108 protein-coding genes, 1 tRNA gene, 1 other RNA gene and 1 pseudogene (1 of these 111 only partly in view) are annotated in these 112065 nt (G+C 59.8%); 53 read left to right on the top strand and 58 right to left on the bottom strand.

The annotated features are described in order from the left end of the window. The 4 genes from HCZ23_RS03955 to HCZ23_RS03940 all read right to left on the bottom strand — a co-directional run. Positions 1-427, bottom strand: partial view of a GNAT family N-acetyltransferase gene (locus HCZ23_RS03955; RefSeq protein ID WP_167600419.1) — the 5' portion only. Its footprint begins 77 nt before the window's first position; only the first 427 of its 504 coding nucleotides appear in the window; the start codon lies at positions 425-427; its stop codon lies off the left edge, out of view. Between the two features lie 262 nt (positions 428-689). After that, positions 690-1694: a Fe(3+) ABC transporter substrate-binding protein gene (locus HCZ23_RS03950; RefSeq protein ID WP_167600418.1), complete on the bottom strand. Its 1005-nt coding sequence runs from the start codon at positions 1692-1694 to the stop codon at positions 690-692. Between the two features lie 69 nt (positions 1695-1763). Then, positions 1764-2588 (bottom strand): nucleoside triphosphate pyrophosphohydrolase, encoded by an 825-nt coding sequence (gene mazG, locus HCZ23_RS03945; RefSeq protein ID WP_167600417.1) that lies wholly within the window; start codon positions 2586-2588, stop codon positions 1764-1766. After that, complete coding sequence (locus HCZ23_RS03940) at positions 2581-3399, bottom strand: isocitrate lyase/phosphoenolpyruvate mutase family protein (protein WP_167600416.1); 819 nt, start codon at positions 3397-3399, stop codon at positions 2581-2583. Before HCZ23_RS03940 ends, mazG begins: the two co-directional genes overlap by 8 nt. A gap of 191 nt (positions 3400-3590) precedes the next feature. Between HCZ23_RS03940 and cysS the strand changes: the two genes are divergently transcribed. The 3 genes from cysS to HCZ23_RS03925 all read left to right on the top strand — a co-directional run bounded on the left by cysS (position 3591) and on the right by HCZ23_RS03925 (position 7490). Next, entirely contained in the window at positions 3591-4958 is a 1368-nt protein-coding gene (gene cysS / locus HCZ23_RS03935; RefSeq protein ID WP_167600415.1) for a cysteine--tRNA ligase, read from the top strand. 112 nt (positions 4959-5070) lie between these two features. After that, positions 5071-6711 (top strand): citramalate synthase, encoded by a 1641-nt coding sequence (gene cimA / locus HCZ23_RS03930; RefSeq protein ID WP_167600414.1) that lies wholly within the window; start codon positions 5071-5073, stop codon positions 6709-6711. Beyond that, the gene (locus HCZ23_RS03925; protein ID WP_167600413.1) at positions 6711-7490 is read left to right on the top strand and encodes a squalene/phytoene synthase family protein; all 780 of its coding nucleotides are present in this window, start codon (positions 6711-6713) and stop codon (positions 7488-7490) included. The genes cimA and HCZ23_RS03925 overlap by 1 nt, the downstream gene beginning before the upstream one ends. On the opposite strand, the gene HCZ23_RS03920 is transcribed toward HCZ23_RS03925, so the two are convergent. The 13 genes from HCZ23_RS03920 to HCZ23_RS03860 form a co-directional block, all read right to left on the bottom strand. Further along, entirely contained in the window at positions 7463-7696 is a 234-nt protein-coding gene (locus tag HCZ23_RS03920) for a ribbon-helix-helix domain-containing protein (RefSeq protein WP_167600817.1), read from the bottom strand. The two genes, HCZ23_RS03925 and HCZ23_RS03920, sit on opposite strands and share 28 nt — an antisense overlap. 8 nt (positions 7697-7704) lie before the next feature. Continuing rightward, positions 7705-7890 (bottom strand): DUF4169 family protein, encoded by a 186-nt coding sequence (locus tag HCZ23_RS03915; RefSeq protein WP_167600412.1) that lies wholly within the window; start codon positions 7888-7890, stop codon positions 7705-7707. A 67-nt stretch (positions 7891-7957) separates the two neighbouring features. After that, complete coding sequence (locus HCZ23_RS03910; protein WP_167600411.1) at positions 7958-8155, bottom strand: hypothetical protein; 198 nt, start codon at positions 8153-8155, stop codon at positions 7958-7960. 85 nt (positions 8156-8240) lie between these two features. Then, entirely contained in the window at positions 8241-8549 is a 309-nt protein-coding gene (locus tag HCZ23_RS03905) for a hypothetical protein (RefSeq protein WP_167600410.1), read from the bottom strand. Between the two features lie 158 nt (positions 8550-8707). After that, entirely contained in the window at positions 8708-10099 is a 1392-nt protein-coding gene (gene fumC, locus HCZ23_RS03900) for a class II fumarate hydratase (protein ID WP_167600409.1), read from the bottom strand. Between the two features lie 130 nt (positions 10100-10229). Then, complete coding sequence (locus HCZ23_RS03895) at positions 10230-10787, bottom strand: class I SAM-dependent methyltransferase (RefSeq protein WP_167600408.1); 558 nt, start codon at positions 10785-10787, stop codon at positions 10230-10232. Between the two features lie 158 nt (positions 10788-10945). Continuing rightward, positions 10946-11437, bottom strand: a complete 492-nt coding sequence (locus tag HCZ23_RS03890; RefSeq protein WP_167600407.1) for an SspB family protein — start codon at positions 11435-11437, stop codon at positions 10946-10948. A 76-nt stretch (positions 11438-11513) separates the two neighbouring features. Further along, positions 11514-12782 (bottom strand): chromate efflux transporter, encoded by a 1269-nt coding sequence (gene chrA / locus HCZ23_RS03885; RefSeq protein ID WP_167600406.1) that lies wholly within the window; start codon positions 12780-12782, stop codon positions 11514-11516. 76 nt (positions 12783-12858) lie between these two features. After that, positions 12859-13635: a phytochelatin synthase family protein gene (locus tag HCZ23_RS03880; protein WP_167600405.1), complete on the bottom strand. Its 777-nt coding sequence runs from the start codon at positions 13633-13635 to the stop codon at positions 12859-12861. Positions 13636-13796: 161 nt separating this feature from the next. After that, positions 13797-14234 carry a nuclear transport factor 2 family protein gene (locus HCZ23_RS03875; RefSeq protein ID WP_167600404.1) on the bottom strand — a complete coding sequence of 146 codons (438 nt, stop codon included), beginning with the start codon at positions 14232-14234 and terminating at the stop codon, positions 13797-13799. 147 nt (positions 14235-14381) lie between these two features. Next, positions 14382-14758: a transfer-messenger RNA gene (ssrA, locus tag HCZ23_RS03870) on the bottom strand. Between the two features lie 70 nt (positions 14759-14828). Then, positions 14829-15869, bottom strand: coding sequence for an extracellular solute-binding protein (locus HCZ23_RS03865; RefSeq protein ID WP_167600403.1), 1041 nt, complete (start codon positions 15867-15869; stop codon positions 14829-14831). 155 nt (positions 15870-16024) lie between these two features. Then, a complete protein-coding gene (locus HCZ23_RS03860; protein WP_167600402.1) occupies positions 16025-16738 on the bottom strand; it encodes a FadR/GntR family transcriptional regulator in 714 nt (237 codons plus the stop codon). Between the two features lie 78 nt (positions 16739-16816). On the opposite strand from HCZ23_RS03860, the gene HCZ23_RS03855 reads away from it, so the two are divergent. Continuing rightward, positions 16817-17800 (top strand): MDR family oxidoreductase, encoded by a 984-nt coding sequence (locus tag HCZ23_RS03855; RefSeq protein ID WP_167600401.1) that lies wholly within the window; start codon positions 16817-16819, stop codon positions 17798-17800. A 73-nt stretch (positions 17801-17873) separates the two neighbouring features. Beyond that, positions 17874-18695, top strand: a complete 822-nt coding sequence (locus HCZ23_RS03850; protein ID WP_167600400.1) for a sulfite exporter TauE/SafE family protein — start codon at positions 17874-17876, stop codon at positions 18693-18695. A gap of 57 nt (positions 18696-18752) precedes the next feature. Here HCZ23_RS03850 and HCZ23_RS03845 read toward each other — a convergent pair whose 3' ends face one another. The 4 genes from HCZ23_RS03845 to HCZ23_RS03830 form a co-directional block, all read right to left on the bottom strand. Further along, positions 18753-18953, bottom strand: coding sequence for a DUF1289 domain-containing protein (locus HCZ23_RS03845; RefSeq protein WP_167600399.1), 201 nt, complete (start codon positions 18951-18953; stop codon positions 18753-18755). Continuing rightward, positions 18953-19417, bottom strand: coding sequence for a Holliday junction resolvase RuvX (ruvX, locus tag HCZ23_RS03840; protein WP_175580875.1), 465 nt, complete (start codon positions 19415-19417; stop codon positions 18953-18955). Before ruvX ends, HCZ23_RS03845 begins: the two co-directional genes overlap by 1 nt. Positions 19418-19422: 5 nt before the next feature. Next, positions 19423-20658, bottom strand: a complete 1236-nt coding sequence (ccmI, locus tag HCZ23_RS03835) for a c-type cytochrome biogenesis protein CcmI (RefSeq protein ID WP_167600397.1) — start codon at positions 20656-20658, stop codon at positions 19423-19425. 91 nt (positions 20659-20749) lie between these two features. After that, entirely contained in the window at positions 20750-21223 is a 474-nt protein-coding gene (locus HCZ23_RS03830) for a hypothetical protein (RefSeq protein ID WP_167600396.1), read from the bottom strand. A gap of 205 nt (positions 21224-21428) precedes the next feature. Here HCZ23_RS03830 and HCZ23_RS03825 point away from each other — a divergent pair, with 205 nt between their 5' ends. The 6 genes from HCZ23_RS03825 to rarD all read left to right on the top strand — a co-directional run bounded on the left by HCZ23_RS03825 (position 21429) and on the right by rarD (position 26037). Further along, on the top strand, positions 21429-21590 hold the full coding sequence (locus HCZ23_RS03825; protein WP_167600395.1) for a hypothetical protein: 162 nt from the start codon (positions 21429-21431) through the stop codon (positions 21588-21590). A 148-nt stretch (positions 21591-21738) separates the two neighbouring features. Beyond that, positions 21739-22338 (top strand): superoxide dismutase, encoded by a 600-nt coding sequence (locus tag HCZ23_RS03820; protein WP_167600394.1) that lies wholly within the window; start codon positions 21739-21741, stop codon positions 22336-22338. A gap of 46 nt (positions 22339-22384) precedes the next feature. Beyond that, entirely contained in the window at positions 22385-23239 is an 855-nt protein-coding gene (locus HCZ23_RS03815) for a metallophosphoesterase (RefSeq protein ID WP_167600393.1), read from the top strand. Next, positions 23236-24399 (top strand): amidohydrolase, encoded by a 1164-nt coding sequence (locus HCZ23_RS03810; protein ID WP_167600392.1) that lies wholly within the window; start codon positions 23236-23238, stop codon positions 24397-24399. The genes HCZ23_RS03815 and HCZ23_RS03810 overlap by 4 nt, the downstream gene beginning before the upstream one ends. Next, the gene (locus tag HCZ23_RS03805; protein WP_167600391.1) at positions 24396-25025 is read left to right on the top strand and encodes a hypothetical protein; all 630 of its coding nucleotides are present in this window, start codon (positions 24396-24398) and stop codon (positions 25023-25025) included. Before HCZ23_RS03810 ends, HCZ23_RS03805 begins: the two co-directional genes overlap by 4 nt. An 85-nt stretch (positions 25026-25110) precedes the next feature. Then, positions 25111-26037, top strand: a complete 927-nt coding sequence (rarD, locus tag HCZ23_RS03800; protein WP_167600390.1) for an EamA family transporter RarD — start codon at positions 25111-25113, stop codon at positions 26035-26037. A gap of 15 nt (positions 26038-26052) precedes the next feature. Here rarD and HCZ23_RS03795 read toward each other — a convergent pair whose 3' ends face one another. Continuing rightward, positions 26053-26694, bottom strand: a complete 642-nt coding sequence (locus HCZ23_RS03795; protein ID WP_167600389.1) for a pentapeptide repeat-containing protein — start codon at positions 26692-26694, stop codon at positions 26053-26055. A 7-nt stretch (positions 26695-26701) separates the two neighbouring features. Beyond that, the gene (locus tag HCZ23_RS03790) at positions 26702-27286 is read right to left on the bottom strand and encodes a TIGR00730 family Rossman fold protein (RefSeq protein WP_167600388.1); all 585 of its coding nucleotides are present in this window, start codon (positions 27284-27286) and stop codon (positions 26702-26704) included. Between the two features lie 145 nt (positions 27287-27431). Here HCZ23_RS03790 and HCZ23_RS03785 point away from each other — a divergent pair, with 145 nt between their 5' ends. The 6 genes from HCZ23_RS03785 (at position 27432) to HCZ23_RS03760 (ending at position 34751) form a co-directional block, all read left to right on the top strand. After that, complete coding sequence (locus tag HCZ23_RS03785) at positions 27432-28751, top strand: LysM peptidoglycan-binding domain-containing protein (protein ID WP_167600387.1); 1320 nt, start codon at positions 27432-27434, stop codon at positions 28749-28751. A 123-nt stretch (positions 28752-28874) separates the two neighbouring features. Continuing rightward, entirely contained in the window at positions 28875-30713 is a 1839-nt protein-coding gene (locus HCZ23_RS03780; RefSeq protein ID WP_167600386.1) for an ABC transporter ATP-binding protein/permease, read from the top strand. Between the two features lie 53 nt (positions 30714-30766). Next, on the top strand, positions 30767-32164 hold the full coding sequence (locus tag HCZ23_RS03775) for a deoxyribodipyrimidine photo-lyase (protein ID WP_167600385.1): 1398 nt from the start codon (positions 30767-30769) through the stop codon (positions 32162-32164). Positions 32165-32212: 48 nt separating this feature from the next. Further along, positions 32213-33454: a cyclopropane-fatty-acyl-phospholipid synthase family protein gene (locus tag HCZ23_RS03770; protein ID WP_167600384.1), complete on the top strand. Its 1242-nt coding sequence runs from the start codon at positions 32213-32215 to the stop codon at positions 33452-33454. A 2-nt stretch (positions 33455-33456) separates the two neighbouring features. Next, positions 33457-33897, top strand: a complete 441-nt coding sequence (locus HCZ23_RS03765) for a TrgA family protein (RefSeq protein WP_167600383.1) — start codon at positions 33457-33459, stop codon at positions 33895-33897. Then, positions 33888-34751 carry an NUDIX domain-containing protein gene (locus tag HCZ23_RS03760; RefSeq protein WP_167600382.1) on the top strand — a complete coding sequence of 288 codons (864 nt, stop codon included), beginning with the start codon at positions 33888-33890 and terminating at the stop codon, positions 34749-34751. The genes HCZ23_RS03765 and HCZ23_RS03760 overlap by 10 nt, the downstream gene beginning before the upstream one ends. A 13-nt stretch (positions 34752-34764) precedes the next feature. Here HCZ23_RS03760 and HCZ23_RS03755 read toward each other — a convergent pair whose 3' ends face one another. Continuing rightward, on the bottom strand, positions 34765-35982 hold the full coding sequence (locus HCZ23_RS03755) for an MFS transporter (RefSeq protein ID WP_167600381.1): 1218 nt from the start codon (positions 35980-35982) through the stop codon (positions 34765-34767). A 237-nt stretch (positions 35983-36219) separates the two neighbouring features. After that, positions 36220-37074, bottom strand: a complete 855-nt coding sequence (gene cobA / locus HCZ23_RS03750; RefSeq protein WP_167600380.1) for a uroporphyrinogen-III C-methyltransferase — start codon at positions 37072-37074, stop codon at positions 36220-36222. 196 nt (positions 37075-37270) lie between these two features. Here cobA and HCZ23_RS03745 point away from each other — a divergent pair, with 196 nt between their 5' ends. From HCZ23_RS03745 to HCZ23_RS03725, 6 genes are all read left to right on the top strand, one after another. Then, complete coding sequence (locus HCZ23_RS03745) at positions 37271-37876, top strand: precorrin-6A/cobalt-precorrin-6A reductase (RefSeq protein ID WP_167600379.1); 606 nt, start codon at positions 37271-37273, stop codon at positions 37874-37876. 6 nt (positions 37877-37882) lie between these two features. Beyond that, positions 37883-38509, top strand: coding sequence for a DNA-3-methyladenine glycosylase (locus tag HCZ23_RS03740; protein ID WP_167600378.1), 627 nt, complete (start codon positions 37883-37885; stop codon positions 38507-38509). 3 nt (positions 38510-38512) lie between these two features. After that, on the top strand, positions 38513-39181 hold the full coding sequence (locus HCZ23_RS03735) for an alpha/beta hydrolase (protein ID WP_167600377.1): 669 nt from the start codon (positions 38513-38515) through the stop codon (positions 39179-39181). Between the two features lie 154 nt (positions 39182-39335). Beyond that, the gene (locus tag HCZ23_RS18205; protein WP_264186513.1) at positions 39336-39470 is read left to right on the top strand and encodes a hypothetical protein; all 135 of its coding nucleotides are present in this window, start codon (positions 39336-39338) and stop codon (positions 39468-39470) included. Between the two features lie 64 nt (positions 39471-39534). Further along, positions 39535-41034, top strand: a complete 1500-nt coding sequence (locus HCZ23_RS03730) for an ABC-F family ATP-binding cassette domain-containing protein (RefSeq protein WP_167600376.1) — start codon at positions 39535-39537, stop codon at positions 41032-41034. 168 nt (positions 41035-41202) lie between these two features. Continuing rightward, positions 41203-41787, top strand: a complete 585-nt coding sequence (locus HCZ23_RS03725; protein ID WP_167600375.1) for an HNH endonuclease — start codon at positions 41203-41205, stop codon at positions 41785-41787. 15 nt (positions 41788-41802) lie between these two features. Here HCZ23_RS03725 and HCZ23_RS03720 read toward each other — a convergent pair whose 3' ends face one another. Continuing rightward, positions 41803-42759 (bottom strand): radical SAM protein, encoded by a 957-nt coding sequence (locus tag HCZ23_RS03720; protein ID WP_167600374.1) that lies wholly within the window; start codon positions 42757-42759, stop codon positions 41803-41805. 289 nt (positions 42760-43048) lie between these two features. Between HCZ23_RS03720 and zwf the strand changes: the two genes are divergently transcribed. The 3 genes from zwf to pgi all read left to right on the top strand — a co-directional run bounded on the left by zwf (position 43049) and on the right by pgi (position 46917). Then, entirely contained in the window at positions 43049-44503 is a 1455-nt protein-coding gene (zwf, locus tag HCZ23_RS03715) for a glucose-6-phosphate dehydrogenase (protein ID WP_167600373.1), read from the top strand. Next, entirely contained in the window at positions 44500-45171 is a 672-nt protein-coding gene (pgl, locus tag HCZ23_RS03710; protein ID WP_167600372.1) for a 6-phosphogluconolactonase, read from the top strand. Before zwf ends, pgl begins: the two co-directional genes overlap by 4 nt. 123 nt (positions 45172-45294) lie before the next feature. Continuing rightward, entirely contained in the window at positions 45295-46917 is a 1623-nt protein-coding gene (pgi, locus tag HCZ23_RS03705; protein ID WP_167600371.1) for a glucose-6-phosphate isomerase, read from the top strand. Between the two features lie 34 nt (positions 46918-46951). On the opposite strand, the gene HCZ23_RS03700 is transcribed toward pgi, so the two are convergent. The 4 genes from HCZ23_RS03700 to HCZ23_RS03685 all read right to left on the bottom strand — a co-directional run bounded on the left by HCZ23_RS03700 (position 46952) and on the right by HCZ23_RS03685 (position 48957). Then, positions 46952-47245 (bottom strand): SCP2 sterol-binding domain-containing protein, encoded by a 294-nt coding sequence (locus HCZ23_RS03700; protein ID WP_167600370.1) that lies wholly within the window; start codon positions 47243-47245, stop codon positions 46952-46954. Positions 47246-47362: 117 nt separating this feature from the next. Continuing rightward, positions 47363-47436, bottom strand: a tRNA-Gly gene (locus HCZ23_RS03695). A 144-nt stretch (positions 47437-47580) separates the two neighbouring features. Next, a complete protein-coding gene (locus HCZ23_RS03690; RefSeq protein ID WP_167600369.1) occupies positions 47581-48234 on the bottom strand; it encodes a fasciclin domain-containing protein in 654 nt (217 codons plus the stop codon). Between the two features lie 144 nt (positions 48235-48378). Further along, complete coding sequence (locus tag HCZ23_RS03685; protein WP_167600368.1) at positions 48379-48957, bottom strand: pseudouridine synthase; 579 nt, start codon at positions 48955-48957, stop codon at positions 48379-48381. A gap of 200 nt (positions 48958-49157) precedes the next feature. Between HCZ23_RS03685 and HCZ23_RS03680 the strand changes: the two genes are divergently transcribed. After that, positions 49158-50270 (top strand): Ppx/GppA phosphatase family protein, encoded by a 1113-nt coding sequence (locus HCZ23_RS03680; RefSeq protein ID WP_167600367.1) that lies wholly within the window; start codon positions 49158-49160, stop codon positions 50268-50270. 90 nt (positions 50271-50360) lie between these two features. Here HCZ23_RS03680 and HCZ23_RS03675 read toward each other — a convergent pair whose 3' ends face one another. Next, complete coding sequence (locus HCZ23_RS03675; RefSeq protein WP_167600366.1) at positions 50361-50918, bottom strand: YSC84-related protein; 558 nt, start codon at positions 50916-50918, stop codon at positions 50361-50363. 142 nt (positions 50919-51060) lie between these two features. Further along, complete coding sequence (hemB, locus tag HCZ23_RS03670; RefSeq protein ID WP_167600365.1) at positions 51061-52059, bottom strand: porphobilinogen synthase; 999 nt, start codon at positions 52057-52059, stop codon at positions 51061-51063. 175 nt (positions 52060-52234) lie between these two features. On the opposite strand from hemB, the gene HCZ23_RS03665 reads away from it, so the two are divergent. Next, positions 52235-52762 (top strand): component of SufBCD complex, encoded by a 528-nt coding sequence (locus HCZ23_RS03665; protein ID WP_167600364.1) that lies wholly within the window; start codon positions 52235-52237, stop codon positions 52760-52762. Positions 52763-52765: 3 nt separating this feature from the next. Next, positions 52766-56242 carry a transcription-repair coupling factor gene (gene mfd, locus HCZ23_RS03660; protein WP_167600363.1) on the top strand — a complete coding sequence of 1159 codons (3477 nt, stop codon included), beginning with the start codon at positions 52766-52768 and terminating at the stop codon, positions 56240-56242. 3 nt (positions 56243-56245) lie between these two features. Here mfd and HCZ23_RS03655 read toward each other — a convergent pair whose 3' ends face one another. Next, on the bottom strand, positions 56246-57475 hold the full coding sequence (locus tag HCZ23_RS03655) for a multidrug effflux MFS transporter (RefSeq protein WP_167600362.1): 1230 nt from the start codon (positions 57473-57475) through the stop codon (positions 56246-56248). 134 nt (positions 57476-57609) lie between these two features. Beyond that, positions 57610-58248 carry a DsbA family oxidoreductase gene (locus tag HCZ23_RS03650; protein ID WP_167600361.1) on the bottom strand — a complete coding sequence of 213 codons (639 nt, stop codon included), beginning with the start codon at positions 58246-58248 and terminating at the stop codon, positions 57610-57612. A 331-nt stretch (positions 58249-58579) separates the two neighbouring features. Between HCZ23_RS03650 and HCZ23_RS03645 the strand changes: the two genes are divergently transcribed. After that, positions 58580-58810: a hypothetical protein gene (locus HCZ23_RS03645; RefSeq protein ID WP_167600360.1), complete on the top strand. Its 231-nt coding sequence runs from the start codon at positions 58580-58582 to the stop codon at positions 58808-58810. Between the two features lie 192 nt (positions 58811-59002). After that, the gene (locus HCZ23_RS03640) at positions 59003-59644 is read left to right on the top strand and encodes a helix-turn-helix domain-containing protein (protein ID WP_167600359.1); all 642 of its coding nucleotides are present in this window, start codon (positions 59003-59005) and stop codon (positions 59642-59644) included. Here the strand turns inward: HCZ23_RS03640 and HCZ23_RS18200 are convergent. The 3 genes from HCZ23_RS18200 to HCZ23_RS03630 are packed head-to-tail and all read right to left on the bottom strand — an operon-like array spanning position 59637 to position 61779. After that, a complete protein-coding gene (locus HCZ23_RS18200; RefSeq protein ID WP_303048523.1) occupies positions 59637-59771 on the bottom strand; it encodes a hypothetical protein in 135 nt (44 codons plus the stop codon). The two genes, HCZ23_RS03640 and HCZ23_RS18200, sit on opposite strands and share 8 nt — an antisense overlap. Further along, positions 59771-59899, bottom strand: a complete 129-nt coding sequence (locus tag HCZ23_RS18195) for an ECN family pore-forming entericidin (protein WP_167600358.1) — start codon at positions 59897-59899, stop codon at positions 59771-59773. Before HCZ23_RS18195 ends, HCZ23_RS18200 begins: the two co-directional genes overlap by 1 nt. 47 nt (positions 59900-59946) lie before the next feature. Further along, positions 59947-61779 (bottom strand): extracellular solute-binding protein, encoded by a 1833-nt coding sequence (locus HCZ23_RS03630; RefSeq protein ID WP_167600357.1) that lies wholly within the window; start codon positions 61777-61779, stop codon positions 59947-59949. Positions 61780-62168: 389 nt separating this feature from the next. Here HCZ23_RS03630 and HCZ23_RS03625 point away from each other — a divergent pair, with 389 nt between their 5' ends. Further along, on the top strand, positions 62169-62942 hold the full coding sequence (locus HCZ23_RS03625) for a 3-hydroxybutyrate dehydrogenase (RefSeq protein WP_167600356.1): 774 nt from the start codon (positions 62169-62171) through the stop codon (positions 62940-62942). Continuing rightward, positions 62942-63997 (top strand): patatin-like phospholipase family protein, encoded by a 1056-nt coding sequence (locus HCZ23_RS03620; protein WP_167600355.1) that lies wholly within the window; start codon positions 62942-62944, stop codon positions 63995-63997. Before HCZ23_RS03625 ends, HCZ23_RS03620 begins: the two co-directional genes overlap by 1 nt. Positions 63998-64003: 6 nt before the next feature. On the opposite strand, the gene HCZ23_RS03615 is transcribed toward HCZ23_RS03620, so the two are convergent. The 3 genes from HCZ23_RS03615 to HCZ23_RS03605 all read right to left on the bottom strand — a co-directional run bounded on the left by HCZ23_RS03615 (position 64004) and on the right by HCZ23_RS03605 (position 66681). Next, positions 64004-64756 (bottom strand): DUF502 domain-containing protein, encoded by a 753-nt coding sequence (locus HCZ23_RS03615; RefSeq protein ID WP_167600354.1) that lies wholly within the window; start codon positions 64754-64756, stop codon positions 64004-64006. Positions 64757-64876: 120 nt separating this feature from the next. Then, positions 64877-65788, bottom strand: a complete 912-nt coding sequence (locus tag HCZ23_RS03610) for a pseudouridine-5'-phosphate glycosidase (protein ID WP_175580870.1) — start codon at positions 65786-65788, stop codon at positions 64877-64879. Beyond that, entirely contained in the window at positions 65785-66681 is an 897-nt protein-coding gene (locus tag HCZ23_RS03605) for a PfkB family carbohydrate kinase (RefSeq protein WP_167600353.1), read from the bottom strand. The genes HCZ23_RS03610 and HCZ23_RS03605 overlap by 4 nt, the downstream gene beginning before the upstream one ends. A gap of 264 nt (positions 66682-66945) precedes the next feature. Here HCZ23_RS03605 and rpsB point away from each other — a divergent pair, with 264 nt between their 5' ends. Both rpsB and tsf read left to right on the top strand, forming a co-directional pair. Beyond that, positions 66946-67719 (top strand): 30S ribosomal protein S2, encoded by a 774-nt coding sequence (gene rpsB, locus HCZ23_RS03600; protein WP_167600352.1) that lies wholly within the window; start codon positions 66946-66948, stop codon positions 67717-67719. A 109-nt stretch (positions 67720-67828) separates the two neighbouring features. Further along, a complete protein-coding gene (tsf, locus tag HCZ23_RS03595; protein ID WP_167600351.1) occupies positions 67829-68704 on the top strand; it encodes a translation elongation factor Ts in 876 nt (291 codons plus the stop codon). A gap of 358 nt (positions 68705-69062) precedes the next feature. Here tsf and HCZ23_RS03590 read toward each other — a convergent pair whose 3' ends face one another. Continuing rightward, entirely contained in the window at positions 69063-69812 is a 750-nt protein-coding gene (locus HCZ23_RS03590; protein WP_167600350.1) for a LuxR family transcriptional regulator, read from the bottom strand. Positions 69813-69931: 119 nt separating this feature from the next. Next, on the bottom strand, positions 69932-70432 hold the full coding sequence (locus tag HCZ23_RS03585; protein ID WP_254869915.1) for an Lrp/AsnC family transcriptional regulator: 501 nt from the start codon (positions 70430-70432) through the stop codon (positions 69932-69934). Between the two features lie 71 nt (positions 70433-70503). On the opposite strand from HCZ23_RS03585, the gene rocF reads away from it, so the two are divergent. Next, positions 70504-71445 carry an arginase gene (gene rocF, locus HCZ23_RS03580; RefSeq protein WP_167600349.1) on the top strand — a complete coding sequence of 314 codons (942 nt, stop codon included), beginning with the start codon at positions 70504-70506 and terminating at the stop codon, positions 71443-71445. After that, positions 71442-72494 carry an ornithine cyclodeaminase gene (locus HCZ23_RS03575; protein WP_167600348.1) on the top strand — a complete coding sequence of 351 codons (1053 nt, stop codon included), beginning with the start codon at positions 71442-71444 and terminating at the stop codon, positions 72492-72494. Before rocF ends, HCZ23_RS03575 begins: the two co-directional genes overlap by 4 nt. Positions 72495-72528: 34 nt before the next feature. Here HCZ23_RS03575 and HCZ23_RS03570 read toward each other — a convergent pair whose 3' ends face one another. The 3 genes from HCZ23_RS03570 to HCZ23_RS03560 are packed head-to-tail and all read right to left on the bottom strand — an operon-like array spanning position 72529 to position 76723. Further along, positions 72529-73935, bottom strand: a complete 1407-nt coding sequence (locus HCZ23_RS03570) for a Glu/Leu/Phe/Val dehydrogenase (protein ID WP_167600347.1) — start codon at positions 73933-73935, stop codon at positions 72529-72531. Between the two features lie 57 nt (positions 73936-73992). Next, positions 73993-75447 carry an NAD-dependent succinate-semialdehyde dehydrogenase gene (locus HCZ23_RS03565; protein ID WP_167600814.1) on the bottom strand — a complete coding sequence of 485 codons (1455 nt, stop codon included), beginning with the start codon at positions 75445-75447 and terminating at the stop codon, positions 73993-73995. A 1-nt stretch (position 75448) separates the two neighbouring features. Then, the gene (locus HCZ23_RS03560; protein ID WP_167600346.1) at positions 75449-76723 is read right to left on the bottom strand and encodes a 4-aminobutyrate--2-oxoglutarate transaminase; all 1275 of its coding nucleotides are present in this window, start codon (positions 76721-76723) and stop codon (positions 75449-75451) included. Between the two features lie 143 nt (positions 76724-76866). Between HCZ23_RS03560 and HCZ23_RS03555 the strand changes: the two genes are divergently transcribed. The 5 genes from HCZ23_RS03555 to HCZ23_RS03535 all read left to right on the top strand — a co-directional run bounded on the left by HCZ23_RS03555 (position 76867) and on the right by HCZ23_RS03535 (position 83283). Next, positions 76867-77448: a cupin domain-containing protein gene (locus HCZ23_RS03555; RefSeq protein WP_167600345.1), complete on the top strand. Its 582-nt coding sequence runs from the start codon at positions 76867-76869 to the stop codon at positions 77446-77448. A 269-nt stretch (positions 77449-77717) separates the two neighbouring features. After that, a complete protein-coding gene (locus tag HCZ23_RS03550; protein WP_167600344.1) occupies positions 77718-78902 on the top strand; it encodes a M24 family metallopeptidase in 1185 nt (394 codons plus the stop codon). A 220-nt stretch (positions 78903-79122) separates the two neighbouring features. Further along, positions 79123-80505, top strand: coding sequence for an aspartate aminotransferase family protein (locus HCZ23_RS03545; protein WP_167600343.1), 1383 nt, complete (start codon positions 79123-79125; stop codon positions 80503-80505). A 4-nt stretch (positions 80506-80509) separates the two neighbouring features. Then, positions 80510-81823, top strand: a complete 1314-nt coding sequence (locus HCZ23_RS03540; protein ID WP_167600342.1) for an FAD-binding oxidoreductase — start codon at positions 80510-80512, stop codon at positions 81821-81823. Between the two features lie 20 nt (positions 81824-81843). After that, on the top strand, positions 81844-83283 hold the full coding sequence (locus HCZ23_RS03535; protein ID WP_167600341.1) for an aldehyde dehydrogenase family protein: 1440 nt from the start codon (positions 81844-81846) through the stop codon (positions 83281-83283). Between the two features lie 123 nt (positions 83284-83406). On the opposite strand, the gene HCZ23_RS03530 is transcribed toward HCZ23_RS03535, so the two are convergent. The 8 genes from HCZ23_RS03530 to HCZ23_RS03495 all read right to left on the bottom strand — a co-directional run bounded on the left by HCZ23_RS03530 (position 83407) and on the right by HCZ23_RS03495 (position 91817). After that, positions 83407-84075, bottom strand: coding sequence for a GntR family transcriptional regulator (locus HCZ23_RS03530; RefSeq protein ID WP_167600340.1), 669 nt, complete (start codon positions 84073-84075; stop codon positions 83407-83409). Between the two features lie 149 nt (positions 84076-84224). Further along, positions 84225-84914, bottom strand: a complete 690-nt coding sequence (gene phoB, locus HCZ23_RS03525) for a phosphate regulon transcriptional regulator PhoB (protein WP_167600339.1) — start codon at positions 84912-84914, stop codon at positions 84225-84227. After that, positions 84914-85639, bottom strand: coding sequence for a phosphate signaling complex protein PhoU (phoU, locus tag HCZ23_RS03520; protein WP_167600338.1), 726 nt, complete (start codon positions 85637-85639; stop codon positions 84914-84916). The genes phoB and phoU overlap by 1 nt, the downstream gene beginning before the upstream one ends. An 11-nt stretch (positions 85640-85650) precedes the next feature. After that, positions 85651-86448 carry a phosphate ABC transporter ATP-binding protein PstB gene (gene pstB / locus HCZ23_RS03515; protein WP_167600337.1) on the bottom strand — a complete coding sequence of 266 codons (798 nt, stop codon included), beginning with the start codon at positions 86446-86448 and terminating at the stop codon, positions 85651-85653. 17 nt (positions 86449-86465) lie between these two features. Next, the gene (pstA, locus tag HCZ23_RS03510) at positions 86466-87824 is read right to left on the bottom strand and encodes a phosphate ABC transporter permease PstA (protein WP_167600336.1); all 1359 of its coding nucleotides are present in this window, start codon (positions 87822-87824) and stop codon (positions 86466-86468) included. Continuing rightward, positions 87824-89290: a phosphate ABC transporter permease subunit PstC gene (gene pstC, locus HCZ23_RS03505; protein WP_167600335.1), complete on the bottom strand. Its 1467-nt coding sequence runs from the start codon at positions 89288-89290 to the stop codon at positions 87824-87826. The genes pstA and pstC overlap by 1 nt, the downstream gene beginning before the upstream one ends. 137 nt (positions 89291-89427) lie before the next feature. Next, on the bottom strand, positions 89428-90459 hold the full coding sequence (locus HCZ23_RS03500; RefSeq protein WP_167600334.1) for a substrate-binding domain-containing protein: 1032 nt from the start codon (positions 90457-90459) through the stop codon (positions 89428-89430). Positions 90460-90749: 290 nt separating this feature from the next. Then, a complete protein-coding gene (locus tag HCZ23_RS03495) occupies positions 90750-91817 on the bottom strand; it encodes an ATP-binding protein (RefSeq protein ID WP_167600333.1) in 1068 nt (355 codons plus the stop codon). Positions 91818-92101: 284 nt separating this feature from the next. Between HCZ23_RS03495 and HCZ23_RS03490 the strand changes: the two genes are divergently transcribed. Next, positions 92102-92443 (top strand): hypothetical protein, encoded by a 342-nt coding sequence (locus HCZ23_RS03490; protein WP_167600332.1) that lies wholly within the window; start codon positions 92102-92104, stop codon positions 92441-92443. A gap of 38 nt (positions 92444-92481) precedes the next feature. Here the strand turns inward: HCZ23_RS03490 and HCZ23_RS03485 are convergent, their stop codons facing one another. Both HCZ23_RS03485 and gmk read right to left on the bottom strand, forming a co-directional pair. After that, on the bottom strand, positions 92482-93012 hold the full coding sequence (locus tag HCZ23_RS03485; RefSeq protein WP_167600331.1) for a gamma carbonic anhydrase family protein: 531 nt from the start codon (positions 93010-93012) through the stop codon (positions 92482-92484). Further along, entirely contained in the window at positions 93009-93671 is a 663-nt protein-coding gene (gene gmk / locus HCZ23_RS03480) for a guanylate kinase (RefSeq protein ID WP_167600330.1), read from the bottom strand. The genes HCZ23_RS03485 and gmk overlap by 4 nt, the downstream gene beginning before the upstream one ends. 601 nt (positions 93672-94272) lie before the next feature. On the opposite strand from gmk, the gene HCZ23_RS03475 reads away from it, so the two are divergent. Continuing rightward, positions 94273-94998, top strand: coding sequence for a PAS domain-containing protein (locus HCZ23_RS03475; RefSeq protein WP_167600329.1), 726 nt, complete (start codon positions 94273-94275; stop codon positions 94996-94998). Positions 94999-95123: 125 nt separating this feature from the next. Beyond that, complete coding sequence (locus tag HCZ23_RS03470) at positions 95124-95528, top strand: GNAT family N-acetyltransferase (RefSeq protein WP_167600328.1); 405 nt, start codon at positions 95124-95126, stop codon at positions 95526-95528. A 64-nt stretch (positions 95529-95592) separates the two neighbouring features. Here HCZ23_RS03470 and HCZ23_RS03465 read toward each other — a convergent pair whose 3' ends face one another. Together HCZ23_RS03465 and HCZ23_RS03460 are read right to left on the bottom strand one after the other, a co-directional pair. Beyond that, positions 95593-96963 carry a class II 3-deoxy-7-phosphoheptulonate synthase gene (locus HCZ23_RS03465; RefSeq protein WP_167600813.1) on the bottom strand — a complete coding sequence of 457 codons (1371 nt, stop codon included), beginning with the start codon at positions 96961-96963 and terminating at the stop codon, positions 95593-95595. A 180-nt stretch (positions 96964-97143) separates the two neighbouring features. Continuing rightward, a complete protein-coding gene (locus tag HCZ23_RS03460) occupies positions 97144-98259 on the bottom strand; it encodes a PQQ-dependent sugar dehydrogenase (RefSeq protein WP_167600327.1) in 1116 nt (371 codons plus the stop codon). Positions 98260-98544: 285 nt separating this feature from the next. Between HCZ23_RS03460 and HCZ23_RS03455 the strand changes: the two genes are divergently transcribed. From HCZ23_RS03455 to HCZ23_RS03430, 6 genes are all read left to right on the top strand, one after another. Further along, on the top strand, positions 98545-99720 hold the full coding sequence (locus HCZ23_RS03455) for an ABC transporter substrate-binding protein (protein ID WP_167600326.1): 1176 nt from the start codon (positions 98545-98547) through the stop codon (positions 99718-99720). 106 nt (positions 99721-99826) lie between these two features. Continuing rightward, the gene (locus HCZ23_RS03450; RefSeq protein WP_167600325.1) at positions 99827-100615 is read left to right on the top strand and encodes an ABC transporter ATP-binding protein; all 789 of its coding nucleotides are present in this window, start codon (positions 99827-99829) and stop codon (positions 100613-100615) included. Then, on the top strand, positions 100612-101319 hold the full coding sequence (locus HCZ23_RS03445) for an ABC transporter ATP-binding protein (RefSeq protein WP_167600324.1): 708 nt from the start codon (positions 100612-100614) through the stop codon (positions 101317-101319). Before HCZ23_RS03450 ends, HCZ23_RS03445 begins: the two co-directional genes overlap by 4 nt. A 13-nt stretch (positions 101320-101332) precedes the next feature. Beyond that, complete coding sequence (locus tag HCZ23_RS03440; RefSeq protein WP_167600323.1) at positions 101333-102343, top strand: branched-chain amino acid ABC transporter permease; 1011 nt, start codon at positions 101333-101335, stop codon at positions 102341-102343. A 71-nt stretch (positions 102344-102414) separates the two neighbouring features. Next, positions 102415-103680: a branched-chain amino acid ABC transporter permease gene (locus HCZ23_RS03435; protein ID WP_254869947.1), complete on the top strand. Its 1266-nt coding sequence runs from the start codon at positions 102415-102417 to the stop codon at positions 103678-103680. 194 nt (positions 103681-103874) lie between these two features. Then, positions 103875-104462: an NTP transferase domain-containing protein gene (locus HCZ23_RS03430; RefSeq protein ID WP_167600321.1), complete on the top strand. Its 588-nt coding sequence runs from the start codon at positions 103875-103877 to the stop codon at positions 104460-104462. A gap of 194 nt (positions 104463-104656) precedes the next feature. On the opposite strand, the gene HCZ23_RS03425 is transcribed toward HCZ23_RS03430, so the two are convergent. Continuing rightward, complete coding sequence (locus tag HCZ23_RS03425; RefSeq protein WP_254869914.1) at positions 104657-107443, bottom strand: Hint domain-containing protein; 2787 nt, start codon at positions 107441-107443, stop codon at positions 104657-104659. 998 nt (positions 107444-108441) lie between these two features. Here HCZ23_RS03425 and HCZ23_RS03415 point away from each other — a divergent pair. Together HCZ23_RS03415 and HCZ23_RS03410 are read left to right on the top strand one after the other, a co-directional pair. Beyond that, positions 108442-109568, top strand: a protein-coding gene (locus HCZ23_RS03415) for an IS3 family transposase (protein WP_167600320.1) whose coding sequence is annotated in 2 segments (ribosomal slippage) — positions 108442-108706 and positions 108706-109568 — 1128 coding nt in all. Because the reading frame shifts where the segments join, the coding sequence is not laid out codon by codon here. 408 nt (positions 109569-109976) lie between these two features. Further along, positions 109977-112065, top strand: a pseudogene (locus HCZ23_RS03410) (calcium-binding protein); the annotation flags it as partial.

Below are 112065 nucleotides of genomic sequence, written 5' to 3'. Positions count from 1 at the left end.
CGGTCTCCGAAGTGCTCAGGATGCCGACACTCAACGTGCCGCAGCCGAGGTGATGCGCCACGGCCCGGGCCGCCTGGGTCAAGGCGCGCGCAACGCCTTCACCGCGATAGTCGGGTCGGACATAGAGATGATGCATCTGCATGGCGCGATCGACGGGGCTCAGTTGCAGCCCGCCGACAAGGGCGGTGTACCCGATCAGGACGCCATTCCGTTCGGCAACCATGATGCGGGCCCAGGGCGAGGAGGCGTAGAGCAGGTCGATCAGAGCATCCGCATCGAGCTGCAATTGATCCTTGGTCACCGTTTGCAGGTCGCGGATCATCTCAAGCAGGCAGGGCAAATCCGCCAGTTCCATCGCGCGGATGGTCAGGGACGAGAGGGCCGAGGGGGCGGTGAGGCCCGCGATGTCGAATCTGCGCTCAGTCATGTCGGTCATCTCTTGATTTCTCGCCACAGCTTTTGCCGGGACAAGACATCAAAAAGGTTAAGGTCGCCCTACGGCGCCGGTGAATTTTCTGTAAAAACGACCGTTTTTGATCGGAAGGTGCGTTTGATGCCCATATGTGGTAGAGATCGCGCGCTGTCAATCTGTTGATTTGGTTAAATTGAGCGCTTGGTCAAATTTTGCGGGCGATCTGCGGTGGTGCCAAAGCCCCACCGCGCATGTCTGAGCAATTGGCGCTCAACGATCAGCCGTCGTAATCGACTTCTTCCGTCAGGCGCAGGGCTTCGGCGCGTTCTTCGGCCAGTCGCGCCAGAGGGATGTTGTCCGGGTGCAAATCGCCCCAGCTTTTCACCAGATCGGAAGCCTCGGTGCCCGGCACGACGGGGTATTCGGAGTTCGCCTCGGCGTAGATTTCCTGCGCGTGTTTGGAGGTCAGGAATTCAATGAATTGAACGGCTTCCTCGGTGTTCTTCGACGATTTCGTCAGCGCAACGCCGGAGATGTTCACATGCGTGCCGCCACCCTCGACGTCAAAACGCGGGAAATCGAGGCGCACGGAGTTGGCCCATTCGCGCTGTTCCTCATCGGCCAGCATTTCGCCCATGTAATAGGTGTTGCCCAGTGAGATGTCGCATTCGCCAGCCCAGATCGCCTTGACCTGTGCGCGATCGTTGCCTTGGGGTTTGCGGGCGAGGTTGGCCTTGAGGCCTTCGAGCCAGGCTTTGGTTTCCTCGGGCCCGTGATGCGCGAGATAGGCGGAGGTCAGGCCGATCATATAGGTGTGCATGCCGGAGCGGGTGCAGATGCGGCCTTTCCATTTCGGATCGGCGAGGTCCTCATAGGTGGTCACTTCGCCCTCTGCGACGCGCTCTTTCGAGGCGTAAACGATCCGCGCGCGCGAGGTCACGCCCCACCAATTGCCCTCCGGGTCATGGAATTCGACGGGGATGTTTTGTTCAAGCGTCTCGGTCATCAGCGGCTGGGTCACGCCCGCGTCCACAGCTTCGGCGAGACGCGCGATGTCGACGGTGAGGATTACATCAGCGGGCGAACGGTCGCCCTCGGCCTTCAGACGTTCGGTGAGGCCCTCGACCAGATAAGCGACATTGACCTGAATGCCGGTTTCTTCGGTGAAGGCATCGACCAGCGGCTGGATCAGCTCCGGCTGGCGATAGGAATAAACGTTCACATCGGCGACGGCAGAGGTGGCCAGAAGAGACAGGGGGAGAGCGAGTTTGAGCGCGGTCATAGGGACTTCCTTTGATTGGTCGCGCTCGTTAAATCCGAGTAAAACACTCAGGTCAAGGGGCCTCGCAGGTCACTTTTGCTTTCGGGCCGCCTTCTCCTCAGCTTTGACTTTGTCCCAAAGCGCATCCATTTCGGCAAGATCGCTGTCCGCAGGGGTCTTGCCTTTTGTCTTAAGTTCATCCTCAATCGCATTGAAACGACGCGTAAATTTGGCGTTGCAGGCGCGCAGCGCCTCTTCGGCATCCACACCCAAATGCCGCCCCAGATTGACCACGACGAAAAGCAAATCGCCAAATTCCTCGAAGACCTCGTCTTTCGTCAACCTGTCACGCGCCTCTTCCAATTCGGCGGCTTCCTCGCGGATTTTGTCCAGAACATGCGACGTGTCCGGCCAGTCAAAGCCCACGCGCGCCGCGCGTTTTTGCAGCTTCTGCGCGCGCATCAAAGCGGGAAGGCCCATGGCCACGCCGTCGAGCACGCGGGTCTCCCCACGGCGCGCGCGCTCCTTGGCTTTTTCCTTTTCCCAATCGACGGTTTGCTGCTCCGGCGACTTTTGATTGCTCTCATCACCAAAAACATGTGGATGGCGGGAAATCATTTTGGAGGCAATGGTTTGCGCGACGTCGTGAAAGTCGAAAAGCCCTTTGTCTGAGGCAATCTGCGCCTGAAACACCGATTGGAACAACAGGTCCCCCAGCTCGGATTTCAGATCCTCCATATCACCGCGCGCGATGGCGTCGTCGACCTCATAGGCCTCTTCGATCGTATAGGGCGAGATGGTCGCGAAATCCTGTTCGATGTCCCAGGGACAGCCGCTCTCCGGGTCGCGCAACCGGCGCATGATTTCCAAAAGCTGTTCAATGCCTTGCGGGACGTTGTGAATGGGATCACTCATGGCGGGCTCCTTTGGCGAGAAGCGCATCCACCCGGTCCGATCCGGCGGGGGTGCAGGTGGAAAAGTCGCCTTGGCTCAGGATGTCTTCGGCGTTGGCGATCAGGCGCTCGTGGACCGACCGCGCCAGCAAAGAGCCAAGTGAAATACGCGCCACGCCGAGGGCCGCAAAATCGGCGCGGGTCAGGTTTTGCAGTGGGCCGACGGGCAGGGCGTTCACCGGTTTCTCGGTCGCCGCCACCACGGTTTTCAGATCGTCGATGGTGCCGGGACAGGGCACATAGAGACAATCCGCCCCCGCTGCGTCAAAGGCGCGGATGCGCCGCAGGGCCTCGTCCAGATCGTAGTCGCCATTCATCACCCCGTCGGCGCGGGCCACCAAAACGAAATCTCCAGGCAGGGCGCGGGCGGCGCTCACGGCGGCTTTGATGCAGTCGACCGCCAGATCAAACTCCCGAGCGCCTGCCTTTGGAAACGCAGTGTCCTCGATGGAAATCCCCGACAATCCAGCCTCATAGGCCAGTTTTACGGTGCGTGCGACCTCGTCGGGATCATTGGAAAACCCGTTCTCGAAATCGCCAGAGACCGGCACGGAGACGGCGACCACAAGCTCCTGGGCATGGGCCAGCGCCTCGTCGCGTGTGATCGTTCCGCCATCGGGGCGCCCGAGGGTAAAGGCCTGCGCGGCAGAGGAGGTGGCAATGGCTTGCGCGCCCAGTCCCGCCAACACGCGCGCCGATCCGGCGTCCCAGGCGTTGGCGAGAATAAACGGCTGTCCGGGGCGGTGGAGGTCTCTGAGTGATGTCTCTGTCATGCCGCGAGCCTGCCGCCACAAACAAGGCTTTGCAAGCACGAAAACCCGCGCTACAAGGGCGGTATGACCAACCGTGCCGCCATCATTATCTGCTGCTGCATTATCCGCTGACATCGTCGCGCGGGTCCGGTCTCTTTTCACCTGAAATGGAAGCTGATAAGCCCGCGGGGGACACCCTGAGGGACTAGCTTATGACCATCAAGCTCACCAATTCGAAAACGCGCAAGAAAGAGATTTTCGAGCCGATCGACCCCAAAAACGTGCGGATGTATGTCTGTGGCCCGACGGTTTACGACCGCGCCCATATCGGCAACGCGCGGCCTGTGATCGTGTTCGATGTGCTCTACCGGCTGTTGCGCCATGTTTACGGGGCGGATCACGTCACCTATGTGCGCAATTTCACCGATGTGGATGACAAGATCAACGCGCGGGCGGCGGAAAGCGGGCGCTCGATCCGCGAGATCACCGACGAGACGACCGGGTGGTATCTCGACGATATGCGTGCGGTGGGGGCGATGGACCCGGATCAAATGCCGCGGGCGACCGAGTTTATCGGCGCGATGATCACCATGATTGAGGGGTTGATCGAGAGTGGTCACGCCTATGCCGCCGAAGGCCATGTGCTGTTTTCCGTCGAGAGCTACAAGGACTATGGCAAGCTGTCGGGCCGCTCCATCGACGACATGATCGCCGGCGCCCGCGTCGAAGTGGCGCCCTACAAACGCAACCCGATGGATTTCGTGCTGTGGAAGCCGTCCTCGGACGATCTTCCGGGGTGGGACAGCCCTTGGGGCCGGGGGCGTCCGGGCTGGCACATCGAATGCTCGGCGATGTCGTATGAGCTTTTGGGCGAGACTTTTGATATTCACGGCGGCGGCAACGATTTGATGTTCCCGCACCATGAAAACGAGATCGCCCAAAGCTGCTGCGCCCATCCGCAGGGCGGGTTTGCGAAGGTCTGGCTGCACAACGAGATGTTGCAGGTCGAGGGCAAGAAAATGTCCAAGTCTCTGGGCAATTTCTTCACCGTGCGGGATTTGTTGGATGGCCATGATGGGATGCCGGGCGTGCCTGGAGAAGTGATCCGCTTTGTGTTCCTCTCAACGCATTACCGCAAGCCGATGGACTGGACGGCGGACAAGGAGGAGCAGGCGAAGGCGACGTTGAAGAAGTGGCGCAAGATGACGCATGGGGTGGCCGCAAGTGAACCAGCGCCCGAAGTGGTCACTGCGCTGGCTGATGATCTGAACACGGCGGGGGCGATTTCGGTGCTGCACGGGATCGACGATCCGGCTGTGTTGCTTGCCTCCGCCAATCTTCTCGGCCTTCTGACGCCGGAACTTGGTGGCTGGGAAGAAACGGGCGTGGACCTGACTGCCTACGCCGATCACCTCTTCATTCTGCGCCAATCCGCCATGGAAACCAAAGACTTCTCCGCCGTCGACGCGATGAAAACCGCGCTCTTGGAGGCGGGTGTCGAAGTGCGCATGTCGAAAACCGGGGTCGAATTGGAGCCGGGTCCGAATTTCGACGCGGCGAAACTGGAGGGCCTTCTGTGATGCGCAGTTCTGTAAACGGAGGGCGGAGCCTGACTTGGCGGGCGCATGTGCGCCTGCCGGGGGGAAGGCAGGCGCAGCCCGTGGTGCCCACGGGCAAAAAAGGGAGCGAGCAATGACCACAACAAGCGAAAAAGACCGCCTCTACCTCTACGACACCACACTCCGCGACGGCCAGCAAACCCAAGGCGTGCAATTTTCCACCGAGGAAAAGCACCTGATCGCCGATGCGCTCGACCATCTCGGCGTCGATTACATCGAGGGCGGTTGGCCCGGTGCCAATCCGACCGACAGCGAATTCTTCGCCGATGCGCCCAAGACCAAAGCCCGTTTCACCGCCTTCGGCATGACCAAACGCGCCGGACGCTCTGCAGAAAACGATGAAGTGCTTGCGGGCGTGTTGAACGCGGGCACGGACTCCGTCTGTCTCGTCGGCAAGACCCATGATTTCCACGTCACCACGGCGCTTGGCATCACGCTCGAGGAGAACATCGAGAACATCGAAAAATCCATCGCCCATCTGGTGGCGCAGGGGCGTGAAGCGCTGTTCGACGCCGAGCATTTCTTTGATGGCTACAAAGCCAACCCGGACTATGCGATCGCCTGTTGTCAGGCCGCGTATAAGGCGGGTGCGCGCTGGATCGTGCTTTGCGATACCAACGGCGGTGCGCTGCCCGGTGAGGTCTATCAGATCACGCTCAAGGTGATTGAGGCGGGCATTCCCGGAACGCATCTGGGCATTCACACCCATGACGACACCGGCAATGCGGTCGCCAATTCGCTGGCCGCCGTCAACGCCGGTGCGCGGCAGGTGCAGGGGACATTGAACGGCCTTGGAGAGCGCTGCGGCAATGCCAATCTGACGACGCTGATCCCGACATTCCTGTTGAAAGAGCCGTATAAATCGACGCTCGACACAGGCGTCTCCGAAGACGCCCTGAAGAGCCTCGTCAAAACCTCGCGCATGCTCGACGATATCCTGAACCGTGTGCCGCTGCGCTCTGCGCCCTACGTTGGCGCCTCGGCTTTCGCGCATAAGGCGGGGCTCCATGCCTCCGCCATTCTCAAGGACCCGACCACCTACGAACACATCCCGCCCGAGACCGTCGGCAACGCCCGGATCGTGCCGATGTCCAATCAGGCAGGGCAGTCGAACCTGCGCTCGCGTCTGGCGGATATGGGGCTGGAGGTCTCGGAGCGGGCCGATCTCGGTCGCATTCTCGACCGGATCAAACAGCGCGAAAGCGAGGGCTATTCCTACGACACCGCGCAGGCGTCTTTTGAACTCGAAGCCCGCCGCGAGTTGGGCCTCATGCCCGCATTTTTCGAGGTCGAGCGCTACCGCGCCACGGTCGAGCGCCGCCGCGATGCCAGGGGGCGTGAAATTCACCTCTCTGAGGTCACGGTGGTGGTCAACATCGGCGGTGAGCGGCATCTGTCTGTGTCCGAAGGCATCATGGCCGACGGCAGCGACGGCGGCCCGGTCAACGCGCTCTCGAAAGCGCTTGTCAAAGATCTCGGACCCTATTCCGAGATGATCACCGACATGGAACTCGTTGATTTTAAAGTCAGGATTACCAATGGCGGCACGGAGGCGCGCACCCGCGTCATCATCGACTTTGAGGACGGCCTTGGCCGTCGCTGGTCGACTGTGGGCGTGTCCTCGAACATAATCGACGCGTCTTTCGAGGCGCTTCTGGATGCGGTTCTGTGGAAACTTCTGCGCGATGGCGCGACCGCGCTCGGGGCCGAATAATGTCGGTTCAGGCCTGCGCAGAGATCGTCCAAAAGGGCGACGAAGACCGGTTCCGCGCCACCATGGCCGCGCCTTTGGCGGCGCGCGAGGTGTTGTTCCCGATCCATGCCTTTTGCCTTGAGGTCGCAAAGGCGCCTTGGGTGACGCAAGAATCCATGATCGCCGAGATGCGGTTGCAGTTCTGGCGCGACGTGTTGCAGGAGAAAATCGACGGCAAGGCGCCGCGCGCCCATGAGGTGGCGGGGCCACTGGCGGCGGTTCTGGACACGGCGTCTGCGCAGGCTTTGGATGCCACGGTCACCGCACGGCAATGGGACATTTACCGTGATCCGCATGAGGATGCGACGGCGCTCAGGACCTATCTGCACAACAGCTACGCCATCCCGATGCATCTTTCTGCGCGGCTCTTGGGGGCGCCTGAGACGGCGACCAAAGCGCTCAACGCTCTGGGCTATGCGGGCGGATTGGCGCGCTATCTGATGGCCATTCCGGGGTTGCAATCGGCGGGGCGAATTCCGCTCGTTGATGGGCGACCGGAGGCGGTGTCAGAGCTTGCAAAAGAGGCTCTGGAACAGGGTCGTTGGGGCGCGCAGCAGTTGGGCAAATTGCCGAAAACCGCCCGCGCGCCGATGATTGACGCGGTAATGCATTTGCCAGTGTTGAAACAAGCGGCAAAAGACCCGGATGCGGTTCTGGATGGACGTCTGGGGCAGGGGCCGGCCCGCAAATCCCTGCGGCTGGCCGTGGCGTCTCAATCGCCGAGTTGGGCTTTTTTCTGAGTGTAATCTAGCACATAGACCCGGATGGCGGAGGCCAAGCCGCTGTCCACACCGCGCAGCTCATCAATTTCGGCGGCCAACACATTGACCGGAATATCGCGTTCCTTCGCAATGCCGCGAAAGGCGCGCCAGAATGGTTCTTCGAGCGACACGGAGGTGCGGTGGCCGTGCAAAGTCAGCGAGCGTTTGACCGGGCGCCCCATCAAGAGCGCGCTCATGTGTCGTCTCGCTTATGGGCGTCCAATTCCGATTTCGCCTTGGCCTTCTGCGCCGCTTCGAGGGCTTTTTGCGCCTTGGTGCGACCGAATTTCACGGCGTTCTGATCGCCCTCGGCGCGTTTGTCCGCGCGGGCTTTCTGTTTGCGAAACTGGTTCAGATTGGTGACGTTGTCGGTGCTCATGGGGTGCGATGTTACCGCGGGGGCGGGTTTTACGCCAGAGCCAAAACCGGCCCGTCCAATAGCTCCATCAGCGCACCGAAATAGCCCTCGGACCGCGCGGGGCCTCGGCAAAGATCACCTCCTTGCCGCGCTGGACTTGCAGGGACTGGAGTTGGTCGAGACCGGCGATGTGATCGGAGAGGGAGTTGCCCTGCGCCCAGGCGGGGCGAAGGGCGGTGAGGGCGAGGGCCGCTGAGGCGGTTGTGAGAATCTGGCGACGATACATGCCGCCAGACTGTCACAGGTTATGCGCTTTGAGGACGCACGGGCGATCACAGTCCCGCGGGTCATTCGCAAGGCGCGATTTGTCCTTAATTTTGAGGCGCGTAGGAGCGCATCACCTCTTCGTAGCGCGCGGTGGTGATCTCCGGGTTGTGGGTCTGGACGCAGGCGACCATTTCCGGGCGCGCGCCATTCGGCGCGGCGGCTTCACCCGCTTTGTAACGTTGCTTGGCGGCTTTCATCTCTTCGCGCGAGGGACGATTGGCTTTGAAACATTGGGTCAGCTCCTGTTTCGTGAGGCCCAGGTCTTTGGCGATGTCTTCGACCGGAAAGCGGCCCTGTGCCGTGGCGGGCAGGGCAAGAGTGATGAGAAACGGGGCTGCAAGAAGGGTTTTCATAGTTGGTCTCCTGTTTGATTGAGCCTCTGATACGCCCCTCCCCGCCGCCTTCCGTCGCGCAAAAAGAAAGGCGACCCGAGGATCGCCTTCACTTTAATGTGTCATGTTTTCAGCGTAGGGAAACGCTGTTTCGCGCGTAGCGGATCAGTCCGAACCAATCAGTCCTTCGGGCCGATCATCTGCTCCGGGCGCACCACGCGGTCGAAGGTTTCTTCGTCCACAAAGCCCAGCTTGATCGCCTCTTCCTTGAGGGTCGTGCCGTTTTTGTGCGCGGTCTTCGCGACTTTGGTGGCGTTGTCGTAGCCGATGGTCGGCGCAAGTGCGGTCACCAGCATGAGGCTTTCGTGCAGGAGCTTCTCGATGCGCGGCTCGTTGGCTTCGATGCCCGCGACCATGTTGTCGGTGAAGGCGGAGGCGCTGTCGCCCAGCAATTGCATCGACTGGAGCACGTTGTAGGACATCATCGGGTTGTAAACGTTCAGCTCGAAGTGACCTTGCGAGCCAGCGAAACCGACGGCGGCGTCGTTGCCCATGACGTGGGCGCAGACCATGGTCAGGGCTTCGGCCTGGGTCGGGTTCACCTTGCCCGGCATGATCGAGGAGCCCGGTTCGTTTTCCGGCAGGATCAGCTCGCCCAGACCGCACCGCGGGCCAGAGCCCAGAAGACGCAGGTCGTTGGCGACTTTGAACAGCGAGGCCGCGACGGTTTTCAACGCGCCGGAGAACATCACCATGGCGTCATGCGCGGCCAAGGCTTCGAATTTATTCGGCGCGGTCACAAACGGAAGACCGGTGATCTCGGCCATGTTTTTGGCAACGGCTTCAGCCCAGCCCTTTTTCGTGTTGAGCCCGGTGCCGACAGCCGTGCCGCCCTGTGCCAATTCATAGATCGCCGGAAGGCACATCTCGACGCGTTTGATGCCCATGCGGACCTGATGCGCGTAGCCGGAGAATTCCTGACCCAGCGTCAGAGGGGTTGCGTCCTGGGTGTGGGTGCGGCCGATCTTGATGATGTCTTTGAATTTCTCGGCTTTTTCTTCGAGCGCTGCGGCGAGTTTTTCGAGACCGGGCAGCAAGACGTCACGCGCCTGCATCGCGATGCCGACGTGCATGGCGGTCGGGAAGGTGTCGTTCGAGCTTTGCCCCATGTTGCAGTGATCGTTCGGGTGCACCGGGTCTTTCGACCCCATCGTGCCGCCCAGCATTTCGATCGCGCGGTTCGAGATCACCTCGTTGGCGTTCATGTTGGACTGAGTGCCGGAGCCGGTTTGCCAGACGACGAGCGGGAAGTTGTCGTCGAATTTGCCCTCGATCACCTCGGTGGCGGCGGCGACGATGGCGTCACCCAGCTCTTTCTCCAGCTTGCCCTGCGCCATGTTTTCCATCGCACAGGCCTTTTTCACCACGCCCAGAGCGCGGATGATCGGCACCGGCTGACGTTCCCACCCGATGGGGAAATTCATGATCGAGCGCTGGGTCTGCGCGCCCCAATATTTGTCGGAAGGAACTTCGAGCGGGCCAAAGCTGTCGGTTTCGGTACGGGTGGTCATCGGGGCACTCTCCCATGCTATGCCAAAGATTGCTTTGGCTATAAGGCCTCGGGCAGGGGCTTGCAATGTATACGCAGGCATACATCAAGGTGATAGCGCTAAAAGACCGCCCGGATTTGCTGTGAGCGCCTCAACTGACTCGACGCCGGTATTCGAAGACGCGTGCCGGCGGCAGGTTGGCCCAGATCGTGCCACGTTTCTCAGACACAAGGCCAAGCTCGCCCTGCATCTCCGGCGTGATCGGGGAGGAGTTGGCATAGGTGATCTGGGTGAAAAACGCGCCCTCTGCCATGACCTCGAAGGCACGCCCCACGACAGCGCGTTGCAGCGCGGGTTTGGCCAGCACGGGCACGCCGGAAATCACGGCGCCGATGTTGCGCAAACCGATGTCGCGGATGTCTTCGGCGGGCCGGTTGATGACATGGACTCCGGGGAATTTCGCGCAAAGCTCGACGCAAAAGCGTGGGTTCAGTTCGAGGAGTGTGAGCCGCGAAGGATCGACACCACGCGCAAGGATTTCGCGGGTAAACGCGCCTGTGCCCGCACCGATCTCGACGATGGGGCCGGACACATCCTCGACGCCGCGGGTCATGAGCTTTGCTGTGGCAGAGGAGGAGGGCGCGATGGCGCGGACCTCGTCGGGATTGCGGATCATCTCTGAGAAAAAAACGGCAAAATCGCGCGGCATCTGAGGCTCCTGTTGGCTTTGGCAACAGGGATGGTGCTGCGTGTCGGGCAAATCAAGCGGGCAGGCGTGTCTGTTACGCAAACTTCACGGGGCTGTTTCGAAAGCGATAAAAAAGGGGCCGCTTGGGCCCCTGATCATTGCAAAGATGTCGGTTCAATTTACTTGCGGAACTTGTCCAGCGAGACAATCTCCGCCTCTTTCGGCCCGTCGCTTTTCTCCGGCTCGTCCTTCGGCTCGAAAGACGTCACCTCGGCATCATGCGGGATCTCGTCTTCGTCCATTTCCTCGACGTCATATTCCTGGGTCTCAAACCGCAGGCCGAATTCGACGGAGGGGTCCACGAAGGTGCGGATCGCGTCATAGGGGATGTACAGAGGCTCCGGGCTGTCGCCGAAATTCAGCGTGATGGCAAAGCCATCGCCGGAGACCTCGAGATTGTCGAACCAATGCTGGATGACAATGGTCATTTCCTCGGGGTAGCGATCCGACAGCCAGTCGGCCAGCTCCACATCCGGGTGCATCGTGTCGAAGGTGATAAAGAAATGATGATCCCCCGGCAGGCCGTCCTTGGCCACGCCATCGAGCACTTTGCGGATCAGACCGCGCATGGCGTCGTGCATGAGATTGCCATAATCAATGGTTTTGGCCATCCGAGCGTCCTTTCCTTGTCCCTTCCTCGCAGCATAAGGGATTCTGTGGCAGAGGGAAGAGGGCTTCGCGCCTTGCTCAAAGGGCCAGGCTTCCGATGCCCAATCCGGCCAAGGCCATAAGGGCCAGCGTGACCATCAGGCCGCGTTCGAGCACAAAGAGCAAGACGGATGCGAGGACCACGAGGGCGAGCGCTTCGAACGACAGGCTGTGCAGATCGGGCAGGGTGAGTCGCACTGGCCCGAGGCTTTGCACAGAGACGCGGGTGAAGAGCACATGCAGTGCGAACCACCACGACAGAGAGGCAATGACACCGACGACGGCGGCGGTGACGGCCTTGAGCGCGGCGTCCAATCTGGGGCGTGTGGCGATCCAGTCGATGTAAGGTGCGCCCGCGAAAATCCATAGAAAACACGGGATAAAGGTCACCCAAAGCGTCACCAGCGCGCCGAGGACGCCACCAAAGACCCCCAAAGGCGTGGCGGCCAAATAGCCCACGAATTCTGTCACGAGGATCAGCGGTCCGGGCGTGGTTTCGGCCAGACCCAACCCGTCTAACATCGCCTCGGGCGTCAGCCAGCCCTGGTTTTGCACCACCTCCTGCGACATATAGGCCAAGACCGCATAGGCGCCGCCAAAGGTCACGACGGCGAGTTTCGAGAAAAACAACCCGATCGCCAAAAGCCGCTCCTGCCCGGAGAGCCAAAGCCAGATGAGAGGCGCGGCCCAGAGCGCGCCCCACATTGCCAGCGTGCGGGGCAGATGCGTGGCTTTCGGCGCCTCTGTGCGGGTGGTGGAAGGCTCGGCGCTCAAAGCCCCATAGAGACCGGCGCCCAGCACGATCAGGGGGAAGGGCACGGCGAAGGCGGTGATCAGGACAAAGGACAGCGCGGCCAAGATCCAGCGGCTCCGCGTGCCGAGGGCCTTTTTGCCCAGCCGCAAGAGCGCCTGAATGACAATGAGAACCACCGTCGCCTTGATCCCGGCAAACAGCGCCTCAGAGGCGGGGAGGTGGCCGAAATGGGCATAAAGCGCGGCAAGCATGAGCATCACGAGCGCGCCGGGGGTGACGAAAAACAGTCCGGCGATCACACCGCCGGGCACACCGCGCAGGCGCCACCCGGCATAGGTCGCGAGCTGCATCGCCTCGGGACCGGGGAGCATCATGCAGAACGACAGCGCGGAGAGAAATCCGTCCTCAGACAGCCAGCGCCGGTCTTCGACCAGCTCGCGGTGCATGACAGCAATCTGCGCTGCCGGTCCGCCAAATGACAAAAGCCCGATCCGGGCAAAACTTTTGAGGAAAAGCGCGAAATCGGGCTGCGGGAGAGCAGGCTGGGGCGACATGGGAGAGCCTCGGTCGGGAACCTTTGCTGCCTTGGTAGCCGCCCCAGCCTGTGGGTCAAGTCTTAGGTTTCAGGTCTTAACTCTGTGGCGCGAGACGCACGAAGCCGCCGGTTTGGCCTTCGAGCACACCATGTTCTGCGGAGGTCGGCTTGAGCATCGCCTCCAACAGCACCGCGGTCGGCGTCCAATAAGGGATGTACCATTCCTGGTCGACCTCAAGGATCAGCACCTCATCCTTTACGGCGTCATAGGCGCCGATGAGCGAGACATGTGGGCCGTCCCAATCGCCGGTCACGACGCCTTGGTTGAAATAGACCATAAGCGCGTCGTCTGCGCTTTCTTCGTTTTGGATTAACCAATTGCGGGCGGTTTCTAACGTTGCCTCGCTGGCGTCCACCGGTTTGAACGTCGTCACGACGTACCCCTCTAGGCCTGCGACCGGCAGGGCCGCCGTGGCGTAGGTGACGAGATCGTCGAACATGACGCCATCACCACCCTCGGCGGAAATCTCCGACCAATGGGCGTCGCCGACGGTCTCCAGGAGATCGGGTTGGGTCATCACCGTGTCTTCGGCATGAGAAGGCAGGCCGGCAAGCCCGTTGACGGCTGCGGTCACCGTGGCCACGCCACAGGCGGAGCTGGTGAATTGCGGTTTCACATAGGGCGCGAAGGCCCAGTAATCCGGCGCAGGCGCGGCTCTGAGGTAGTCCGTGGCCTCGGTCACAGGTATGGCGTTCGGGCCGAGTTTCGGCAGAGGGGCCTCCTCTTCGGCCTGGGCGGCGAGGCCTGTGCCAAGGGCAAGAGACAGGGAGAGCAGAAGCGGCGCCCCGGAAAAAGCAGCGGTCAGTTTCATATGTCACCTATTTGAGAACGGGCCATGACCGTGGGGCTCGAAAAAGGTGCCGACACGCGATCCCGCCCGTTTACTTTTGATCAAATTTCGGGATTGGCAAGCGAAACCAAACGCGAAGACCGGGAGCGCGGCAGAGATGCCGCGTTTTCAGGCGACAGTCTTCAACTCAGGGTCTCTCCCGCCAGCATAAGGGCGAGGGAATCCTTGGGCAGATTGCCCATCTGTTCGAAATAGCTGACGAAATCATAGCTGTTATGGGCCTCGATGATCTTGCCGTTTCTCAGCCGGATCATCACCTGGCCGGGAATGTGGATCGGAGACATGTCGGAGGCTTTTTTCGCATGAAGCGTCATCCGCACCCAGGCGCGGTCGTCCATTTCCATCGAATCCTCAATGCTGAAGGTGACGTTTCGGATGACATGCAGAACAGCGGGGACGAGGCTTTGGAGATCTTCGACCTGTGCGGCGAAATCGGGCAGCAAGCCATTGGCCAGCGCTTCGACATCGAAAAACTCGGCGACCGCGTCGAGATCGCCCTCGACCCAGACTTTTTCATACCAAGCGGTGAGTATTTCGAGACCGGTCACGGTGGCGCCCATCCATTTTGATGCGTTCTGCTCAATGGATATCGGCGAATTCTAAAGAATTGGTTGCCAGGACAGGATTTCCTAGCGTCAACCCGCGCCAATAAGAGTGCCAAAAGCGACAACTGGATCTGCTGTGCAACACATATCAGAGAGGGGGAAGGTGCAGGATTCTGTTGCCAGGCTCCTGCGGGCCCCGCCTTACGCTGCTAGGCGAAAGGGCTTAGATTTCGATATTTCGCACAGCTTACGCTGCGAGAGCCATCGGAGCTTTGTTGTCGTTTGCAACTAGCTTAAGTGAACCGATAACGGTGGTATCTCACCGAGACAAAGCAAAACCCCTTTAGACGTCCGTCGATCCTATTTCGTCCCCATGATCCAATCTCTTGCCGGTCCCAAACGAGAACCGAAGAGGGGTATTTGGTGGAGACGCCGGGTACCGCCCCCGGGTCCGATCCGCTTATTACGAGCGCGTTTATGTCCATAGTCGCCGAAGCGACATCCCACATGTAAGCGATGGGAGGCGCGGTTTCAAGGGGCGGTGACAGAAAGAGAAACGCCGCCCTGATCGTAGGGCGGCGCTTGCTTTTCGACTTGAAAGATAAAGGGTTAGAAGCCAGCTTTAATCTTTTCGAACTCTTCGGACTGCTTTTCCCGAAGTTCGACCGACATCGGAAGCTGCGCCAGGATCGGCGCCTCGATCGGCTCAAGACCGCCCGCGACCAGCGCCTCTTCGCCCAGCGTCGCCAGACCTTCGGTGTTCGAGATGCCGTAGCCCGCGTCCATCAGGACAGAGGCGTTGGAGGCGTCGAGGAAGCCGTTGATATAGTCATAGGCTTTCTCTTCCGAGCCGGGGCCGTCTTTGAGGTTCACGTAGCCACACAGCCAGAGCGAGGAGCCTTCGGTCGCTTCACGCTGGAAGCCCACCGGGAAACCTTCGTCGACCAGTGTCGGATAGGTTTCGTTCCAGGCCCATGCGATCAGAACCTCGCCCGTGGCCATCAGCTGTGCCAGTTCTGCGGGGTCGGTCCAATAGGTGCGCAGGTTCGGATGCACTTCGCGCAGCCAGGCCGAGGCCGCTTCGAATTGTTCGTCAGTGGCCGTCGTCCAATCCGTGGTGCCGGTCGCCAGATAGGCCAGCGCATAGGCGTCGTCCACGTTGTCCGGCAATGTCATGCGGCCCGCGTATTTCGGGTTTTTGAAGACCTCCAAAGAGGCGACATCCTCGGCTGGCACTTCGTCCGTGTTATAAGCGATGGCGGTCGAGCCGAAATCTGTCGGGATGAAATAGGCACTCGCGGCCGCGACGTCAGACCCCAAAAGGTTGCTGTCGAGTTTGGAATATTCCGTGATTTTCGCGGTGTCCCACGGCTCGATGATACCGCTTTCTTCCCATTTCTTCACGGAGCCCGCGCAGACGTGGCTGACGTCGGCCTTGAAACCGGAGACCAGTTTCTGAAGCGCTTCGTCTTCCTCGCCGAAGAAGGCGAAGGACGGCTGATCGCCGTTCTTTTCGGCGTATTTGGTGTGAAACGCCGGGTCTTCGAAGCCCGAGTAATCGAACACCAAAAGGTCCGGGTCTTCGGCGAAGGCCGCTGCCGCCAGAACGCTGAGCGCTGCGCCGCCCAAAAGGGTTTTCATCATGTTCATGTCATCTCCCTGAAAAATGGACCATGTCTGGAACAAGACGCTATCAGGCGGCTAGGCCTTTGCAAGCAAGATTCCCGTGAGTGGTGGGGGAAGGCGATGGGAAGGGCATGATGTGACGTAATTTGATCAAATTATGGGCAGGCCCGTTGAAGACCTCAACTCAAGGCCGTCCGCAGCGTCTGATCCCGCAGATAATCCATCAAAATTTCCAACCGCGCGCCCACACGCGCCTCCAAAGCCTCGACCATGGCCTCATGTAATGAAATCACCGCATCGCGATCGCGCTGGCGATAGGTCAGCATGTTCATCAAGGGCTCGATGCCTTCGACTGCCGCGGCCAGTTGCCACGACAGCACAGGATTGCCCGCCGCATCCACCAAAGCCCGGTGAAAGGCCACATCGGAGGCACAAAACGCTTCGTCCGACAACTCCGGGTCTTTCTGCCGGGCAATTTCCGCACGCATCCTGTCGAGGTGATGCTCTTGGCGATGCTTGGCCGCCAGTCGCACGCAGCCCCGTTCCAAGGCAAAGCGCGCTTCGCAGGCGGTTTTGATGTCAACAGAATTCAAAGTGATCAACAGAGTGGCGCTTGAGGCCATCTGGGCATAGGCGTCCTCAAAGGACTGACGATTGACAAAGGCCCCGCCCGTGGCGCCACGTTTGGTGCGGATCAGACTTTGTGCAGCCAAGCGTTTCAAGGCCTCGCGCACGGTGGCACGTGACACGCCATGCGCCTCGGAAAGCTCAGACTCGGAGGGCAGGCGGTCATCGGCCACCAAGGCGCCGGCCAGGATGTCCTGACGAATGCGCTCCGCGATAGCAGCGGATAAATCCTTTTGTTTTTGGGGTCTTGTGAAATTGTCAGACATTTGACTTGCCAGTGAGATCAATTGTCTGACATTTATGGGGCAGGTTTGAAAAAAGTGCAAGATGAGAAGGAGGATTCCATGCGCGCCCTGATTATGGAGCAAAACGACGATGGTCTGGCGGAACCGCAGATCAAAGACATTCCCGAATCCGATTTGCCTGAAGGCGACGTGTTGGTGCGGGTCGAGTATTCCACGCTGAACTACAAGGACGGGCTGTGCCTTTCGCCGAAAGGCGGCGGTCTCGTGCGTAAATATCCGCATGTGCCGGGGATTGATTTCGCGGGCACGGTCGAGGCCTCCGAGAGCCCCGATTTCAAACCCGGCGACAAGGTGGTGCTCACCGGCTGGCGTGTGGGCGAGGTGCATTGGGGTGGCTATGCCGAAAAGGCGCGTGTCAAATCCGACTGGCTGGTGCCGCTGCCTGAAGGCCTCTCAACACGTCAGGCCATGGCCGTCGGCACCGCAGGGTTCACTGCCATGCTCGCGGTGATGGCGCTGGAAGACCAGGGTCTGACGCCCGACAAGGGCCCCGTTTTGGTCACGGGGGCTTCGGGCGGTGTCGGCTCTGTCGCCACGGCCATTCTCGCGCATCTCGGCTATGAGGTCGCCGCCGTCACCGGGCGTCCCGAAGGCGCCGACTATCTCAAATCGCTTGGCGCCACCCAAATCGTCGCGCGGGACGACATCAGCGAGACCGTCAAACGCCCCCTCGAATCCGAGACCTGGGCCGGGTGTATCGACGCGGTGGGCGGATCAATGCTGGCGCGGGTGCTGGGCCAGATGAAATACGGCGGCTCTGTTGCTGCCATCGGGCTTGCAGGCGGCGCTGACCTCCCAGCCACGGTCATTCCGTTTTTGCTGCGGGGTGTGAATCTTCTGGGCATCGACTCCGTGATGCAGCCGAAAGACAACCGCATTCGCTGCTGGACCCGCATCGCCTCCGACCTGCCTATGGAGAAACTCGAAGAGATGGTGCGCCCCGCGACGCTCGAAGACCTGCCCGCGCTTGGGGCCGCGATCCTCAAAGGTGGTGTGAAAGGCCGGGTCTTGGTCGAACTCTGAGCATAAGCGCAGGCGACACCATTTAAAAACGCGCTCTTCTCAAGAGCGCGTTTTGTCGTTAACGCTTTGCGCCATGGATATGTCGACACTTCTCCCCTTCGCCGCCCTGATCGCCGTCATCGGCGCCTTCGCGGGCATTTTGGCCGGTCTTTTGGGCGTGGGGGGCGGTATCGTTCTTGTTCCGGCCTTCTATTACGCCTTTGCGGGGCTGGGCTACGACAGTCCGCAGCTCATGCAAATCTGCCTCGCCACCTCCTTGGCGACCATCATCGTGACCTCGATCCGTTCCGTCCTGTCGCACCACAAAAAGGGCGCGGTGGAATGGTCGATCCTGAAAAGCTTTGCGCCGGGGATCGTCGTGGGCGCCGTGATCGGCGTGCTCGTCGCCTCCAGCCTGCGCTCGGCCACGCTTCAGATGATCTTTGGCGGTGTCGCGATTTTCATTGGCCTTTACATGGCCTTCGGCAATTCCGCCTGGCGGCTGGGCTCGGAGATGCCGAAAGGCATCATGCGGGTCATCATCTCGCCGCTCATCGGCTTTCTCTCCGTGCTCATGGGCATCGGCGGCGGCTCCTTCGGGGTGCCGACCATGACGCTTTACGGCGTGCCGATCCACCGTGCCGTGGCAACCGCCGCGGGCTTTGGCGCGATCATCGCGATTCCGTCGGTGATCGGGTTTCTCTTCGTCGATCTGCCCGCCGAGGTGACGCCGCCCTTCACCGTCGGTGCCGTCAATATCGCTGCCTTCCTCTTGGTGATCTGCATGACGCTGATCACCGCGCCTTTGGGGGCGAAAATCGCCCATGCCATGGACCCGAAACCCCTGAAACGTGTGTTCGGCGGTTTCCTGATCCTTGTCGCGCTCAACATGCTGCGCAAGGCGCTGATGGCGTGAGGAGGATTGAGTATTTCGAGCACAAAGGAAACGCCGTCTCCTTTGCTGCAAAAATACTCACTTCTGACGTTTAAGCTTTTCCGCGCGTTGCGGCAGTTCCGCCATGACTTGGCGGCGCGCCTCAGCAGTCATCCGCGACCAGGCCGCGATTTCGTCGATCGAGCGGGCGCAGCCCAGACAGAGCCGGGTGTCCGGGTCGATTTTGCAAACATTGGTGCAGGGGCTTTCGATTGTCTGACGCGATGTCGCCGTGGCCATCACAGGTTCCTCAAGCGATCCAGCGCGCCTTGCAGGATCACGCCGGCGGCGACCTGGTCGATCTTATCGGCGCGTTTGGCGCGGGACATGTCGGCCTCCAACATGGCGCGGTCAGCGGCCACAGAGGACAGGCGCTCGTCCCAGAAGGTGATCGGCAGGTCGGTCAATTGGCTCAGATTGCGGGCAAAGGCGCGGGTTTTCTGACAGCGCGGGCCTTCGGAGCCATCCATGTTACGCGGCAGGCCCAAGACGATGCCGGAGACTTCACGCGCGGCCAGGAGTTTCAGCAAAGCCTCAGCGTCCTGGGTGAATTTCTTGCGCCGGATTGTCTCGGTCGGGGTGGCGACAGAGCGTAGCCGATCGGAGATCGCGACGCCGATGGTTTTGTCGCCAAAATCCAACCCGGCGAGCGCACTCATAGCGGGCAGGGAGGCGTTGAATTCTGCGACGTCATCGGTGATCAGGGCGCTCATTCGACAAGTCCCGCACGTTCGGCGCCCTGACGGATCACGGCCAGCGCCTCGGGCGAGGGGCCAAAGATCACCTGCGCCTCGTTCCAGATCGCGCGGGCACGGTCGGTGTCGCCCAGCATGGCGAGAGAGGAGATCAGGCGGCCCCATTCCTCGGGCGAGCCGCCTTCGTTGGCGAGGCGCGCGGACAGGCCTTCGACCATGCCGCGGATCATCTCCTGGCGTTCTTCGGGCGTCATCTCGGCGGTGGCGTCGATGTCCTCTTGGGTGGGCCCGCGCAGACCGTTCTCCATCGGGGCGGGCGGCAGGGTGTAGCGCACACCGGCGGCCTGGGCGACGGCTTCGATCTGGGCGCGGATTGGCGGCACCCAAGGGTCGTCTGCGGCCGAGGAATTCAGCAGAGGACGCCAGAGTTTGAAGGTCATATCGGGACGGCCGTTTTGGGCGAACATCATGCCGGAATAGTAGATCGCCGTGCCGTTTTGCGGATCGCGGCTCAGGGCCTTGGACAGGGCTTCCTCGGCCTCGGGCGAGACATAGCCGCCTGCGGCGAGGATCATCATATCGGCGAGATCTGCGTAATCGTCGGCGGTGGCGCCGGGGCCTTTGATGCGGATCACCTCTTGTTGGGCGGCATAGGCACGGTCGTAATTGCCGATCACGGCCTCGTTGCGGGCCAGCAAAATGTGGCCCTGAAGATCGTCCGGGCGGGTTTCCAGCGCGGTGCGCAATTGGGCGACGAGGGTCAAAAGACGTTCGTCAGGCTCCTGGATGGGCGGCGAGGAGGGGCGGGTCTGTTCGATCTCGGCCTGAGACGGGCGGTTGGCGCGGATCTCTTCGGCCACTTCGAGGCGATGCGAGAGCGGCAGGTCTTCGTATTTGGGTTGGCCGAGATCGCTGTAGAGCCAGATCCCGCCGCCGATCACCGCCGTGCCCAGCGCAACCGCGGCCCAGATCGGGGCAGCGGTGGTGGTTTTCGCTTTGGTCTCCCGCGCTTTGTCGGCCTCGAGCAGGCGGCGAGAGACCTCGACTCGGGCGCGTTTGGCGTCCTCGTCCGAGATCACGCCACGGGCCGCATCGCGATCGACCTCTTTGAGCTGGTCGCGGTAGACCTTCATCTCGATCTCCGCCGCAGAGGCGCTGTCGGCCCCGATCCCGCGCGACTTGCGCAAAGCGAGCGCCAGAGGGGCGGCGGACAGGATGGCGATGGCAGTGGCGATGATCCAAAAGGTCATGTCAGGGTCCGTCAAAGAGTTTCCGTTCGGAAGGTGTATCCGGCGGAGGGGCTTTGCGAAACCCCTTATGACGTGGGTGTGACCGGCTGTCTCAACCTTTATGTGTTGGACTGTCTGCTGACGCCGGGCCTTGAGGCTCCTTTTGAGACGCAGGGAGGTCTCGGATATCGAAATCGATGTCGACAATATCGACAATATTATCGTCGTCCGTCTCTGGGGTGTCCCATGGCCCCGATGTCCTTGCCTTGAGCTGGGGGTCTTTGTCTTGCCACCATTCTTTGCGTTTTGCGTATCGAAAGACGTTGAAAATCATAATCGGCATGGGGGTGAACGCGCCATAGAAGGTCATGCGCGACAGGGCCTCACGCAGATTTTGCGTGACGATTTTACGGCGCGGTGCTGTGTGTCTGATGGGGCGTTTGCGATCTGAAGGGAGCTTGGCGGCCTGGCCGGACAGCCAAGCGTCGGTTTGGTCAATCGTCTGGGAGAGCTGGCGCAATCTCTTATGCGCCCACCAACCCAAAAAGGGGAACGCCAAAACCATTAAAATCCAGAGCCAAAACATGTCTTCAATCTAAAGCCTCTCTCAAATCTCAGGCAAGATGAAACCTGCTCCTTGTATTTTCCATGGTGTATTTTCCACAGTGTATCTGCCAGTGCGCATTTTCTCCTGTGCATTTTCGGAACCCTCTGGCGGCGGTTTACGTTGTGTTTTCAATCGGTCCCGCTTGGGGCCGTTGACACAACGGTTTGACATTAAGGAGACAGTCATGAGTGGCGAAAAAAGTGGTGGCAATACCGGGCTTGGCATTTTGGTGGGCGCGATACTCGTTTTGGTGGTCGGGATCGCCTATTATCTTTTCACCGGCGGGGATGTTCCGCCGATTGGCGATGAGCCTGAGATTCAGATCGATCTGCCGGACGGCAATTGATCCTTGGGCATACAAGCGGACAGCGGCGAACACCCGCTGTTCAGCTTTTCTGGAACGATTCCAGTGTTTCGCCCTTGACCCGAGCCCGGCATCGGATCACCTATAACCCGGATCTGAAACGCATCACTGCTGACTTATGGAGGCCCCAATGGCTTTTGAACTTCCCGATCTTCCCTATGCACACGACGCTCTCGCCGATCTCGGCATGTCCAAGGAGACGCTCGAGTATCACCACGACCTGCACCACAACGCCTATGTGACGACCGGCAACAAGCTGATCGAAGGCACCGAGTGGGAAGGCAAATCGGTCGAAGAGATCATCAAAGGCACCTATGACGCTGGCGCCGTTGCTCAAAACGGCATCTTCAACAACGCGTCGCAGCACTGGAATCACACCCAATTCTGGGAAATGATGGGCCCGGGCGAGAAGAAAATGCCGGGTGAGCTTGAAAAAGCGCTCGTCGAATCCTTTGGCTCCGTCGAAAAATTCAAAGAAGATTTCGCCGCCGCAGGTGCCGGTCAGTTCGGCTCCGGCTGGGCTTGGCTCGTCAAAGACACCGACGGCTCCCTCAAAGTGACCAAGACCGAAAACGGCGTGAACCCGCTCTGCTTCGGCCAGACCGCTCTTTTGGGCTGTGACGTCTGGGAACACTCCTACTACATCGACTTCCGCAACAAACGCCCGGTCTACCTGTCGAACTTCCTCGACAAGCTGGTGAACTGGGAAAACGTCGCATCGCGCATGTGATCCGGTGAACGCGGGATTTTACATCCTTCTCGGGCTGGGAGCCGTCTTGCTCCTGGCCCTTTTTTACGGGGTCTGGATCGAACCCGCCTGGCGGCTGCGCGTCAAACGCTATCGGGTCGAACACCCGGCGTGGGGCGCGAGGGCGCCGATGCGGATTGTGATCATCTCCGATCTGCATGCGGGCGCGCCTTACATCCCGTTGTCGCGGGTCAGACGGATCACCCGCAAAGCCAATCGGTTGGCGCCGGATCTGGCGGTGCTGTTGGGGGATTATTCCGCGGCTCATGGCTGGACCTGGGGGCAGACGGGCAAAGACGACATCATCGACGCGTTGAAAGAGTTTCGTGGCACACTCGGCACCTATGCCGTGCTCGGCAATCACGACTGGTGGCAGGATTTTGATGCCGCCAAGGCCCGCGTGCCTTGCGAAGCACAAAAGGCGCTGACCCGTCACGGCATTCCCTTGCTGGACAATGAGGCGGCCAAATTGGCGCATGAGGGCGGCGAAGTCTGGCTCGTCGGTCTGGGCGATCAACGCCCCTATGACGAGGGACCGGATGGCGAGGGTTTCGACGATCTGGAGGCCGCCATGCGCGAGGTCACCTCGGAGGCGCCTGCGATCCTTTTGGCGCATGAACCCGATCTGTTTCCGCATGTCCCCGCGCAATGCATCCTGACCCTGTCGGGCCACACCCACGGCGGACAAATCCGCATCGGCAACCGCTCTCCCATCATCATGGCGGCGGAGAACGAGACCTATTCCTACGGGCGCTACGAGGCCGAGGGGCGCGTGTTGATTGTCTCGGGCGGGATCGGCTGTTCCGAATATCCGGTGCGCATCAACATGCCGCCTGAGATTACGGTCGTGACGCTTTGCGGTCCGGAGGAGACGACCTCATGACACATCCGCTTCCCGGGGCCTGGACCCTCGCACCGGACACTTTGGCCGAGGCGATCGCCCTGCGCCACGAGTTGCATCGCTTTCCCGAGGTGTCAGGCGAAGAGCATGAGACCGCCAAACGCATCGCTCAGCGCATGCGTGATCTTGGCGCGGAAGTGATCGAAGGGCTGGGCGGCACGGGGGTGGCCGCCGTCTTTGGTACTGGCGCGAGAACCCTGATGATCCGGGCGGAGCTGGATGCTTTGCCGATCTTGGAGGATTTTGGCCCCGAATATCGGTCGCTCACGGAGGGCGTCGGACATCTCTGCGGCCATGACGGCCATATGGCGACGCTTTACGCGGTGGGCTGCGCTCTGTCTCAGCGTGCACCTGCGTGCCGCGTCGTCCTGATGTTCCAACCCGCCGAAGAGACCGGGCAGGGCGCCCGTGCCGTGATGGCCGATCCGAAATTCGCTGCACTCACCCCCGATCTGGCGATCTCTTTGCACAATCTGCCAAAGCTGCCACTCGGCTCTGTGGCCTTGCAAGAGGGGCCAGTGGCCTGTGCCTCGCGCGGGCTTCATATCCGCTTCACCGGCCAGACTTCTCACGCCGCGCGGCCTGAAAATGGCCGCTCGCCCGGTCTGGCCCTGTCTGAACTGATCCCGGCCCTGGGTGCCTTGTCGCGGGATTTGCCGACCGAAGACCCGGGCTTTCGGCTCTGCACCGTCACCCACGCGCGGCTCGGGGTGCCGTCCTTTGGCATCAGCCCCGGCGAAGCGGAGTTGCAAGTCACACTGCGCACGCTTTTGAACAGTGAAATGTCCGCACTTGAAGCCGAGGCCCGCGCGCTGATCGAGACCTCCGCCGCAGCTTTCACCCCAGAGATCACCATTCATGACGCTTTCAGCCATTCGGTGAACGCCCCCGAGGCGACCGCGCTCTTGGAAGACGCGGTGAAAGGCCTGCCGCGTGTCGAGGGCGCGATCCCGATGCGTCCGTCGGAGGATTTTGGCCTTTTCGGCACGGAAATCCCGGCGGCGATGCTGTTTTTGGGGTCGGGCGAAGATCAACCCGAGTTGCACAACCCGGATTTCGACTTTCCCGATGCGCTCATTCCCTTGGGGGCGGAGATTTTCCTGAACGCGATAGAGGCTTTTTGCCAAGGAGATATGATGTGACCGGCGGGACGACCTATGCGGCGTTTCGCACGGCCTTTCTGGCGCGGTTTGAGGCGGCGAGGGTCGCCTTCGATCCGCTGTTGCTGTGTTTCATGGACGGTCTCGGTGCGGCCGGGCATGTCCATATCGGCGGCGAGACCGTCGTCACGATCGAAGACCCGACGCGGCCCGAAGGCCTGACGAGCGATGTCTATTTCTGCCAGCCGCCCGATCTGGTGCGGCATTGGTTCGGTGAGGGCGGCTATGAGGATCGGATCATTCCCTTTCTGCACGCCTCGAGCACCGGGTCTTATATCGCGCTCTGGCAGGTGGAGGGCCAGCCTCAGTGCTACGTGTTCTTAGGCGATGAGGGCGAATGTCTGACTTTGGCTGAGAGCGCCAGCGATCTGATCCGGCTTTTGGCCAATGGATATATCGAGATTTACGGCCGCGACTCTTTGGCGGAAACGCCCGAAGAGCAGTTCGAAGACAGCTTTGATGAGGAATTCATGCCGCCGTCTTTGGCACGGTCTCTCTGTCTCGAGTTGACCGGGGAGGCCCCGCCCGAGACTTATACGACGCATTTGCCCTATGTGCCGGGTGAGGACCCTTTCGAAGCCTTTGTGACGAAGGCGATCGGCGGATAAGCTCTGCAATGCGCGCATGAGGGATCAGATGCCTTGTGCATTTTTGTTCCTTGCCAGCCGTCAATGAAAGGCGCTTTGTCCGCCCATGACTGAGACACAAAAAGGCTGGGTCGCGCTCTTGCTCGCGCAGACCCTCTGGGGCATCTCGCCGCTCTATTACAAAGCCATGGCCATGGTTCCGGCGACAGAGATTCTGGCGCACCGGACGATATGGACCTTCGTGCTCTTTGGCATCTGGATCGTGCTCAAGGGACGTCTGGGCGAGTTGCGGCGCCTGATCAGCGGCCCGCAACAGAGCAAGGTGATCTTCGCGGCGCTGTTCATTTCGGTCAACTGGGGCTTGTTCATCTATTCCGTGCAGTCCGGGAAGGCGCTCGAGGCGGCCTTTGGCTATTATGTCTTCCCGCTTGTCGCCACTTTGGTGGGCGTCGTGGTGTTCAAGGAACGCCTCTACGGGTTGCAATATCTCGCGATTGTGCTGGCCATGGTCGCGGTTCTGGTGCTTGGCATCGGGATCGGCTCCCTGCCGTGGATTGCGCTCACGCTGGCCGTGACCTTTTCCATTTATGGCGCGATCAAAAAGACGCTGGTCGCGGGGCCATTTCTTTCGGTCGCAGGCGAGGTGGTGTTCCTCGTGCCTCTGGCGCTGATCGGGCTTGTGGGCATCCACCTCTACGGCTGGGGCGGGACAGAGACCCAGCCCGCGGGCGCTTTCGGCACGTCCTGGTACATGTCCCTCATGCTGATCGCCTCGGGCGTGGTCACCGGCGTGCCGCTGATCTTTTTCGCCGCCGCCGCGCGTCGCCTGCCGCTCAACATCGTGGGCATGGGGCAATATTTGAATTCGACGATCCAGTTCCTTTTGGCCGTTTTCGTCTTTTCCGAGCCCTTCACCCATTGGCACGCCATCGCCATGCCGTTGATCTGGATCGCTCTAGTGCTCTACACGCTGGAGGTGCTGCGTCAGGACCGTTCCGCGCGCCGGGCCCGCAAGGCGCGTTGTTCGGCTTGAGGTGGTTTCAAGATCCTAAAGGACAGTTACGCCGAGGCCGTGCAGCAATTCGGTGGCCTGGGTTTTCGAAATGATCGCCCCTTTGAAACAGGAGGCGCTGGCAAATGTCAGGACGCCCAGATCGGCCTGACGCAAATCGGCGCCCTCGAACCGCGCGGTCGAAAGATGTGCGCCCTGCAAACGACACTGTTCGAAAACCGCGTCACTGAAATCGCAGCCCGCCAGATCGGCCTCGGTCAAATCGACCCGAATGAGATGACATTTGCGAAAATTCATCTGGCGAAGATAGGCTCCGGACAGGACGGAGCCGTTGAAATCGACCCCCAGCGCGCGCGCGTCGCGGAACTCAGCGCCGGTCAGCTTGCAGTCCTGAAAACAGGCCCCGGAAACATCGCTGTTCACCCACTGCGTCAGGGAGAGGTTGCACATGTCGAACCGGGCATCCGAAAGGCGGGCATAGCTGAACGCGCCGCGAATGGCCTTGCATTTGATGAACTGGGCGTTCTCCAGAAAAGCCCCGGCAAAGCTGCAATTCTCAAAGTCGCAATGCTCAAAGCTGTGACTGGAAAGATCCAGACCATCAAAGTTCAGGTCTTTGAAAAGACAAGAGGAAAACTCCGGTCCTTTCAAATCTTCTATGCTTTCAATGGTCCGCATGCGCCTGTTAGGTCTCTCGCAAGGCCTTCAGCGCGGCGACCAGATCTTCGACCGTCTCCACCGTCTCGAAATAGCTTGAGGTCGAGAGCGGCGCAAAACCTTCGTCGATGACATGGTCGATGAGGGCTTCGAGCGGCTGCCAATAGCCGTCGGTGGACAGCAGAAAGATCGGCTTGTCATGCAGGCCGATCTGTTTCCAGGTCAGCACCTCGAAAAACTCGTCCAGCGAGCCCGCGCCGCCCGGAAGCACCACGATGGCGTCCGAATTCATGAACATCACCTTTTTGCGCTCATGCATGTTCTCGGTGATGATAAACCGCGTCAGATCGCGTTTACCGACCTCTTTCGGCAAGAGATGCGTCGGGATCACGCCAAAGGTCTCCGCACCTGCCTTTTGCGCTGCGCGCGCCACGGCGCCCATCAATCCGACATCGCCCGCGCCGTACACCAGACGCCAGCCCTCGGCGGCGATGGCCTCGCCCATCTCACGTGCCGCAATCTCGTAGCTGTCCTTGTTGCCCGGGCGCGACCCGCAATAGACGCAGACGGAAAACGGCGTGGAATTGGGCGCGGCAACGGGCTGGTCGGACATGGCATGCACTTTCAAAAAAGGAAGTCTTTGACCCTTGTTAGACCCCTTGCTAGGCTCTCTCAAGTCTTGATCGACGCGAGGGATGCCGCAGGGATGCGGCATGATCACCGTGCTCTGTCTTGGCGGGGGAAACAGGGGACAGAAGATGTCGAACACGAACGGATGGATGTTGCCGGCGGCGGGTGTCGGGGCGGCGGTGATTGTGGTGGCGATCGGCGCCACGCTTTACCTTGCGCGACCTCAGCCGGACTCAGATCTGGCGCAATCGGGTGGCACAGAGCCCCCCGCTGCGGTCGTCGACCTGACCGTTCCGGATCAGGATGCCACATCCGACACCGATGCGGCGCTCGCCGAGACCACAGTCCAGCTCAATCCCGCCTTCGATCTGGTGCGCATTCCCCCCGATGGGCTTGCGACCGTGGCCGGGCGCGCGGAACCCGGTGCGACCGTCTCCATTCTGGTCGATGGCGAAGAGGTCACCCAGACAGAGGCCTCGGACCGGGGCGAATTCGTCGCGCTTTTTGAGTTGCCTGCGTCGGGAGAGGCCCGCGAAATGCGGCTGATGTCCAAATCCACCGCCGAGGGCGCTGAAGAGCTTGCCAGCGCCGAAACGGTCTTAATCGCCCCCGCCAACACGCCGCCGAAAACACCGGTTTCTTTAGGTGACGAAACCGATGTGCCGCCCGACACGACAGGCGGCACAGTGTCCGGCACGGCCCAAAGCGCGGGCGTGGCTGTCGCGACGCGGGTTCTGGAGTCGACAGGTTTGGAGGCCTCCGGGCCGGGCACAGGGCAAAGCACAGCGCAGGCCTCTGAGCCACAGTCAGCGCCGGAACAGGATGAGTCCCCGGCACAACAACCGACGGTGCTGATGGCGGACGACGACGGCGTCAAAGTGCTGCAACAGGCGGGCACGGCGCCTGCGGAGCTGAGGATCGATGCGATCACCTATGACCCGGAGGGCCGGGTCTTCGTCTCGGGCCGCGCCGCACCTTGGGCCGAGCTTTTGATCTATCTCGACGGGGCGTTTTTGACCGAGGCGCGCGCAGGTGCGGACGGCCAATGGCGTCGCGAACTCGCAGATGTCGCGGCAGGGCGCTACACTTTGCGCGTGGATCAGATCGCAGAGGGTGCCGTGGTGAGCCGCGTCGAAAGCCCGTTCCAGCGCGAGGAGATCGCCAAACTGGCCGAGATTGCTTCGGGATCTTCGCAGGCCGCTGAGCCTTCACCAGAGACGTCTGCTGAGGCGTCGGCAGAGGCGGCGGAGACCCCGACCGCCGAGGCCAACGCCCCCAAACCGCGCATCGCCTCGGTCACCGTGCAGCCGGGCAACACGCTTTGGGGCATTGCCTCCGAGCGCTACGGCGACGGCTATCTCTATGTTCGCCTGTTTGACGCCAATCGGGCGCAGATCCGCGATCCGGACCTGATCTATCCGGGGCAGATTTTCGAGATTCCTGAATAAATTCCGCAGGAGAGGCATCGCTGCTGCGCGGATATGCCTCTCGTGTTTTGCGCGAAGAACGCTTGCGCCTCGTCCGGTCTTGCGTCAGGTTGCGCCCCTGTTTCAAACGTGAAAGGCAACTCCATGCGCGGCAATCGCCCTTTGAGAGTGACCGAAGGACCAAAGAACGGCTGGGCGGTGATCCGGGCGGTCATTCCCTATTTCTGGCCCGACAAAACGGCGGAAGATGCCAGAAAAACCAAGACGCGGGTGATCGTCGCCATGGTGTTTTTGCTGGCGGCGAAACTGGTCACGGTCGGCACGCCGGTGCTCTACAAGTCCGCCGTCGATGCGCTCGCGGGGGAGGGGCAATCCGCCGCCTGGATGCTGGGCGCGGGCGCGGTGGGGCTGACGGTCGCCTACGGCATGGCGCGGTTGATGACCAACGGGTTCAACCAGCTCAGAGACGTGATCTTTTCGCCGGTGGCGCAATCGGCGCTCAGACAATTGGCGCTGGAGACCTTCAACCACATTCACGCGCTGTCGATGCGCTATCACATCACCCGCAAGACCGGCGGGCTGTCGCGGATCATCGAGCGTGGGGTGAAGGGCGTGGCCTTCCTGTTGCGCTTTCTGGTCTTTTCCATCGGGCCTCTGGCGCTTGAGCTGGTGATGGTTCTGGTGGTTGTGTCTTTCGCCTTCGGACCGTCCTATATGTTCGTGCTTTTGGCGACGATCGCGATCTACATCCTCTTCACCTTCAAGGTCACCGAGTGGCGCGTGAAGCTTCGAAAAGAGATGAACGATCAGGACACGGACGCGAACCAAAAGGCCGTCGACAGCCTGTTGAATTTCGAGACGGTGAAATATTTCGTCGCCGAGAAACGCGAAGCCGACCGCTACGACAAGGCGATGGAGGCCTATGAGGTCGCCGCCAACAAGACCGCCTATTCGCTGGGTTTTCTGAACTTCGGCCAGTCGTTTTTCATCACCGGGGGGCTGGTGATCGTCATGGTCATGGCCGCCATCGGGGTGCAGAACGGTCAGATGACCGTCGGCGATTTCGTCATGGTCAACGCCTATATGATCCAGATCACCATGCCTTTGAATTTCCTCGGCACGGTTTACCGCGAAATCCGTCAGGCTTTGGTGGATATGGAAGAGATGTTCGACCTGTTGCATCAACCGGCCGAAATCAAGGATGCGCCCCATGCGAAGGACATCAAGGTCACCGGCGGCACGGTTACTTTGAACGCTGTCGAATTCGCCTATGATCCGGCGCGGCAGATCCTGAAAGGTGTCGATCTGGAGGTGCCAGCGGGCAAGACCATGGCCATCGTCGGCCATTCCGGCTCGGGCAAATCCACCATCGGACGGTTGCTGTTCCGCTTCTACGATGTGACCGGCGGCAGTCTTCAGATCGACGGGCAGGACATTCGCGAGGTGAGCCAGGAAAGCCTGCACCGTGCCATCGGTGTCGTGCCGCAGGACACGGTGCTGTTCAACGACACGATCCGCTACAACATCGGCTACGGGCGTGATGGCGCCACCTATGAGGAGATCGTCGCGGCGGCGCAACAGGCGCAGATTCACGAATTCATCATGGCTCTGCCGGAAGGCTATGAGACGCAGGTGGGCGAGCGGGGGCTGAAACTCTCGGGCGGGGAAAAACAACGCGTCGGGATTGCACGCACGCTGTTGAAAGACCCGCCGATTTTGCTGTTGGACGAGGCGACGTCGGCCCTGGACACCCGCACGGAGCAAAGCATCCTCGGCGCGCTGAAACTTGCGGGCGTGGGGCGCACGGTGATCACCATCGCGCACCGCCTGTCGACGATTGCCGACAGTGACGAGATCGTCGTGTTGGACGCGGGCCAGGTGATCGAACGCGGCAGCCATGAGGCTTTGTTAAAGCGCGGCGGCGCCTATGCGGCGATGTGGTCGGCGCAGGCCGAAGACCGCGAGGCGGAAGATGCCGCATAAAATCTGATCCAAATCGCGGCCTCGCGCGTTAGCCTTCCAAAGAAGGAAAGACTATGGTTTCGATTTGGTGGATCAGGCGGGATTTTCGCCTCGACGACAACCCCGCGCTGGTGGCCGCGGCCAAGGCCGGGCGGGTGGTGCCGGTGTTCATCCGCGATGACACGGTGGACGGGCTTGGTGCCGCGCCGAAATGGCGCTTGGGGCTTGGGCTTGACCATCTCATGGCGCGGATCGAAGAGCTGGGTGGCAAGGTCGTGCTGCGCCATGGGGACGCCAAGGATCAGCTTTTGCAACTGGTCAAAGAGCTGGGAGCCGGTGGTGTTTACTGGAACCGGCTCTACGACAAGGCCGCCATTGCGCGCGACACAGAGGTCAAATCCGCATTGAAAGAGGCGGGGGTCGAGGCGCAGTCCGCGAACGGGCACCTTCTGTTCGAACCCTGGACGGTGGAGACCAAAACCGGCGGCTATTACAAGGTCTACACGCCATTCTGGAAGTCCGTGCGCGACACTCCCGTTACGGAGCCTGTGGCGAAGCCTGAGATCACATGGCCTGAGAACTGGCCAGAAAGTGATACCTTGGACGACTGGCACCTGGGCGCTGCGATGCGACGGGGCGCCGAGGTGGTTCTCCCGCATTGTCACATCGGGGAAACCTCCGCCAACGGGCGGCTCTCGGCCTTTCTCCAACATCATGCGAATGACTACAAAGCCCGGCGCGACTTTCCTGCCGATCCGGTCTGTTCCGGTCTGTCGGAAAACCTGACCTATGGCGAGATCTCCCCGCGTCGCATCTGGTTCGCGGGTTGGCAAGCGATGGAGGAGGGCGCGAAGGGTGCGGAACACTTTCTCAAGGAGCTGGTCTGGCGCGAGTTTGCCTATCATCTTTTGTACCACGAACCCGACCTGCCGGAGCAAAACCACCGCGAGGGCTGGGACGCGTTCCCGTGGCGTCGAGACAACAAGGACGCCGAGCGCTGGCGCCAGGGCCGTACCGGCGTGCGTTTCGTCGATGCCGCAATGCGTGAAATGTTCGTGACCGGCGTGATGCACAACCGCGCGCGGATGATTGCGGCCTCTTATCTGACGAAACACCTGCTGACCGATTGGCGCGTGGGGCGAAAGTGGTTCGAGGACTGTCTCATCGACTGGGACCCGGCGTCCAATGCCATGGGCTGGCAATGGGTGGCGGGCTGTGGTCCCGATGCGGCGCCCTATTTTCGGATTTTCAACCCGGACGGGCAGGCGGAGAAATTCGACGCCGATGGCACCTACCTGCGTCGCTGGATCGCCGAAGGGCAGGCGCGTCCGACCAAGACCGCGCTGTCCTATTTCGACGCTGTGCCCAAATCCTGGGAGCTCACGCCTGAGGACGCTTATCCCGAGCCGGTGGTGGGCCTCAAAGCGGGCCGCGAAAAGGCTCTTGAAGCCTATGAGACATTGAAAGGGTGACGAAATCTCACTTTGCGCTAAACTCGTAAAGAGACGCGGGGTGAGATGATGCACGACAACAGCAAACTTCAGACCGAAGAGGTCCTCACAAGCACGGAGGGTCAGGACGATCTTCCGCGCTATTTCAGCAATGTGTTCGCGGTCGCCAAAGACATGGCGCGCGGCCAGTTGGATTTCGCACTGCCCGACGGGCGGGTGTTTCGCGCAAATGGCAAAGCGCCCGGTCCCGTGGCGCGGCTCGATGTGCAAAGCGACGATGTCTTTGCCCGGCTCATTCGTGAAGGCGATCTGGGGTTTTGCGAGGACTATCTCGATGGCGGCTGGTCGACGCCCGATCTGATGGCCTTCATGGACCTGTTGCATGCCGGAAATGACGATCTTTACGATGGCTTTCCCGGCATGGCCTTTGTGCGCGCCTATGAACGCATGCGGCATTGGATGAATTCCAACACGCGCAGGCAGGCGAAAAAGAATATTTCCTATCACTACGATCTGGGCAATGAATTCTACGGGCTCTGGCTCGATGACACGATGACCTATTCCTCGGCGCTCTTTGAGACCGGGCAGGAAAGCCTCGAGGCCGCACAGATCGCCAAATACCAGAGCATGGTCGATGAGATGGGTGTGAAGCCCGGCGATCATGTCTTGGAGATCGGCTGTGGCTGGGGCGGATTTGCCGAATATGCCGCCGGAGAGCGCGGCCTCAAGGTCACGGGGCTGACCATCTCAGAGGAGCAGTTCCGCTTCGCGGCGCAGCGCATTCAAAAGGCGGGACTGTCCGAGCGGGTGCAGCTCAAACTGCAAGACTACCGCGACGAGCGCGCGCAGTATGACGGCATCGCCTCGATCGAGATGTTCGAAGCGGTGGGGGAGAAATACTGGCCGGTCTATTTCGGAAAAATTCGCGACTGCCTGAAGGCGGACGCGCGGGCGACGCTTCAGATCATCACATTGCAGGACAAACGCTTTGAAACCTACCGCAAAGGTGTGGATTTCATCCAGAAATACATCTTCCCGGGTGGCATGCTGCCAAGTCCCACGGTGCTGCGCGAAGAAATCGGCAAGGCGGGGCTTGAGACCGTGAAAAGCCGCGAGTTCGGTGAGAGCTATTCCATCACGCTCAGACGTTGGTATGAGACCTTCAACGCGAAATGGGATCAAATCGAAGCCATGGGCTTTGATGAGCGGTTTCGCAGGATGTGGAATTTCTATCTGACCTCTTGCGCCGCGACCTTTGACGGGGGAAACTGTGACGTAACACAAATCACAATCGCCCACCCGAGCAGGTAAATATGCCCACAGCCGCAAAACTCGTTGCCGCCATTTGGTTCGCCCTTTTGGCCTGGTTCGCCGCCGAGCTGGCGAAGAATTACCTGCCCGAAAGCACGCGCTATGGCCTCATGACCTATATCGCCGGGTTTTTCGGGCTTTTGACCGGCTGGGTGTTCCTTGGCAAACGCGCAGGCGACACGATGGCGGCAGCCTACAGTTACGGGTTTTCCTCCTCGGTGATCCTGACCTTCTGGTCGGTGTTCTATTTCGCCTTCGAGACCATGATCCACCGCTCCTTGGACAAACGCTATCGCGGCCCGACGGAGGCCTTGATGTCGATGGTCGATCTGATGCGGGAATATATCATGTATGTGCTGAAACCCGATGTCTTGTTCATCCTGATCGTCGGCGGGTTCTTTGGCGGCTGGCTGACGGAAAAGGCGGCACGAAAATGGGCGTGAACGATGTGTTTGCGGCCCTGAGCCCGCGCTATTCTCCCACTGAGATTGACTTTCTGCGGGAGGTTCTGGAGGGCGACGAGCCGTTTCTGTCGCCCGAATTCATCGCGGCCGCCGCGCATGAGGTGGTGCACTATCATGGCGAGCGCAGCGTCGAAGAGTTGCGCCCGCTGCGTCCGATGATCTTCACCCGCGCCTGGGCACGGATGACGGCGGAGGCGGGCGGGCGTCCGCGGTCCCCCGCGCGTGTCGATATGAGCCGAGACGATGTCACCTCGCTGCGCCGCGACATCCCTTATAGTTTTTTCTTTGCCGTGGACGACCGGACCATCAAGCACCGCCATTTCGACGGCTCCGAGTCCAGGGACATGACCCGCGCGGCGTTCCTGATGGCCGATGCGGTCACTGTGCTGCCCTATGATCCGGTGCGCGACCGGGTCCTAGTGATCGAACAGTTTCGCTTTGGGCCTTTCGCGCGGGGCGACAAACGTCCCTGGATGCTCGAGCCCATCGCAGGCCGTGTGGACGCAGGCGAGGGGCCTGAGGCCACCGCCCGGCGCGAGGGCGAGGAAGAAGCGGGTGTCGCGATTGGTGAACTCCATAAGATCGCGGAGTATTACCCGTCCTCGGGCGCGATGACGGAATATGTGACCTCTTACATCGGCATCACTGAGTTGCCGGACGGGATCACCCAGACCGGCGGGGGCCTCGATCATGAGCATGAGGACATCGCCTCCTATCTCATGTCCTTCGACGATCTGATGGCGATGTGCGACGCGGGACAGTTGGATGTTGGCCCGCTCTACATGTCCGCGCTTTGGCTGGCGCGGCATCGGGAGCGGATCAGGCAGGGCTAAGGCGAGAGGTGCGTTAAAGCCGCTCTCTCGACTGCATCCAAAGCCAGATCAGTGCGCCGCCTGCGAGTGTCAGAAACGGCACCATGGCGAGGTTGACCGCCGCCCAGCCGTCTTGGGCGGAGCCGCCGGAACAGTTCATGAGGCCACCCGAGGCCAGCGAGGCCATGGTCACGCCGCCAAAGACGATCAGGTCGTTCATGCCCTGAACCCGACCGCGCTCGGAGGGCTCATGGGCAGAGGACAGCATGGCGGTCGCACCGATAAAGCCGAAGTTCCAGCCCACGCCCAAGAGGATCAGCGCGACGAAGAAATTCTCAAGATCGACGCCGATCATACCGACGACGCCCGCGGCAGCGAGGATGACGAGACCCGTCGCCATGATGCGTTCGACGCCGAATTTCGAGATTAGGAAACCGGTGAAAAAAGACGGGATGAACATCGCCAAAACGTGGGCGGAGACCACATCGGCGGCGGTGTTTTGTTCAAAGCCACAGCCGACGACAGCGAGCGGTGTCGAGGTCATCACGAGGTTCATCAGCGCGTAGGAGACCATGGCGACGATGATCGCGACGGCGACACGCGGGGTTTTGAGCAATTCCATCCGCGAGCGCCCGATCAGGTGATCATGGGTCGAGACCGGCGGTTTCGGAATGTCGAGGAAGAGAAACAGCAAAGAGCCCACGAGGTTGATCACGATCACCGCCAGATAGGTGCCCAGGAAAGGCACGACCATGGCCTGCGAGGTCACTTTGACAAGTTGCGGCCCGATGATGGCCGAGGCCAGACCGCCCGCCAGAACATAGGAGATCGCCTTGGGCTTGAAGGCCTCATCGGCGGTGTCGGTGGCGGCGAAACGGAAGAAGCCCTGCGAGGACTGATAGACGCCGGTGAAGAGACCGCCGATGACGAAGAGCCAGAAATTCTGCTGCATCAGGGCAAAGGCGCCGATGCCTGCGCCCACCGTGCCCGAGCCTGTGCCGATCCAAAAGCCGACGCGGCGGCCGTATTTCTGCATGATGCCGGACAAGGGCGTGGCGGCCAGCATGGAACCCAGAACGGTCGCCGAAATCGGCAGCGTCGCAAAGCAAAGGTTCGCGGCCAGAGATTGCCCGGCGAGCCCCGCGATGGTGAAAATCATCGACATCTGCGCGCCAAGGAAAGCCTGCGCCATCACGAGGATCATCACGTTGCGGCGGGCTTTGGAGGTGTCCGTCATCGAAATGTCTGTCATCTGTGTCTCGTGCGCGTTTTTGAATGTGTCGCATAGCGTTTAACGACACAGGCGCGCTCTGAGAACCCGCGTTCTTCAAGTGCGGTTGTGCGAAAACGTCTGACAGGGGGCGCGAAGGTGGCGCTTAAAGCGTTTCTCAAAAAACTTGAGGCACTCAATTTTTGAGAAACGCAGCAATATCAATTCAGTGTGGCAACGTTTCTCGCTCAATCTGATTCAGATTAAACGAAAAACGCTTTAGCCCTCTTGCGCCGGTTTGCCGCGCCGCAAAGGGTCGAGATCGCGCGGCGCTTCACCGCGCATGAGCGCCTGCCAATCGAGCACCTGCCGCATCAGGACGGCCCGCCCGATGCAGATGATCGCGGGCGGTTCCATCGCGGCGGCGTCGATGTCTTTGACCATGGCGCCCAGCGTGGTTTCGATCACCCTCTGATCTGGCGTCGTCGCCTGCGAGACCACGGCGACGGGCTCGTCTTCAGGGCGCCCTGCGGCCAAAAGGCCCTCGCGGATGGTGGGCGCGTGTTTGATGCCCATGTAGATCACCAGAACCCCCGCCGCACGTCCCATGGCGGCCCAATCGAGTTGGGTCGCGGCACCGGTCTTGTCGTGGCCGGTGACAAAAGTGACGGCCTGGTTCACATCGCGATGCGTGACGGGTATGCCGGCATAGGCCAGCCCGCCTATCCCTGCCGAAATGCCCGGAATGATGCGCACGGGCACGCCGTGTTGAATGAGCGTCTGCGCCTCTTCGCCACCGCGACCAAAGACGAAAGGATCGCCGCCCTTGAGGCGCAACACGCGTTTGCCGGCCCTGGCCAGATCGACGAGCTGCAGTGAAATATCCGCCTGTTTCGCCGAGGGCTTGCCGCCGCGTTTGCCAGCGTAGACCATCTCGGTCTCAGGACCGGCCCAGCTCAAAATCTCTTTCGACACCAGCGCGTCATAGACGATCACATCGGCCTCTCTGAGCGCATGCACCGCGTGTAGCGTCATCAAACCGGGATCGCCCGGCCCCGCGCCGCACAGCCAGACCCAACCGGGTTCTAATGTGGGCCAGTCGCCGGAGGGCAAGGTGAGGGTCGATTCTGTCATGTCCCTTTTATGACGCAGCGAGGTTGAGCAGGAAAGCGGCTTTGTTTCCGTGTTTGTTTCCGTGATTGTGCGGAAACGACAGAGCGGTCATCACGGCCCGAAACTTGCGCAAACCATCGGTTTGGGGCCGAACTGGGGCTGACAAATACCCGCAGATCGCGCATGACTTCTGCACGTTAAAAAGGAAAAGCGAAAGATGATCTTACTTCTGGCTGGCACGACCCAAGCGCGCAATCTGGCGGATCATCTGGGTGAGGCCGGGATCAAGGCGCTGGTGCGAATGCCCGAGGAGGCGGCGCCGCTGGAGGGCGTGATCGCAGACGAAGAGGTGACAGCCGTGATTGACGCCAGCCCCGCCTGTTCCGGTCTGACAGCCGAGAGTTTCGCGCTCTGCGAAGCTCGCGGCCTGCCGTATCTGCGGTTTGAGCGGGCGTCTTTGCGCTCGCGTCCCGGTGATATGTGGCAGGCGGTTTCCGACGCGGAGGCCTTGGCAACGCTGATCGCCGAGGGCGCGCGCGTGTCCTGCTCCGAGCCGCGTCTGTACGACCGGATCACGGAGGGGCTGCCGGGGCGGGAGCTGTCCGTTTTGGCGGGGGAGGTTCTGAGCGATCAGCCCACGGATTGGCTTGTGGTCTTTGGCACCGAAAGCCATCGCGGGCTTTTGGAGGCGGCGCGGGAGCGGTCGATCAAGGTCGCCTTTCTGAGCTGTCCGCCGCCTCCGGGCGCCACCCGGCGCGAACATCTTTTGGATGCTTTGGAATGGGCTGAGAGCCATGCCATGGCGTCCGGCGATATGATGTAAAGGATCATGAGGCGGATCATCACCTGCGACGCCGATGTGGCGGAAGGGGCGGCGCATCTGGCCGCCTCTGACCCGCGTTTTGCCGAAGCGCTGCGCCTCACCGGACCTTTACCTTTGCGCCGCCGTAAGGACGGGTTTGAAGAGCTTCTGAGCGCCATCGTCAGCCAGCAAATCTCGGTCGCCGCCGCCAATGGCATCTGGCGCCGGATGAAAGCCGCAAAACTCACCGGCCCGCGCAAGGTGCTTTGGGCCACAGAAGACGAGTTGCGCGTCTGCGGTCTCTCGCGCCAGAAGGTGCGATACGCCAAAGCGCTGGCCGAGGCGCGGATTGATTACCGTGCGCTGAGAGAGGCCCCGACCGAAGAAGTCGTCGCAACCCTCACGCAAGTGCCCGGCATCGGTGTCTGGACGGCGGAGATCTACGCCATGTTTTCTCTGGGTCACGCGGATGTCTTTGCCCCCGGTGATCTGGCGCTGCAAGAGGCCGCGCGGCTGTTGTTCGAGCTGCCTGAGCGCCCGAAAGAGCGTGCCCTGCGGCGCATGGCCGAAGAGTGGTCCCCGTGGCGCGCGGTTGCGGCACGCGCGCTTTGGGCTTACTACCATGTGGCAAAGCAACGCGAAGGGGTGCGCTAGACCATGTCCGAACTGACCAACCACACACGCGACAGCCTGTCAGGGCGCGCGGGCTCTGCGGTGATTTTCCTGCATGGCTATGGGGCTGACGCCAACGATCTTTTGGGGCTGGCCGATCCTCTGTCCGAACACATGCCCGACACGATGTTCTTTGCGCCCGATGCGCCGGAGCGCTGCATCGGAAATCCGATGGGCTATCAATGGTTTCCGATCCCCTGGATCGACGGATCAAGCGAGGAAGAGGCCCGTGCGGGTATGCTTCGTGCGGTCGATGAGCTGAACGATTATCTCGACACGATCATGGTGGACTACGGCTTTGAACCCGATCAGATCGCGCTTTTGGGCTTTTCTCAGGGCACGATGATGTCGCTCCATGTCGCGCCGCGGCGTGAGGAGGCAATGTCCTGTGTGGTGGGCTTCTCCGGGCGTCTTTTGGAGCCGGAGATGCTCGAAGACGAGATGCAGGTGAAAATGCCCGTACTGCTGATTCATGGTGACGAAGACCAGGTGGTGCCGCCGCAATCTTTGCCTGAGGCGGGGCAGGCGCTGCAAGCTGCGGGCTTTGAGACCTACGCCCATATCATGCGCGGCACGGGGCATGGGATTTCGCCGGACGGTCTTGGGGTCGCCTTGGCGTTTCTGCGCAAAAATCTCGGTTACGAAGAGGCATGACGTAGGGTCAATTGTGGATAAAATTGCGTGGCGGCTCAAGAAATTTGGCAAAAATTAGGCAAGACCTCGCTTTTTTGCGCAATCCTCTCGCAATCCACTTGACCATCGGTTTTGGAGTGTTACCTAATTTACATGTAACTAGGAGGGCTACCCCATGGACATGATCGTGATGACCGCAATCGCTTTTGCTGCAATTGGTGTCATGGTGAGCTATGCCCTCATGTCTGCTCCGTCTGAGCAACGTCTCCCTATCCGAATCCGTGTTGAGGACCGCCGCAAGCGCCGCTAAGGCGCCCGGATCCAACGGAGTTTCTGGACAATCTTCTGGTTTTGACCTGACTTTAGGCGCGGGCGTGACCGGCCTTGTCGGACGGAACGGCTCGGGGAAATCCACGCTTCTGAAATTTATCGCGGGACAGGTGGGCCCGCCTCTGGTCACCGGTGAAGTGATCCGATCCGGTGCTGTGAGACTGTTGGATCAGACGCCCGACCCTCAGGCGTTGCTCTGTGATCTCTTTGGGGTGACGGAGGGTTTAGCCGATCTGCGCCGCGCTCAAAGGGGCGAGGCCACGTCTGGTCCGTTCGAAGCCGTCGATTGGGGGTTGGAAGAGCGCATTCACGCCCAGTTGGACCGTTTCGGCCTCTCGGATTGGGCGCCGGATTTGGCGATGTATCGCCCTGTCGGAACGCTTTCCGGCGGGCAGCAATTGCGGGCAGCGCTCGCGGCGCTGTTTTTCGATCCACCGGACATTTTGCTTTTGGACGAGCCGACCAACGCGCTCGATCTCGATGCGCGCGCGGGGCTGATGTCTGCACTGGCGCAGCATAAAGGCCTGATCCTGATCGCAAGCCACGACCGTGCGCTCTTGGAGCATATGGACCGGATCGTGGCGCTGGAACCGGATGGCTCTATCTCGGTGACGGGCGGCGGATGGTCGGCCTATGCCGCCGCGCGTGAGGTCGAGCGCGTGCGTCTGACGCAGGCCTTGGGGCGCGCTGAGCGCGATCTGAAACAGCAGAAATCCCACGTCCGAGAGGCGCAGGCCCGCCAAGAGCGCCGGGCACGGCAGGGCAAGAAACTGCGCGATGGGTCGCAATCGAAGATGCTTTTGGACAAGGCCAAGGAAGGCGCGGAGCGCAGCTCCGGCGGACGGCTGCGCGCCGAAGAGCGTCGAGCGAGCGGGCTGACCGCAGAGCGCGAGGCCCTGTTGCACCGGATCGAAGCGATCACGCCGGTGGCGATGGGGTTTCCGGCGGTGAACCTGCCCGGTTCAAAAGGGGTTCTTGAGCTGGATGAGGCCTGTTTTGACATGGGAGGTCACCGGATCGGCCCGGTGAGTTTCTCGATCACCGGGCCGGAGCGGATTTGGCTCAAAGGGCCGAACGGGGCCGGGAAATCGACGCTGTTGCGCGGCATCACAGGCGAGATCACTCCCGTTGCGGGGCGGGTTCTGCGCCAGACTAAAGTCATGCGGCTGGATCAATCCGGAGGATTGCAAGGCGCGGGGACGCTTTTGGAGGCGGCGCAAAATGAGCACCCGGATCTCAGCTCTGCCGACATCCGGGCCGCCCTTGCCCGCGCGGGGTTTCGCGGCGATGCCGCAGAGAAGCCGGCCGAGGCTCTTTCGGGCGGCGAGAGGCTTCGGGCCGCGATTGCGCTGATGGGCGCGGGCGATGATCCGGCGCCTTTGTTGCTGTTGGATGAGCCGAGCAATCACCTTGATCTGGACGCCATTGAGGCACTGGAAACGGGGCTGTCCCAATGGGGTGGGGCGTTGATTTTGGTGTCGCACGATCCGTCTTTTGTTCAAAATTTGGGGTCTTTTCGCGAAATCACGCTAGATGGCGCTTAAACAAGCGTCATATCGACGTCACGAAAGCGCTGTAGAGAACAGAGCGAGACCTTCACATATACAGGGGCTTGCCAGGTTCAGGCCGCGATATATAGTGAAAGATGATATCGGGGCGGGGTGGCTCCCGTCCTTGATCACGACAGATCAGTGGACGGAGCAGGCACGCAGATGGACGGAAATTTCAGGACGGATTTTGTCAGACAACCCAACGCGACGCGGGCGCATCCGGCGCTTGTGCTTAACGCGGATTACCGGCCCTTGTCCTACTATCCGCTTTCGCTTTGGCCCTGGCAGGAGGCGATCAAGGCGGTGTTTCTCGACCGGGTCGATATTGTCGCCGAATATGACGACTATGTGCACAGTCCGAGTTGCAAGATCAGGATCCCCTCTGTCGTCGTCCTCAAAGATTATGTGAAACCTCAAAAGCGCGTGGCCTTCACGCGCTTTAATTTGTTTTTGAGGGACGAATTTTGCTGCCAATATTGCGGCTCGAAGGGTGAGTTGACCTTTGATCACGTGATCCCGCGGGCCCGTGGCGGTGTGACGTCCTGGGAAAACATCGTGGCGGCCTGTGTGCCCTGCAATCTCAAGAAGGGGTCGAAGTCGCTGAGACAGGCGCATATGAGCCTGCGCAAACCGCCGCGCGCGCCGGGGGCCGAGCAGCTGCGCAACATCGGCCGCAAATTCCCGCCGGGGCATTTGCACGAAAGCTGGATGGATTATCTCTACTGGGACACCGAACTGGAGATGTAATCCGGCGCGAACGTGTCAGGCGGAGCAAGACGCCCCGCCCAGCACGCAGAATTTCGCACAATACGGATGGTTGAGCGAGACCTCACCCGAGGCCTCCGCCAAGGTGGCACCAAGGTCAAAGTCGGCTTCATAGGGCAAGAGCGTGCAGGCCACGACAGAAGGGCTTTGGCCCTTGCGTTTCACCACCATGCGCTGCGTGGCGCACATGACGTCCGAGGGGCTTTTGTTCAAAATCCCCCAGCAGGCGGTGGTGATTTCGGGCACCTCGACGCTCATGTCCATTTCTGGGAAAATCACTGTCATGCCGGGGTGTTGCGCGTCGATCTTATAGGTTCTCTCCGCGAAGAGCGCGGCAAAACCGGCACGCGTTTCGGCCTCTGTCTCATGCCAAAGCGAGCGCGCCGCCACCGCCATCTGAAACCCGTTGTCGCGCAACCAATCCATGCCGTTGAGTGTGATCGCGTAACTCCCCGCACCGCGCATGTCGTCGTGCTCCGCTGCGGAAAAATGATCGAGCGAGACGCGCAGGGTAAGCTGGCCGGGGAACGCGGCGTTCAGCGCCAAAAGACCGGCCAAAACGGCGGGGCGCTGCATCGGGCGCATGGCGTTTGTGAGGATCAAAACCTCATAACCGCGCTCCAAAGCGGCCCGCGTCATGGCGATCATCTCGGGGTTCATAAAGGGCTCGCCGCCGGTGAAGCCGATCTCGCGTGGGCGGGGATCGCGTGCGCCGGCCTCATCGAGATAGCGCGTGACCTCTTCCTCCGTCAGATAGGTGAGCGCATCATTCGTGGGCGAGCTTTCGATATAGCAATTCACGCAGGTGATGTTACACAGCGTGCCGGTGTTGAACCAAAGCGTCTCCAGACGCTCCAGCGCCACTTTGGCCCGCGCCTCGCCCTTGGCCGTGACATCCGGGTCGATGAATTTGCCGTCATTCGCGGTCAGGGGCGCAGGGATCTGGTCTTTCATCACGATCTTTCATTGCAATCTTTGCGGCGTGTTTCCCGGAACTTACCGTCAGCGGAACGTTGTGAAAAGGCCGCACTCGTGGACCCGCGGCTTTGTGATCGCGAAATTGTCCAACTCGACACTTGAGAGGCGCGGCGGCAATGCTAGACTTCTTCTCAACTAAGCGGTAAGGGATTGGCGTTAGCGCTAACCTTCAAAGCGCTATGGTTCGAAAGATCTCGCGGCCTCACGCAAGGTTCTGAATGGCCCCCGCACGGGCAGGACTGGCAAGACAAAAAGGAACACTCTCATGGTCTCACGCGTCATTCCGGTCGATGATTTCGATCTGGTGGTTTTCGGCGGCACGGGGGATCTGGCCCGACGCAAGATCCTTCCGGGGCTTTATCGTCGCTTTTGCGCCGGTCAGATGCCGGAGACGGCGCGGATCATCGGCGCAGCGCGCTCCGAGCACGATACGGAGGAGTTTCGCCAAATCGTGCGCGAGGCGATCCTCGAATTCTCCGCGAAGAACACCTGTGACGAGGGGCAGATCGGGGAATTCCTCAAGCGGCTCGACTATGTGCGGGTCGATGCGCGCGGCGAAGAGGGCTGGGATGCGCTCAAAGGCATGATGCGCGACGATGTCATCAAGGCCTATTATTTCTCCGTCGCGCCCTCGCTGTTCGGTGACATTGCGGAGCGGTTGATGAGCTATGGCATCGCCGATGACGCGGCGCGCATTGTGGTGGAAAAACCTTTTGGCCGCGATCTCAAAACGGCCAAGGCACTCAATAAATCCCTCGCGCAACACTTTGACGAGACACAGATTTATCGCATCGACCACTATCTTGGCAAAGAGACGGTGCAGAATCTGATGGCGGTGCGTTTTGGCAATATCCTCTTTGAGCCGCTGTGGAATTCGCAATATGTCGATCACATCCAGATCACCGTGGCGGAGACCGTCGGTGTTGGCGGGCGGGGCGAATATTACGACCGTTCGGGCGCGATGCGCGACATGGTGCAGAACCACCTGATGCAGCTCTTGTGCCTCATTGCGATGGAGCCGCCCTCGCGGTTCGACCCGGACGCGGTGCGCGACGAAAAGCTGAAAGTGATCCGCGCCTTGGAGCCGATCGATCACCACCACATCGTGCGCGGCCAATATGACGCTACCGACGATGAACCGTCGTTTCGTGAGGACGCGGGCGACCCGCGCTCGCGCACCGAAAGTTTCATCGCTCTGCGCTGTATGATTTCCAACTGGCGATGGGCCGGCACGCCCTTTTATCTGCGCACCGGCAAGAAGCTCAAGGCGCGTACCTCCGAGATCGCGGTGATGTTCAAGGATGCGCCGCATTCGATCTTTGGCGAGGAAGCCGGGCGGCACGCGAATGTGCTCTCGATCCGCCTTCAGCCGAATGAGGGCATGACGCTGAAGGTCACCATCAAGGAACCGGGGCCGGGCGGGATGCGCCTCATCGACGTGCCTTTGGACATGTCTTTCGCCGAGGCTCTGGGCGAAGATGCCGAAGAGATTACAGATGCTTACGAGCGGTTGATCATGGACGTCATTCGCGGCAACCAGACGCTCTTCATGCGCGGCGACGAGGTCGAAGCGGCCTGGGCCTGGACCGATCCGCTGATCGAGGGCTGGGAAGCGCGCGGTGATGTGCCGAAGCCTTACGATGCCTATTCCTCAGGCCCCGAAGAGGCGGCCATCATGCTGCACCGCGAGGGGCGCCGCTGGCGGGAGATCAAGGAATGAATTTCATCGAATACCCCGACCGCGATGTGATGCTGTTGGATCTGGCGAATAAGATCGCAGGCGAGCTGCGCATGGCTCTGGAAGCGCAGGAGCGGGTGAGCTTTTGCGTGCCGGGGGGCACGACGCCCGGGCCGGTGTTCGACACGCTCTCGGCCGTGTCGCTCGACTGGGACCGCGTCGATGTGCTCTTGAATGACGAACGCTGGGTGCCGGAAAGCTCTGAGCGGTCCAATACCGCGCTGTTGAAGCGGCGGTTGCTGGTCGGGAAAGCCGCTGACGCGCGCCTTGTGCCGCTTTACCGCGATGTGCCGACGCCCGAGGAGGGCCTCGACGCGCTGATGCCGGCGATTGAGGCGGTGCTGCCTTTGAATGTGCTTTTGCTCGGCATGGGCGCCGATATGCATACGGCGAGCCTGTTTCCCGGCGCGGATCAGTTGGAGCTTGGCCTCTCTGACGAGGCGCCGACGCTTTTGGCGATGCGCGCGCCCGGCGCGCCGGAACCCCGGATCACGCTTTCGGCCAAGGCTCTCAAATCCGCGATCTCGACGCATATCCTGATCACCGGCGCGGAAAAACGCGCCGCTTTGGAACGCGCGCAGGAGCTTGATGAAATGGAGGCCCCGGTGAAAGCCGTGTTGTCGCAAGCGACTGTACATTGGGCAGAGTGACGTTTGGTTCACGAAAATCCTGTCCGAACGTCAGGAAGCTTTAGCGAGACTGTAATACTTTCGCTATAAGTGAGGGGCACCAATGACTTGCATGGGGTTGAGACGCCCCAAGAAGGAGACGATATGACCGTTGATTTTTCCGCTCTCAAATCCATGGCAGAGGCGGCGGAGTCCCGTCATATCCTCGATTTGTTTGCCGCAGATGTTGAGCGTGCCGCTGGGTTTTCGGCGCTGAGCGACGGTCTTTTGTTCGATTATTCCAAGACGAATATCGACGCGGAGACACGCGAGGGCTTGTTCGATCTTTTGGAGCAATCGGGCCTGAAAGACAAACGCGCCGCGATGTTCGAAGGCGCGAAAATCAACGACACAGAGGGCCGCGCCGTGCTCCATACCGCGCTGCGCAATCTCGATGGCGGGCCGGTCATGGTTGATGGCAAGGATGTCGTCCCCGGCGTGCGCCACACGCTGGCGCGGATGGACGATTTCGCGGACCGGGTGCGGCGCGGCTCGATTGCCTCCGTGTCCGGCGTGCCCTTTGAGAACATCGTCAATATCGGCATCGGTGGCTCCGATCTTGGGCCGGTGATGGCCTATGAGGCCTTGCAGCCCTATGTCGATGGTCCACGTTGTCATTTCGTGTCGAACGTCGATGGCGCGCATATTCATGACGTTCTGTCCGGGCTCAATCCGCAGACCACGCTGATCATTGTGGCGTCGAAAACCTTTACCACCATCGAGACCATGACCAACGCCAAAACTGCGCGGGCGTGGTTGGTGAAATCCGTGGGCGAAGAGGGCGTGGCGAAACATTTCGCGGCGCTTTCCACCGCGCGGGACAAAACCGCAGAGTTCGGTATCGACCCGGACCTGGTCTTCGGCTTCGAGGATTGGGTCGGCGGGCGCTATTCTGTTTGGGGGCCGATCGGGCTGTCTTTGATGATCGCCATCGGGCCGCAGCGCTTTGCCGAATTCCTGCGTGGCGGGCAGGCGATGGATATGCATTTCCAGAGTGCCGACTGGATCGACAACCTGCCGGTGCTCTTGGCGCTGGTCGGCGTTTGGCACAATCAGGTCTGCGGCTATGCCACCCGTGCGGTGCTGCCCTATGAGCAACGTCTGCTGCGGCTTCCGGCCTATTTGCAGCAGCTCGAGATGGAATCGAACGGCAAACGTGTGGCGATGGATGGCACGACCCTGCCGTTTGACAGCGGGCCTGTTGTCTGGGGTGAACCGGGCACCAACGGTCAGCACGCCTTCTATCAGCTGATCCATCAGGGCACCCGGGTGATCCCCTGTGAATTCATGGTTGGCCGCTTCGGCCATGAGCCGGGATTGGCGCATCAGCACGAGTTGCTGGTTTCCAATTGTCTGGCGCAATCGGAGGCTTTGCTGCGTGGCAGGTCTTTGGAAGAAGCCACTGAGATCATGAAGAAAAAGGGTTTAGAAGGCGCGGAGTTGGACCGTCAGGCGCGGCACCGGGTGTTCCCAGGCAATCGCCCGACGACCACGCTCGCCTATGAAAAGCTGACGCCTTACGTTTTGGGGCAAATCGTGGCGCTGTATGAGCACCGCGTGTTTGTCGAAGGCGTGATCCTCGGCATCAACTCCTTCGACCAATGGGGCGTTGAGCTTGGCAAGGAATTGGCGCTGGCGCTGCAACCCGTGTTGGCCGGCGAGGCCGATGGCGCGGGCAAGGATGGCTCCACGCTCCAGCTTGTCGATTACCTCAAGATGAACTCGTAAACATCAGATACTGATGATTGAAATGTCGGCGCGCTCACCCAAAGAGCGCGCCGAATTTCATCGCCGTTTTCGCGTCGCCCGCGATTTTGAGCTTGCCGAACATCGCAGCTTTCATCGGGTTCAACTCGCCTTTGAGGATTTTCTCGAAGGTCGGTTGATCCGCGATGATCGCACAATCTGCGCGGTCGTCGGAAATCTCTGCCGTGTCGCCCTTGATGATCAGATTGCCGATCTCCTTGATCCTGAGCGACACGGATTTTTCGAAATTTTCGCCTTTGAGCCGCTCCAAAAGTGCGGCCTTTGCCATGTCCAGAAAATCAGTCGTCATGTTGAAATCCTCCCTCTGCCATCAGCCGTAGCGGGCAAGGACGCATGCGCAAAGTGAAACCCTGCGTCACAGGCCTTCGCAGCGGCTGGCAGCATCATCGTCAATCAAGGTGGAGTTTGGAGCGGGTAACGGGAATCGAACCCGTAACTAAAGCTTGGGAAGCTGCCGTGATACCTTTTCACCATACCCGCGGTGACGGTTTACCTAAGCAAAGCCAAGGGGGCGGTCAAGAGCATTTGCTCGGCCCGGAGATGAAAAAGGGCCATCCCCGAAGGGACGGCCCCAAAGCTCAGGAGTTGGACCATACCTGAGACTTATGGTTTACGGTGCGCGCCTTACGAAACGGGCATCAGCACGCCATCGACAAAGTACATCACGCCGTTGGACTGCTCGACATCTTTCGCAAGCGTGGTCACGATGTTGCCGGCGGCGTCACGCAGGATCAGCTCTTCGCCCGTGCCTTTTTCCACACGGATCGGGTCGCCGGATACGGTGGTCAGGGTCACGATATTGTTGTCGTAATCGACCTGCACGTTGTCCGGGATTGCGACACGTTCCGGAGATGAATCGGTTGCCAGAAGGTCGTCGATCATCTGCGGTGTAAACTCGCCTTCGATCAGGTGCGCATTGATGACGTCCTGAAGCATCTCACGGTTTTCCGGCTTCAGAAGCTCGTCAACGGCACCCGCCGGAAGCTTAGAAAAGGCCGCGTTGGTCGGTGCGAACAGCGTATACGGACCTTCGCCCATCAGCTCATCGGCAAGACCAGCGGCTTTCACGGCCGAGATCAGCGTGGTGAGGTTCTGCACCTTCATGGCGTTGTCGGCGATGGTGGCGTTGGCGTCGAGCGCTTGCTCGTTGATGATCTCTGCGCCATTCACGGCCTCCTGGGCAAAAGAAGCCATCGGGGCAGCGGCCATCAGAGCGGCGGTGGACAGAGCAAGAATTTTACCACGGGTTTTCATAAGAAACTCCAATTCGTTATTCATCGTAATGGCTCAAGCGGCGAACCCGCTGGCCTTCTGGGGGATCAACTCAGGGAGGCTTCGAAAAGTTTCGCGGTTTCCGTTCACATGTTTTTCAACATAAGTGTCGGAACTTTTTGCGATGTTTCCGGAACGAGACATGCGCTCCTACCGTGGCTTGAAGGGCACGGCTTTCGGGTCCGCGTCGCGCCAATCCCCCGATGCGAGATCATTCAAATGCCACGGACCAATGGACAGACGAATAAGCCGCAATGTCGGAAAGCCCACGGCGGCGGTCATGCGGCGCACCTGACGATTGCGGCCCTCAGAGATGGTCAATTCCAGCCAGCTGTCGGGGACGGATTTGCGATAGCGCACTGGCGGTGTGCGCGGCCAGATCCAGTCAGGTTCGGACACGCATTTGGCGCGGGCAGGGCGGGTCATGCCGTCTTTTAGGTCTACCCCACGTCGAAGATGCGCCAAAGCCGCCTCACTCAGATCGCCCTCGACCTGCGCCAGATAGGTCTTTTCCATCTTATGACGCGGGTTCGAAATCCGGGCCTGCAACTTGCCGTCATCCGTGAGCAACAAAAGCCCCTCGCTGTCGCGATCCAGGCGACCCGCCGGGTAAACCTTTGGCACATTGATGAAATTCGACAGGGTTTGACGCGTCGTGCCCTCGGTGCCCTTATCGGTGAATTGCGACAGCACGTCGAAAGGTTTGTTAAAGGCAATCAGTCGCGCCATGTCGAGATCCTGACATTTAAACGGTGAAAAGGCGGGGTTTCACGCAGGACATAAAAGAAAGCCTCTGTAAAAGAAAGCCGATGTGCTGATGCGCACAGTCACGCTCAGAACATTGTGATGCTGTGCACCCATCAGAACACTTGCCCGACGCGCGAAATTTCGCTTATGGTGGGGCTAACTTGATATGGAGGGCGTGAACCATGGCGCCCAAGCGTCCCACTGGTGCGGGCGCGTTCCCGAAAGCGGTCGAGCCTCTCGCACCCAAACCCGCCGATCCGGCCGAGCTTTATGCCGCGCTGGATCTCGGCACAAATTCGTGCCGCATGTTGATTGCCCAACCGAAGGGCAGCCAGTTTCATGTGGTCGACAGTTTCTCGAAATCGGTCCAGCTCGGAAGCGGGTTAGAGGCCTCTGGTCGTTTGTGCCGCACGTCGATCTCGCGCACGATCCAGGCTTTGCGGGTCTGTCGCAAGAAGCTCGAGAAACACGATGTCAAACATATGCGCCTCGTGGCCACAGAGGCCTGTCGCCGTGCGCGCAACACGCGTGATTTCCTGCGCCGGGTGCAACGTGAGACCGGGCTGAAGCTTGAGATCATCAAGCCAGAGGAAGAGGCGCGTCTGGCGGTGATTTCCTGCGCGCCTTTGGTGTCGACGAAAACCGAACAGCTTTTGGTGGTCGACATCGGCGGCGGCTCGACGGAGCTTGTCTGGATCGACCTGACCAATGTGCCGCGCGCCGAACGCCCGCGGTCGATCATGCGGTTGCACACCGGGTTCCAGAATTCCGACAGCCGCTTTCCCCATGCCAAGGTCGTCGATTGGATTTCCGTGCCTCTGGGCGTCGCAACCCTGATGGAGCAATTCTCCGACGTTGAAGACGACGCCGCGCGCTTTGCCTTGATGTCTTGGTATTTCGAAGAAAAACTTGCCGATTTCGCGCCCTATGCCAATGAATCCTGCCGCGAAGGTTTCCAGATCATCGGCACCTCGGGAACGGTGACCACGGTGGCCGCCTCGCATCTGGGGCTCAAGCGTTACGACCGCAACAAGGTGGACGGGCTGCGCATGACGTCGGAGCAGATTGACCGGGTGATCCGCGACTATCTCGATCTCGGTCCGGAAGGCCGAAAATGTGACCCGCGCATTGGGCGCGACCGTCAGGAATTGATCATGTCCGGCTCCGCGATCCTTCAGGCTTTGCTGCGCATCTGGCCGACAGATCGTCTCTCCGTGGCCGACCGTGGGCTGCGTGAAGGTCTGCTCTATGCCCAGATGTCTGCGGATGGCGTGCTGGAAGAAGCCGTGCCCTAAAGTCTCCGCGCATCTTTTTCCTGGTGAAAATACTCAAACAAAAAGCGGGCCTTGGCCCGCTTTTTTTCATGCAATGCATTAACTGTGAAATCAGGGAATGATACGGGTGTATTTCGTGCCCTCGACCGTCGCGCCCGCGATCAGCCCTGCCTGCCCGAAGACCACCGCAATCACCGGCGACAGCGAGGTCATGGTTTCTGCCGAGAGGTTCTCGCCCCGGTTGGAGATCGCATATTCCATATCGGCACCGGCGGACCAGCCCGGGGAATTGCGGAAATCGGCCAGCGCTTCGTTGGTCATGAAGAACAGCACATGGGCATATTGCTGGGCGCCGATCTGAAGCCCGAATGTGGCCTGCGCGGAGGAGTAGTAATCCACCGTCACACCACCGACACGCAGCGCACCACGCCCGTAGGAGCCGCCCACGCCAAAGCCCGCCTTGGTGATCAGCGGCATCACCAGCATGCCGACGGATTTGTCGCGCAGGGTCTGGGTGCCGGGGTAGTCGGAGTAGAGATAGTTGAGCGTGCTGTCGACACGCGCGTCAATGGTGGCCGCACCGTTCGAGCGCATGGAATTGTCGCAGGCGGCCAAAAGACCGGCGCTGCCCAGACCGATCATAAAGGTCCGGCGATTGGAAATCGTCATGAGGGGTATCCCTTTGCTGCTAAGCCTCTGATGGGCTCTGAACGGCCCGATTGGGGATACTATAACCGCAATCTTTCGCCTCTGTCATCGGCAAAACACCACCTATGGTGGGTTTAAGTGGGGTTTCGCCGATCTGTAGCCGTTATTTTGCGAGCAGTTTCGCAGCTTCCGGCGCGAAATAGGTCAAAATCCCGTTGCAGCCGGCGCGTTTGAAGCACATGAGGCTTTCCAGCACGATTTTTTCGCGATCAAGCCAGCCGTTCTGGAAGGCGGCGGCCAGCATCGCGTATTCGCCGGAAACCTGATAGGCGAAGGTCGGCACTTTGAAGGTGTCCTGCACGCGGCGGCAGACATCGAGATAGGGCATGCCGGGTTTCACCATGACCATATCGGCGCCTTCCAGCAGATCGCGCTCGATAAGACGCAGGGCCTCGTCCGTGTTGGCCGGGTCCATCTGATAGGTCTTTTTGTCGCCTTTCAAAGCACCGGAGGCCCCGACCGCATCGCGGAAAGGCCCATAAAAGCTGGAGGCATATTTTGCGGCATAGGACATGATCGAGACCTTATCAAAGCCCTCGGTCTCCAAAGCACGCCGAATGGCGCCGATGCGCCCGTCCATCATGTCCGACGGCCCGATGATATCGGCGCCTGCCTCGGCCTGGGCGACCGACATTTTCACCAAGGCCTCGACGGTCATGTCGTTGACGATCTCGCCACCCACCACAAACCCATCATGACCGTTGATGTTATAGGGATCCAGGGCGACATCGGTCATGATCGCCAGCTCCGGCACCTCGGCCTTCACCGCGCGAATGGCCCGGTTCACAAGGTTGTCCGGGTCCCAGGCGCCCGCGCAATCTTCGGTTTTCAGCTCTGGTTCGATGTAGGGAAAGAGGCAAATCGCGGGAATGCCAAGCGCATAGGCTTCGGCTGCGGCCTTCACCAGCCGGTCGATGGTGAGGCGTTCGACGCCGGGCATCGAGGCAATTGGTGTGGCCTCATTCACGCCCTCGCGCACAAACACCGGCCAGATCAGATCTTCGGCCGACAGGTGGTTTTCCCGCACGAGACCGCGCAGCGCCTCCATCTTGCGTGTGCGACGCAGGCGGGTCAGCGGGAAGGGGGCGGTGGTGCGGGTCATGGTGACGGCCTCAGGTTGTGAGATTTCCTTTGAGGTGGCATGGATTTTCCGGCGCTTCAAGGGTAGGAATCGGGGATCGGGACCTCTAACCTGTTCAAAAGAGTGGGAACGGCCCTAAAACCCTGCGACATTTGCGCGCCACGATACAGATAACACGACAGAAAAGAGCAGCGCCTTGGATTTCTATGCAACCATCTTCGAAGTGATCGATGTGCGGTCCTTTTCGAATATGTGGTATTGGATCGCCTTGGCGGTGCTCTGGTCCACGGCCTCGCATTTCGTGTTGGGCGTGCCTTTCGATCTGGCGCTCAAGGCCAAACGTCAGGGCGGTGATCGGATGCGCGATCTCGAAGACCTCGTCCGGATCAACTGTGGGCGGCTGTCGAATATCGCCGAAGTGTCCGGGCTGGTGCTGACGGCCTTGGGCAGCGCCTTGATCGTCATTCTGGCGATCACCGGCTTTGGCTATGGGCTGCAATTTTCGCAGGCCGTGTTCATGATGGCGTTCCCGATGATTTTCGTTGGCGCGCTCAACTTTCGCACCGCGCAAAAGATCATCAAGGAAGAGACCAAAGGCGAAGCGCTCGTCGCCGTGCTGCGCCGGCATCGCTTTTATGTCCAGTTGATCGGCATGGTGTCGATTTTCGTGACCGCCATGTGGGGCATGTATCAGAATATCGCCAGCGGGCCGTTGGGGGGCTAACCCATGAGTAAATCCACTCATCTGACCGTCGGGGGCGCGCCCGAAGGGTTCGACGCGCATCTTTTGGCCCGCGAAGTCACCCGCGCAAATGGGCCGGTGATCCATGTGGCGCGCGATGACAAACGGCTGGCGGCGTTGCGCGAAGGGTTGAAATTCTTCGCACCCGACCTGCCGGTCATCGAATTTCCCGCCTGGGACTGTTTGCCTTTCGACCGCATGTCGCCCAATGCCGATCTCTCGGCGCAGCGGATGGCGACACTGGCCGCATTGGCACATGGCGCGGTGCCCTCGCGATTTGTGCTGTTGACCACGCTCTCGGCCGCGACGCAAAAACTTCCTGCGCGCGACACATTGGCCGGTGCGGCCTTTACTCTGTCGAAGGGACAGCGCGTCAACGAGGCCGATCTGCGGGTGTTTTTCGTGCGCATGGGCTTCACACAGGCCCCGACCGTGGTTGAGCATGGCGATTACGCCATCCGGGGCGGCATCATCGATGTCTTTCCGCCGGGGCAGGTTTTGCCGGTGCGGCTGGATTTCTTTGGCGACGAGTTGGACGGCATTCGCCGGTTCGATCCGGCCAGCCAGAAAACCGTCGACAGCCTCAAGGAGGTGAGCTTTACGCCGGTCTCGGAGGTCATTCTCGACGAGGCGGCGATCACCCGGTTTCGGCAGAATTACCGCATCGAATTCGGCGCCGCGGGCACGGACGATCCGCTCTATGAGGCGGTCTCCGCCGGGCGCAAACATGCGGGGATGGAACATTGGCTGCCCTATTTCCACGAGCGGCTGGAGACGCTCTTCGACTACCTTCCGGAGGCGGTGATTTCCCTTGACGATCAATCGACTGCGGCGCGTCTTTCGCGTTGGGAAGGCATCGAAGACCAATACCAAACCCGGCGCGAGGCACTGAATGCCAAAGGCCGGATGGATTCGGTCTATAAACCCTGTCCGCCGGGGTTGTTGTATCTGGATGACGCCGCTTGGGACGCTGCGACCGAGGGCCGTCGTGTGATCCATTTCCATCCGCTGCCACAGGCGACAGGCCCCGGCGTGATCGACGCGGGCGGCCGGATCGGACGTAATTTTTCGCCCGAGCGGCAGATGGAAGGTGTCAATCTTTTCGAAGAACTGGCGGAGCATATTCAGAAACGCAGGAGTCTCGGCCAGGTTGTGCTGGCAAGCTGGTCCGAAGGCGCGCGAGATCGTCTTAAAACCCTGCTCGAAGATCAGGATGTCGCGGGCAAGGAAATCTCCGACTGGCGCGATGTGCCCGACGGCACGGGTGGAGTTTATCTCTCGGTTTGGGCGCTGGAGCAGGGGTTCGAGGCCCCTGTGGGCGAGGGCCAATCGGTTACGGTGATTTCTGAGCAGGACGTCTTGGGGGATCGCTTGGTCCGCCGTCCGGGCCGGCGCAAAAAGGCCGAGAACTTCCTCACCGAACATAGTTCGCTGAGCCCCGGCGACCTGATTGTCCATGTCGAACATGGCGTGGGCATTTTCCGCGGGCTTGAGGTGGTCACCGCCCTGGGCGCCGCGCATGAATGTCTTTTGCTGGAATATGCGGGCGGGGATCGGCTTTACCTTCCCGTTGAAAACATTGAACTTCTAAGCCGCTATGGTCATGACGAAGGGCTTTTGGACAAGCTCGGCGGTGGCGCGTGGCAGGCCAAGAAAGCGCGGATGAAAGAACGCATCCGCGAGGTGGCCGAAAAGCTCATCCGGATTGCCGCTGAGCGCCACATTCGCAAAGCGCCGATCATGGCGCCGCCAGCCGATATGTGGGAGGCCTTCTGTGCGCGTTTTCCCTATTCCGAGACCGAGGATCAGCTGAAAGCCATCGAGGATTGCCTCGACGATCTGGAGCGCGGGATGCCAATGGATCGGCTGATCTGTGGCGACGTGGGCTTTGGCAAGACCGAGGTGGCGATGCGCGCGGCCTTTGTCGCGGCGCTGTCGGGGGCGCAGGTCGCGGTGATTGCGCCGACGACACTTTTGGCCCGCCAACACTTCCGCAGCTTTGCCGAGCGGTTCCGGGGATTTCCCATCAATATCAGACCGATGTCGCGCTTTGTGTCCGCGAAAGATATGGCGAAAACCCGCGAGGATCTGGCCGAGGGCACCGTCGATATTGTCGTCGGCACCCACGCTTTGCTGGCGAAATCCGTGAAATTCGCCAATCTCGGCTTGCTCATTGTGGATGAGGAACAACGCTTCGGTGTCACACACAAAGAGCGCCTTAAGTCCCTGAAATCCAACATTCATGTTCTGACGCTTTCGGCCACGCCGATCCCGCGGACGCTGCAAATGTCGCTCACCGGGGTGCGCGACCTCTCTATTATTGGCACGCCGCCGGTCGACCGGCTGTCGATCCGCACCTATGTGTCGGAATTCGACACGGTGACGGTGCGCGAGGCCTTGCTGCGCGAACATTACCGGGGCGGGCAGAGCTTTTTCGTCGTGCCGCGCGTCAGGGACATTCCGGACATTGAGGATTTTCTCAAAACCCATGTGCCGGAGCTGACCCATGTGGTTGCGCATGGCCAGATGGCGGCGGGCGAGTTGGATGATCGGATGAATGCCTTTTACGATGGCAAATATGACGTGCTTCTGGCGACCACGATTGTGGAAAGCGGCATCGACATTCCGACCGCGAACACGATGGTGGTGCACCGCGCCGATATGTTTGGCTTGGCTCAGCTCTATCAAATCCGGGGTCGGGTGGGCCGCGCCAAGACGCGCGCCTATGCCTATCTGACCACGAAACCCCGCGCGCCTTTGACGCCGCAGGCGGAAAAACGGCTGCGTGTGCTCGGCTCTCTGGATACGCTTGGGGCCGGATTTACCCTTGCGTCTCAAGACCTTGACATCCGGGGCGCAGGTAACCTGGTGGGTGAGGAGCAATCCGGGCACGTCAAAGAGGTCGGGTTCGAGCTCTACCAATCCATGCTTGAAGAAGCGATTGCGCGGATCAAATCGGGCGAGGAGGCGGTGAGCTTGAACGACGACGGTCAATGGGCACCGCAGATCAACCTTGGCGTACCGGTGCTGATCCCGGAAACCTATGTGCCCGATCTCGACGTGCGTTTGGGGCTTTACCGGCGTCTGTCCGGTCTGAAAACCAAGGTGGAGTTGGAAGGCTTTGCCGCCGAACTCATCGACCGGTTTGGGAAATTGCCCAAAGAGGTCAACACCTTGCTGCTCGTTGTTCGGATCAAAGAAAAATGCCGCGAAGCGGGCATTGCACGGCTGGACGGCGGGCCAAAGGGCGCCACGATCCAGTTCCACAACGACAAATACGCCAATCCGGCGGGGCTTGTGGAATTCATCCACGCGCAAAAGGGGCAGGCGAAGGTCAAGGACAATAAGATCATCATTCGCCGCGACTGGAAGAAAGACAGCGACAAGATCAAAGGCGCTTATTCGATTGCGCAGGACCTCGCGAGGTTCGCGAAGGGCGCTGCGCAACCGGCTAAGAAATAAGCCTTATTCTGCAGGCTTCGGAGGCGCGCCCTGCGGGGCCGTGGCGCTGTCCTCGAAGCGGAACAGGATGAGCGCCAGCGCGGAACAGATCATGCCCGCCGCCATCACCGGGATCGGCGTGCCGTTGAACGCAAGACCCACGGGGGCGGCGATCAGGACGGAGCCCATGGTGAACACCGCGCCGATCAGCGAGTTTGCAAGGCCCGCGAGACGTCCCAGAGGCACCAGCGCCAGAGCGTTCAGGTTGCCAAAGGTGAAGGCGTTGATCGAGAACATCGCCACGGTCCAGAGGAAGAAGACCACAAAGCCGAAGGTGCCGGAGCCGAGCCCGAAGAGGTTCAGACTGAGCGCGACAACGGAGGCGGTCAAAGAGATGCCGTAGCCCATGCGGATCATGAAATGCATGCCTTTTTCGCCGACCATCCGCCCGTTCATGATCGCGCCCACGGCGGCGATCAAAGCGGTCGCGCCGAAGAAATAGGGGAAGACATCTTCGAGATCGAAGGTGTCCGCATAGATTTGCTGCACCGAGGAGAGGATCGAAAACATCTGGCCGAACCCCAGCATCAGGATCACGGTATAGATGCGCACATTGTAATTGCCGAAGACCTCTTTGGTGCCGGATTTCAAGTCGGTGAGGTTGAGGTGACGCCGGTTCGCGGGGTCGAGCGTTTCGCCCTGACGCAGGCTCATCCATGTGGCGCCGATCACGGCGATCAAGACGAAGGCGGCGAAAATGCCATGCCAGCCGAAGTCCGCGATGATCATTGCGCCGATCGAGGGGGCTGCGGCGGGCACGACCATGAAAATGGTCATCACGAAAGAGGTGATCTTGGCCATTTCGCGGCCCTCATAGAGGTCGCGCACCATGGCGATCCCGACGGTGCGGGGGAAAGCGCCCCCGACACCTTGAATGGCGCGGCCGATCAGCATCATTTCCATACTGTGCGACAGGCCTGCGATGACGGCGCCAACGGTATAAAGACCGAGGCCAAAAAGGATCACCGGTTTGCGCCCGAAATGGTCCGAAATCGGGCCGGAGATCAAGGTGCCGCCGCCCATGCCGAAGACGAAGGCGGTGAGCACGAGCTGCGCACGGTTGACGTCGTCGGGCGACAGATCGGCGGCGATCTGCGGCAGGCCGGGGAGCATGGCGTCGATGGAAAAGGCCACGGTCGCGAAGAGCAGGGCGAGCAGGACGGTAAATTCGAGTTGCGGCAGGCGACGCGGCATGGGGGACTCTTTCAATAAGGAAACGCCCGGGGACCCTATTGGCCTCCGGGTGGTTTGAACAGTCTGAGACTTGGCGGGGCGGCTCTGCGGGAATGCACAGATGTTTGCCGGTCCGCTTATATCCACCGGTCTGCTCAGAGCGCGGTGCGCTCGGTCAGCTCGTCGATCACCTCAAGCCAAAGCTCGGTCGGCTGTGCGCCTTCGACGGCGTGCAGGTTGTCGATGATGAAGGTTGGCACCGCCTTGATGCCGCGTTCGCGGGCGTGGCTGTCGCGGGCGACGATCTCTTCGATGTCTGCGTCGGTGTCCAAAAGGCGGGCAATGGCGTCCGGGTCCATCTCAATCTCGCCGGCAATCTCGGCCAGCACGTCGCGGGACCCGATGTCGCGGCCTTCCTTGAAATAGGCGCGGAAGAGGGCGGAGACGGCGGCGGTCTGGCGCCCGTCGATCCCGGCCCAATGCACGAGGCGATGCGCGTCGAGCGTGTTCGGCGTGCGCTTGATCTTGCCCAGATCGACCTGCGGCATCTCCTTGTGGAGGATGTCGATCACCGGACGATAGGCCTTCATTGCGCCTTCTGTGCCGTGGAATTTCATCTCAAGGTAGGTGAGGCGATCCAGGCCCTCTTTCGGCATTGTCGGGTTCAGTTGAAACGGATGCCACTGGATCGCGAAGGGGTGATCCGGGCGGGCCTCCAACGCACGGTCGAGGCGTGTTTTGCCGATGTAGCACCAGGGGCAGATCGGGTCGTGGAAAATGTCGAGCGTGATCATCGGGGCCTCGTGAGGGGAGTGTGTGAGGATTTTGAGTTGCGCGGTTTTAACCGATCTGCGCTGCGGAGGGGAGGGGTGCGAAAAGGAAAATATTCTCGCGCCTCACAATTCGCGCCGAATTGGATGTTCTCATTGACCTATATCTTGTGTTTGGGGTGGGTTTGCAACTTTGCAAACTGTGTGAATTCCTGTTTCGTTCATGCTTTGATCTCGTCTCTAAAGGTCGCTTCACGGTCACAATTGTGACAATTCAGCTCGCATGACAGGGGCCGGAGAATCGTGGTTAAATCATTGCAACATATAAGTTTATCCGGGTATCGAGGGTTCTCTCATGGCAGCGCAGGACACCAATCACTTCACCACATTCCAGGGCCGTTCGCTTCAGGCGACGCTCTGCGCGAAACATCGTCGTTTTCAGGTGCCGGTGGCCACGCTGGTTCTGGGCTTTATCGCCGCTGTGGCGATTGCCGGCGGCGCACTTGATACTCTGGTGGCGCATCAGGTGACGGGTGGTTTGACCGATGTCGAATTCCTCATCGCCCCGCTCCCCGATCTGGAGTGAGCCAAATACAGACTTAGGGCAGGCAAAAAACCTCACGAGCAGTCCCCCCAACTGACCCTGCCCAAAGCGTCTCGTCTCATGCCATGAGGTTTTGAGTGTGACGTTTAAAGAGCCCCCGAAGATGCGGTAACAGCATCCGGGGGTTTTCTTTTGGCCTTTTCCTTTCTCTCTTTGGCGCGCTAAAAGACCGCCATGCAAGACGATCAACCCCACGACCCGACCCCGAGCCTCATCCGTTTGGCCCGCGAAGGTGTCGAAGGCCTGCCCGAAGAGGCGCGGCCTTTGGATTTGGGATTGCGGGTGCGCGATCTGCGCAAAGCGCGCGGCTGGACCCTTGAGCAGGCGGCGACGCAGGCGGGGCTCGCGCGTTCGACGCTGTCGAAGATCGAAAACGGTCAGATGTCACCCACTTACGATGCGCTCAAAAAGCTTGCCGTGGGATTGGAAATTTCCGTGCCTCAGCTGTTCACCCCGCCGCAAAAGGCGCAAATTTCGGGCCGGATGGCGGTGACGAAATCGGGCGAGGGTGCCGCCCATCCGACGGCGACCTATGAGCACGAAATGCTGGCGGGCGCTTTGACCAAGAAATCCATGCTGCCCTATCGCGCCACCATTCGGGCGCGCAGCTTCGAGGAATTCGACGGCTGGGTGCGCCACGACGGCGAGGAATTCCTCTATGTGCTCACGGGCGTCATCAAGCTGATCACCGAGTTCTATGAGCCGGTCGAGATGCGCCGCGGCGACAGCGCCTATTACGACGCCACGATGGGGCACAATGTGATTTCGGTCAGCCCGGAAGATGCGACGATCCTCTGGGTGACGTCGCTCAGCTGATCACGCGTGCAGTTGTGTTGACCGTGGTTTTGACCGTCGCTTTCGTGGCCTTGGCGCCGACGCGGGCGACCGCACAGCCGGAGAGGCTGGCGATCACCAAGGCCGTCACCGTCCAGCGTAAGAGCACTAGAACCAGCCCTGAACCGTGCGGGACGCGCCTGTGATGTCTTCGCCGACACCTGCGACGGTGCCGCAGGCGGTCAGCGTTGAGGTGAGTGTGAGGGTGAGGAGGAGGGCGACTGCTGCTTTTTTCATGTTCATTCTTCCCATTATCTCAAAGGGTCATTGTTCCCACGTTGAGGTCATTCTTCCCAGTACCAGGTCATTTCCCGCCACATGATCCAATCGCCGTACAAAGGCAAGGGCTCAGGGTAATGCAGCTCTTTCACATGTGCGTCAAAGCTTTCGTTCCAGGCGTAAAGCGGGATGGCGTAGCGTCCTGCCGTCAGCACGCGATCAAGCGCGCGGGTGGCGGCGAGGCTGTCTTCGCGATCGGTGGCGTCGAGCATTTTGGCGATCATCGCATCCACCACCGGGTCCTTGACGCCCGCGATGTTGCGCGAGCCGGGCTGATCGGCGGCGGTCTCACCGAAATAGGCATATTGCTCGTTGCCGGGGCTGAGCGAAATGCCGTAGCGCACCGGTGTCATGCCGAAATCGAAATTGCCCATCCGCTGGATATATTGCGGTTTATCCACGACTTCGATCTTCGGCTGGATGCCCAATTGGTTGAGCATCTGCGTGTAGGTGTCGATGATGGATTGGTTTTCATTGTCGCCGACCATCAGCAGAATCTCGAAGGTAAAAAGCTGGCCGTCGGCGTTTTTCATCTGGCCGTTCTGGATGGTCCAACCCGCCTCTTCCATCAGCCCAAGCGCGCGGCGCATCGCGCCCCGGTCGATCTCACGGCCGGAGGTTTCTGGCAGGGTGTAGCCCTCCATCACGCCGGGGAGCAGTTGGTCCTGATAGGGCTCCAACAGCTCTTTGACGCGACCTTCGGCCGGGCCCGGACGCATGCCCAGCGGCGAGTTGGAGAAGTAAGAGGTGATGCGGGTCTGTTGGTTTTCGGTCTGGGCCTCGTTGATATAGTTGAAATTGAACGCCTCGATCATCGCCTGACGCACGCGCCAATCGGCAAATTGCGGCAGGCGGGTGTTCATCGCGAAACCGGTCATGCCGGTGGGACGCTGATGCGGAATTTCGGATTTGATCACGTCGCCACGTTCGACCGCAGGAAAGTCGTATTGGTCCTGCCAGCTTTGCACATTGAATTCGCGGTGTGCGTTCAACTCTCCGGCTTTGAAGGCCTCGATCACCAGAGAGGGATCGGCGAAGAACTCAAACCGGATGGTGTCGAAATTCGCCTGCCCCTGCATCACGGGCAGGTCTTTGCCCCAATAGTCGGGATTGCGGGTCATCTCGATGAACATGCCGGGATTGGCGTCGGTGATCTGATAGGGCGCAGAGGTCACCGGGATCTGGTCCATGCCGGATTTGGTGAACTCCTTGTCGTCCCAATAGGCTTTTTTCAGGATCGGACGCGTGGCCACCAAAAGCGCCAATTCGCGGTTCTCGACATTGAAGGTGAATTTGACGCTGTTGTCGCCGGTCTGCTCCATGCTGTCGATCTGGCTCCAGAGCAAGCCGTAGCGGTCGTGACCAACGGTGCCCAGCGTCTCAAAAGACCACATCACATCTTCGACCGTCACTGGCGTGCCGTCGGAAAAATTTGCCTCGGGCCGGAGCGTAAACTCGACCCAGGTGCGATCCTCATCCGTCTCGACCGTCTCACAGAGCAGACAATAGAGCGAGAAGGGTTCGGAATAGGCCTGAATCATCAGGCTTTCAGCCATCATGTAGCGCAGCTGCCACGGCACATTGCCTTTGTCGATAAAGGGATTGAGGCTATCAAATGTGCCACCTTCGCCGGTGACGATCTTGCCCCCCTTGGGCGCATCTGGGCGGACATAGGGCAGGGCGGTGAAATCGGCGGGCAATTCCGGCGCGCCATACATGGCCAACCCATGCGAGGGGTCGGCAAATGCTGCGGTGCTCAGGAGCGGGATCAGGGCCAAAGCGGCTGTGCCGGTCTTGACCCGATCAAGATAAGCCCGATGAAGATAAGGATATGCCATGGGTGCCTCCGCCCGTCTTGTTGTTATGCCCCAAACTATGCCGCCTCGAATGTGTTTTCAAACTTTTAGCTTGGAGTGCGGCGTGGAACCGCGTATAAAGAAGTCACTGCTCGATAGGTTTCTTGCCTGTATGAAACCTGCCTCAATAACTCAGCGCCCGCCTTGTGCGGGCGTTTTTTTTGGTTCGAGATCAGGCGTTTTTCCAAGCAGGCTTGGCCGAAATCGCCTTTTGTTCAGGCAGATGAAAATACCCTTCGCCACCGCCTGTGCGCGCTTTTGTCGCCGAATTCACCGATTCTCACGTCGATATCACGCGGACGTGGCGATTCTCCCCTTTGCTTTGCAGCCGCAGCACCTACAGTTAAAGGCAAAGAGAATTGGAGACAGATATGACCATTCAAGGAAAAACCGCCATCATCACCGGATCGAACTCTGGAATCGGGCTGGGCGTGGCGCGTGAATTGGCGAAAGTGGGCGCGAATGTTGTGCTCAATTCCTTCACCGATCGCGACGAAGACCACGCGCTGGCCGAGGAGATCGGCCGCGAATTCGGCGTCACCGCGCGCTATATCAAAGCGGATATGTCGAAGGGCGACGAGTGCCGGGCGCTCATTGAGAAGGCGGGCAGCTGCGATATTCTCGTCAACAATGCGGGCATCCAACACGTCGCGGCGATCGACGAATTTCCGCGCGCCAAATGGGATGCGATCATCGCGATCAACCTCAGCTCCGCGTTTCACACCACCGCGGCCGCCTTGCCCGTGATGCGCGCGGCCGGTTGGGGTCGGGTGATCAATATCGCCTCCGCCCATGGCCTGACCGCGTCGCCCTATAAATCGGCCTATGTCGCGGCCAAACACGGCGTGGTGGGGCTGACCAAGGTCACGGCACTGGAGACCGCCGAAGAACCGATCACCTGCAATGCGATCTGTCCGGGCTATGTTTTGACCCCGCTGGTGGAGGCGCAAATCCCGGATACGATGGAGAAATACGGCATGGACCGCGAAACGGTGATCCGTGAGGTTCTGTTGGATCGCCAGCCGTCGAAACAATTCGCCACGGTCGAAGAACTGGGCGGCACCTGTGTGTTTCTCGCGTCTTCGGCGGCCAATCAGATCACCGGCACGACGATCTCCGTCGATGGTGGCTGGACCGCGCTCTGATGGCGAAGAAACCGTCCAAACCCGTCAAAAAGATCAACCTGGCCCTTCAGGGCGGAGGCGCGCATGGCGCCTTCACCTGGGGCGTGTTGGACCGGATGCTGGAATATGACGAAGTGGAGATCGCCGCGATTTCAGGCACTTCGGCTGGGGCTTTGAACGGGGCCGCATTGAAATCCGGTCTCGTGCAAGGCGGGCGTGCGGGGGCGAAAGCGGCGCTCGATGGCGTCTGGGCGCAGATGGGGGCGGTGTCGGACATGCGGCTTAACGCCTGGATGTCGCAATTCGGTCCCACGACCGAGCTGTTCACCAAGATGATGCAATACACCGTGCCCTTTGCATTCCTCGATTCCATCGCCACGGTGACCAGCCCCTATGTCTACGGCGCCTTCTATCAGAACCCTTTGAACGATGTGGTCGAGGAGCTGAATTGCAGCGTCTTGGGCGCCGAAGACGGCCCGGCGCTGTTCATCTCCACCACCAATGTGCGCACCGGCAAAATCCGGGTGTTTTCCGGCCATGAGGTGAACACGGATGTGATCCTCGCGTCCGCCTGTCTGCCGGAATTGTTCCAAGCGGTGCAGATCACCGATCCGGTGACGGGCGTGACGGATCCTTACTGGGACGGTGGCTATACCGGCAATCCCGCGCTGTTTCCGCTGTTTGAACCGGAGTTTCCGGCGGATGTGGTGATCGTCAATATCAACCCTCTGGAGCGTCCCGGTACGCCGAAAACGCCCGAGGAGATTCAGAACCGGATCAACGAAATTTCGTTTAATTCATCCCTGTTGCGCGAGCTGCGTGCGGTGCAATTCGTGCGCGAATTGATCGCCGCCGAACGCCTGCCACAGGGCACGATGAAGGATGTGCTGGTGCATATGATCGCCGATGACACGCTGATGCAGGAGCTCTCGGCGCGCACCAAACTGGTGCCCTCGCCTTTGATCCTGTCGCGGCTGAAAGCGGCGGGCAGGGCAGCCTGTGACACATTTTTAGCGGAGCATTTCGACGATCTGGGGGAACGTGCCAGTGTCGATTTGCATGAGATGTTCGCCTGAGGTGACTTACGCGGGCGTATCCGGGATTTTCTCAGCCGGCGGTTGCGTCGGGTCTTTCGGGTTCGGATAGACCAGCCCGGCAGAGATCACCAGTTTCGCGGCATCCTCGACCGTCATGTCGAGCAGGATCACATCGCTCTCCGGGAAGAACAGCAAAAAGCCCGAGGTCGGGTTCGGCGTGGTCGGCACAAAGACCGAGAGATATTTCTCGTCCTCTGGCGTGCGCCGCGCGACCTCGCCCTTCGCATTCGTCGACACAAAGCCGATGGCCCAAATCCCGCGACGGGGATATTCGATGAGACAGGCCTTGTCGAAAGAGGTGCCGGACTGCGAAAACACGGTTTCCGCGATTTGTTTGACGCCATTGTAGATCGACCTCACCACGGGCGTGCGATCCACGAGGTTCTCGGCCCAGCGAATGAGCGAGCGCCCCACAAGGCCCTTGGCGATCCAGCCGACCACCACGGTGAAAATCAGGAAAATCACCACACCCGCACCGCGCAGGTTGATGTGAATCTGCTCGCCCGGATCAGTATAGCCCAGGAAGCGGTTGATCAGCGCATCCGGGTGGTAGCCCGAGGGCACAAAGGTCAAAACCCATCCATCGACCCAGCCGATCACGGTCCAGATCACATAGGCGGTCAGCCCGATGGGGGCGACCACCACAAGCCCCGTCAGAAACGCCGCACGCAAATGCGCAAAAAGCCCCGGCTTGCGCGGTTGGGGCGGGTGGGTTTCGTCTTCGAAAGGGTTGTTCATTCTAGGGGACTGACCATGAAAGAGGCGCGATTGAGAGGGAACTTAGGGGGGCATGTGTAAAGACACAATAAGCCGCCGGTCGATTTTCCGCTCTCAATCGCGATTTGCATGTCTCTTCGGTTATTTGGCGGTCAATTCGCAGGCGATTTGAGCCGCCAGCCGCGCGTTGTTGCGCACCAATGCGATATTGGCGACGAGGGATTTGCCTTCGGTCAACTCGAACATGCGCTGCAACAGGAAAGGCGTGACCTCTTTCGCGGCGATGCCCTTATCTTCGGCCTCTTTCAGCGCGGTCTCGACATAGGGCATGATCACTTCGCGCGGAATCTCATCCGCTTCGGGGATCGGGTTGGCGACCAGTTGACCGCCCTTGAGGCCCATCGCCGCGCGCATTTCCATGGCGCGCGCGATCTCACTCGCGCTGTCCATCCGCAAAGGCGCGGGCAGGCCAGAGGCGCGCGACCAGAACGCCGGGATTTCGTCCTGACCATAGGCGATCACCGGCACGCCATGGGTTTCCAGCACTTCGAGCGTCTTCGGAATGTCGAGAATGGCTTTCGGCCCGGCGGCCACCACGGTCACGGCCGTTTCGCCCAGTTCCAGAAGATCGGCGGAGATGTCAAAAGTCTCTTCCGCGCCGCGATGCACGCCGCCGATGCCGCCGGTGGCAAAGACTTTGATGCCGGCAATCTCAGCCGCAATCATGGTGGCGGCCACCGTGGTCGCACCTGTCGCTCCGCGCGCGATACAGACTGGCAAATCCGCACGAGAGACTTTCATCACGCCGGTCGCCTGACCAAGCGCTTTGAGCTGCGTCTCGGTCAGCCCGATATGGAGCACACCGTCGAGCACCGCGATGGTCGCGGGTACGGCACCTGCGGCACGAATGTCCTCTTCGACCATCTGGGCGGTTTCGACGTTTTGCGGATAGGGCATGCCATGGGTGATGATCGTCGACTCGAGCGCCACGACAGGACGGCCCGCCTCCAGCGCGTCGACGACTTCGGGGGCATACATCATCGGAAGGGTCATAGGGGGGTATCTCCGGAAACATAGTGAGCGGCCGCTTCAAGCGCCGCCGTCAAAGCGTCGGCGGCATCTGCGCCACGCATTTCGGCGGCAATATGCGCCGCCATGAAAGTGTCGCCCGCGCCGGTCACGCGCGCGACCAGAACTTCGGGCGGGGTTTGGGTCAGGACTTCTCCATCGCAGGCAATCGAGGCGCCTTTGCCACCGTTGGTGACCAAGACCCGATGCGCACCACGGTCTTCGACGAGAACCTTCGCGGCCTCCGCCGAGGTCTCGAATTGGGTCTGGGCCAAGAGGCCAGCTTCTTCGAGGTTGACATAAAGCGTTGCGCGCGGGTGATCCAACAGCGGCAACAACCGCTCGGCCTTACCCGGCGAGGCGGGGGCCACACGCAGGTCGGCTTTGGCAAACAAGGGCGACTGCGCAATCTCTCGCAACAATTGTGTCGTCAGATTACCATCAAGCGCCACCGGGCCCTCGTAAGGCGCATTCACCGTGCCCAGACGCCCGTCGGCCAAAGGCCGCAGGATTTTATCGCCCGCGCGCTCCAGCGAATGCGCATCCGCAATGGCGGCGATCAAGCCGTTCGCACCCTCGACGGCCATATAGCTGTCGGTTGGCAAATCCTCTGAGAGGTAAACGTGATCCGTACCGATGCCGCGCACTTTAGCCGCCTCGATCAATTCCGCGCCCGCCGGATCGCGCCCGATGGCGGTCAAGAGATCGGGCACCATGCCGAACCGCGCCAAAGCCATGGCAATATTCATCGCCACACCGCCCGGCACCCGCACGATGCGGCCCGGCACGTCAGAGCCCACGCGCATCGAACGATCCGTGCGCCCGATCACGTCCCAAAGCACCGAGCCGATGCAAAGAATGTCATGTGATTTGTCCATAAGACTATTGCGCCTGTTTTTGACCAAATGGCAAGAGATGGTGTGCTGGACAGATGGAGCCTTGCGTCTCCTTTGCTGTAAAAATACTCAAAGCAACGGCGCAGGAGAGGGCGGGGGTTGCCAAGCCCCGAAATCCTCTCTATATGCGCGATCACTTCACAGGCGGAGGCGGGTCCTCGGGGGAGACATCCTCGAACGATCCACCGGTTGGGGCATATGCCCTGAGACCCTCCGCTCAGGCGTTAAACCGGAAAGGAAACACGAATGGCGCTTCCCGATTTCTCCATTCGTCAGCTCTTGGAAGCTGGCGTCCACTATGGCCACCAAACTCAGCGTTGGAACCCGCGTATGCAGGAGTTCATCTACGGTGAGCGCAACGGCATCCACATTTTCGACCTGACCCAGACCGTCCCGATGCTGGACCAGGCTCTGCAGGTCGTGCGCGACGTGGCTGCCAAAGGCGGCCGTATTCTCTTCGTCGGCACCAAACGTCAGGCCGCTGGCGCCATCGCCGAATCCGCTGAGAAATGTGCACAGTACTATATGAACCACCGTTGGCTCGGCGGCACGCTGACCAACTGGAAAACCGTGTCCCAGTCGATCCAGCGTCTGAACGCCATTGATGAGACCCTCGCCTCCGGCGCAGAAGGCCTCACCAAGAAAGAGCGTCTGAACATGGAACGCGACCAGCAGAAGCTTCAGGCGTCCTTGGGCGGCATCCGTGAAATGGGCGGCGTGCCGGATCTTCTCTTCGTCATCGACGTGAAAAAAGAAGACCTCGCCATCTTGGAGGCCAAAAAACTGGGCATCCCGGTTGTGGCTGTTGTGGACTCCAACTGCTCCCCCGAGGGCGTGGACTACATCATCCCGGGCAACGACGACGCGTCCCGCGCGATCTCGCTCTACACCGATCTCGTCGCCCGTGCGGCGCTTGACGGCATGACCGCTCAAATGGGCGCAGCCGGCGTGGACATCGGTGCCTTCGAAGAAGCGATCGCTGAAGAAGCCGTCGCAGAAGAAGCATCCGCTGAGGCCTGATTTTTTCGACCGCAAGGGACCAAGTCCCGCGCGGTCGTTACAAAATTGATACGGGGGCAGGGTATCCCGCCCCCGATACTTGTATCCTAGACATTCGAGGAGAGCCGACATGGCAATCACTGCTGCTCAGGTGAAAGAACTGCGCGAATCCACTGGCGCGGGCATGATGGACGCGAAAAAAGCGCTGGTCGAAACCGATGGCGACATGGAAGCCGCCGTTGACTGGCTGCGCACCAAAGGTCTGGCGAAAGCCGCCAAGAAATCCGGCCGTACCGCCGCAGAAGGCCTCGTGGCCGTTGCTGTGAACGGTGGTGTGGGTGTCGCTGTCGAAGTGAACTCCGAAACCGACTTCGTTGCGAAAAACGCCGAATTCCAGACCATGGTGAAAGACATCGCCGCCGCCGCTCTGGGCGTGTCCGACGTCGAAGCGCTGAAATCCGCGGACGTGAACGGCAAGCCGGTCTCTGAGCTGATCACCGACAAGATCGCCACCATCGGCGAGAACATGTCCGTGCGTCGCATGGCGAAAATCGAAGCGGACACCGTTGTGACCTATGTCCACAACGCAGCCGCTGACGGTCTCGGCAAAATCGGCGTGCTCGTCGGTCTCAAAGGCGACAACGAAGCTTTCGGCAAGCAGGTTGCGATGCACATCGCGGCGGCCAACCCGCAGGGTCTGAATGAAGCCTCTCTCGACCCGGCTGTGGTTGAGAAAGAAAAGCAAATCCAAATGGATATCGCCCGCGAGTCCGGCAAACCGGAAAACATCATCGAGAACATGATCAAAGGCCGGATGGCGAAATTCATCGCCGAATCCACCCTTCTGGGTCAGGCTTTCGTGGTGAACCCCGATCTGACCGTCGAGAAAGCCGCAGCAGAAGCAGGTGTCGAGATCACCGGTTTCGTGCGTCTCGAAGTTGGCGAAGGCATCGAGAAAGAGACCGAAGATTTCGCTGCCGAAGTCGCGAAAGCGATGCAGGGCTGATCTTTATCGGGTCTGAAGAGATTGAGAGGGCTGCCTTAGGGCGGCCCTTTTGCTTTGAAAGGGGCACTCGACAAATGCGCGCCCCGAAGGGCATGGTGTTGAAGGTTTCGGTGAAAGAAAATTAAGGACCGCGAAGTCGACTATAAACCCGCGGCCCTTATGAAGTAACGGTGAGCCGAATGACCCTGGCGATCCCGCCACCCCCGTCCCAAAGGCCAAGCCTCAGAAAGCCGGAACATTTTCAATGTCTCGTTCTATTCATATTTGTGCAACTACGCACTTCCTTACCTTTAACTAAAAATTAACGAATGTCAGTTTAGCTGACGCGAAGTCATCGCGGTGTCACGCCGGAAAAAGGTCAGAATGTGAAAATCTGATTGTGCATGGCCGCTTTCAAAACGGCCTGGGCGGTGGTCTCGACGCCAAGAGATTCGCGCGCGAGCCGCAGGTGCTTTTCCACAGTGGCCTTGTTCAGCCCCATGATCTGCGCCGTGTCGGCCACGGTTTTGCCGTCACCGATCCATTCCAAAACCTCGCGCTGGCGCTTGGTCAGAATGCGTTTCGGAAGCGGCAGGCTGATGAGTTTCAAATGCGCAACGCCGCAAATGACCTCAAGCTCACTGCCGTGACGCGCCCAAATCTCATCGGCTTCTTCCTGTGTGCCCACATGAGGCTCAAGAGACATGCCAATCGCGCCCTTGGCCCGTTTCAGAGAGTGCGGAAAGGCGATGGTATAGCCGCTGGTCACGCCGGAGGCCTGATTGAAGGCCACGACTTCGCGTTCCTCTTCGGTGAGGTTGTCGAGATTGTCGCGGATCCAGCTCCACGGGCAGGCGCCGGTATTCTCGACGGACCAGCGCACCATGGGACCATGGCGATAGCGGCCCTCAAGGAAATAGCCCTGCATGTAATCCGCCCCGAAATTGGTCAGGAACAGGTGATCCTTGTCATCGCCAAAGCCCGACGAGGTGTGAAAGCGTGTGAAGCCGTAGAGGACATGGTGAAAGCCGATCTCCATCAGCCGCGAGAGCAAGCAATCCCATACCTCCGCAACCGTTGTGGCGGAGAGGATTGTGTGGACTTGATCTTTAAGGTGTGTGTCCCCCATAGGATGAACGTAAAAAGAACGTACCCGCAACGCAAGATGTCCCGTGGGTCAACCGGACCGCGCGTTTTCGCATAGCTGGGGCATAGCTTGCTGTTTTTGAGAGGGCGCGGGGCGAGAGGTCATCCGACGACATGGGCCAAAAGCAGACAACTTTCCGAGGTCGTCACCCCCGGAACTTCGCGGATTTCCCGTAAAATTCGATCAAATTGCACCAGGCTGTCGGTGCGGATGTCGGCCACGAGATCCCAGGCGCCATTGGTGGCATAGACCGTTCTGACCCCCGGAATACGGTTCAGCGCGCGGATCACCTGCCGCGACATTTTTCCCTGGAGCGCGACCAGCGAGATGGCGCGCACCTCGCCCTCGACATCCACATCGGTCTCGATGGTGAAGCGTCTGATTCTCCCATCTGCCACCAGCGCATCGAGCCGCGCCCGGGCGGTGTTGCGCGACAGACCTGTGTGCTGTGCGAGCTCGGTGATCGACATGCGGGCATTGTCGCGCAGGGCGGCAAGAATGGCGTGGTCGCTCTGGTTTAAATCGGTGGTGGTCATGTGTTTCTTGTCGCTTTGATCAATCAGATTACCATGATGCACAAATTTAAGATCGAAATGCGCCATTTAAAAGCATGAAAGCCACTGGAAGCCCGTGCATACTCAAGGCAACGCAGATTTTTCAGGGACTCATCCACATGCGCAAATCCTGCCACATCCTCGGGGCCGCGATTGAGACCGGCGCGTCTCAACGCGGCTGTCTCATGGGGCCCGCGAGCCTGCGCACGGCGGGGCTCATGGACGTGCTGACCAGCCTCGGGTGGCAGGTCTCCGATCTGGGCGATGTCCAGATCGCGCCACAGGCCGAGATGCCCCATGCCAATCCGGCGGTACACAACCTGGCGGAAACCTGCGCCTGGATCGAGGCGCTGGAGCCCATGGCCTATGAGGCGGCCCGGACCAGCGATTTGCCGATCTTCATGGGCGGCGATCATTCGATGTCTGCGGGCACCGTGCCCGGTGTTGCGCGCGTCGCCGCCGAAGAGGGCCGCCCGCTCTTTGTCCTCTGGCTCGACGCCCACCCGGATTTGCACACGCTGTCGACCACGGAAAGCGGCAATCTGCATGGCACACCGGTGGCGTATTTCACCGGACAGTTTTCTGAGCAGGGGGCGTGCGACGCCTATCCCGCACTCGTGCAGGCGGTCGATCCGGCGCACGTTTGTTTTATGGGCATTCGCTCCGTCGATCCGGCGGAACATGCGCGGATCAAGGATCTGAACATGGAGGTCCATGACATGCGCGCGCTCGATGAAACCGGCGTTCTGGCGCCGCTTCGGGCGTTTTTGGAGCGGGTCAAGGCCGCCAACGGACGTCTGCACGTCAGCTTCGATGTCGATTTCCTCGATCCCGGCATCGCACCCGCCGTGGGCACCACCGTGCCGGGTGGGGCCACGTTTCGCGAGGCGCATCTGATCATGGAAACGCTCTGTGACAGCGGGCTGGTTGGCTCGCTCGACCTTGTGGAACTCAATCCCTTTCTCGATGAACGCGGCCGCACGGCGAAGCTCTTGTGCGACCTGACGGCCAGCCTCTTTGGCCGGCGTGTGCTCGACCGTATGACCCGGAGTTTCGGATGATGGACCTTTCGCCCTCGAAACTGGCTTTCGTGCCCTTCGTCTCCGTTCACAACATGATGCGGCTGGTGAATTCCATGGGAGCGGAGGCCTTCATGACCGAGTTGGCGGGCTATATTGAGGTGGATTTCAAACGCTGGCCGGAGTTCGACAAGACCCCGCGCGTCGCCTCGCATTCCCATGAGGGGGTGATTGAGCTGATGCCCACGGCGGATGCGGAGCTCTACGGCTTCAAATACGTCAACGGCCATCCGAAGAATATGAAAGAGGGGTTTCAGACCGTCACCGCCTTTGGCGTTTTGTCGTCCGTGTCTAATGGCTATCCGGTGTTGTTGACGGAAATGACGGTGTTGACCGCGCTGCGCACTGCGGCAACCTCGGCGCTCGTTGGCACATATCTCGCGCCGAAAGGGGCGGAGGTCATGGCGATGATCGGCAATGGCGCGCAATGCGAGTTTCAGGCGCTGGCATTCCGGGCGCTTTGCGGTGTGAACCGGCTTCGGCTCTACGACATCGACGCGGCGGCAACCGCCAAGGCCCAGCGCAACCTCACGGCGCAAGGCTTTGACATCACGTCATGTTCTTCGGCGCAAGAGGCCGTCGAAGGTGCGCAGATCGTCACCACCTGCACCGCCGACAAGCAATATGCCACGATCCTGACCGACAACATGATTGGCCGCGGCCAGCACATCAACGCCATCGGCGGCGATTGTCCGGGCAAGACGGAGCTGCACAAAGACATCCTTCTGCGCTCTGACATTTTCGTCGAATACCCGGAGCAAACCCGGATCGAGGGCGAGATACAGCAACTCGACGAAGATCACCCGGTGACCGAGCTTTGGCAAGTGATGCGCGGTGAGGCCGAGGGGCGGCGGGACGCGGCGCAGATCACGCTGTTCGACAGTGTGGGATTTGCGATTGAGGATTTCTCCGCGCTGCGTTTTGTGCATGACAAGGTGGCTGGGACCGACTTCTGCGAGCCGCTCGATATGCTGGCCGACCCGGACGATCCGCGCGATCTCTTTGGCATGGTGGAGCGGGCAAAGGGCTAAGCCTTGCCCGTCTCCAAACGACCGCCTTCCAAGCTCAGCCAATCCCAAGCGCGCGGTAGATCTCCGCGATGCGTTTGACGGCGATGATATAGGCGGCGGTGCGCAGATCCGGAATGTCCTCGGACGCGTTCCAGAGCCGAGACATCTCGCCGTAGGCCGAACGCATTTTCTCGTCCAACCCAGAGCGCACCAGATCGATCTCACGCGCGCCCGACAAGAAGGGCTCGGCACTCTCCGCCGGGAAATGACAGCCCGTCATGTTTTCGATCTGGCGGGCCAACATGCGGCTGCCTTCCTCGTCGCGACGGCGCTCCATCAGGCCAAAGGGGATATGGGTCAGGTTCTTGACCCATTCGAAATAGCTGACCGTGACGCCGCCCGCGTTGGCGTAGAGATCGGGGATGATCACCACACCGCGTTCGCGCAGGATGGTGTTGGCGGCATAGGTCACCGGGCCGTTGGCGGCCTCGACGATCAGTTTTGCCTTGATTTCATGGGCATTTCCGTCGTGGATGGCGCTTTCCAAAGCTGCCGGGATGAGAATGTCGCAGGCGTCGCTCAAGGCCGAGCCGCTGTCAAATTCACCGCCCTCAAAGCCGCTGACACCGCCCGTCTCGGTCATATGTTTGCGCAGTGCCTCGATGTCGAGGCCGTCGGGATTGCGGATCGAACCGTCGCGTTCCACCACGGCGATGATCTTGCAACCGCTCTCTTCGCTCAGGAATTTCGCCGCGTGATAGCCGACATTGCCGAGCCCTTGCACGACGACCGTGCGGCCCTCAAGGCTTTCATCCATGCCGATCTTTGCGACATCCTCGGGCGTCTGGAAAAACGCCTGGATCGCATATTGCACCCCGCGTCCCGTGGCCTCGATCCGCCCTTCGATGCCACCCATGGCCAGGGGTTTGCCGGTCACACAGGCGTTCGCGTTGATGTCATGGGACTTCATCCGCCGGTATTCATCGGCGATCCAGATCATCGTCGTCTCATTGGTGCCGACATCCGGGGCAGGGACGTTTTGTGAGGGACTAAGGAATTCATGCCGCGCGAGTTCCTGGGCAAAGCGGCGGGTGATGCGTTCCATTTCATGCGGGGCCCAATCGTTTGGATCGACCTTCAGCGCCCCTTTCGAGCCGCCGAAGGGCAGGTCCATCAACGCGCATTTGTAGGACATGAGCGCCGCCAGCGCCTCGACCTCTTCGTGGTTGGCGTAGGGCGCGAAGCGGATGCCACCCTTGGCCGGACTGGGATGGTTGGAATGCACCGCGCGCCAGCCCTCGAAGGTGTACATCTTGCCTCTGAGGCGCACGCCAAAGCGGGTCGTCAGCGTTGTGTTGCAGACCGCGATCTTTTCGGCGAGACCTTCCTCGAGCGCCAAAATCTCCGCCGCGTCGTTGAACATATTGGTGACATCGGCCAAAAATCCGTGACTGTTGGACATCACACCCTCCCTTGAAAACTAGAAAAAAGGGCGGCTAAGGCCGCCCTTTGTGCCGGATCAGGTCAACCCGCCGAAGCAGAGATTCTTGATCTCCAGATAGTCGTCACAGCCGTATTTCGAACCTTCGCGGCCCATGCCGGACTGTTTGACCCCGCCAAAGGGCGCCATTTCCGTCGAGATCGCGCCGGTGTTGATGCCGACCATCCCGGTTTCCAAGGCTTCGCCCACACGCCAGGCGCGTTTCAGATCGTTGGTGTAGAAATAGGACGCCAACCCGAATTCCGTGGCATTGGCAAACTCCACCGCCTCGTCTTCGGTGTCAAATTTCACCAGCGGCGCCAGAGGGCCAAAGGTTTCCTCGGTGGCGACTTTCATTTTTTGCGTCACACCCTTGAGCACGGTCGGCTCAAAGAAGGTCTGCCCGAGGTTCGAACGATTGCCACCGACAACCACTTCGGCGCCTTTTTCGACCGCATCCTTGATGTGATCCTCGACCTTGGCCACAGCGGCTGCGTTGATCAGCGGGCCGGTGTTCACGCCCTCGGCGAAGCCATCGCCCAGTTTGAGCGATCCCAAGGCGATAGCCAGCTTTTCGGAGAATTCATCATAAATGCCCGCCTGCACGTAAATCCGGTTGGCGCAGACACAGGTCTGGCCGTTGTTGCGGAATTTGGCGAGCATGGCCCCCTCGACCGCGGCGTCCACATCTGCGTCGTCAAAGACGATGAACGGCGCGTTGCCGCCCAGCTCCATCGACATTTTCTTGACCGTTTCGGCACCTTGCGACAGCAAGATTTTGCCCACGCGGGTCGAGCCGGTAAAGGTGATTTTGGCCACCTTCGTGTTGGCGCACAACTCTTGCCCCATGCCAGCGGCATCGAGGCCGGTGAGCACGTTGAACACACCCGCCGGGACACCTGCACGTTCGGCCAGAACCGCCAGCGCCAGCGCAGACAAAGGCGTGAACTCGGACGGCCGCGCCACCATGGAACAGCCAACGGCAAGGGCAGGGGCCATTTTGCGCGCCAGCATCGCGTTGGGGAAGTTCCACGGCGTGATCGCGCCGACAACCCCCACGGCTTGTTTGACGATCACCATGCGCTTGTCGTTTTGCGGACCGGGGATCATGTCGCCGTAGACGCGCTTGGCCTCCTCCGCGAACCATTCGATGTAAGACGCACCATAAAGGATTTCACCGCGGGCTTCGGCCCAGGGTTTGCCCATTTCAGCGGTCAGGATGGTCGCCAGGTCATCGGCATTTTCCACCATAAGATCAAAGAGTTTGCGCAGGGTGTTCGATCGCGTTTTCACATCCGCACGCGCCCAGGCCCGCTGCGCCACATAGGCCGCATCAATCGCCATGGCGACATCTTCGGCAGAGAGATCGGCGACATGGGCAATCACCTCGCCCGTGGCCGGATTCTCCACCGGAAATGTGTTTTTCCCTTCAACCCAAACGCCATTCACATAGGCGCGTGTTTCCATCAGGCTGGGATCGTTCAAAGCCCGCATATCAGCTCTCCCGCGCGGCATTCACCGCATCTTTCAGAATGTCCATCGCCTCATCGAACACCGGCTCATCGATGGTCAGAGGCGCGAGGAACCGGATCACATTGCCATAGACGCCGCAAGTCAAAAGCACGAGACCGCGCTTGAGCGCCTCGATACGGATCTTGCCGGTCAGTTCGGCGTTGGGTTTGCCGTCCGTGGTCATGAACTCGGCGGCGACCATGAAGCCGGGGCCGCGAATGTCGGCAAGCTCCGGTGTGGTCGATTGAATGTCGGCCAGCACAGCTTTGAGTTTGTTACCGAATTCCTCGGCACGGGCACAGAGGTCTTCCTCTTCGATCACGTCCAGAACGGCATTGCCCGCAGCAATCCCCAGAGGGTTGCCGCCATAGGTGCCGCCCAGGCCGCCGGGACCCGCCGCATCCATGATCTCGGCCTTGCCGGTGACCGCAGAGATCGGCAGACCGCCGCCCAGACCTTTGGCCATGGTGGTGACATCGGCGGCCACGTCGTAATGCTCCATGGCAAACAGTTTGCCTGTGCGGCCAAAGCCGGTTTGCACCTCATCGGCGATCATCACCATGCCGTGGGCGTCGCAGAGCGCGCGCAGACGGGTGACGAATTCGGCAGGCGCCGGGTAGAAACCGCCTTCGCCTTGCACGGGTTCGAAAATCACGGCCGCGACGCGGGCCGGATCGACATCGGCTTTGAACAGCGCCTCAATGGCGGCAAAGCTGTCGTCGACGGAGACGCCATGCAGCGCGCAGGGGTAGGGCACGTGGAACACGTCGGGCATCATTGCGCCGAACCCGACTTTGTAGGGCACCACTTTGCCGGTCAGCGACATGCCCATGAAGGTCCGGCCATGAAAGCCGCCACCAAAGGCGATCACTGCCGGACGTCCCGTATAGGCGCGCGCGACTTTCACTGCATTTTCAACGGCTTCTGCGCCGGTCGTGACAAAGACGGTTTTCTTGTGAAAGGCGCCCGGCACCTTGGCATTCAGCCGTTCGGCCAGCGTCACATAGGGCGCATAGGGCAAAACCTGGTGGCAGGTGTGGGTGAAACCGTCGAGCTGGGCTTTGACCGCCGCCATGACTTTCGGGTGGCGGTGGCCGGTGTTGACCACGGCGATGCCTGCGGCGAAGTCGATCAGGCGATTGCCGTCTTCGTCCCAGACTTCGGCGTTTTCGGCGCGGGTGATGAAGTGGTCGGTCATGACGCCGACGCCTCGGGCCATGGCGTCTACGCGGCGGGCGGCGAGATCTGCGTTTGTCATTTTCTATCCTGTTGTGCTGAAGTGCGAGAGTGAAGGTCGTGATTGATCTGACGCTATGCGGTTTCCCGATCTTAAAAAACTCTGTTTCTTATTCTTCGTAATGCATTATAATCATGTAAGAAATATCTAGGGTTTGTCGTATAATGAACGGATCAAACACTTTAGCGGAAGACTTCGATGATTTGGCTCTGGGTCAAAGGCTGCGCGCTGTGCGGGAACGCGCCGGGCAGTCTCAGCGCGCTTTGGCCAAGAAAGTCGGCATTCCGAATTCGACGATTTCTCTCATTGAATCCGGCAAGATGAACCCATCCGTCGGCGCGCTTCATAAGATCCTCGCGGGTGTTCCGATCAGCCTGTCGGAGTTCTTCGCCTTCGAGCCCGTGACCGAGCAACAGGTGTTCTACGCCGCCGAAGAGCTCACCGAGATCGGCAAAGGCAAGCTCTCGCTCAAACAGGTCGGCAAATCGCTGTTTGGGCGGGCTTTGATGATGCTGCGCGAACGCTATGAGATCGGCGCCGACACGGGACGCGTGATGTACGGCCATGAAGGCGAAGAAGCCGGGATCGTGATTTCCGGGCGCATCGAGGTCACTGTGGGTGAGCAGCGCAAAATCCTGGGTCCAGGAGATGCGTATTATTTCGAGAGCCGTACACCGCATCGCTTTCGTCAAATCGGTCCGGTTCCCAGCGAGGTGATCAGTGCCTCAACGCCACCGAGCTTCTAGAGCGGGCAGAAAACGCTATGAAAACAAGGTGTCATAGGGTGTTTCTCACTTCATCACCCGTCTAATATTATACATAATACCAATTATAGGATAAATCGCACAGAGGAGGACGCGGCGCATAGCCCCCTTACACTTTTGCATCACGGCGCTGAAAGTCCTAGCACGTCGGGCTGTCAGACGGTTTTCAGGTTTCGATGCTGTGGGTTTTGATTGACGCGACATGCGCGGTTTTCTCAACTTGTCCCTGTAGCTCATTCGAAGCCGTCATGATGCCCATCGAGAACGCCGCCTTTACGCAGGCCGAATATGATCGACGCCTTCAGATCACCCGCGAGGCCATGAACGCCGCCGGGATCGACGTGTTGTTCGTCACCAATCCCTCCAACCAGAATTGGCTCACGGGCTATGACGGCTGGTCGTTTTACGTCCATCAGGGCGTGATCTTGCCGCTCGACGGCGCGCCGTTTTGGTGGGGCCGCGGCATGGATGCGAATGGCGCGAAGCGGACAGTCTGGATGGAAGACGAGAGCCTCCTGCCCTATGAGGACCGTTTCGTTCAAGCGGAAGATCTTCATCCGATGCAAGATCTCGCCCGCCATCTCGCGGCTTTGGGATATGAGACCCGGCGCATCGGTGTCGAGATGGAGAGTTATTATTTCACCGCCCGGGCCTTTGCCGTGTTGGAGCACGCTTTGCCGGAGGCAAAGTTCGTGGATGCCACCTCACTCGTCAATTGGAAACGGCTAGTCAAATCGCCTGAAGAGCTGGAGTTCATGCGCCGCGCCGCACGGATTTCCGAGCTGGTGATCGACCGCGCGGTCGAGCTTGCCGAACCCGGGATGCGCAAGCACGATCTGGTCGGCGAGCTGTTCAAGACCGCGGTTCAGGGCGAAGCGGACAGCTGGGGCGATTACCCGGCGATCGTGCCGCTGCTGCCCTCGGGCAAAGACGCCTCCGCGCCGCATCTGACGTGGAATGGCGAGGCGCTGAAATCCAATGAGGCGACGTTTATCGAGCAATCGGGCTGTTATCGCCGCTACCACGCGCCGCTTTGTCGGACGATTTTCTTTGGGACGCCGCCGCGTTACATGAGCGAAGCCGCCCTGGCCCTGACCGAAGGATTGAACGCCGGGATCGACATCGCCCGGCCCGGCCAGCGCGCCGGTGACATTGCCCGCGCGCTCGATGCCGAATTGCGCAAGGTTGGGATCGAACGGCCGAACCGCTGTGGTTATGCCGTGGGCCTGTCCTACCCGCCGGATTGGGGCGAGCATACCGTCTCTTTGCGCGCCTCCGATGAGACGGTGTTGCAGCCCGGGATGACCTTTCACTTCATGCCGGGGCTGTGGATGGAGGATTGGGGTTTGGAGACCACGGAAACCATCCTGATCCGCGACGATGGACCGGCAGAAACACTGTGCAAGGTGCCGCGCAAACTTTTCGTCAAGACCTGATCGGGTCTGCATTTTCGAAAACGTAATGCCCCTCTTGCCGTCTTGCGATGGGACGCTCTCTTGACCCTGCAATAATTTGATCATATTTTTCGAAACAACAGATATGTCCCGGAGATTTATCTCCGGTCTCCCTCTCAACTTCGACCATCGAACCGCCCTTCCCTGTCTGGCATCTTTTTGCACGGCGCCCGGCGGTCGGATGGCACAAAGGACCAGACGCATGAGCGACAACCACCTGCCCACCGCCGAATTGCAAGCGCTCGACGCCGCCCACCACATGCACCCGTTCACCGACGGCGACGAATTGGCGAAGAAAGGCGCGCGGATCATCACCAAGGCAACGGGTGTCTGGCTGACCGACAGCGAGGGCGAGGAAATTCTCGACGCCATGGCCGGTCTGTGGTGTGTGAACATCGGCTACGGACGCGACGAGCTGGCCGAGGCGGCGGCGCGTCAGATGAAGCAACTGCCCTATTACAATACGTTTTTCCAAACCTCGACGGTGCCCGCGATCATGCTGGCCAAGAAACTCGCCGAAATTGCGCCGGGCGATCTGAACCATGTGTTCTTCAACGGCTCGGGCTCGGATTCCAACGACACCAACCTGCGGATGGTGCGGCATTACTGGGAGTTGAAAGGCCAGCCGGAGCGCTTCAACGTGATCTCGCGCTGGAATGGCTATCACGGCTCCACCATGGGCGGCGGCTCGTTGGGGGGGATGAAGGGCATCCACGCGCAAGGCGGCCTGCCCATCCCCGGCATTCATCACATCGACCAACCCGATTGGTGGTCCGAAGGCGGCGATCTGACACCCGAAGAGTTCGGCCTTCAACGCGCGCAGGCACTTGAGGCGAAAATCCTCGAACTTGGCCCCGAAACCGTCGCCGCCTTTATCGCGGAGCCGGTACAAGGCGCCGGTGGCGTGATCGTGCCGCCGGAGACCTATTGGCCGGAAATCAACCGCATCCTCGAGAAATACGGCATTCTTTTGATTGTCGACGAGGTCATCACCGGCTTTGGCCGTACCGGCAATTGGTTCGGCTCCGAGACCATGGGCATCACGCCTGACATCATGACCTGTGCCAAGGGCATCACGTCGGGCTACATTCCTCTCGGCGCCTCCATCGTCTCCGACGAGATCGCCTCTGTGATCAACGGCAGCGAATTTGCCCATGGCTACACCTATGCGGGCCATCCGGTGGCCTGTGCCGTGGCCTTGGAAAACATTCGCTTGCTCGAAGAGGAAGGCATCGTCACCCGTGCCGGCCAAGAGATCGCACCCTACCTCAAGGAAAAATGGGAAGCGCTGGTCGATCATCCGATGGTCGGCGAGGCCAAGATCGTCGGTCTCATGGGCTCCATCGCCTTGACGCCGAACAAGGCCACGCGCGCCAAGTTCAAGGCGGATGCGGGCACCGTCGGCTATATCTGTCGCGAGCGCTGTTTTGCCAACAATCTGGTGATGCGCCATGTCGGGGATCGGATGATCATCTCCCCGCCGCTGACCATCACCAAGGCAGAGGTCGACATCCTGATCGAGCGCGCCCGCAAATCGCTCGACGAGGCGCTGGAGCGGATCGAGGCGGAGGGGCTAAACGTCTGATCTCATGGACATCCTGACCATCAACGACCGGCCCGGCGACCACGCGCAGTCGTGGTACGCCGCGACAGCGCAGGCGCAGCATAAAGAGCCTGGCCCCTACCCGGCCGCCACTGGCACGGTGAAGGCCGATGTCTGTGTCGTCGGCGGCGGCTATGCGGGCCTGTCGGCAGCGCTCCATATGGCGCGGCGCGGATTGGACGTGGTGCTTTTGGAGGCCTCGCGCGTCGGCTCCGGCGCGTCGGGGCGCAATGGCGGTCAGGTGTCGATGGGGCAACGGCTCGAACAAGACGAGTTGGAAACCCATGTCAGCATGGATGACGCGCGGATGCTCTGGGATCTGGGCGCCGAGGCCGTGGGTCTGGTCAAGGTGATCCTGTCCGAGAGCGGGGATGATTGCGACTGGCGTGATGGCGTGATCCACGCCAATCACCGGGCCCGGTTTTCTGGCCATTCGCAAAAGCATGTCGATCACATGCAAAAGGTCTACGGCTACGACAAAATTCGTTACCTCGACCGCGACGCCGTCCGCCATGAGACCGGGTCTGAGGATTACCACTCCGGCACGTTGGATATGGGTTCCGGCCACCTGCACCCGCTGCGCTATGCCTTTGCGATTGCACGCCTTGCCGAGGCCGCTGGTGTGCGCATCCATGAGCTGTCGCGCGTGACCAAAATAGAAACCAAAGCCAAACCGCGCGTCCACACCGATCAGGCCGTGGTGGAGGCCGATCACCTGATCCTCGCGCTCAATGGCTATCACAACAATCTCGATCACGACGTGGCGCATCACGTCATGCCGATCAACAATTTCATCGCCGTCACGGAACCCCTGCCCTCCGATCTCGCGGCGCGACTGATCCCGAACCGCCATGCCGTTGCGGACAGTCGGTTTGTGATCAATTACTACCGTATGTCGCCGGACAACCGGATGATTTTCGGCGGTGGTGAAAGTTACGGCTATAAGTTCCCAAGTGACCTGCGCGCCAAGGTGCGCGGGCCGATGCTGGGCGTTTACCCGGAACTGAAAGACGCCAAACTCGACTACGCTTGGGGCGGCACTTTGGGCATCACCATGTCCCGCCTGCCGCATTTCGCGCGTCTCGGGCCGAATGCGATGTCCATCGCCGGGTTCTCCGGTCAAGGTGTGGCTTTGGCCACACTCGCCGGGCAAATCGCGGCGGAGGCGGTCGAGGGCCACGCCGCGCGGTTCGATCTCATGCAATCGCTGCCAAGCCCGCGCTTTCCCGGCGGGCCGACGCTTCGAACGCCTCTACTGGCGCTCGCGATGACGTGGTATGCTTTGCGCGACAAACTATAAGTTTCAAAAGGATAACAGGCATGACGGAGTTGAAAACCGACCGGTTCTATATCAACGGGGAATGGGTTAAACCGCTGGGTGAGACCATGATGGACGTGATCAATCCGGCCAGCGAAGAGGTCTTTGCCCAGGTGGCCATGGGCACGCCTGCGGATGTCGATGCCGCTGTCGCCGCCGCCAAAGCCGCCTTCCCGTCATTTTCGCGCACCACAAAGGCCGAGCGCCTCGATCTTTTGGCCTCGATCCGCGAGGTCTATCAGAGCCGTTACGATGAAATGTCCGCGCTGATCACCGAAGAAATGGGCGCGCCGATTTCTCTGTCCGACCGGGCGCAGGCCGCCGTCGGCATCGGGCATCTGGACGGCGTTGTGAAAGCGCTTGAGGCCTTTGATTTCGAACACCAAAACGGCCCCGGCGATCTCATCGTGCATGAGGCCATCGGGGTCTGTGGCTTTATCACGCCGTGGAACTGGCCGATCAATCAGATCGCTTTGAAGGTCATCCCGGCGCTGGCCGCAGGCTGCACCATGGTGTTGAAACCCTCGGAACTGACCCCGATGAACGCGCTTTTGTACGCCGAGATTCTGCATGAGGCGGGCGTGCCGAAGGGCGTGTTCAATCTTGTGAATGGCGACGGTCCGGGCGTGGGGGCCGCGATTTCGTCTCACCCTGATGTGGCCATGGTGTCCTTCACCGGCTCCACCCGCGCAGGCGTCGAGATTTCCAAAGCCGCCGCCCCCACGGTGAAACGTGTGACGCTGGAGCTGGGCGGCAAATCCCCGAACGTGCTGCTGGACGATTGCGATTTCGAAGAAGCGGTGAAACGCGGCCTGCGCCATTGTTTCCAAAACACCGGGCAAAGCTGCAACGCGCCGACGCGGATGCTGATCCCGGAAAGCCATTACGAGACCGCGATGGAGATCGCCAAGGAGGTGGCCGAAGCCACCGAGGTCGGCCTGCCGTCGCAGACCGGCAACCACATCGGCCCGCTGGTGTCGCAGATGCAATACGACCGGGTGCAAAACCTCATTCAGGCCGGCATCGAAGACGGTGCGCGGCTGGTGGCGGGCGGTCTCGGGCGGCCCGAAGGCTTCAATCGCGGCTATTTCGTGCGCCCGACGGTGTTTGGCGATGTGACCAACGACATGCGCATCGCGCAGGAAGAGGTCTTTGGCCCGGTTCTGGTGATGATCTCCTATCAGGACGACGAAGACGCGGTGCACATCGCCAATGACACGCCCTACGGCCTCGCCGCCTACATCCAGACCGGCGCCTCAGAGGAAAGCAAAGCCCGTGGCCTCGCCATGGCGCGGGACATCCGTGCGGGCATGGTGCATTTGAACGGCTCGGATATCTCTTTCGGCTCACCCTTCGGTGGCTATAAGCTCTCCGGCAATGGCCGCGAAGGCGGGCAATACGGCATCGAAGATTTCTGCGAAATCAAAGCGATCTCGGTCTAAGCTCACGCGCCCTAAGCGTTTTTCGTTTAATCTGAATCAGATTGAGCGAAAAACGTTGCGACACTGAATTGATCTTGCTGCGTTTTTCAAAAATTGAGTGCCTCAAGTTTTTTGAAAAACGCTTTAAGCCGTCTCTTCCGCGCTCTCGGCCACGATGGCGCGGATGTTTTCCATGCCTTGCAGGATGTCGCGACGGATGGCCTCGGCCACGCCGTCACCGTCGCCCGCGCGCAGCGCCTTGATCGCGACCTGATGCATGTCGGGCAGGTTTTGCGAGCCGAACCGTGTGCACATCACCCGAAGCGCAGGGCCGGAACGGAGCCAAAGCGTGTCGACCATGGGGCCGATGACATCGGTATGGGCGGCGCGGTAGAGCAGCATGTGAAAGCGGTGGTTGTGGATCATGTAACCGCGCATGTCGCCCTTGCGCATGGCCTCGTCGATCTCGCCGTCCACCAGAGTGAGCGCTGCGATCTCCGCCTCGCTCATCTGCTCCGCCCCGCGTTTTGCAAGTTCGGGTTCCAAAGCCAGACGGGCAAAGATCAGCTCATCCACTTCTGAAAGGCTCAGAACAGGCACGGTCACGCGCCGATTGCCGTGAAACACCAAGGCGCCTTCGGAGGTCAGCCGCCTGATCGCCTCGCGCACCGGGGTCATGCCCGCGTCCAACCGATCCGTGAGGCCCTGGATCGTCACCGGCTCCCCCGGCACCAGATCGCCGGAGAGGATCAGGTCCCGGATGCCGCGATAGGTCCGCAGATGCGCCGGTTCCTTGGTGAAAATCTCTGACATGTCCGCCCTCTGAATATATGTGCTCAAATGATTTGAGCATATATTCCAAGAGGTCGGCAAGCCGTGGTGCGCCACTCACGGACGGAAATGCGAAAATGCGCCCAAAGCTGAGGGGCTTGGCGCATTTTCTGATCTTTCGTTTGACGTGCTTAGCCCAGGGCGTAACCCGCGCCCCGCACCGTGCGCACCGGGTCTTGCCCGCCATGTTGACACAGCGCCTTGCGCAGACGACCGATGTGAACATCGACGGTGCGGGTGTCGACATAGATGTCGCGGCCCCAGACACGGTCGAGCAATTGCTCGCGCGACCAGACCCGGCCCGGCTTTTCCATGAAGGTGGACAGAAGACGGAATTCCGTCGGCCCGAGTTTCAGGGAATCGTCGCCGCGGGTGACGCGATGGGTTTCGGAATCCAGACGAATGTCTTCGAATTCAAGCACCTGCCCGGTCGAGGCCGGACGCACACGGCGCAATTGTGTGCGCACGCGGGCCATCAGCTCGATGACGGAGTAAGGTTTCACCACATAGTCATCCGCGCCGGTCTCAAGCCCACGCACCCGATCCACCTCTTCGGAACGGGCCGAGAGCATGATGATCGGAATGTCGCGCGTGTCGGGACGGGTTTTCAGGCGGCGGCAAATCTCGATGCCGGAGACGCCGGGCAACATCCAGTCGAGGACGATGATGTCCGGGCTGTCTTCGTCGACATACAAAAGCGCATCGTCGCCGTTTTCCGCCTTGGAGACGGCAAATCCTTCGGCTTCGAGATTGTAGGCGAGGACTTCCCGCTGGGCGGGCTCGTCCTCGACCACGAGAACACGAGGTTGATCGGCAGACATCAGGCTTCCTCCGCCCCCAAAGCGGTTTGCGAGGTGACATCGCCTTTCGGACGCGCATCCTCGGGCATTTCGCCGGTGGTCAGGTAGATCACCTGCTCGGCAATCGAGGTGGCATGATCGCCCATGCGCTCGATGTTCTTGGCGATGAAATGCAGGTGCATGCAGGCGGTGATGTTGCGCGGGTCTTCCATCATATAGGTGAGGAATTCGCGGAACAGCGCGTTGTACATCTGGTCGACGTCGATGTCGCGGTGGCGCACCTCGTTGGCCAGACCCGCGTCACGCTGGATATAGGCATCGAGTGCCAGACGCAGCATTTCCTCGACCTCGCGCGCCATGCGACGGATCGAGGGCGCAGCGCCTTCGATCGGCGACATGTTGACCAGAACGCCGGTGCGTTTCGCGAGGTTCTTCGCGTAATCGCCACAGCGTTCGAGGTTGGTGGAGATCTTCATGACGGTCAGAACCGTGCGCAGATCGGAGGCGGTCGGCGAGCGCAGCGCGATGAGGCGCGCGGCCTCTTCGTTGACGCTTTCCTCGAGCTGGTCGATGGCCTTGTCAGAGGTGCGGACCTTATCGGCCAGCTCCACGTCACGCTCCTCGAGCGCTTGGGCGGCGTCTTTGATGGCGGCTTCCACGAGGCCGCCCATCTTCATGATCATCGCCTGAATGGCTTCGAGATCACGGTCGAAGGCCGAGGCGATATGTTTGCTGTCGTTATGCATCAATTTGCTCCTTAGCCAATCCGACCGGTGATGTAGCTCTCGGTGCGCTCATCTTGCGGGTTGGTGAAAATCTGTTCGGTGTCGCCATATTCCACCAGGTTGCCGAGGTGGAAAAACGCGGTTTTCTGGCTGACACGGGCGGCCTGTTGCATCGAGTGGGTGACGATCACGACGGAGAAATTCTCGCGCAGCTCGTCAATCAGCTCTTCGACTTGCAGCGTGGCAATCGGGTCGAGCGCGGAACACGGCTCGTCCATCAGCAACACTTCCGGCTCGGTCGCCACGGCACGGGCGATACAGAGACGCTGTTGCTGACCGCCCGAGAGACCGGTGCCCGGCGCATCGAGACGGTCTTTGACCTCGTCCCAGATCGCGCCACGACGCAGTGCTTTCTCGACGATATCGTCCAGATCGGCTTTGTTTTTCGCCAGACCGTGGATACGGGGGCCATAAGCGATGTTGTCGTAGATCGACTTCGGGAAGGGGTTCGGACGCTGGAACACCATGCCGACTTTCGCCCGCAACTGCACCGGATCGACGCGTTTGTCGTAGATGTCTTCGCCGTCCAGAAGGATTTTTCCCTCGACACGGCAGACATCGATGGTGTCGTTCATCCGGTTCAGGCAGCGCAGGAAGGTGGACTTGCCACAGCCCGACGGACCGATGAAGGCGGTGACGGTCTTGTCCTTGATCTCGACATCCACGTCCTTGATGGCATGGGTGTCGCCATAGAAAACCTGTACGCCTTTGGCAGAGATTTTGGTGTCGTTCATGTCCACGTCTTTTCTCACAATTCGCATATCGTTCATAGGTCTAACCTCAACTCTTACCAACGGCGCTCAAAGCGGCGGCGCAGGAGGACGGCGATGATGTTCATCGTCATCAGGAACACAAGAAGGATGATGATGCCGCCCCAGGCGCGCTCATAATAGGCCGGGTCGGCCCGTTTTGCCCATTCGTAAATCTGCGCGGGCATGGCGGAGTTCGGGTCGAGAAAGCCAGAGGTAATTCCGTCCGGCATGTTCGACGCGATAAAGCCCACCATACCGATCAAGAGAAGCGGCGCGGTTTCGCCCAAGGCCTGCGCCAGACCGATGATGGTCCCGGTCAGGATGCCCGGCATGGCGAGCGGCAGCACATGGTGGAACACCGACTGCATTTTCGAGGCGCCAACGCCCAGAGCCGCATCGCGGATCGAGGGCGGCACAGCTTTCAAAGATGCCCGCGTCGAGATGATGATCGTCGGCAGCGTCATCAGCGTCAGCACCAGACCACCGACGAGCGGCGCAGACTGCGGCAGATGCGCGATCTGGATAAACACGGCAAGGCCCAGAATACCGAAGACGATGGAGGGCACGGCGGCGAGGTTCGAGATGTTCACCTCGATCAGGTCCGTCCATTTGTTCTGCGGCGCGAATTCTTCGAGGTAGATCGAGGCGGCCACACCGATGGGCAGCGCCAGAGCCAGCACCACGATCATCATGAACAAAGAGCCCACCATGGACACCCCGATCCCGGCCTGTTCAGGACGGCTCTCGGAAGCATCGGAGCCAAAGATGAAGTCGGCGTTGAAGGTGGTTTTCATAAGCCCCGCAGCGACCATGGCATCGGCGATGTCCAGGTGCTCGGCATCGAGGTTCTTGTCACGAACCAAAGCGTCACGGGTCACGCGGCCCTTGAAATAGCCATCCACACGCGACGAGGCCAGAAGGCGGAAGTCAACCGTCTCACCGATCAGATCGGGGTTCGCGAGAACCGTGTCGCGCACCTGTGCTGCGACCGAAGACGACAGGATGTCTTCAACGTCTTCCTCCTTGGCAAAGGGAATTTCGATCCCCTCGGCCTTGAGTGCGGAGACCAGCGCAGCGGTGACCACCGGTTTGTAGCCAAAGGTCGAGACCTTCGCCAGATCCGCCGGATCACGGTTGCCGTTCTTGTCGAGTTTCGCCTCGGTCAGTTCCACCGGAATGGTGACAAAGGTCTGTTTGAAGGCCGGCAAGCCGTTGCCCAGAATGGCGACCAGAAGCGCGACCAGAAAGAACAGGCCGGTGGCGATGGCGGCGATGCCATAGGCTTTGAACCGGGTTTCGGCGGCGTTGCGGCGTTTGGTGCGCGTGGTCTCGTGAAAGAGAGACGACTTGGCGTCCCCCTTTGCGGGGCCATTATCAGCGGTGAAATCGGACATCAGTCATACTGCTCCCGGTATTTGCGCACGATCACGAGCGCGAAGATGTTGAGGCAGAGGGTGATGACAAAGAGCGTCATCCCCAGGGCAAAGGCGACAAGCGCTTCGGCGGAGGCGAAATCGGCGTCGCCTGTGAGCTGCGAAACGATCCGCGTGGTCACGGTGGTCATCGCCTCGAATGGGTTGAGGTTCAGCTTGGCCGCGGCCCCTGCCCCCAAGACGACGATCATGGTCTCCCCGATGGCGCGCGAGGCGGCAAGCAAGATGGCGCCGACGATGCCGGGCAAAGCGGCGGGCAGTACGACTTGACGCACGGTTTCGGATTTGGTGGCACCGAGGCCCAAAGAGCCGTCCCGCATCGCCTGCGGCACCGCGTTGATGATGTCGTCAGACAGCGAGGAGACGAAGGGAATGAGCATCACGCCCATCACCAGACCTGCGGTCATCACGGAGCGCCCGCCCTGCATCCAGCCGAGGCCCCCGTCTTCGCCGAAGACCGTCATCAGCATCGGGCCAACGGTCAACAGGGCGAAGAGACCGTAAACGATGGTCGGGATACCGGCCAGAACTTCCAGAAGCGGCTTGGCAATCGCGCGCACTTTGGGGCCTGCGTATTCCGACAGGTAAATCGCGGCGAAAAGCCCGATCGGCACGGCGACCAGAAGCGCAATGATCGACACGTAGAAGGTGCCCCAAAAGAGCGGCAGAATGCCCAGTTCGGAGCCCCCGCCAAAGGACGGCGACCAGGTGGTGCCGAAGAAGAAATCCAGCGCCGGGTAGAGTTTGAAGAACTCGATGGTGTTGAAGATCAGCGACAAGACGATGCCCAGCGTCGTCAGGATCGCGATGGAGGCTGCGGCAATCAAAAGCCCGAGGATCACTTTCTCCACGGAATTGCGCGCCCGCATGTCCTTGTTGGTGCGCATGTAGGAAATCGCAAAACCCGCGAGCGCTGCGGCCAGCACAGCCACGGTCATCATCCAGTTGCCCACCGCATTCATCGTGCGGTATTTCTGCGCGGCTTTCAGAACATAGCTCTCGACATTGGAGCCAAGCGCCACACCGACAGCGCCGAGACGGGCGCGGATGTCCGTCAACTCGGTGCGAATGTCGCGCGCCTGATCATGGCTCAGCGTGCCCTGCTCGACGGCGATATCAAGCCCTTCGGCAACGCGGCGCACATCCGACATCACGAGGTTCAGCGCACCTTTGTCGCTATAGGCCGTGTCGGGGATCATCGAGGACACCTGGCCCTGGATCACCATCGGCTGAAGGATCAGCCAGATCACCATGACCGCAAGGCCCGGGATCAGGATCGCCAAAAGCACATTGGAGCCATAGTAGGTCGGAAGCGAATGCAACAGGCGGATGTCGCCATTGGCATTCTTGAGCGCGCGTGCACGCCCCAAAATGAAACCGATGAGGCCGAGGGCCAGAATAAGAATGAAAAGCCACAACAGAGGCATGGGCCGCTCCTTTGCGGGACACCTGTGATCAGATCAGGGTCCGGAGGCTGGAAATTTCAGATCGCGGGACGGCGTCCCGGCGAGAGAAGCGGCGCGAAAATCTCCGCGCCGCCTCGATGTGTTGCAAGCCTTAAGGCTTACTGCATGGTGTCTTCAGCTTCGATGGCCGCTTGGGTCGAGGCCAGTTCCGGGTCGGACACGAGGCCGTATTCGGCGAGCGGGCCGTCCGGGCCAGCCATGTCGTCGGAGATGAAGAACTCAGCGTATTCTTTCAGACCCGGGATCACGCCGATGTGGGCTTTCTTCACGTAGAAGAACAGCGGGCGGGAGACCGGGTAGTCGCCGGAGGCGATGGTCTCGGTGGTGGCTTCAACGCCGGACATGGTCGCGGTTTTCAGCTTGTCGGTGTTGTTTTCGTAGAACGCGAGACCGAAGACGCCGATGCCGTTCGGGTTGGCGTCGATGGAGGCGAGGGTCTCGGTGTAGTCGCCGTCGATGTCGACAGACTTACCATCCGTGCGGACAGACATACATGCATCTTCAGCGTCGTCTTCGGACATGCCGGAAGCGATCATGGCTTCCATGGCGCCGGTGGCTTCACAACCAGCGATCAGCACTTTTTCTTCGAAGACTTCACGGGTACCGTGCTTGGTGCCCGGGATGAAGGCCATGATGTCAGCCGCCGGCAGATCGGCGTTGAATTCGGACCACTGGGTGTAGGTGTTGTCGATCAGCTCGCCGTCTTTCAGGACTTTGGCGCCCAGAGCGTTGAAGATGTCAGCCGGCTCGAAAGCGGTGAAGGCCGGGCCGTCGAGTTGCGAGGCGAACACGATGCCGTCGTAGCCGATACGCACTTCGATGATGTCGGTCACGCCAGCTTCGGCACAGGCAGCGATCTCTTTGTCTTTGATTTTGCGGGACGCGTTGGCCACGTCGATGGTGTTTTCGCCAACACCTTCGCAGAAGCGCTTGAGGCCAGCAGAGGACCCACCGGATTCCACAACCGGGGTCGGGAAGTCAAAGTTTTCACCGAAGGCTTCAGCAACGATGGAGGCGTAGGGAAGAACGGTGGAAGACCCGGCAACTTGCACCTGATCACGGGCAGAGGCGGCAGTGGCAGAGACGGCAGCGATCGCGATCGCGGAAGCGGTCAGTTTCACAAAGGACATGGTTGCTCCTGAATTTGCTTATGTCCGAGAGCGGTATTGCTCCCTCGACGGGCGGTTTAGGATCGTGGTGCAATGCTTTTGTGAAAGTAATGTAACAGTTTCATGACGGATCGGGCCAAATTCCTAGACATCTTGCCGATTTGCCCATGGTTTTTCGCCGAAAACGCCTGAAAACCGGCGGTTTTCGGGGCTTTTGTGATGGGAAATTAAGAACTGTGACAGGGTGTTAACCCCTGTCCCTGCGACATCTGCGCCGTATATACGACATCAATCCGGCGTTTCAGCGCGCTTTATTCATAGGGCAAGATGACAGAAAAACAGCTGCCCTGCCCCATATGACTTTCGACCCGCAAACGACCGCGGTGGCGATTGAGAATATGCTTCACAATGGCCAGCCCGAGACCCGTTCCGCCCATTTCACGCGAGCGGTGCGAATCGACTCGGTAGAATCGCTCCGTGAGGCGCGGAATATGCTGCGTGGCGATTCCCTCCCCCTGATCCGAGACATCGACCCGGATCGCTGAGCTGCGCATTGTCGGTTCCACCGTGTGTGAGGTCAGACAAATATGAACTTCCTTGTCGCGCCCGCCGTATTTCACGGCGTTTTCAATCAGGTTGGTAAAGACCTGGGTGAGCTGATCGTGATTGCCCGGCACCTCTTCGGACCCATCGGCCCCTTCGAGGATCAATTTGACCCGCTGCGCCTCGGCCACCGGCTGGAGGCTGCTGACAACAGAGCGCAGGATCGCAGGAATATCGACCCGGTCGGTCGGACGCACCCGGCGCTCCGCCTCAACGCGCGACAGCGACAAAAGATCGCCGACGATGCGGTTCATCCGCTGCGCCTCGCGGTCCATGATTTCGAGAAACCGCTTGCGCGCGACGCCATCGTCGGCAGCGGGCCCCAAAAGCGTTTCGATAAAACCCAGCACAGCGGTCAGAGGCGTGCGCAGTTCGTGGCTCACGTTGGCGACGAAATCGCGGCGCATCTGACCCGCTTCGTGCAGTTCCGTCTTGTCCTCGAAGGCCACCGTGACACAGGCAAAATCCTCGACGATCACCGGGCGCAGCACCACGTCATAGACCAGATCGCGCTGACTTTCGGTGATGCGATAGATCGCCTCGGCGGGCTCGGAGAGCCGCAGCACATTCTCGATCGCATCCAAAAGCATCGGTTGGCGCAACACCGTGATGTAATGCCGCCCCACCATCGCCTCGTTGAACAGATGCCGCGCCGGGGCATTGGCGGCCATGATGCGCTCGTCGCGACCGACCACGACGACGGGCAAGGGCATGGCATCCGCCATCGCTCCCATCATCTCCTCGCCGTATCTGACCTGTTTCAAATTGTTTAGCATGGCCCGTCCAAATTTCGCGGCTACCTATCGCCGTCGTGTGACTCTGTCATGACAACGGCAAAGCAGGATGACAAGAGCGCTGCAAAAGCCGCCGAAAGATTTTCATTTTGCGAATTTTTTTGTTTTCGGCAAAAATATTATTGCATTTTCGATACTTTACCCGTTTCCTCGAAAGTGGAATGAGGAAAAAGATGGGAACCCGCCCCACCATGGGAACCATAAGGCAAAATATATTCGGTGATCTCATTGCGCATCTCGACCAAGCGCAGAGCAAACCCAAAGGTATGATCCTGATGGTGGGTGAACCTCAGCGCATGCAAACGCTGAAGCGGCACTTTCCGGAACGGACTGGGTTGTTTTTCATCGAATTCTCCGACCTCACCGCAGATATTCTGTACAGCATCAATCCCGACAGTGTCGTGGCGCCCGTGATGACGGACCATTTCGATTGTCTCGATCTGGCGGCCTTTCTGCATCACGTGGAGTATAAGGGCGCGTTTCGGGCGATCACCAAAGGGCTGCCGCGTCCCGAGATCGTGCGCAACGAGGTGCGTGGTCAATTCCCGGGGCTCGATTTCGACATGCTCAGCCCGGAGCCGGTGCGTCTCCAGGCGGCGCTGCACTGAACGCCAGAACCGCCACCTGATCTCTCGCGCGCCAGGCTTTAGTCGAGCGCTTTCAACCCATCCCGGAACCGTTGTGCATTTTGCTGATAATGCAATGCGGAGGCTTTGAGTCCCGCAATCTGCGCTTCGGTCAATTCGCGCACCACACGTCCAGGGCTGCCCATCACCAATGAGCCGTCCGGGATTTCCTTGCCTTCCGTGATCAGCGCCCCTGCCCCGATCAGGCAGTTCTTGCCGATCTTGGCGCCATTCAAAACCGTCGCGCCCATACCGATCAGGGAATTCTCCCCGATGGTACAGCCATGCAGCATCGCCTTGTGCCCGATGGTACAGCCGGCGCCGATGGTCAGCGGATAGCCCATATCGGTATGACAGACCGTGTTTTCCTGAATATTCGTGCCCTCGCCCACGACAATCGCCTCATTGTCGCCCCGCAATGTGGCGCCGAACCAGATGTTGGCGCCCTCCTCCAGGATCACCTTGCCGATGACATTGGCGTCCGGCGCGACCCAATAGTCGCCGTTTTCCGGTAAGACCGGCGCGTGATCGTCCAAAGAATAAAGCGTCATCCTTCCACCTCCTCGAATTCCGACTGAAGCCCGCGCACAAATCCCATGAGGCCGGGTTGTTGCACCCGGCGCAGGCGTTCGGCGGCGATGATCGTCTTGAGGCGCTCGAAACTGACCTCGAGATCGTCATTCACCAGCACATAGTCATAGCCATCCCAATGGCTGATCTCGTCCCAGCTCTTCTCCATCCGTTTGCCGATGGTTTCCGCGCTGTCCTGGCCACGGGTCTCCAACCGACGGCGCAGCTCCTTGATCGAGGGCGGCAGCACGAAGATCGACAACACGTGATCGCGCAACACAGAATTCGAGATCTGTTGCGCGCCCTGCCAATCGACATCAAAGAGCACATCCCGTCCCTCTTCAATGGCCTTGCGCACGGGCGCGGCGGGCGAGCCGTAGAAATTGCCGAACACATGGGCGTGCTCCAGCATCTCGCCCTCCTCCACCATATGTTTGAAGCCGGGCACATCGACGAAATGATAATGCACGCCGTCCTCTTCGCCCGCGCGCGGCGCACGCGTGGTGGCGGAAACCGAAAAGCTCAGCGTCTCATCCCAGGCCATCAAACGCCGCGCCAGCGTCGATTTTCCGGCGCCCGAGGGGGACGACAGGATGATGAGAAGACCGCGCCGCTCGGCTGACGTGTTTGCACTGCGCATATTGGACCCTTCGCATGTTTTGTGCCTGCCATGGCTCTATGGCGGCGCTGTTGCCTCGTCTATAGCCGCCTGTTGGCGCCATGACCAGCATCGGCGCGGGCGGCAATTGTGGCAGACAACGCTTTCACGCCCTGAATAAGAGACTCACTTTGCAGATGCGGCGTCACATTTCTGCCCTCTTTGCCGCACTCTTTTCGATTTTGTCAGAACTGTGAGAGGTCTATAAAATTTTAGAAAACTGCGTCACGTTAAAACTCTGATAAGGATCGTTGCGGGCGGAAAAATTTTAACGCATTGATATATCTGTAAATTAAATCAGGTCAGAGGTGCAGCCCTTTCCATTTCCTTAAGATTTACCCCCGGATTTTCGAGGCTTTGTTGCGCAATGTTAACCATTGGTTAGGTTTTTCCACCAATTTGGGCAATCTCGTGGCATATTCAGGTCAAGCCAGCGATGAGAGATCGTTGCCCAAAACAACGTCGGGAACCAAAGAGGTCCAGAGACCTTTTCGCCAGCGGCAGAACGCCCGCCCGACCCCATAAAAGACCCGCTTGAGGACCCGGCATGGGCCCCGGATCGCACAGTTGAATAGGTGTTGAGATGAAAATTGAATATGTCAGTGGCTCCAATGTCGTTTCTCTTATGCCGCGCCGCAATGAGATGCATTTCCCGGCGTTGAAAACCGTCGAGGCCTATTGGGAGGGCCTGCGCAATGGGCGTCCGGTGCCGTCTCGCGCCGAAGTGGACCCGCGCGGCATGCAATCGGCGCTGGAATTCGCCTTCATCCTCGAACGCATCGCCCCCGGCGTGGCACGTTTTCGTTTGGCGGGCATGCATCTGACCGATCTCATGGGGATGGAAGTGCGCGGCATGCCCTTGACCGCGATGTTCGTGCCGGAAAGCCGCGCGAAACTCTCCGAGGCGCTCGAAGCCGTGTTCGAGACCCCGCAAATCACCGTCATCACGCTTAAGGCCGAGCGCGGTATCGGGCGTGGCGCGATGGATGCGCAGCTTTTGCTCTGCCCGCTGAAATCTGATCTGGGCGATGTGAACCGCGTGTTGGGCTGTCTTCAGTCCAAAGGCGAGATTGGTCGTCAGCCGCGCCGCTTTGAAGTGGTGGACATCCAATCCCGTCCGCTCTTGGGCAACCCGGCGGATCAGAGTTTTGACACCACGCCGAAAGGCACGCCGGTGCCTGCCGGTTTCGCCGAGGCCAAGAAGGCCTATGAGGACAGCAAACCCACGGCATCTGAGACGCAGGACAAGGTGGAAAAGGCCCCGCGCCCTACAAAGCCGGTGCTGCGTCTGGTCAAAACGGACGAGTAAGCCACAAATTTTCAGATGACCTGCCAGGGGCACGGTCATTGGGCGCGGCATCTGGGGGGAGCCGCGCCTTTTTGCTTTTCAATTCGCCGGGCGCATGCTCCTCTGAAGGACATGAAGGAGCGCCCATGATCACCTACGCCATTGACCCCGACCTCTCCGCCCCGGAATTTCTCTCGCTGCTGGCCGCCTCGACATTGGCCGAGCGTCGCCCGGTCGATCAGCCGCAGCGCATCGTAAAAATGTTGGCGAATTCCGACCTGATTGTCACCGCGCGGGATGCGGCGGGGCATTTGGTGGGCGTGGCACGGTCCGTCACCGATTTCGCCTATTGCCTCTATTGCTCCGATCTTGCGGTCGACGCGCGGGTTCAGGGGCGCGGCATCGGCAAGGCTTTGTTGCGGGAAACCGTCAAAGCGGCGCCGGAGGTTAAGACCCATCTCCTGCTCTCCGCGCCCGGCGCAATGTCGTTCTACGAGGCGGCGGGATATGAGGTGGCCGGGAATTGCTTCATCTTTCACCGTGGGGAATAACAACGCGGCGCATGAAAAAGCCGGACATGAAGCCCGGCTTTCAACATCTTGATTTTGCGAGACCTTACGCGTTTGCCGCCACCGTCTCCGGCGTCTGCCCTTTTTGCAGCTCTTCGGCCACGAGAAACGCCAGTTCCAGCGACTGAGACGCGTTCAAACGCGGATCGCAGGCGGTGTGGTAGCGGTCGGCGAGGTTCTCGTCGGTCACCGCACGCAGGCCGCCGGTGCATTCGGTCACATCCTTGCCGGTCATCTCGAAATGCACGCCACCCGGGATGGTGCCCTGATCGCGGTGCACGGCGAAGAATTCCTGCACTTCGGAGAGCACCTGCTCGAAGGGGCGGGTTTTATAGCCGCTGTCGGATTTGATCGTGTTGCCATGCATCGGGTCACAGGACCAGACGACATTGGCGCCTTCGGATTTCACGGTCTCGATGAGACGCGGCAGGTGATCGGCCACTTTGCCCGCGCCGAAGCGTGCGATAAGCGTCAGACGCCCGGCCTCGTTCTCCGGGTTGAGTTTGCCCATCAGCACCTTGAGGTCTTCGGCCGTGGTGGTCGGCCCGCATTTCAACCCGATCGGGTTCTGTACGCCACGGCAGAATTCGACATGCGCGCCGTCCGGCTGGCGCGTCCGGTCGCCGATCCAGATCATGTGACCGGAGCCCGCAATCGTGGCGCCGGTGGTGCTGTCGACACGGGTCAGCGCCTCTTCGTATTCCAGCAAAAGTGCTTCGTGCGAGGTGTAGAAATCCACGGTATGCAGATCGTGATTCTGTTCGGAGGTGATCCCCGCCGCTTTCATGAAATCGAGCGCATCCTGAATGCGGTTCGCCATGTCGCGGTATTTCTCGGCCTCATCGGATTCGGTAAAGCCCAGAGTCCAGGCGTGCACCCGGTGAATGTCGGCAAAACCACCCTTGGAAAAGGCGCGCAGCAGGTTGAGCGAGGCCGCCGCCTGGGTGTAGGCCTGCAACATGCGGTTCGGATCGGGCACGCGCGAGGTCTCGTCGAACTCGAAGCCGTTGATGATGTCGCCCCGGTAAGACGGAAGCTCCACGCCACCGACGGACTCGGTCGGTGCAGAGCGCGGTTTGGCGAACTGGCCCGCCATGCGACCGACCTTGATCACCGGCACTTTCGCGCCAAAGGTCAAAACCATCGCCATTTGCAGCATGACTTTGAAAGTGTCGCGGATCTGATCGCCACCGAATTCGGCAAAGCTTTCGGCGCAATCGCCGCCTTGCAACAAAAATGCCTCGCCACGCGATGCTTTTGCCAGATCACGCTTGAGTTTACGCGCCTCGCCCGCAAAGACGAGCGGCGGATATTTGGCAAGCTGCGCCTCAACAGCGTTCAGCGCGGCCGCGTCCGTATAGTCGGGCATTTGCACACGCGGTTTGTTGCGCCATGCGGTTTTCACCCAATCCGTCATCGTCTTTACTCCAAAACGGTTATCCATTCTCCTCCCTCATGCGCCCATATTCGCCTGTGTTAGCGGTAGCGCGCACGAAGTCTGAAGACTTATAGAGGCGGGACGCCTGCGAGAAAACCCAAAAGAGAGGGGGTTTGGCGTAGAAATCCCGGGCAAATGCACATTTCCTGCGCGTAAACGTCAGTCGCGCGGCGCAATCCGGTAAGCGGCGCCTTTGCCGACGGAAAGAAACCAGATTGCCCCATCCGGCGCGACGGTGAAGTCGCGCACGCGGCCCGTCTCGGGCCAGGACCATTGCTCCTCTTGCCAGTCAGCCGGGTCCATCACCGAAATATAGTCGAATTTCAGCGACCCGATCAGGTGTTTGCCTTTGAGCTCAGGGAAGAGATCGCCCGCGTAGATCGCATAGCCCGAGGGCGCGATGGAGGGCGTCCATTGATGCGCGGGCGGCTCTGTGCCCTCAAGCGTCTGAGACGCAAAACGCCCGCCGCCGTAATTCTCGCCATAGCTCGTCAGCGGCCAGCCATAGTTGGCACCTTTGGTCACAAGGTTGATCTCGTCGCCGCCTTGCGGACCGTGTTCGTTGACCCAAAGCTGGCCCTGCCCGTCAAGCGCCGCGCCTTGCGGGTTGCGGTGGCCGTAGGACCAGAGCGCAGGGAGAGCGTCGTCGTCCACAAACGGATTATCCGCCGGAATCGACCCGTTGCGGTTGATCCGAAGCACCGATCCATTGGCGCGGGTCTTGTCCTGTGCGGCCTGCCGGTCGCCGCGCTCGCCGACGGTCAGAAACAGCGTGCCATCCGTCGATTCGACGATACGCGATCCGAAATGCTGGCCTTTGCGGCTGCCCTCCGCCATCACGAAAAGGTCGTGAAAGCCCACAAGCCGGTCGCCTTCGAGCTTTCCTACGCCAAGCGCGGTCCCCGCGCCCCCACGCATCGGCTTGGAATAGCTGAGAAAGACCTCGCCGCTCTCGGCAAAATCACGCGGGATCATGATGTCCAACAGACCGCCCTGCCCGCTTTCCCAGACCTCTGGCGTGCCCTCAATCACGGTCACCTCGCCGCTTTGCACCCGCAAAAGCCGCCCGTCGATTTCGCTGATCAATACGCCGCCCTCCGAAAGGCCGCCCGGCAGGAAGTCAATCGCCCAAGGCTCGTCCAGACCGCTCACGACTTCTGTGACGGCAACGGGCGTGGCCCCGGCCATGCGATCTGCGGCCAGCACAGACGTGGGGCTCATGAAAACGGCAGAGGCGATGAGCGGCGTGACAAGACGGGAGAAAATGAGAGACATCGAAAAAGCCTTTCTCAATAAGGGGGGAAGGTCTCGGTGTTCTGTTTGAGGTAATGCTGTCGCGGCGGGTTTCAATTCATTTCCCCCGAGTCGGGCGTGATGCGTTCTCGCCCTGCGCAAATCGGCGGCCTCGGCGCATTTGACCCCCAAAGCCCCCAAAGCCCTGTCAGATTTTGAGCAAACGCCCCAAATCCGGGCATGAAACGCTGCGGCATATCTTTCCATCCGGTCAAAGCCCGTCTAGTCTCCGGCGCAGGACAAGATCCAAACAGGGAGTATTTCCATATGAAAAAGCTGCTTCTGGCTTCCACCGCTGCGACCCTCATGGCGGGCGCGGGCTATGCCGAAGACGTCAAACTCGGCGTCATTCTCGGGTTCACCGGACCGATTGAATCGCTGACCCCCGACATGGCCGCCAGCGCGGAGCTGGCCATGAAAGAAGTGAGCGACAGCGGCGCGTTTCTGGATGGCTCGACCATCACGCCCCTGCGTGCGGACAGCACCTGCGTCGATGCGGCAGCGGCCTCTGCGGCGGCTGAGCGTCTGATCACCTCCGACGGTGTCGTCGCCATCATGGGCGCGGACTGCTCCGGCGTGACCGGCGCCATCCTGTCGAACGTGGCTGTGCCCAACGGTGTCGTGATGATTTCGCCTTCGGCCACCTCGCCGGGTCTCTCGACCGTCGAAGACAACGGCCTCTTCTTCCGCACCTCGCCGTCTGATGCGCGTCAGGGCGAAGTTCTGGCCGATGTGCTGGAAGAAAAAGGCATCACCTCCGTGGCCGTGACCTACACCAACTCCGACTACGGCAAAGGCCTGTCGGACGCATTTGCGGCCGCTTACGACGGTGAGATCACCATCAACACCTCGCATGAAGACGGCAAAGCCGACTACTCCGCCGAGATCGGCGCCATGGCGTCTGCCGGCGGCGAAGTTCTCGTCGTGCTGGGCTATGTCGACCAAGGCGGCAAAGGCATCATCCAGGCCGCAGGCGACACCGGCGCATTCGACACTTTCCTTCTCGGTGACGGCATGTATGGTGACAGCCTGATCACGGATCTGGGCGACATCGTCGAAGGCTCCATGGGCATCGTGCCCTGGGCTGAGGGCGAAGGCACCGATGCGTTCAACGCACTGGGCGAAGCCGCTGGCATCAACGTCTCCTCCGCCTACACCCGCGAAAGCTATGACGCGGCGGCTCTGATCGCTCTGGCCATGGCCAAGGGCGGAGAAGCCACCAAGGAAGCCGTGGCAGCCAACGTTCTGGACGTCGCCAACGCACCGGGCGAGCCGATCCTGCCGGGTGAGCTGGACAAGGCGCTCAAGATCCTCTCCGAAGGCGGCGATATCGACTATGTCGGCGCGACCAATGTCGAGCTGATCGGACCGGGCGAAGCTGCGGGGTCTTATCGCTTTTACACCATCACCGATGGTGCGTTTGAGACGGTCGACATTCGCTAAGACGCGACCAACGACATGAAACGGCCCGGGGCGTTTAGCGTCCCGGGCCCACGTTTTCGGCCCGAAAGACCAAAAGACATCGGGCCGATCTATGGGGACACATAAAATGATCGAAGTGCGTGATTTGCACATGCATTTCGGCGGTTTTCGCGCGGTTGACGGCGCCTCGCTCACGCTTGAGCAAGGCTCGATCACGGGGCTCATCGGGCCCAATGGCGCGGGGAAAACGTCGCTTTTCAACTGTATCGCGGGGGTCTTGACGCCGACCTCGGGGCAAGTGCTGTTCGATGGTGAGGACATCACCGGGCTGAAACCGCATGAGCTGTTTCACAAGGGCATCCTGCGCACCTTTCAGATCGCGCATGAGTTCGGCTCGATGACCTGTCGCGAGAACCTGATGATGGTGCCGTCGGGGCAATCGGGTGAGACGCTGTGGAACACCTGGTTCGGGCGCAAACGCATCGCCGATGAGGAGCGCGCGCTCAAAGCCAAAGCGGACGAAGTGCTTGAGTTCCTGACGATTTCCCATATCGCGGATTTGAAAGCGGGCGAGATTTCCGGCGGCCAGAAAAAGCTCTTGGAGCTTGGGCGCACCATGATGGTCGACGCCAAAATGGTCTTCCTCGATGAGGTTGGCGCCGGCGTGAACCGCACGCTTTTGTACACTATCGGCGACGCGATCAAACGCCTGAACGTCGAGCGCGGCTACACATTCTGCATGATCGAACACGACATGGATTTCATCAAACAGCTTTGCGATCCGGTGATCGTCATGGCGCAGGGCCAGGTCATGGCCACCGGCACCGCCGATGAGATCATGCAAAACGAAGCCGTGATCGAGGCCTATCTCGGCACCGGTGTGAAGAACAAGAAAACTGAAGAGGCGAGCGCATGAGTTTCCTCCACGCCAATGAAATGCGCGGCGGCTATGGCTCTGGCGCGGATATTCTGCACGGCTGTACGCTGACCGTGCAAAAGGGCGAGATCGCGGTGATCGTCGGGCCAAATGGGGCGGGCAAATCGACCGCGATGAAGGCGGTCTTCGGTATGTTGAACCTGCGCGAGGGGCATGTGCATCTCGATGGCGAGGACATCACCCGCCTGTCACCACAGGAACGTGTCTACAAGGGCATGGGATTCGTGCCGCAGACCCATAATATTTTCCCGACTATGACGGTGCGTGAAAATCTCGAAATGGGGGCGTTTATCCGCAAGGACGACATCGAACCCACGATTGAACAGGTCTACGAGCTGTTCCCGGCGGTCTATGAGAAGCGCAACCAGAACGCGGGTGAATTGTCCGGCGGGCAACGCCAACAGGTCGCCGTGGGCCGCGCGCTGATGACCCAGCCGAAGCTTTTGATGCTCGATGAGCCGACCGCGGGCGTCTCGCCCATCGTGATGGACGAGCTGTTTGACCGGATCATCGAGGTCGCCAAGACCGGGATTTCGATCCTCATGGTGGAACAGAACGCTCGGCAAGCGCTTGAGATTGCCGACAAAGGCTATGTTCTGGTCCAAGGCGCCAATGCCTATACGGACACGGGCGCGAACCTTTTGGCGAACCCGGATGTGCGCCGGACGTTCTTGGGCGGATAAGAGAGGCAGACAGATGGATATTCTCAACGCCCTCGTGGCCTTCACAAATTTCGTCGTGGTCCCCGCCACGGCTTATGGCGCGCAATTGGCGCTTGGCGCTTTGGGCGTCACGCTGATCTACGGCGTCTTACGGTTCTCGAACTTTGCCCATGGCGAAACCATGTCCTTCGGGGCGATGGTCGTGGTGCTGGTCACGGGCCTGTTTCAAAGCTGGGGCGTTTCACTGGGCGTCCTGCCCACGGCGCTTTTGGCCCTGCCCTTTGGCATCCTGGCAACGGCGCTATTGCTCTTGGCGACCGACAAGGTGGTCTACAAGTTCTACCGCAAGGTCAAAGCCGCGCCGGTGATGTTGGTCATCGTCTCGACCGGCGTGATGTTCGTGCTGAACGGCGTGGTGCGGATGATCGTCGGCACCGATGATCGCCGCTTCGCCGATGGCGCGCGTTTCGTGGTCAACGCCCGCGAGTTCAAGGCTTGGTCGGGGCTCGAAGAAGGTCTCGCGATCCGAACGACGCAGGTCATCACCGTGGTCGTTGCGATGATCACCGTGGCCGCGCTCTTCTGGTTCCTGAACAAGACCCGCACCGGCAAGTCGATGCGCGCTTATTCCGACAACGAAGATCTGGCACTGCTGTCCGGCATCAACCCGGAGCGCGTGGTGACGATCACCTGGCTTTTGGTCGCGGCTTTGGCGACCATCGCGGGCGCTCTCTATGGCCTCGACAAGTCGTTCAAACCCTTCATCTTCCAACAGCTTCTCCTGCCGGTCTTCGCCGCGGCCATCGTCGGCGGCATCGGCAATCCGTTGGGCGCCATCGCGGGCGGGTTCGTCATTGCCTTCTCGGAAGTCACCCTGACCTACGCCTTCAAAAAAGTCGTGACCTATCTCGGCCCCGACAGCTGGGCGCCGGATGGATTGGTCCAGCTTTTGTCGACGGACTACAAATTCGCCGTCTCCTTCGCGATCCTGATCATCGTCCTGCTGTTCAAACCGACAGGTCTCTTCAAGGGGCAAAACATATGACACATGCATCGACACAGCCCTCCAAACAGGCCCCCAAGCCCCTGCCTCGTGCGCCTTTGTATTTCGCAGCGATGGCAGCGCTGATCATCGCGGTCGGGCTTTTGCAATCGTGGAACTCGGCGCTGGCCATTCTCAACATGGGGCTGATCTCGGCCATCATGGCTTTGGGGGTGAACTTGCAATGGGGCTATGCGGGCCTGTTCAACGTCGGCATCATGGGCTTTACCGCGCTGGGGGGATTGGCCGTGGTCTTGACCTCTATGCCGCCTGTGCCGGCCGCTTGGGCCGCTGGTGGTGGGCGGATGATCCTTGCGCTGCTGGTGGGCATCGGCACCATCGTCGGCGCGGTGCTGATCTATCCGCGCCTGCCGAAAACCCGGCTGCGCGGGCTGTTTCTCACCGCTTTCCTTATCGTCGGCTTTGTCCTCTACCGCACGCTCTTCGATCCGGCCGTCGCGGCGATCGAGGCGGTGGATGCCTCTACGGCGGGCTATCTCGGCGGGCTTGGGCTTCCGGTGTTGCTGGCTTGGCCGGTCGGTGCGCTTTTGGCCGCGGGGGCGGCGTGGATCGTGGCCAAGACCGCTCTGGGCCTGCGCTCCGATTATCTTGCCATCGCCACTTTGGGCATCGCGGAGATCATTTTGGCCGTGCTCAAGAACGAGGATTGGCTGTCGCGCGGCGTGAAGAACGTCAACGGCCTGCCGCGTCCGGTGCCCTATGAGATCGACCTTCAGCAAAGCGAATGGTTCCTGTCCCTGATGGCCAAGATCGGTGCCGATCCGGTCATCGGTTCGTCGATTTTCGTCAAACTGCTCTATGCCGGGTTCTTTTTGGCGGTCATCGGGATCATCGTTCTGGCGATGGAACTGGCGCTCAAAAGCCCTTGGGGGCGGATGATGCGGGCGATCCGGGACAATGAAGTTGCCTCCGAGGCGATGGGCAAGGATGTCACCGGGCGACACTTGCAGATTTTCGTTCTGGGCGCTGCGATTATCGGCTTTGCCGGGGCGATGATGACCACGCTTGACGGCCAGTTGACGCCGACCACCTACCAGCCGCTGCGCTACACCTTCCTGATCTGGGTGATGGTGATCGTGGGCGGCTCCGGCAACAACTGGGGCGCGGTTCTGGGTGGCATGCTGATCTGGTTTTTGTGGGTCGAGGTCGAACCCATCGGCGGTTGGATTGTGAGCGTTTTGACCTCCGGTCTGGCGGAGGACTCCGCGCTCAAGGCCGGGTTGATGGAACGCGTGGCCTATATGCGCTATCTGACCATGGGCGTGATCTTGTTGGTCGTGCTGCGGTTCTCTCCCAGAGGGCTTTTGCCCGAAAAATAGACATGCGGGTTGTTGCCCGAAAAGTAAGAGAGCGGGCACCTGCCCGAAACGTAATGGTGTGGGCGGTTGCCCGAAGCTGCGCAAAAGCGCGCAGATTTGAGACGGGGCTGTGCTGAAAAACCTTTCGGCACAGCCCGGCACATAACGTAGTCTTCACAAGCGGCGCCCAAGCCGCACACCATAAGGCACCCGACATGAAACTGCTCGCAGGCATTTGTGCCGCAGGAAATTCCGCGCGTATGGGATTCGACAAACTCTCGACCGCGCCCTCTTTGCATTCCCCCGACACGCTGTTGAGCCGGGCGGTGTCGGCGGCGCGCGGCCAGCCCTTTGTCGTCGCCCTGCCGGCCGAGACCCATCCCTATTTCCAGAACCGCCGCGATGTGCTGCGGCCGCATGACGATTTCATCACCGTGGCGGACAGCGATCTCGGCATTTCCGCGACGCTCAAAGCCCTCGCCCGCTATGCCCTGGAACGAGAGGCGGATGCACTGGCGGTGATCATGGCCGATATGCCGTTTATCACCACGAGCCATCTGGAAACTTTGGTCATCCTGTTCGAGACCTTCGGTGGCACGCGGATCGTGCGGGCGCAGTGTCAAAGTGGGCGCGAAGGCTATCCGGTGATTTTCCCGGCCTCGGTGCTGCCGGAGTTCGAGGCGTTGACTGGCGACGAAGGTGTACAGGTCCTGGTCGAACGGCATGGCGCGAAACGAGTCGAAATGCCGTCGGAAGCCCCCTGTTGGCATGTGAACACGCCGGAGGACTGGCGCCAGATGTGAGCCCTCTTTCGTCAAAGAAAACACCGCCCAGGATCCCTGGGCGGTGTTTCTCGTGTTCTGAAAACCAAGCAACTCGTAAAAAATCTTGTCGGATCCGTCTCCCCCGGGAACGCCCGAGGGGGACGGTCAGGATCGACGCGATGGTCCCCAGCAGGCCCCCACCGGGTGCGTCGATCAGAGCGAACCTTTGAGGATCAGGAGACCAGAAGCTCCGCCTCATGTTTGCGCAGGATGCGACGCGCGGCAGAGAAGCCGCCACGGGTCGACACTTCGGCCAGCTCCGGGAAGAGCGCGAAGAGTTCCTCGCGGGCCTCGTCACCGATGCCGGAGAGCGTGTAGTCGCCCGGTTGGAAGCTTTCCGACCAGGTGCCGTCCGACAGAACCACTTCGTGGCGGTCGAACATCACGTGGATGTAGGTCACATCAGAGGCCTCAACCACATCGACACCCTCCATGCGGGTCAGGTGTTTGGCGGCCACGAGAACCTCATGCTCTTCGAACAGAAGTGCGGCTTTCTCGTTGGAAACCAGCATCCGGTGGTTCGGAGAGACGACCATGTCACGCTCCGGCAGACCGGCGCCAAGCGCGCCCTGACGGATCAGAACCGGCATCAATTCGCGACGGGTGGTCAGTTCGGCGCTGGTGAGCGCCTTGTGACCGATCCAGCGGATTTCCTGAATGCCATTGTCGCGGGTGATGACGCGATCGCCGACCTTCAGCTCCTCGACCTTCATCTCGCCTTTTGGCGTCGCGATCAGGGTGCCCGGCGTGAAGCAGGGAATGATCTCTTCGATGTTGGTGTAGTTGATGTTGGCGTATTCATCAGTGCCCGCATTGTAGAGCTGGATCTGACCGTCATAGCCATTGCCATCGCTGTCGGGGTTCTGAACCTGGTGGGTGATCACCCAGCCATTGGACAGAAGTTCGGACAGGTTCAGCGTGTCCCAGTCAACGCCGCCTGCGCCACCGTGCACGGTGGTGTCGTAGACGCCCGATGTGACATCGGTGAAGGTGACATAGATCGTGTCCTGATCGTCGTCACCATAGAGGTAGTCGTTGTCACCGCCGCCGTAGATCGTATCCTGATCTTCGCCGCCGTAGACAGTATCATGACCTGCGCCTGCGTAGATCGTATCGTCGTCGATGCCGCCGTCGATGTAATCGTCGCCAGAGCCGCCATAGATCAGGTCGTCATCGTCCTGACCGTAAATGGTGTCGTTGCCAGCACCGCCATCAATGACGTCCATGCCGTTCTCGACCTCGAGATCGCCCTCGTCATCGGGGACGTTCAACTCATCGGGATAGGCCGGATCGAGACCGCCGTAGATGGTGTCGTCGCCGTCACCGCCCTCAATCGTATCGGAGCCTTCGCCGCCGATGATCGTATCGTTGCCGGTGCCACCGAAGAGGGTGTCATCGTCAAAGCCGCCGTCGATATAGTCGTTGTCAGCACCGCCATCGATGTAGTCCGCGTCATCGCCACCGGAGATGGTGTCGTTTCCGTCGCCACCAAAGATGGTGTCCTTGTCGTTGTCCGGGTCGGCATCGTCGGGCACATAGGGGCCGTAGCCAAGATCCGGGCTGCCGTCCGGACCGCCGATGATGACATCGTCCCCGTCGCCGCCGACGATATAGTCCTGACCGTCCCCGCCATCGAGGTAGTCGTCGCCGCCAGCACCGGAGATGGTGTCGTCGCCGCCCATCCCCCAGAATTCATTGGTGTAGGTGTCGGACGGATCGGTGCCCTGGTGGTCGAAACCGGTCAGGGTGTCGTCATATTCGGAGCCGATCACGCCGTCGATGCCGCCTTCGATCGTGTCGTTGTCGGCATCGCCGCCGGAGAGCTCGCTGGTGGACAGGTTGACGTTCACCGCCTCATCCGAGCCGGAGTAGTCGAGGTTGTCCTGACCTGCGTTGCCCTGGAAGGTGTCCGCGCCCGCGCCCCCGATGAAGGTGTCGTCGCCCGAGCCGCCCGAGAGGTAGTTCGTGCCAGTGCCGCCGACCAGCGTGTCGTCACCGCCCTCGCCATAGAGCACGTCATCGCCTTCGCCGCCATCGATGTAATCGTTGCCCTCGACAATCGGGGTCACGACCGCGTCATCGATCAGATCGCCGTTCATCGAATAGCCGGAGTTCACATCACGCGAGGTGAGCGTGAAGGTGATCGAGCTTTGGCCTTCGAAAGAGGCGGAGAACCAGGCGTCCTGATCGCTCGGATCGTTGGGCTCAGTGCCGGTCGCGGAGACCGTGCCATCTGCGTTTTCGACGATCAGAGAGCTGTCGCCGCTGACGCCGAAGTTGGTGAAGGAGGCGCCATCCACGGTGACGGATTCGGGATCGAGGCCATCGCTGCGGGTGCTGTCGATGTCGTTGAAGGTCGCGGTGGAGTTGATCGTGACCGGCTCGCCGGTTGCGGCATCATAGAATTCCATGCGGAAGGTGGCAGTCATGCCGCCCTGGCTGGAATAATTGTTGCCGTTCAGCAGGATTTCTGAGCCATTGCCTCCGGAAAGATCAACATCGAGGTGCGGATCAGAGGTCTCGACCAAGACCAGGCGCGCGTTGACGACGGTGCCGTCTTCGAGCGTGGTGACATTTTCATAGATGGCGCTGTCACCCGGATTTGCATTGTTATTGCCCCAAGAGGTGTCGCTGCCGTAGAGGTAGTTGTTGTAAGACAGGACCAGCGGATCGGCGTCCTGGGCCTCATAGGAGGAGCCTGCGCCACCGTCGCCATAGACGACATCATCGCCGGCACCGGCCAGAACGGTGTCATCCCCGCCGCCCGCAATCACGACGTCATCGTCATTGCCTGCGGCATTGTCGCCGGCGTCGATCATGTCACCTTCGGGGTCCCCCGTGTAGGCGCTGTCGATCACGTCGTCGCCAGAGGTGCCTTGCACAACGCCGTCGAGTGTCGGATCGGTCGGATCGGAGGGATCACAACCGTCGTCATGATCATGGTAATAAGTGCCTGTCATCGTCTCTCTCCTTCACACCTCGTTAACGCGGGCATAGATCCCCTCGTGCAACGGTCACTTTACGCCCGGGAATTACATACCGGACTGTTTACCCTGTTCAGGCCAAACAAGCGTCCGCGCAGACCGAATATATGAGGGAAAGAAACGACCAAATAGGCCAGTGGCAACACTCGCAATCGTCTCAATATGCAGCAGCAGACAGACCCGCAGCAGGTCAATCTTTCTCCACAACGGACGCAGAAGCCGATTCCTTCCCGGAAGTCGATTTACGCGGCCGCCCCCGTGGCCTTTTAGATGCCCCCCAGTGGGCCCTTACTGGATAAGTCAAAATTGCGGCCAAGCAACAGGGAAAAAGGCGTGAATGTGATCAATTATGGCATTGAAGTGGCGCTCATTCCGGAAAATCGCAGCGATTTCGCCTCTGAAATGGCATCATTCGGTGTCATTTTAATCAGTTATAATAATTATAAATCAACATGTTATGTTTGATTTTCGCGGTTTGGGTAGAGGCCATTTACCATAGGTTAAGTTTCCGCGGGGGTAACATTAAGGAACCGACTCAAAATGTGGCAAAAACGAGGCTATCATTCAAAATTGGAACCAATCGAGGCTCTTGGATCAAATTTTGGAAGAGTTGAGAACAATCGAAATTGCTCTGCCGAATCGAGATCTTAGCTGTTTGCGCTCGCATGTTTTTAAACGTGTTTCAGACAGGGCAAGAGGCACAGGGCCTCCTCAGCGCTTTGTCGTCAGGTCGAGCTTGAAGAGTTTGATAATCGTTCTGCGCGAGGGTCGGTGCTGAAAACCTGTGATCCTGCCGAGATGCAACACAATGAAAACCCACTCTGTTGTCAGAAAATAGGTGATCATTCAGAAGGCACACATCGGCCACAACAATGGCAGGGACAATATGAAGACCAAGCTCGAGTCCCTGGAATAGCCCCCTGAAAGTGGTCCACCTACTGGGATAGATTGTCCGTTAAATTGGAGGATCAGCGATGGCTGGAAAACGAGAGAAGTCCGAAGAAATTGTATCGAAGCTTCGGCAAGTTGAAGTGCTGCAAGGTCAAGGTGCGACGGTCGCCGAAGCGGTGCGCCAGATCGGCGTGACCCAGCAAACGTTTTATCGATGGCGCAAGCTTTATGGCGGGATGCAGCGCTCACAACTCGTCCGTTTGAACGAACTTGAGAAAGAGAACCAGCGGCTGCGGCGGGCAGTGTCTGATTTGACCTTGGACAAGCTTATTCTGACCGAAGCAGCGAGGGAAAACTTCTAAGCCCTTCTCGTCGCCGGAAGTGCATTGATCATGTGCGGCAGGAGCTTGGCGTATCCGAGCGCCGCGCCTGCCGCACATTTGGGCAGCATCGATCGACGCAACGCAAGGTGCCGCAAGGCCGTTCAGATGAGCGGCAGTTGACCGATGATATCAACGAATTTTCGGATCAGTACGGACGCTACGGATATCGGATGATCACTGGTTTGCTGAACAATTCGGGCTGGCAGGTGAACTACAAGCGTGTCGAGCGGATCTGGCGGCGTGAAGGGCTAAAAGTTCCACAAAAGCAAAAGAAGAAAGGACGGCTTTGGTTGAGCGACGGGTCATGCGTGCGTCTTAGGCCGGAGCGGCCAAATCACGTTTGGTCCTACTACTTCGTTCAGGACCGCACTGCTGACGGGCGAGTCTACCGGACACTCAACATCATCGATGAATACACAAGGGAGGCGCTGATGATCCGCGTTGATCGAAAGCTCAACTCAACCGAGGTGCTGGATTCGCTGACGGACCTGTTCATCTTGCGCGGTCCACCAGGGTATATCAGGTCGGACAATGGGCCAGAATTTATCGCCCAGAAGGTGCGCGACTGGATCGCCGCCGTTGGTGCGAAAACAGCTTACATCGAGCCAGATTCACCTTGGGAAAACGGGTACTGTAAAAGCTTCAATGCTAGGTTCCGAGATGAGCTGCTCAATGGCGAACTGTTCTACACCTTAAAGGAGGCCCAAATCCTCATCGAGCGATGGCGCGTTCACTACAACACCGTCAGGCCGCACGGCGCTTTGGGCTATCGCCCACTCGCGCCAGAAACCATTGTTCCGATGGACCAGAGGCCTACAATGCAATAACAATTAACTCGGAACACCCGATGGGGTCACACTAGGTGCTATCCAAGAACGCCATCAAGCGCGGTCACTCCGAGAATTGACCAGTGACTTTCGGCCCTCACCAGTCATTCATTGCGTCTTTCATCGTTGCAACGCAGATTCGTAAAAGCGGTTGTTCAGGGCATTAATGGCCGGGCCGTATATTGGCTAAGCGCTCAAAGCGTAGATGCGTTCCGCTGCCGCTAAAACGATTTCAAATGCACATGCACAATGCACTCAAACTGAAAATTTGCCTGAGAATTTAAATTAACTTTAACGACTAATAGTTTCTACTTGAAGGGATTTATTAACTCCGGATCTTCACGGTTTCTCCAAGCTACTTTCAAAACAGCGAAGCGTGGACAATGGAAACTTAAGGATCATTAGATCATGTCGACAAGTTACACCTTAGGAACAATCGCATCTGAAAATTCGTCTTCCGCCGAGATCTCGAACGCCCACTTCCAAAGCGTCCTAGTAAGTAAATATGCCTTCCAAGACTCTGAGAGTCGCCTTGAACAGGGAACCGTTTTTGATGACGGCATGGACGCCCTCGGCGTCTCATCTATTCGCTTCCCAGGAGGGACTGAAGCTTGGGATGGCTCTTTTGATTTTAGAAACCCGGATGATGTGGCAAAGCTTCATGATGTTTTAGACTACTGTGCTAGTCAGAATATCGGCATGCAATTCACAGTTCCGGTGCGCTGGTTTGCAACGGAAGAATTAGACGCAGACGGGAACAGAATTGCCTATATCTCAGATGAGGATGCACAGGCGCTTTCAAAATTCATAGAAGAAGATTTGCTTGGTTACGCTACAAGCCTCGGCGTTCCAATTGAAAATATAAAATTAGGGAATGAGTTTCTTGCGTCGGCGAACGGCGATGAACACGGTCTTGATCTATCTCCGCTTACCCCTGAGGAGTATGGAGCTGCGGCAAGTGCAGTGGCCATCATTGTTGGCGAATCTCTCGCGAATTTCTCCGATAACAATCCCCTCGCCGAGTTTACAACTCCCCCAGATATCGTTCTGGAAATGCCTCTTTGGACTGGAGGCATTGATCGAATGCTTGAGTATTTCGATACAGATGCGTCGCAATACATCAGCGCAATCGACACCCATGGGACCCATATGAGCCTCGAAGCTAGCTTGGATGAGTTGCTCGGTACAAATGCGAATGAAACTTGGTATGATGATATGCCAGTAGCGGACAGGCTAGAGCTTCTTATTTCACATATGAATGACTCTAGCGCCGAATATGGTTTCGGGGAGTTGACGTATCTCAATGAAGCTTGGGCCGTCGACAAGGCAGGACTCGATCATCTTGCGCAGGCAATTTTAACTTTTCACGCGATGTCTGTTAGCGGTGTTGAGTCTGCAACTCTCTGGACAGCATTTTCTGGGGGCGACTTCACTACAACGTCTGCTGCATTTACCGACAATAACGGAGGCAGAACGCGCATGCTTGGTGAGCTATTTACGGAGATGCAAAGCCATTTGGTCGGTCTTACCGCAGTAGACCTGAACACAGGACTAACTCCTGCTGAAGAGCTCGAGAGTGGCTTCATTGTGCGTGCATTCATCGATGAAGATGGGAGAGCCGTAGTGTACATCGCAAATCTTGGCGAAAATTCTATGGAAGTGGACATTGATCTTACCGAATTCCTGTCAGCAATTCCGGGGTTTTCAGAGGGATTAGCTGACATTGAAGCACTTAAGTTCGGAGCTGCCAACGGCGCATTCGACAGCTTCTATAAAAGCTCAGACATGGAACTCTTCGACAGTGATTATCTCGGCATTGACCCCGTAGTCGATGGAGTTACGCTCGGCGCGTATGAAGTACTTCAAGTAAGTCTGACTGCCTCGGGGGAATTTGCTTCACAACTCGGTGACGAAATTAACGTTGAAGGCGATGAAGACGCTTGGATCATAGCGTACGAAGGGGACGATAACATCACAACTAGAAATGGTGCTGATCGGATCGACGCGGGTGATGGAAACGATACAATTTTTTCAAATGGAGGCTTTGATACAATCACAGCTGGAGCCGGAAATGACATTGTCTGGGGGGGGTATGGCCAAGACGTGGTTTATCTCGGCGATGGTGATGACGTCTTCTATGATGAAGCAAACCAAACCAATCAATGGGGTGACGACTTTGTCGATGGCGGCGATGGAAATGACCTAATATACGGTAGCGGTGGCGCTGATACACTCTATGGCGGCAATGGAAATGATTACATCGAGGGCGGCTCACAAGACGATATTATCCATGGCGATGACGGGGATGATATTATTGATGGTGGCATTGGATATGACTATCTGCTCGGAGGAAGCGGGCATGATGTAATATACGGCGGCGGTCACTCAGACACTATTCTCGCCGGTTCCGGAAATGACACTGTCTGGGGGGGGTATGGCCAAGACGTGGTTTATCTCGGCGATGGTGATGACGTCTTCTATGATGAAGCAAACCAAA

The sequence above is a fragment of the Celeribacter sp. HF31 genome (assembly GCF_011806455.1).
In the GTDB taxonomy this organism is placed as follows: Bacteria; Pseudomonadota; Alphaproteobacteria; order Rhodobacterales; family Rhodobacteraceae; genus Celeribacter.
The sequence above is the reverse complement of the archived record's forward strand: the minus strand, read 5'-3'. Positions and strand labels throughout refer to the sequence as shown.

What these genes read in the sequence shown, in the direction of transcription:
- HCZ23_RS03950 (WP_167600418.1), bottom strand. Translation starts at nt 1,694, where the DNA reads ATGACCGCGCTCAAACTCGCTCTCCCCCTGTCTCTTCTGGCCACCTCT.
- mazG (WP_167600417.1), bottom strand. Translation starts at nt 2,588, where the DNA reads ATGAGTGATCCCATTCACAACGTCCCGCAAGGCATTGAACAGCTTTTG.
- HCZ23_RS03940 (WP_167600416.1), bottom strand. Translation starts at nt 3,399, where the DNA reads ATGACAGAGACATCACTCAGAGACCTCCACCGCCCCGGACAGCCGTTT.
- cysS (WP_167600415.1), top strand. Translation starts at nt 3,591, where the DNA reads ATGACCATCAAGCTCACCAATTCGAAAACGCGCAAGAAAGAGATTTTC.
- cimA (WP_167600414.1), top strand. Translation starts at nt 5,071, where the DNA reads ATGACCACAACAAGCGAAAAAGACCGCCTCTACCTCTACGACACCACA.
- HCZ23_RS03925 (WP_167600413.1), top strand. Translation starts at nt 6,711, where the DNA reads ATGTCGGTTCAGGCCTGCGCAGAGATCGTCCAAAAGGGCGACGAAGAC.
- HCZ23_RS03915 (WP_167600412.1), bottom strand. Translation starts at nt 7,890, where the DNA reads ATGAGCACCGACAACGTCACCAATCTGAACCAGTTTCGCAAACAGAAA.
- HCZ23_RS03910 (WP_167600411.1), bottom strand. Translation starts at nt 8,155, where the DNA reads ATGTATCGTCGCCAGATTCTCACAACCGCCTCAGCGGCCCTCGCCCTC.
- HCZ23_RS03905 (WP_167600410.1), bottom strand. Translation starts at nt 8,549, where the DNA reads ATGAAAACCCTTCTTGCAGCCCCGTTTCTCATCACTCTTGCCCTGCCC.
- fumC (WP_167600409.1), bottom strand. Translation starts at nt 10,099, where the DNA reads ATGACCACCCGTACCGAAACCGACAGCTTTGGCCCGCTCGAAGTTCCT.
- HCZ23_RS03895 (WP_167600408.1), bottom strand. Translation starts at nt 10,787, where the DNA reads ATGCCGCGCGATTTTGCCGTTTTTTTCTCAGAGATGATCCGCAATCCC.
- HCZ23_RS03890 (WP_167600407.1), bottom strand. Translation starts at nt 11,437, where the DNA reads ATGGCCAAAACCATTGATTATGGCAATCTCATGCACGACGCCATGCGC.
- chrA (WP_167600406.1), bottom strand. Translation starts at nt 12,782, where the DNA reads ATGTCGCCCCAGCCTGCTCTCCCGCAGCCCGATTTCGCGCTTTTCCTC.
- HCZ23_RS03880 (WP_167600405.1), bottom strand. Translation starts at nt 13,635, where the DNA reads ATGAAACTGACCGCTGCTTTTTCCGGGGCGCCGCTTCTGCTCTCCCTG.
- HCZ23_RS03875 (WP_167600404.1), bottom strand. Translation starts at nt 14,234, where the DNA reads ATGGGCGCCACCGTGACCGGTCTCGAAATACTCACCGCTTGGTATGAA.
- HCZ23_RS03865 (WP_167600403.1), bottom strand. Translation starts at nt 15,869, where the DNA reads ATGAACATGATGAAAACCCTTTTGGGCGGCGCAGCGCTCAGCGTTCTG.
- HCZ23_RS03860 (WP_167600402.1), bottom strand. Translation starts at nt 16,738, where the DNA reads ATGTCTGACAATTTCACAAGACCCCAAAAACAAAAGGATTTATCCGCT.
- HCZ23_RS03855 (WP_167600401.1), top strand. Translation starts at nt 16,817, where the DNA reads ATGCGCGCCCTGATTATGGAGCAAAACGACGATGGTCTGGCGGAACCG.
- HCZ23_RS03850 (WP_167600400.1), top strand. Translation starts at nt 17,874, where the DNA reads ATGGATATGTCGACACTTCTCCCCTTCGCCGCCCTGATCGCCGTCATC.
- HCZ23_RS03845 (WP_167600399.1), bottom strand. Translation starts at nt 18,953, where the DNA reads ATGGCCACGGCGACATCGCGTCAGACAATCGAAAGCCCCTGCACCAAT.
- ccmI (WP_167600397.1), bottom strand. Translation starts at nt 20,658, where the DNA reads ATGACCTTTTGGATCATCGCCACTGCCATCGCCATCCTGTCCGCCGCC.
- HCZ23_RS03830 (WP_167600396.1), bottom strand. Translation starts at nt 21,223, where the DNA reads ATGTTTTGGCTCTGGATTTTAATGGTTTTGGCGTTCCCCTTTTTGGGT.
- HCZ23_RS03825 (WP_167600395.1), top strand. Translation starts at nt 21,429, where the DNA reads ATGAGTGGCGAAAAAAGTGGTGGCAATACCGGGCTTGGCATTTTGGTG.
- HCZ23_RS03820 (WP_167600394.1), top strand. Translation starts at nt 21,739, where the DNA reads ATGGCTTTTGAACTTCCCGATCTTCCCTATGCACACGACGCTCTCGCC.
- HCZ23_RS03810 (WP_167600392.1), top strand. Translation starts at nt 23,236, where the DNA reads ATGACACATCCGCTTCCCGGGGCCTGGACCCTCGCACCGGACACTTTG.
- rarD (WP_167600390.1), top strand. Translation starts at nt 25,111, where the DNA reads ATGACTGAGACACAAAAAGGCTGGGTCGCGCTCTTGCTCGCGCAGACC.
- HCZ23_RS03795 (WP_167600389.1), bottom strand. Translation starts at nt 26,694, where the DNA reads ATGCGGACCATTGAAAGCATAGAAGATTTGAAAGGACCGGAGTTTTCC.
- HCZ23_RS03790 (WP_167600388.1), bottom strand. Translation starts at nt 27,286, where the DNA reads ATGTCCGACCAGCCCGTTGCCGCGCCCAATTCCACGCCGTTTTCCGTC.
- HCZ23_RS03785 (WP_167600387.1), top strand. Translation starts at nt 27,432, where the DNA reads ATGTCGAACACGAACGGATGGATGTTGCCGGCGGCGGGTGTCGGGGCG.
- HCZ23_RS03780 (WP_167600386.1), top strand. Translation starts at nt 28,875, where the DNA reads ATGCGCGGCAATCGCCCTTTGAGAGTGACCGAAGGACCAAAGAACGGC.
- HCZ23_RS03775 (WP_167600385.1), top strand. Translation starts at nt 30,767, where the DNA reads ATGGTTTCGATTTGGTGGATCAGGCGGGATTTTCGCCTCGACGACAAC.
- HCZ23_RS03770 (WP_167600384.1), top strand. Translation starts at nt 32,213, where the DNA reads ATGCACGACAACAGCAAACTTCAGACCGAAGAGGTCCTCACAAGCACG.
- HCZ23_RS03765 (WP_167600383.1), top strand. Translation starts at nt 33,457, where the DNA reads ATGCCCACAGCCGCAAAACTCGTTGCCGCCATTTGGTTCGCCCTTTTG.
- HCZ23_RS03760 (WP_167600382.1), top strand. Translation starts at nt 33,888, where the DNA reads ATGGGCGTGAACGATGTGTTTGCGGCCCTGAGCCCGCGCTATTCTCCC.
- HCZ23_RS03755 (WP_167600381.1), bottom strand. Translation starts at nt 35,982, where the DNA reads ATGACAGACATTTCGATGACGGACACCTCCAAAGCCCGCCGCAACGTG.
- cobA (WP_167600380.1), bottom strand. Translation starts at nt 37,074, where the DNA reads ATGACAGAATCGACCCTCACCTTGCCCTCCGGCGACTGGCCCACATTA.
- HCZ23_RS03745 (WP_167600379.1), top strand. Translation starts at nt 37,271, where the DNA reads ATGATCTTACTTCTGGCTGGCACGACCCAAGCGCGCAATCTGGCGGAT.
- HCZ23_RS03740 (WP_167600378.1), top strand. Translation starts at nt 37,883, where the DNA reads ATGAGGCGGATCATCACCTGCGACGCCGATGTGGCGGAAGGGGCGGCG.
- HCZ23_RS03735 (WP_167600377.1), top strand. Translation starts at nt 38,513, where the DNA reads ATGTCCGAACTGACCAACCACACACGCGACAGCCTGTCAGGGCGCGCG.
- HCZ23_RS18205 (WP_264186513.1), top strand. Translation starts at nt 39,336, where the DNA reads ATGGACATGATCGTGATGACCGCAATCGCTTTTGCTGCAATTGGTGTC.
- HCZ23_RS03725 (WP_167600375.1), top strand. Translation starts at nt 41,203, where the DNA reads ATGGACGGAAATTTCAGGACGGATTTTGTCAGACAACCCAACGCGACG.
- HCZ23_RS03720 (WP_167600374.1), bottom strand. Translation starts at nt 42,759, where the DNA reads ATGAAAGACCAGATCCCTGCGCCCCTGACCGCGAATGACGGCAAATTC.
- zwf (WP_167600373.1), top strand. Translation starts at nt 43,049, where the DNA reads ATGGTCTCACGCGTCATTCCGGTCGATGATTTCGATCTGGTGGTTTTC.
- pgl (WP_167600372.1), top strand. Translation starts at nt 44,500, where the DNA reads ATGAATTTCATCGAATACCCCGACCGCGATGTGATGCTGTTGGATCTG.
- pgi (WP_167600371.1), top strand. Translation starts at nt 45,295, where the DNA reads ATGACCGTTGATTTTTCCGCTCTCAAATCCATGGCAGAGGCGGCGGAG.
- HCZ23_RS03700 (WP_167600370.1), bottom strand. Translation starts at nt 47,245, where the DNA reads ATGACGACTGATTTTCTGGACATGGCAAAGGCCGCACTTTTGGAGCGG.
- HCZ23_RS03690 (WP_167600369.1), bottom strand. Translation starts at nt 48,234, where the DNA reads ATGAATAACGAATTGGAGTTTCTTATGAAAACCCGTGGTAAAATTCTT.
- HCZ23_RS03685 (WP_167600368.1), bottom strand. Translation starts at nt 48,957, where the DNA reads ATGGCGCGACTGATTGCCTTTAACAAACCTTTCGACGTGCTGTCGCAA.
- HCZ23_RS03680 (WP_167600367.1), top strand. Translation starts at nt 49,158, where the DNA reads ATGGCGCCCAAGCGTCCCACTGGTGCGGGCGCGTTCCCGAAAGCGGTC.
- HCZ23_RS03675 (WP_167600366.1), bottom strand. Translation starts at nt 50,918, where the DNA reads ATGACGATTTCCAATCGCCGGACCTTTATGATCGGTCTGGGCAGCGCC.
- hemB (WP_167600365.1), bottom strand. Translation starts at nt 52,059, where the DNA reads ATGACCCGCACCACCGCCCCCTTCCCGCTGACCCGCCTGCGTCGCACA.
- mfd (WP_167600363.1), top strand. Translation starts at nt 52,766, where the DNA reads ATGAGTAAATCCACTCATCTGACCGTCGGGGGCGCGCCCGAAGGGTTC.
- HCZ23_RS03655 (WP_167600362.1), bottom strand. Translation starts at nt 57,475, where the DNA reads ATGCCGCGTCGCCTGCCGCAACTCGAATTTACCGTCCTGCTCGCCCTG.
- HCZ23_RS03650 (WP_167600361.1), bottom strand. Translation starts at nt 58,248, where the DNA reads ATGATCACGCTCGACATTTTCCACGACCCGATCTGCCCCTGGTGCTAC.
- HCZ23_RS03645 (WP_167600360.1), top strand. Translation starts at nt 58,580, where the DNA reads ATGGCAGCGCAGGACACCAATCACTTCACCACATTCCAGGGCCGTTCG.
- HCZ23_RS03640 (WP_167600359.1), top strand. Translation starts at nt 59,003, where the DNA reads ATGCAAGACGATCAACCCCACGACCCGACCCCGAGCCTCATCCGTTTG.
- HCZ23_RS18195 (WP_167600358.1), bottom strand. Translation starts at nt 59,899, where the DNA reads ATGAAAAAAGCAGCAGTCGCCCTCCTCCTCACCCTCACACTCACCTCA.
- HCZ23_RS03630 (WP_167600357.1), bottom strand. Translation starts at nt 61,779, where the DNA reads ATGGCATATCCTTATCTTCATCGGGCTTATCTTGATCGGGTCAAGACC.
- HCZ23_RS03625 (WP_167600356.1), top strand. Translation starts at nt 62,169, where the DNA reads ATGACCATTCAAGGAAAAACCGCCATCATCACCGGATCGAACTCTGGA.
- HCZ23_RS03620 (WP_167600355.1), top strand. Translation starts at nt 62,942, where the DNA reads ATGGCGAAGAAACCGTCCAAACCCGTCAAAAAGATCAACCTGGCCCTT.
- HCZ23_RS03615 (WP_167600354.1), bottom strand. Translation starts at nt 64,756, where the DNA reads ATGAACAACCCTTTCGAAGACGAAACCCACCCGCCCCAACCGCGCAAG.
- HCZ23_RS03610 (WP_175580870.1), bottom strand. Translation starts at nt 65,788, where the DNA reads ATGACCCTTCCGATGATGTATGCCCCCGAAGTCGTCGACGCGCTGGAG.
- HCZ23_RS03605 (WP_167600353.1), bottom strand. Translation starts at nt 66,681, where the DNA reads ATGGACAAATCACATGACATTCTTTGCATCGGCTCGGTGCTTTGGGAC.
- rpsB (WP_167600352.1), top strand. Translation starts at nt 66,946, where the DNA reads ATGGCGCTTCCCGATTTCTCCATTCGTCAGCTCTTGGAAGCTGGCGTC.
- tsf (WP_167600351.1), top strand. Translation starts at nt 67,829, where the DNA reads ATGGCAATCACTGCTGCTCAGGTGAAAGAACTGCGCGAATCCACTGGC.
- HCZ23_RS03590 (WP_167600350.1), bottom strand. Translation starts at nt 69,812, where the DNA reads ATGGGGGACACACACCTTAAAGATCAAGTCCACACAATCCTCTCCGCC.
- HCZ23_RS03585 (WP_254869915.1), bottom strand. Translation starts at nt 70,432, where the DNA reads ATGGCGCATTTCGATCTTAAATTTGTGCATCATGGTAATCTGATTGAT.
- rocF (WP_167600349.1), top strand. Translation starts at nt 70,504, where the DNA reads ATGCGCAAATCCTGCCACATCCTCGGGGCCGCGATTGAGACCGGCGCG.
- HCZ23_RS03575 (WP_167600348.1), top strand. Translation starts at nt 71,442, where the DNA reads ATGATGGACCTTTCGCCCTCGAAACTGGCTTTCGTGCCCTTCGTCTCC.
- HCZ23_RS03570 (WP_167600347.1), bottom strand. Translation starts at nt 73,935, where the DNA reads ATGTCCAACAGTCACGGATTTTTGGCCGATGTCACCAATATGTTCAAC.
- HCZ23_RS03565 (WP_167600814.1), bottom strand. Translation starts at nt 75,447, where the DNA reads ATGCGGGCTTTGAACGATCCCAGCCTGATGGAAACACGCGCCTATGTG.
- HCZ23_RS03560 (WP_167600346.1), bottom strand. Translation starts at nt 76,723, where the DNA reads ATGACAAACGCAGATCTCGCCGCCCGCCGCGTAGACGCCATGGCCCGA.
- HCZ23_RS03555 (WP_167600345.1), top strand. Translation starts at nt 76,867, where the DNA reads ATGAACGGATCAAACACTTTAGCGGAAGACTTCGATGATTTGGCTCTG.
- HCZ23_RS03550 (WP_167600344.1), top strand. Translation starts at nt 77,718, where the DNA reads ATGCCCATCGAGAACGCCGCCTTTACGCAGGCCGAATATGATCGACGC.
- HCZ23_RS03545 (WP_167600343.1), top strand. Translation starts at nt 79,123, where the DNA reads ATGAGCGACAACCACCTGCCCACCGCCGAATTGCAAGCGCTCGACGCC.
- HCZ23_RS03540 (WP_167600342.1), top strand. Translation starts at nt 80,510, where the DNA reads ATGGACATCCTGACCATCAACGACCGGCCCGGCGACCACGCGCAGTCG.
- HCZ23_RS03535 (WP_167600341.1), top strand. Translation starts at nt 81,844, where the DNA reads ATGACGGAGTTGAAAACCGACCGGTTCTATATCAACGGGGAATGGGTT.
- HCZ23_RS03530 (WP_167600340.1), bottom strand. Translation starts at nt 84,075, where the DNA reads ATGTCAGAGATTTTCACCAAGGAACCGGCGCATCTGCGGACCTATCGC.
- phoB (WP_167600339.1), bottom strand. Translation starts at nt 84,914, where the DNA reads ATGTCTGCCGATCAACCTCGTGTTCTCGTGGTCGAGGACGAGCCCGCC.
- phoU (WP_167600338.1), bottom strand. Translation starts at nt 85,639, where the DNA reads ATGCATAACGACAGCAAACATATCGCCTCGGCCTTCGACCGTGATCTC.
- pstB (WP_167600337.1), bottom strand. Translation starts at nt 86,448, where the DNA reads ATGAACGATATGCGAATTGTGAGAAAAGACGTGGACATGAACGACACC.
- pstA (WP_167600336.1), bottom strand. Translation starts at nt 87,824, where the DNA reads ATGTCCGATTTCACCGCTGATAATGGCCCCGCAAAGGGGGACGCCAAG.
- pstC (WP_167600335.1), bottom strand. Translation starts at nt 89,290, where the DNA reads ATGCCTCTGTTGTGGCTTTTCATTCTTATTCTGGCCCTCGGCCTCATC.
- HCZ23_RS03500 (WP_167600334.1), bottom strand. Translation starts at nt 90,459, where the DNA reads ATGTCCTTTGTGAAACTGACCGCTTCCGCGATCGCGATCGCTGCCGTC.
- HCZ23_RS03495 (WP_167600333.1), bottom strand. Translation starts at nt 91,817, where the DNA reads ATGCTAAACAATTTGAAACAGGTCAGATACGGCGAGGAGATGATGGGA.
- HCZ23_RS03490 (WP_167600332.1), top strand. Translation starts at nt 92,102, where the DNA reads ATGATCCTGATGGTGGGTGAACCTCAGCGCATGCAAACGCTGAAGCGG.
- HCZ23_RS03485 (WP_167600331.1), bottom strand. Translation starts at nt 93,012, where the DNA reads ATGACGCTTTATTCTTTGGACGATCACGCGCCGGTCTTACCGGAAAAC.
- gmk (WP_167600330.1), bottom strand. Translation starts at nt 93,671, where the DNA reads ATGCGCAGTGCAAACACGTCAGCCGAGCGGCGCGGTCTTCTCATCATC.
- HCZ23_RS03475 (WP_167600329.1), top strand. Translation starts at nt 94,273, where the DNA reads ATGAAAATTGAATATGTCAGTGGCTCCAATGTCGTTTCTCTTATGCCG.
- HCZ23_RS03470 (WP_167600328.1), top strand. Translation starts at nt 95,124, where the DNA reads ATGATCACCTACGCCATTGACCCCGACCTCTCCGCCCCGGAATTTCTC.
- HCZ23_RS03465 (WP_167600813.1), bottom strand. Translation starts at nt 96,963, where the DNA reads ATGACGGATTGGGTGAAAACCGCATGGCGCAACAAACCGCGTGTGCAA.
- HCZ23_RS03460 (WP_167600327.1), bottom strand. Translation starts at nt 98,259, where the DNA reads ATGTCTCTCATTTTCTCCCGTCTTGTCACGCCGCTCATCGCCTCTGCC.
- HCZ23_RS03455 (WP_167600326.1), top strand. Translation starts at nt 98,545, where the DNA reads ATGAAAAAGCTGCTTCTGGCTTCCACCGCTGCGACCCTCATGGCGGGC.
- HCZ23_RS03450 (WP_167600325.1), top strand. Translation starts at nt 99,827, where the DNA reads ATGATCGAAGTGCGTGATTTGCACATGCATTTCGGCGGTTTTCGCGCG.
- HCZ23_RS03445 (WP_167600324.1), top strand. Translation starts at nt 100,612, where the DNA reads ATGAGTTTCCTCCACGCCAATGAAATGCGCGGCGGCTATGGCTCTGGC.
- HCZ23_RS03440 (WP_167600323.1), top strand. Translation starts at nt 101,333, where the DNA reads ATGGATATTCTCAACGCCCTCGTGGCCTTCACAAATTTCGTCGTGGTC.
- HCZ23_RS03435 (WP_254869947.1), top strand. Translation starts at nt 102,415, where the DNA reads ATGGCAGCGCTGATCATCGCGGTCGGGCTTTTGCAATCGTGGAACTCG.
- HCZ23_RS03430 (WP_167600321.1), top strand. Translation starts at nt 103,875, where the DNA reads ATGAAACTGCTCGCAGGCATTTGTGCCGCAGGAAATTCCGCGCGTATG.
- HCZ23_RS03425 (WP_254869914.1), bottom strand. Translation starts at nt 107,443, where the DNA reads ATGACAGGCACTTATTACCATGATCATGACGACGGTTGTGATCCCTCC.